General features: G+C 39.9%; 108 protein-coding genes, 1 pseudogene and 2 riboswitches (2 of these 111 running past the window's edge). Of the genes and pseudogenes, 63 read left to right on the forward strand and 46 right to left on the reverse strand.

Annotation, left to right across the window (positions count from 1 at the left end):
* Window positions 1-514, reverse strand: the 5' portion of a protein-coding gene (locus tag AAW12_RS16505) for a 2,3,4,5-tetrahydropyridine-2,6-dicarboxylate N-succinyltransferase (protein WP_046674756.1). It extends 305 nt beyond the left edge of the window; 514 of the gene's 819 nt are visible here — the first part of the coding sequence; it begins with the start codon at window positions 512-514; its stop codon lies off the left edge, out of view.
* 176 nt (window positions 515-690) lie between these two features.
* Here AAW12_RS16505 and AAW12_RS16510 point away from each other — a divergent pair, with 176 nt between their 5' ends.
* Window positions 691-1,101 carry an RNA-binding S4 domain-containing protein gene (locus AAW12_RS16510; protein ID WP_046674757.1) on the forward strand — a complete coding sequence of 137 codons (411 nt, stop codon included), beginning with the start codon at window positions 691-693 and terminating at the stop codon, window positions 1,099-1,101.
* A 16-nt stretch (window positions 1,102-1,117) separates the two neighbouring features.
* Window positions 1,118-2,143 (forward strand): isoaspartyl peptidase/L-asparaginase family protein, encoded by a 1,026-nt coding sequence (locus AAW12_RS16515; RefSeq protein ID WP_231585288.1) that lies wholly within the window; start codon window positions 1,118-1,120, stop codon window positions 2,141-2,143.
* Window positions 2,144-2,263: 120 nt separating this feature from the next.
* Here the strand turns inward: AAW12_RS16515 and ytxJ are convergent, their stop codons facing one another.
* The 5 genes from ytxJ to AAW12_RS16540 all read right to left on the reverse strand — a co-directional run bounded on the left by ytxJ (window position 2,264) and on the right by AAW12_RS16540 (window position 6,881).
* Complete coding sequence (gene ytxJ / locus AAW12_RS16520) at window positions 2,264-2,602, reverse strand: bacillithiol system redox-active protein YtxJ (RefSeq protein WP_197084070.1); 339 nt, start codon at window positions 2,600-2,602, stop codon at window positions 2,264-2,266.
* 1 nt (window position 2,603) lies between these two features.
* Window positions 2,604-3,344: a hypothetical protein gene (locus AAW12_RS16525; RefSeq protein WP_046674759.1), complete on the reverse strand. Its 741-nt coding sequence runs from the start codon at window positions 3,342-3,344 to the stop codon at window positions 2,604-2,606.
* Window positions 3,345-3,628: 284 nt separating this feature from the next.
* The gene (ribH, locus tag AAW12_RS16530) at window positions 3,629-4,117 is read right to left on the reverse strand and encodes a 6,7-dimethyl-8-ribityllumazine synthase (protein ID WP_046674760.1); all 489 of its coding nucleotides are present in this window, start codon (window positions 4,115-4,117) and stop codon (window positions 3,629-3,631) included.
* 88 nt (window positions 4,118-4,205) lie between these two features.
* On the reverse strand, window positions 4,206-4,877 hold the full coding sequence (locus AAW12_RS16535; protein ID WP_046674761.1) for a tetratricopeptide repeat protein: 672 nt from the start codon (window positions 4,875-4,877) through the stop codon (window positions 4,206-4,208).
* 78 nt (window positions 4,878-4,955) lie between these two features.
* Window positions 4,956-6,881: a polysaccharide biosynthesis protein gene (locus AAW12_RS16540; protein ID WP_046674762.1), complete on the reverse strand. Its 1,926-nt coding sequence runs from the start codon at window positions 6,879-6,881 to the stop codon at window positions 4,956-4,958.
* A gap of 134 nt (window positions 6,882-7,015) precedes the next feature.
* Here AAW12_RS16540 and AAW12_RS16545 point away from each other — a divergent pair, with 134 nt between their 5' ends.
* Entirely contained in the window at window positions 7,016-8,227 is a 1,212-nt protein-coding gene (locus AAW12_RS16545; RefSeq protein WP_046674763.1) for an alanine dehydrogenase, read from the forward strand.
* Window positions 8,228-8,338: 111 nt separating this feature from the next.
* The gene (locus tag AAW12_RS16550; RefSeq protein WP_046674764.1) at window positions 8,339-9,190 is read left to right on the forward strand and encodes an alpha/beta hydrolase; all 852 of its coding nucleotides are present in this window, start codon (window positions 8,339-8,341) and stop codon (window positions 9,188-9,190) included.
* Window positions 9,191-9,199: 9 nt separating this feature from the next.
* Here the strand turns inward: AAW12_RS16550 and AAW12_RS16555 are convergent, their stop codons facing one another.
* From AAW12_RS16555 to AAW12_RS16565, 3 genes are read right to left on the reverse strand one after another with little or no spacing between them, the layout of a single operon-like run.
* Window positions 9,200-10,246, reverse strand: a complete 1,047-nt coding sequence (locus tag AAW12_RS16555; RefSeq protein WP_046674765.1) for an ABC transporter ATP-binding protein — start codon at window positions 10,244-10,246, stop codon at window positions 9,200-9,202.
* A 24-nt stretch (window positions 10,247-10,270) separates the two neighbouring features.
* A complete protein-coding gene (gene tsaE / locus AAW12_RS16560; RefSeq protein WP_046674766.1) occupies window positions 10,271-10,681 on the reverse strand; it encodes a tRNA (adenosine(37)-N6)-threonylcarbamoyltransferase complex ATPase subunit type 1 TsaE in 411 nt (136 codons plus the stop codon).
* Window positions 10,682-10,693: 12 nt separating this feature from the next.
* Window positions 10,694-12,247 (reverse strand): bifunctional response regulator/alkaline phosphatase family protein, encoded by a 1,554-nt coding sequence (locus AAW12_RS16565; protein WP_046674767.1) that lies wholly within the window; start codon window positions 12,245-12,247, stop codon window positions 10,694-10,696.
* A 218-nt stretch (window positions 12,248-12,465) separates the two neighbouring features.
* Here AAW12_RS16565 and AAW12_RS16570 point away from each other — a divergent pair, with 218 nt between their 5' ends.
* The 8 genes from AAW12_RS16570 (at window position 12,466) to AAW12_RS16605 (ending at window position 21,252) form a co-directional block, all read left to right on the forward strand.
* Window positions 12,466-13,716, forward strand: coding sequence for an HD domain-containing protein (locus tag AAW12_RS16570; RefSeq protein ID WP_046674768.1), 1,251 nt, complete (start codon window positions 12,466-12,468; stop codon window positions 13,714-13,716).
* Between the two features lie 33 nt (window positions 13,717-13,749).
* Window positions 13,750-14,790, forward strand: coding sequence for a UDP-3-O-(3-hydroxymyristoyl)glucosamine N-acyltransferase (gene lpxD / locus AAW12_RS16575; RefSeq protein ID WP_046674769.1), 1,041 nt, complete (start codon window positions 13,750-13,752; stop codon window positions 14,788-14,790).
* Window positions 14,791-14,928: 138 nt separating this feature from the next.
* Window positions 14,929-16,329: a bifunctional UDP-3-O-[3-hydroxymyristoyl] N-acetylglucosamine deacetylase/3-hydroxyacyl-ACP dehydratase gene (locus AAW12_RS16580; protein ID WP_175441947.1), complete on the forward strand. Its 1,401-nt coding sequence runs from the start codon at window positions 14,929-14,931 to the stop codon at window positions 16,327-16,329.
* Between the two features lie 10 nt (window positions 16,330-16,339).
* Window positions 16,340-17,128, forward strand: coding sequence for an acyl-ACP--UDP-N-acetylglucosamine O-acyltransferase (gene lpxA, locus AAW12_RS16585; protein ID WP_046674771.1), 789 nt, complete (start codon window positions 16,340-16,342; stop codon window positions 17,126-17,128).
* Between the two features lie 17 nt (window positions 17,129-17,145).
* The gene (locus AAW12_RS16590) at window positions 17,146-17,775 is read left to right on the forward strand and encodes an ATP-binding cassette domain-containing protein (protein WP_316933109.1); all 630 of its coding nucleotides are present in this window, start codon (window positions 17,146-17,148) and stop codon (window positions 17,773-17,775) included.
* A gap of 257 nt (window positions 17,776-18,032) precedes the next feature.
* A complete protein-coding gene (efp, locus tag AAW12_RS16595; RefSeq protein WP_046674772.1) occupies window positions 18,033-18,593 on the forward strand; it encodes an elongation factor P in 561 nt (186 codons plus the stop codon).
* A gap of 257 nt (window positions 18,594-18,850) precedes the next feature.
* Window positions 18,851-19,432: a 5-formyltetrahydrofolate cyclo-ligase gene (locus tag AAW12_RS16600; RefSeq protein ID WP_046674773.1), complete on the forward strand. Its 582-nt coding sequence runs from the start codon at window positions 18,851-18,853 to the stop codon at window positions 19,430-19,432.
* A 140-nt stretch (window positions 19,433-19,572) separates the two neighbouring features.
* Window positions 19,573-21,252, forward strand: a complete 1,680-nt coding sequence (locus AAW12_RS16605) for a helix-turn-helix transcriptional regulator (RefSeq protein WP_046674774.1) — start codon at window positions 19,573-19,575, stop codon at window positions 21,250-21,252.
* 241 nt (window positions 21,253-21,493) lie between these two features.
* Here AAW12_RS16605 and galE read toward each other — a convergent pair whose 3' ends face one another.
* On the reverse strand, window positions 21,494-22,525 hold the full coding sequence (gene galE, locus AAW12_RS16610; RefSeq protein ID WP_046674775.1) for a UDP-glucose 4-epimerase GalE: 1,032 nt from the start codon (window positions 22,523-22,525) through the stop codon (window positions 21,494-21,496).
* The gene (locus tag AAW12_RS16615; RefSeq protein WP_046674776.1) at window positions 22,525-23,517 is read right to left on the reverse strand and encodes a UDP-glucuronic acid decarboxylase family protein; all 993 of its coding nucleotides are present in this window, start codon (window positions 23,515-23,517) and stop codon (window positions 22,525-22,527) included. Before AAW12_RS16615 ends, galE begins: the two co-directional genes overlap by 1 nt.
* A 65-nt stretch (window positions 23,518-23,582) precedes the next feature.
* On the opposite strand from AAW12_RS16615, the gene AAW12_RS16620 reads away from it, so the two are divergent.
* The gene (locus tag AAW12_RS16620; RefSeq protein WP_046674777.1) at window positions 23,583-24,827 is read left to right on the forward strand and encodes a 3-deoxy-D-manno-octulosonic acid transferase; all 1,245 of its coding nucleotides are present in this window, start codon (window positions 23,583-23,585) and stop codon (window positions 24,825-24,827) included.
* Window positions 24,828-24,895: 68 nt separating this feature from the next.
* Here AAW12_RS16620 and AAW12_RS16625 read toward each other — a convergent pair whose 3' ends face one another.
* From AAW12_RS16625 to AAW12_RS26305, 3 genes are all read right to left on the reverse strand, one after another.
* Window positions 24,896-26,344 (reverse strand): glyceraldehyde-3-phosphate dehydrogenase, encoded by a 1,449-nt coding sequence (locus AAW12_RS16625; RefSeq protein ID WP_046674778.1) that lies wholly within the window; start codon window positions 26,342-26,344, stop codon window positions 24,896-24,898.
* Window positions 26,345-26,481: 137 nt separating this feature from the next.
* Window positions 26,482-27,609 carry a radical SAM family heme chaperone HemW gene (gene hemW, locus AAW12_RS16630; protein ID WP_084823219.1) on the reverse strand — a complete coding sequence of 376 codons (1,128 nt, stop codon included), beginning with the start codon at window positions 27,607-27,609 and terminating at the stop codon, window positions 26,482-26,484.
* A gap of 118 nt (window positions 27,610-27,727) precedes the next feature.
* A complete protein-coding gene (locus AAW12_RS26305) occupies window positions 27,728-27,943 on the reverse strand; it encodes a hypothetical protein (protein WP_156167681.1) in 216 nt (71 codons plus the stop codon).
* 109 nt (window positions 27,944-28,052) lie between these two features.
* Between AAW12_RS26305 and AAW12_RS16635 the strand changes: the two genes are divergently transcribed.
* Entirely contained in the window at window positions 28,053-29,192 is a 1,140-nt protein-coding gene (locus AAW12_RS16635; protein ID WP_197084071.1) for a glycoside hydrolase family protein, read from the forward strand.
* A gap of 115 nt (window positions 29,193-29,307) precedes the next feature.
* Here the strand turns inward: AAW12_RS16635 and AAW12_RS16640 are convergent, their stop codons facing one another.
* Window positions 29,308-31,185, reverse strand: a complete 1,878-nt coding sequence (locus tag AAW12_RS16640; RefSeq protein WP_046674780.1) for a M1 family metallopeptidase — start codon at window positions 31,183-31,185, stop codon at window positions 29,308-29,310.
* Between the two features lie 159 nt (window positions 31,186-31,344).
* On the opposite strand from AAW12_RS16640, the gene AAW12_RS16645 reads away from it, so the two are divergent.
* Entirely contained in the window at window positions 31,345-32,202 is an 858-nt protein-coding gene (locus AAW12_RS16645) for a hypothetical protein (RefSeq protein ID WP_046674781.1), read from the forward strand.
* Between the two features lie 125 nt (window positions 32,203-32,327).
* Here AAW12_RS16645 and AAW12_RS16650 read toward each other — a convergent pair whose 3' ends face one another.
* The 6 genes from AAW12_RS16650 to AAW12_RS16675 all read right to left on the reverse strand — a co-directional run bounded on the left by AAW12_RS16650 (window position 32,328) and on the right by AAW12_RS16675 (window position 37,528).
* Complete coding sequence (locus AAW12_RS16650; protein ID WP_046674782.1) at window positions 32,328-33,725, reverse strand: MBL fold metallo-hydrolase; 1,398 nt, start codon at window positions 33,723-33,725, stop codon at window positions 32,328-32,330.
* A gap of 11 nt (window positions 33,726-33,736) precedes the next feature.
* Complete coding sequence (locus tag AAW12_RS16655) at window positions 33,737-34,552, reverse strand: sulfite exporter TauE/SafE family protein (protein WP_046674783.1); 816 nt, start codon at window positions 34,550-34,552, stop codon at window positions 33,737-33,739.
* A gap of 84 nt (window positions 34,553-34,636) precedes the next feature.
* The gene (locus AAW12_RS16660; protein WP_046674784.1) at window positions 34,637-35,050 is read right to left on the reverse strand and encodes a DUF6691 family protein; all 414 of its coding nucleotides are present in this window, start codon (window positions 35,048-35,050) and stop codon (window positions 34,637-34,639) included.
* On the reverse strand, window positions 35,051-35,611 hold the full coding sequence (locus AAW12_RS16665; protein ID WP_197084072.1) for a YeeE/YedE family protein: 561 nt from the start codon (window positions 35,609-35,611) through the stop codon (window positions 35,051-35,053).
* Window positions 35,612-35,694: 83 nt separating this feature from the next.
* Window positions 35,695-36,135 (reverse strand): hypothetical protein, encoded by a 441-nt coding sequence (locus AAW12_RS16670; protein WP_053003767.1) that lies wholly within the window; start codon window positions 36,133-36,135, stop codon window positions 35,695-35,697.
* A complete protein-coding gene (locus AAW12_RS16675) occupies window positions 36,125-37,528 on the reverse strand; it encodes a WG repeat-containing protein (protein WP_156167682.1) in 1,404 nt (467 codons plus the stop codon). Before AAW12_RS16675 ends, AAW12_RS16670 begins: the two co-directional genes overlap by 11 nt.
* A gap of 404 nt (window positions 37,529-37,932) precedes the next feature.
* Here AAW12_RS16675 and AAW12_RS16680 point away from each other — a divergent pair, with 404 nt between their 5' ends.
* From AAW12_RS16680 to groL, 26 genes and pseudogenes are all read left to right on the forward strand, one after another.
* Window positions 37,933-38,613, forward strand: coding sequence for a response regulator transcription factor (locus AAW12_RS16680; RefSeq protein ID WP_046674786.1), 681 nt, complete (start codon window positions 37,933-37,935; stop codon window positions 38,611-38,613).
* Window positions 38,603-39,985, forward strand: a complete 1,383-nt coding sequence (locus tag AAW12_RS16685) for a sensor histidine kinase (protein WP_046674787.1) — start codon at window positions 38,603-38,605, stop codon at window positions 39,983-39,985. The genes AAW12_RS16680 and AAW12_RS16685 overlap by 11 nt, the downstream gene beginning before the upstream one ends.
* A 157-nt stretch (window positions 39,986-40,142) precedes the next feature.
* Window positions 40,143-41,333 carry a porin gene (locus AAW12_RS16690; RefSeq protein ID WP_046674788.1) on the forward strand — a complete coding sequence of 397 codons (1,191 nt, stop codon included), beginning with the start codon at window positions 40,143-40,145 and terminating at the stop codon, window positions 41,331-41,333.
* Between the two features lie 36 nt (window positions 41,334-41,369).
* Window positions 41,370-41,672, forward strand: coding sequence for an urease subunit gamma (ureA, locus tag AAW12_RS16695; RefSeq protein ID WP_046674789.1), 303 nt, complete (start codon window positions 41,370-41,372; stop codon window positions 41,670-41,672).
* Between the two features lie 15 nt (window positions 41,673-41,687).
* Window positions 41,688-41,984 (forward strand): annotated as a pseudogene (gene ureB, locus AAW12_RS16700) (urease subunit beta); the annotation flags it as partial.
* A 77-nt stretch (window positions 41,985-42,061) separates the two neighbouring features.
* Window positions 42,062-43,912 (forward strand): urease subunit alpha, encoded by a 1,851-nt coding sequence (gene ureC, locus AAW12_RS16705; protein ID WP_046674791.1) that lies wholly within the window; start codon window positions 42,062-42,064, stop codon window positions 43,910-43,912.
* Between the two features lie 10 nt (window positions 43,913-43,922).
* Window positions 43,923-44,417, forward strand: a complete 495-nt coding sequence (locus tag AAW12_RS16710; protein ID WP_046674792.1) for an urease accessory protein UreE — start codon at window positions 43,923-43,925, stop codon at window positions 44,415-44,417.
* A 23-nt stretch (window positions 44,418-44,440) separates the two neighbouring features.
* Window positions 44,441-45,127, forward strand: a complete 687-nt coding sequence (locus tag AAW12_RS16715; protein WP_046674793.1) for an urease accessory protein UreF — start codon at window positions 44,441-44,443, stop codon at window positions 45,125-45,127.
* 16 nt (window positions 45,128-45,143) lie between these two features.
* A complete protein-coding gene (gene ureG, locus AAW12_RS16720) occupies window positions 45,144-45,764 on the forward strand; it encodes an urease accessory protein UreG (protein WP_046674969.1) in 621 nt (206 codons plus the stop codon).
* 12 nt (window positions 45,765-45,776) lie between these two features.
* Entirely contained in the window at window positions 45,777-46,718 is a 942-nt protein-coding gene (locus AAW12_RS16725; protein WP_046674794.1) for an urease accessory protein UreD, read from the forward strand.
* A complete protein-coding gene (locus AAW12_RS16730; protein WP_053003768.1) occupies window positions 46,711-47,193 on the forward strand; it encodes a hypothetical protein in 483 nt (160 codons plus the stop codon). Before AAW12_RS16725 ends, AAW12_RS16730 begins: the two co-directional genes overlap by 8 nt.
* Window positions 47,194-47,235: 42 nt before the next feature.
* On the forward strand, window positions 47,236-48,285 hold the full coding sequence (mutY, locus tag AAW12_RS16735; protein ID WP_046674795.1) for an A/G-specific adenine glycosylase: 1,050 nt from the start codon (window positions 47,236-47,238) through the stop codon (window positions 48,283-48,285).
* Window positions 48,286-48,304: 19 nt separating this feature from the next.
* Complete coding sequence (locus tag AAW12_RS16740; protein WP_046674796.1) at window positions 48,305-48,763, forward strand: single-stranded DNA-binding protein; 459 nt, start codon at window positions 48,305-48,307, stop codon at window positions 48,761-48,763.
* Window positions 48,764-48,999: 236 nt separating this feature from the next.
* Complete coding sequence (pheS, locus tag AAW12_RS16745; protein ID WP_046674797.1) at window positions 49,000-50,040, forward strand: phenylalanine--tRNA ligase subunit alpha; 1,041 nt, start codon at window positions 49,000-49,002, stop codon at window positions 50,038-50,040.
* A gap of 125 nt (window positions 50,041-50,165) precedes the next feature.
* On the forward strand, window positions 50,166-50,741 hold the full coding sequence (locus AAW12_RS16750; protein ID WP_046674798.1) for a TetR/AcrR family transcriptional regulator: 576 nt from the start codon (window positions 50,166-50,168) through the stop codon (window positions 50,739-50,741).
* A 423-nt stretch (window positions 50,742-51,164) separates the two neighbouring features.
* A complete protein-coding gene (rlmD, locus tag AAW12_RS16755) occupies window positions 51,165-52,574 on the forward strand; it encodes a 23S rRNA (uracil(1939)-C(5))-methyltransferase RlmD (protein ID WP_046674971.1) in 1,410 nt (469 codons plus the stop codon).
* A gap of 11 nt (window positions 52,575-52,585) precedes the next feature.
* Window positions 52,586-52,984 carry a hypothetical protein gene (locus AAW12_RS16760; RefSeq protein ID WP_046674799.1) on the forward strand — a complete coding sequence of 133 codons (399 nt, stop codon included), beginning with the start codon at window positions 52,586-52,588 and terminating at the stop codon, window positions 52,982-52,984.
* A 207-nt stretch (window positions 52,985-53,191) separates the two neighbouring features.
* Window positions 53,192-53,944: a hypothetical protein gene (locus tag AAW12_RS16765; protein ID WP_046674800.1), complete on the forward strand. Its 753-nt coding sequence runs from the start codon at window positions 53,192-53,194 to the stop codon at window positions 53,942-53,944.
* Between the two features lie 211 nt (window positions 53,945-54,155).
* Window positions 54,156-54,845: an OmpA family protein gene (locus AAW12_RS16775; protein WP_172462318.1), complete on the forward strand. Its 690-nt coding sequence runs from the start codon at window positions 54,156-54,158 to the stop codon at window positions 54,843-54,845.
* 314 nt (window positions 54,846-55,159) lie between these two features.
* Entirely contained in the window at window positions 55,160-56,596 is a 1,437-nt protein-coding gene (miaB, locus tag AAW12_RS16780) for a tRNA (N6-isopentenyl adenosine(37)-C2)-methylthiotransferase MiaB (RefSeq protein WP_046674803.1), read from the forward strand.
* A gap of 36 nt (window positions 56,597-56,632) precedes the next feature.
* Entirely contained in the window at window positions 56,633-57,907 is a 1,275-nt protein-coding gene (locus AAW12_RS16785; protein WP_046674804.1) for a sigma-54 interaction domain-containing protein, read from the forward strand.
* Window positions 57,908-57,916: 9 nt separating this feature from the next.
* Window positions 57,917-58,432: an LptE family protein gene (locus AAW12_RS16790; protein WP_046674805.1), complete on the forward strand. Its 516-nt coding sequence runs from the start codon at window positions 57,917-57,919 to the stop codon at window positions 58,430-58,432.
* Window positions 58,433-58,445: 13 nt separating this feature from the next.
* The gene (locus AAW12_RS16795; RefSeq protein ID WP_046674806.1) at window positions 58,446-59,516 is read left to right on the forward strand and encodes a hypothetical protein; all 1,071 of its coding nucleotides are present in this window, start codon (window positions 58,446-58,448) and stop codon (window positions 59,514-59,516) included.
* Window positions 59,517-59,528: 12 nt separating this feature from the next.
* Window positions 59,529-59,942, forward strand: coding sequence for a preprotein translocase subunit SecG (secG, locus tag AAW12_RS16800; RefSeq protein ID WP_046674807.1), 414 nt, complete (start codon window positions 59,529-59,531; stop codon window positions 59,940-59,942).
* 302 nt (window positions 59,943-60,244) lie between these two features.
* The gene (groES, locus tag AAW12_RS16805) at window positions 60,245-60,520 is read left to right on the forward strand and encodes a co-chaperone GroES (protein ID WP_028070710.1); all 276 of its coding nucleotides are present in this window, start codon (window positions 60,245-60,247) and stop codon (window positions 60,518-60,520) included.
* 163 nt (window positions 60,521-60,683) lie between these two features.
* Window positions 60,684-62,321: a chaperonin GroEL gene (groL, locus tag AAW12_RS16810; protein ID WP_046674808.1), complete on the forward strand. Its 1,638-nt coding sequence runs from the start codon at window positions 60,684-60,686 to the stop codon at window positions 62,319-62,321.
* Between the two features lie 69 nt (window positions 62,322-62,390).
* On the opposite strand, the gene ggt is transcribed toward groL, so the two are convergent.
* From ggt to AAW12_RS16830, 4 genes are all read right to left on the reverse strand, one after another.
* Window positions 62,391-64,091 (reverse strand): gamma-glutamyltransferase, encoded by a 1,701-nt coding sequence (gene ggt / locus AAW12_RS16815; protein WP_046674809.1) that lies wholly within the window; start codon window positions 64,089-64,091, stop codon window positions 62,391-62,393.
* Window positions 64,092-64,152: 61 nt separating this feature from the next.
* The gene (locus AAW12_RS16820) at window positions 64,153-64,479 is read right to left on the reverse strand and encodes a nucleotide pyrophosphohydrolase (protein ID WP_046674810.1); all 327 of its coding nucleotides are present in this window, start codon (window positions 64,477-64,479) and stop codon (window positions 64,153-64,155) included.
* A gap of 16 nt (window positions 64,480-64,495) precedes the next feature.
* Complete coding sequence (gene dtd, locus AAW12_RS16825; protein ID WP_046674811.1) at window positions 64,496-64,954, reverse strand: D-aminoacyl-tRNA deacylase; 459 nt, start codon at window positions 64,952-64,954, stop codon at window positions 64,496-64,498.
* Window positions 64,955-65,163: 209 nt separating this feature from the next.
* A complete protein-coding gene (locus tag AAW12_RS16830; protein ID WP_046674812.1) occupies window positions 65,164-67,599 on the reverse strand; it encodes a TonB-dependent receptor in 2,436 nt (811 codons plus the stop codon).
* A gap of 54 nt (window positions 67,600-67,653) precedes the next feature.
* A riboswitch (TPP riboswitch) is annotated at window positions 67,654-67,779 on the reverse strand.
* Window positions 67,780-68,006: 227 nt separating this feature from the next.
* On the opposite strand from AAW12_RS16830, the gene AAW12_RS16840 reads away from it, so the two are divergent.
* From AAW12_RS16840 to AAW12_RS16850, 3 genes are all read left to right on the forward strand, one after another.
* Complete coding sequence (locus AAW12_RS16840) at window positions 68,007-69,182, forward strand: amidohydrolase family protein (protein ID WP_046674814.1); 1,176 nt, start codon at window positions 68,007-68,009, stop codon at window positions 69,180-69,182.
* Window positions 69,183-69,300: 118 nt separating this feature from the next.
* A complete protein-coding gene (locus tag AAW12_RS16845) occupies window positions 69,301-69,582 on the forward strand; it encodes an acylphosphatase (RefSeq protein ID WP_046674815.1) in 282 nt (93 codons plus the stop codon).
* 44 nt (window positions 69,583-69,626) lie between these two features.
* Window positions 69,627-71,096, forward strand: a complete 1,470-nt coding sequence (locus tag AAW12_RS16850) for a lipopolysaccharide biosynthesis protein (RefSeq protein WP_084823224.1) — start codon at window positions 69,627-69,629, stop codon at window positions 71,094-71,096.
* A gap of 64 nt (window positions 71,097-71,160) precedes the next feature.
* Here the strand turns inward: AAW12_RS16850 and dusB are convergent, their stop codons facing one another.
* The 6 genes from dusB to trmD form a co-directional block, all read right to left on the reverse strand.
* Window positions 71,161-72,156, reverse strand: a complete 996-nt coding sequence (gene dusB, locus AAW12_RS16855) for a tRNA dihydrouridine synthase DusB (protein WP_046674816.1) — start codon at window positions 72,154-72,156, stop codon at window positions 71,161-71,163.
* A gap of 186 nt (window positions 72,157-72,342) precedes the next feature.
* The gene (trpC, locus tag AAW12_RS16860; protein ID WP_046674817.1) at window positions 72,343-73,125 is read right to left on the reverse strand and encodes an indole-3-glycerol phosphate synthase TrpC; all 783 of its coding nucleotides are present in this window, start codon (window positions 73,123-73,125) and stop codon (window positions 72,343-72,345) included.
* 11 nt (window positions 73,126-73,136) lie between these two features.
* Entirely contained in the window at window positions 73,137-73,712 is a 576-nt protein-coding gene (locus AAW12_RS16865; RefSeq protein ID WP_046674818.1) for an anthranilate synthase component II, read from the reverse strand.
* On the reverse strand, window positions 73,699-73,992 hold the full coding sequence (locus tag AAW12_RS16870; protein WP_046674819.1) for a hypothetical protein: 294 nt from the start codon (window positions 73,990-73,992) through the stop codon (window positions 73,699-73,701). Before AAW12_RS16870 ends, AAW12_RS16865 begins: the two co-directional genes overlap by 14 nt.
* Window positions 73,989-75,392, reverse strand: coding sequence for an anthranilate synthase component I family protein (locus AAW12_RS16875; RefSeq protein ID WP_046674820.1), 1,404 nt, complete (start codon window positions 75,390-75,392; stop codon window positions 73,989-73,991). Before AAW12_RS16875 ends, AAW12_RS16870 begins: the two co-directional genes overlap by 4 nt.
* Window positions 75,393-75,649: 257 nt before the next feature.
* Window positions 75,650-76,327 carry a tRNA (guanosine(37)-N1)-methyltransferase TrmD gene (gene trmD, locus AAW12_RS16880; RefSeq protein WP_046674821.1) on the reverse strand — a complete coding sequence of 226 codons (678 nt, stop codon included), beginning with the start codon at window positions 76,325-76,327 and terminating at the stop codon, window positions 75,650-75,652.
* Window positions 76,328-76,411: 84 nt separating this feature from the next.
* Between trmD and AAW12_RS16885 the strand changes: the two genes are divergently transcribed.
* A complete protein-coding gene (locus AAW12_RS16885) occupies window positions 76,412-78,043 on the forward strand; it encodes an ABC-F family ATP-binding cassette domain-containing protein (protein ID WP_046674822.1) in 1,632 nt (543 codons plus the stop codon).
* Between the two features lie 122 nt (window positions 78,044-78,165).
* Here AAW12_RS16885 and gndA read toward each other — a convergent pair whose 3' ends face one another.
* Window positions 78,166-79,581 (reverse strand): NADP-dependent phosphogluconate dehydrogenase, encoded by a 1,416-nt coding sequence (gene gndA, locus AAW12_RS16890; protein ID WP_046674823.1) that lies wholly within the window; start codon window positions 79,579-79,581, stop codon window positions 78,166-78,168.
* Window positions 79,568-79,750: a hypothetical protein gene (locus tag AAW12_RS26310; protein ID WP_156167683.1), complete on the reverse strand. Its 183-nt coding sequence runs from the start codon at window positions 79,748-79,750 to the stop codon at window positions 79,568-79,570. The genes gndA and AAW12_RS26310 overlap by 14 nt, the downstream gene beginning before the upstream one ends.
* An 11-nt stretch (window positions 79,751-79,761) precedes the next feature.
* On the opposite strand from AAW12_RS26310, the gene AAW12_RS16895 reads away from it, so the two are divergent.
* The 9 genes from AAW12_RS16895 to AAW12_RS16935 all read left to right on the forward strand — a co-directional run bounded on the left by AAW12_RS16895 (window position 79,762) and on the right by AAW12_RS16935 (window position 90,989).
* On the forward strand, window positions 79,762-81,273 hold the full coding sequence (locus AAW12_RS16895; protein WP_046674824.1) for a gluconokinase: 1,512 nt from the start codon (window positions 79,762-79,764) through the stop codon (window positions 81,271-81,273).
* Between the two features lie 16 nt (window positions 81,274-81,289).
* Entirely contained in the window at window positions 81,290-82,612 is a 1,323-nt protein-coding gene (locus AAW12_RS16900) for a gluconate:H+ symporter (protein WP_046674825.1), read from the forward strand.
* Between the two features lie 288 nt (window positions 82,613-82,900).
* Window positions 82,901-84,385 carry a TPM domain-containing protein gene (locus AAW12_RS26510; protein ID WP_046674826.1) on the forward strand — a complete coding sequence of 495 codons (1,485 nt, stop codon included), beginning with the start codon at window positions 82,901-82,903 and terminating at the stop codon, window positions 84,383-84,385.
* Between the two features lie 179 nt (window positions 84,386-84,564).
* Window positions 84,565-85,149, forward strand: a complete 585-nt coding sequence (locus AAW12_RS16910; RefSeq protein WP_197084073.1) for a CDP-alcohol phosphatidyltransferase family protein — start codon at window positions 84,565-84,567, stop codon at window positions 85,147-85,149.
* Window positions 85,142-85,972: a phosphatidate cytidylyltransferase gene (locus AAW12_RS16915; protein WP_046674828.1), complete on the forward strand. Its 831-nt coding sequence runs from the start codon at window positions 85,142-85,144 to the stop codon at window positions 85,970-85,972. Before AAW12_RS16910 ends, AAW12_RS16915 begins: the two co-directional genes overlap by 8 nt.
* Before the next feature lie 50 nt (window positions 85,973-86,022).
* Window positions 86,023-87,051, forward strand: coding sequence for a patatin-like phospholipase family protein (locus AAW12_RS16920; protein ID WP_046674829.1), 1,029 nt, complete (start codon window positions 86,023-86,025; stop codon window positions 87,049-87,051).
* Complete coding sequence (locus AAW12_RS16925; protein ID WP_046674830.1) at window positions 87,048-87,803, forward strand: SDR family NAD(P)-dependent oxidoreductase; 756 nt, start codon at window positions 87,048-87,050, stop codon at window positions 87,801-87,803. Before AAW12_RS16920 ends, AAW12_RS16925 begins: the two co-directional genes overlap by 4 nt.
* Window positions 87,785-89,221: a phosphatase PAP2 family protein gene (locus AAW12_RS25670; protein WP_053003769.1), complete on the forward strand. Its 1,437-nt coding sequence runs from the start codon at window positions 87,785-87,787 to the stop codon at window positions 89,219-89,221. Before AAW12_RS16925 ends, AAW12_RS25670 begins: the two co-directional genes overlap by 19 nt.
* Before the next feature lie 64 nt (window positions 89,222-89,285).
* Complete coding sequence (locus AAW12_RS16935) at window positions 89,286-90,989, forward strand: bifunctional alpha/beta hydrolase/class I SAM-dependent methyltransferase (RefSeq protein ID WP_046674831.1); 1,704 nt, start codon at window positions 89,286-89,288, stop codon at window positions 90,987-90,989.
* A gap of 102 nt (window positions 90,990-91,091) precedes the next feature.
* Here AAW12_RS16935 and AAW12_RS16940 read toward each other — a convergent pair whose 3' ends face one another.
* The 6 genes from AAW12_RS16940 to AAW12_RS16965 all read right to left on the reverse strand — a co-directional run bounded on the left by AAW12_RS16940 (window position 91,092) and on the right by AAW12_RS16965 (window position 100,289).
* Window positions 91,092-95,936 (reverse strand): DNA repair ATPase, encoded by a 4,845-nt coding sequence (locus AAW12_RS16940; RefSeq protein WP_046674832.1) that lies wholly within the window; start codon window positions 95,934-95,936, stop codon window positions 91,092-91,094.
* Window positions 95,937-96,033: 97 nt separating this feature from the next.
* Window positions 96,034-98,151: a flotillin family protein gene (locus tag AAW12_RS16945; protein WP_046674833.1), complete on the reverse strand. Its 2,118-nt coding sequence runs from the start codon at window positions 98,149-98,151 to the stop codon at window positions 96,034-96,036.
* 118 nt (window positions 98,152-98,269) lie between these two features.
* Complete coding sequence (locus AAW12_RS16950; protein ID WP_046674834.1) at window positions 98,270-98,995, reverse strand: OB-fold-containig protein; 726 nt, start codon at window positions 98,993-98,995, stop codon at window positions 98,270-98,272.
* An 11-nt stretch (window positions 98,996-99,006) separates the two neighbouring features.
* Window positions 99,007-99,204 carry a DUF4177 domain-containing protein gene (locus tag AAW12_RS16955; protein WP_083295781.1) on the reverse strand — a complete coding sequence of 66 codons (198 nt, stop codon included), beginning with the start codon at window positions 99,202-99,204 and terminating at the stop codon, window positions 99,007-99,009.
* Window positions 99,188-99,895: a PspA/IM30 family protein gene (locus AAW12_RS16960; RefSeq protein ID WP_046674836.1), complete on the reverse strand. Its 708-nt coding sequence runs from the start codon at window positions 99,893-99,895 to the stop codon at window positions 99,188-99,190. The genes AAW12_RS16955 and AAW12_RS16960 overlap by 17 nt, the downstream gene beginning before the upstream one ends.
* A 4-nt stretch (window positions 99,896-99,899) precedes the next feature.
* Entirely contained in the window at window positions 99,900-100,289 is a 390-nt protein-coding gene (locus AAW12_RS16965) for a YbjN domain-containing protein (RefSeq protein ID WP_046674974.1), read from the reverse strand.
* 91 nt (window positions 100,290-100,380) lie between these two features.
* On the opposite strand from AAW12_RS16965, the gene AAW12_RS16970 reads away from it, so the two are divergent.
* Together AAW12_RS16970 and AAW12_RS16975 are read left to right on the forward strand one after the other, a co-directional pair.
* Window positions 100,381-101,040 carry a helix-turn-helix domain-containing protein gene (locus AAW12_RS16970; protein ID WP_046674837.1) on the forward strand — a complete coding sequence of 220 codons (660 nt, stop codon included), beginning with the start codon at window positions 100,381-100,383 and terminating at the stop codon, window positions 101,038-101,040.
* Window positions 101,041-101,505: 465 nt separating this feature from the next.
* Window positions 101,506-101,913: a hypothetical protein gene (locus AAW12_RS16975; protein ID WP_046674838.1), complete on the forward strand. Its 408-nt coding sequence runs from the start codon at window positions 101,506-101,508 to the stop codon at window positions 101,911-101,913.
* 53 nt (window positions 101,914-101,966) lie between these two features.
* Here the strand turns inward: AAW12_RS16975 and AAW12_RS16980 are convergent, their stop codons facing one another.
* Window positions 101,967-102,362, reverse strand: a complete 396-nt coding sequence (locus tag AAW12_RS16980; protein WP_046674839.1) for a single-stranded DNA-binding protein — start codon at window positions 102,360-102,362, stop codon at window positions 101,967-101,969.
* Between the two features lie 174 nt (window positions 102,363-102,536).
* Between AAW12_RS16980 and AAW12_RS16985 the strand changes: the two genes are divergently transcribed.
* Window positions 102,537-102,902, forward strand: coding sequence for a hypothetical protein (locus tag AAW12_RS16985; RefSeq protein ID WP_046674840.1), 366 nt, complete (start codon window positions 102,537-102,539; stop codon window positions 102,900-102,902).
* A gap of 31 nt (window positions 102,903-102,933) precedes the next feature.
* On the opposite strand, the gene AAW12_RS16990 is transcribed toward AAW12_RS16985, so the two are convergent.
* A complete protein-coding gene (locus AAW12_RS16990) occupies window positions 102,934-103,524 on the reverse strand; it encodes a helix-turn-helix domain-containing protein (RefSeq protein WP_046674841.1) in 591 nt (196 codons plus the stop codon).
* Window positions 103,525-103,944: 420 nt separating this feature from the next.
* On the opposite strand from AAW12_RS16990, the gene AAW12_RS16995 reads away from it, so the two are divergent.
* A complete protein-coding gene (locus AAW12_RS16995) occupies window positions 103,945-104,475 on the forward strand; it encodes a hypothetical protein (RefSeq protein WP_046674975.1) in 531 nt (176 codons plus the stop codon).
* A 98-nt stretch (window positions 104,476-104,573) separates the two neighbouring features.
* Here the strand turns inward: AAW12_RS16995 and metE are convergent, their stop codons facing one another.
* From metE to AAW12_RS17010, 3 genes are all read right to left on the reverse strand, one after another.
* Window positions 104,574-106,886: a 5-methyltetrahydropteroyltriglutamate--homocysteine S-methyltransferase gene (gene metE, locus AAW12_RS17000; RefSeq protein WP_046674842.1), complete on the reverse strand. Its 2,313-nt coding sequence runs from the start codon at window positions 106,884-106,886 to the stop codon at window positions 104,574-104,576.
* 78 nt (window positions 106,887-106,964) lie between these two features.
* Window positions 106,965-107,068: riboswitch (SAM riboswitch) on the reverse strand.
* Between the two features lie 185 nt (window positions 107,069-107,253).
* Window positions 107,254-107,943 (reverse strand): response regulator transcription factor, encoded by a 690-nt coding sequence (locus AAW12_RS17005; protein WP_197084074.1) that lies wholly within the window; start codon window positions 107,941-107,943, stop codon window positions 107,254-107,256.
* A 101-nt stretch (window positions 107,944-108,044) separates the two neighbouring features.
* The gene (locus tag AAW12_RS17010; protein ID WP_046674843.1) at window positions 108,045-109,877 is read right to left on the reverse strand and encodes a sensor histidine kinase; all 1,833 of its coding nucleotides are present in this window, start codon (window positions 109,875-109,877) and stop codon (window positions 108,045-108,047) included.
* Between the two features lie 372 nt (window positions 109,878-110,249).
* Between AAW12_RS17010 and AAW12_RS17015 the strand changes: the two genes are divergently transcribed.
* Window positions 110,250-110,579, forward strand: a complete 330-nt coding sequence (locus AAW12_RS17015) for a hypothetical protein (protein WP_046674844.1) — start codon at window positions 110,250-110,252, stop codon at window positions 110,577-110,579.
* A gap of 47 nt (window positions 110,580-110,626) precedes the next feature.
* Here the strand turns inward: AAW12_RS17015 and pyk are convergent, their stop codons facing one another.
* Together pyk and AAW12_RS17025 are read right to left on the reverse strand one after the other, a co-directional pair.
* Window positions 110,627-112,054, reverse strand: a complete 1,428-nt coding sequence (gene pyk, locus AAW12_RS17020; protein WP_046674845.1) for a pyruvate kinase — start codon at window positions 112,052-112,054, stop codon at window positions 110,627-110,629.
* Between the two features lie 134 nt (window positions 112,055-112,188).
* Window positions 112,189-112,683 carry an IPExxxVDY family protein gene (locus AAW12_RS17025; RefSeq protein WP_231585289.1) on the reverse strand — a complete coding sequence of 165 codons (495 nt, stop codon included), beginning with the start codon at window positions 112,681-112,683 and terminating at the stop codon, window positions 112,189-112,191.
* Window positions 112,684-112,970: 287 nt separating this feature from the next.
* On the opposite strand from AAW12_RS17025, the gene AAW12_RS17030 reads away from it, so the two are divergent.
* The 4 genes from AAW12_RS17030 to hisS form a co-directional block, all read left to right on the forward strand.
* Entirely contained in the window at window positions 112,971-113,207 is a 237-nt protein-coding gene (locus AAW12_RS17030; RefSeq protein ID WP_028070665.1) for an acyl carrier protein, read from the forward strand.
* Between the two features lie 27 nt (window positions 113,208-113,234).
* Window positions 113,235-114,488 carry a beta-ketoacyl-ACP synthase II gene (gene fabF, locus AAW12_RS17035; RefSeq protein WP_046674847.1) on the forward strand — a complete coding sequence of 418 codons (1,254 nt, stop codon included), beginning with the start codon at window positions 113,235-113,237 and terminating at the stop codon, window positions 114,486-114,488.
* Between the two features lie 84 nt (window positions 114,489-114,572).
* Window positions 114,573-115,313, forward strand: a complete 741-nt coding sequence (gene rnc, locus AAW12_RS17040) for a ribonuclease III (RefSeq protein ID WP_046674848.1) — start codon at window positions 114,573-114,575, stop codon at window positions 115,311-115,313.
* A 24-nt stretch (window positions 115,314-115,337) separates the two neighbouring features.
* Window positions 115,338-115,343, forward strand: the start of a protein-coding gene (gene hisS, locus AAW12_RS17045; protein WP_046674849.1) for a histidine--tRNA ligase. Its footprint extends 1,377 nt past the window's final position; the window shows 6 of its 1,383 coding nt (coding positions 1-6); the start codon lies at window positions 115,338-115,340; its stop codon lies off the right edge, out of view.

A 115,343-nucleotide genomic window follows, 5' to 3' on the forward strand; every position in this document is an offset into this window, starting at 1 on the left:
TATCCTCAATAATAACTGGAGCTGCTTGTACCGGCTCCAATACACCTCCAATTCCGACGCCGCCACTTAAGTGTACATGTTTCCCAATTTGCGCACAAGAGCCAACAGTTGCCCAAGTATCCACCATGGTTCCTTCGTCTACATAAGCACCGATGTTAACGTAAGAAGGCATCATAATTACGCCTTTAGCCAAATAGGCCCCTAAACGAGCAGAAGCCCCTGGTACAACACGTACTCCAGTGTGCTTGTAGTCTGTTTTTAATTTCATTTTATCATGAAACACAAAAGGACCAGCAGTCATTTCACGCATTTCATTGATCGGAAAATATAAGATGACCGCTTTTTTTATCCAATCGTTGACATGCCATCTTGTACCGATCATTTCAGCCACACGGATTTCACCGCTATCTAACTTCATGATAACAGCGCGGATCGCCTCTGTATATTCTTTATACTCCAATAATTGTCTATCTTCCCAAGCTTCCTCAATCAATTTTTTAAGTGGCTCTACCATATTATTTGTTTGCTTATTTGAATTAGTTTATTTTGATGTACAAACTTAGATAAAGTTGCAGTTAAAAGCAACTTTATCCATGGTCCCTTGTGCTTTAAGCATATATTTATAACGGAAATATGTTAATTTATCTGGAAGGAACCCCGATAGTTTCTGAATATAATTATTTTTGTAATATGGCTGGAACATCAGAAAAATTGAGAATTGATAAATATTTGTGGTCAATTCGGTTATTTAAGACAAGAACTTTGGCAACGGAGGCCTGTAAGGCTGGACGAGTAAAACTCAAAGGCCAAAATATAAAGCCCTCTTATGAAGTTAAGATCGGAGATGTGTACCATATCCAAAAGGGAATCGAAAAAAAAGTGGTGCAGGTGACAGGTCTTTTAGAACGTCGTGTTGACGCCAAGACTGCTGTTCAATTCTACGAAGATCAGACACCTGTAGAAGAAACGGTAGGGTTTAAATCCGTATTTCATGCGCCCGTACTAAAACGCGACCGCGGAACAGGGCGACCTACTAAAAAAGACCGTCGTGAGATAGATGATTTACAATCTTCAGAATGGTGGGAGAAGGAAGATGAATAAGCTCAAGATATGTGCCATGATACTTGTAGGGAGTCTGGTGGCAATCTCCTGTAAGTCCTATAAAAAATCTGTAAGCGTGACCGAGGGCGAATTTGTTTTGGCGATCCATGGTGGAGCGGGGACGATCTTGAAAAAGAATATGACAGATTCGATGGAACAAGCTTATCGAATTGTCTTAGAGCAAGCACTTCGTATAGGCTATCAAAAGTTGCAAGAAGGTAAATCCAGTTTGGATGCCGTCGAATCGGCTATTCATGTGATGGAAGACTCACCCTTGTTCAATGCCGGGAAAGGAGCGGTTTTTACACATGATGGACGCAACGAACTGGATGCCTCCATTATGGATGGTAAATCCTTGGCTGCAGGGGCCGTTGCAGGGGTGACGACGATCAAAAATCCAATCTCAGCGGCAAAGGCCGTGATGGAACAATCTGAACATGTTATGATGGTGGGGAAAGGTGCTGAAGAATTTGCAAAAAAAGTGGGGCTAACCATCGTAGATCCTTCTTATTTTTGGACTAAAGCACGTTGGGAAGCTTTGCAGAAAATAAAGCAGGAGGAGAATACGCGCACGCAACTAGATCACGATCAAAAACAAAGTTCACGTTTAGGAATCATCAATAAAGATGCTAAATTTGGTACCGTAGGTTGTGTTGCTTTGGATAAAGCAGGTAACCTGGCGGCAGGTACGTCTACAGGAGGCATGACTAACAAGAAGTTTGGACGTGTCGGAGATTCGCCAATTATTGGTGCAGGAACGTATGCGAACAATAATACCTGTGCTGTTTCCTGTACTGGATGGGGTGAATATTATATCCGCACCGTGGCGGCATATTCCGTGTCAGCTTTAATGGAATACAAAGGTGAGCATGTTGATCAAGCGAGCCGACAAGTAATCGATCGGATTGGTGAAATGGGCGGTAATGGAGGCCTGATCGCACTGGATAAAACTGGACATGTTGCGATGCCTTTTAATACCACCGGGATGTATCGCGGTACAGTGACTAAAGACGGTAAGATAACAGTAGAAATTTATAAATAGCCAATTCAGCTGTTTTCATCATCATAAAATATCCCAAGGGGGTCAATGTAATACATATTAACCCCTTGGGATAAATTTTGTTAACTATTTTTTATTGAACAGCGATTATGGCCAATGCTATCAAATTGCCGTCAGGTATTGTTCAATCTCATCAAATTGGATATCGCCATGAGAAGCATCATATAGACTTTCTTTTCCTTCAACAATCAGTATCTGAGGGGATTGATGTGTTACATTCCAACGTTGGGCAATCTCATTTGATAATGGACGGTAGCGCAAAAGATCTAAAAGATAGATTGCATAATCATGGTCTGAAGTCGCAGACATACGCTCAAGACTGCGCTTAGCCATATTGCTAATACCACAAGTCGTGCTATGTTTAAAGATGGCTGCAACTTTATCAGATTGATAAAGCTCCTGTAACTGTTCCTCTGTATTTAATTCTATCCAATTAATCATATTATAGTTCTGTAAATTTTTTCTGTTCTACTTGTACAAAAGACGAAATAGCGGAGAATATACAACTCTTTTGGTCATTGCTTGTCGAATTGAAGAAACTAGGTAAACGCATACCATCGCCAATCTCCTTATATTTGCTCACTTCATAAGTGGTTTTTTCGCCCTTATCTGTGTATTCGTAACGTACAATCTCACCGGTATTTTGATCAATATAAAGCAAACCATCCATCTTGGAACCAAAGATAGTGCCTGACGAGCTGATAGTTGCTATCGTTAATTTCTGTCCAGCGCTGAAACTTTCCTTCTGACTTTTTAGCTGCACATTCTTCTGTCCGATCAGCGTCGGTAAAAGGAGCAGATGAAGATCCGAAAATAATTGGCTTTTAATTGACTTTTTTAGCTCCGGCCCATCTCCAGCTATATTCCCTCCAATAAAGAGTTTATCGGCCCCTGGATTCTTAAAATTAAACAGATAGGTCACCTGATCTGTGCCGCTATAGCCGTCAAATCGACATGCTCCGGTGCTGCGATTGAACAAGAATTTTCGCTCTTCTTTTGACAATTGGTCGGAAATGGTATTTCCCTTTGCTGAGAATGCCAAATATTGCAAAGAATCCCATTTTTCTTGGCCACCGATACTTTGCCAAATCTGCTTGTTTAGACTATCGTCTTGCGCCACAAGATCCAGCTGACAGAATAATGTCAGCATAATGACCAAGAGTACATTCGATAATGTTTTCATAATCCTTTTTTTTAAAAACAATCATCAAGTAAGCCGCATCAAAATTGATCGGTTAAACTTCATCATTGCGTCATTGTCTATAAAACTACCTATCGTTGTACAACTGATTTACAATACAATCAAGATAATTCAATAACAATTTATTCTAGTGAAAAAATAAAAATCGATTAATAAGATAACTGAATATATTATTAATCGATTTATTCAAATATAAGTATCTGAGCAATAAGCTGTACTCAGCAATACTTTTCATTATTGAATGGTAGGCAAAATTAATACCAAAACTAGAATTTTTTGGCAATATGGGCCATTTGTATTGCTGTGATAGCAGCTTCTTCACCTTTATTCCCATGTTTCCCGCCAGCGCGATCCAATGCTTGCTGAAGGTTATCAGTAGTTAACACACCAAAAATAGCTGGTTTATTGTATTTGATCCCGACATTGGCAATGCCATTTGCAACTGCATCGCAGATAAAATCAAAGTGTCTTGTCTCGCCCTGAATGACACAGCCTAAACAGATAACAGCGTCAAAACGCTGATTTCTGAACACAAGATCTGCTCCTGAAATCAATTCGAAACTCCCAGGAACCTCGATGACTTGGATATTGCTTTCTAGAGCGCCATGCTTCTCTAAGCCTGTAATTGCACCATTCAATAATGCACCTGTAATTTCTGCATTCCATTGTGCAACAACGATTGCAAATTTGAATGGACTTGCATCCGCAACTTGGATATGCGAAAAGTCGGATAAATTTTTAATGCTACTTGCCATAATAGGAACAAAGATAGTGATTTTAGATGGTCACAAAAAAAGAGGCTATCAAATAGCCTCCTTTTCGTATATTTTTATAATTATTCTCTTACAAATGTGCTTGTACACGACCTAACAAACCATCAATTGTTGACGCTTCTTGGCTTTCCGGAAAATCTGTTTTAATCTTCTTGTAAGCAGTCTCTGCACTTTTGTAGTCATTTTGCGCTTCATATACAAGACCTAATTTTTTCAAAAAGAGTGGAGTTGTATACGAGTTGCTTGATTTTTCAGAAGCCTGCTTATAGTAGTCTGCAGCTTTTTTGTAGTCTTTTAATTCTGAATAAGCATCACCTGTTAAACCAATTACGAGTGGATCTAGAATTTGACTTCCTGTTGGAGCATATTTTTCAAGCGCTTTCGCAGCCTCATCGAATTTACCTTGACGCAAATATAAACCTCCTAAATAGGCGTTTGCAATATTGGCAGATTTGGTGTTTGAATATTCGTCCGCAATTTGTTTAAATCCAAGAAATGCACCATCGCCCATGATTGCTTTACTTTGTAAAGAATCAATTGTAGCAAGCTGTTCTGCTTTGTACATACGGTTCGAAGCTTCTTCTGCTCTTGGATCAAGATAAAGCTTTTGATATCCAAAATAAAGTAAGATCAATACAACGATACCACCTAAAATGAACACGACACTTTTTTGGTTATCTTGAAAAAAAGATCCTTTTGAAGGTTTGAAACCTTGATTTGTATTATTTGTGTTTTTAGACATTACTAATCAGTAAAATATGGATTGCAAAAATACACTTTTCGAGCAAATTTGCAAGTGTTTTGCAAATTTTAACGTGAATTAACTTTGCTTTTTCGATTCATTCGACAATTCAATTTCCTTGTCTAGCTGTTCGTAGATGGAATTTTTACTTTTGAATTCAGGTACAATAATTTTCATTTGATAGACAACTTCGTTTTTGTTTTGTGTGGATAAACGCTGTTGCAATTCTTCGATTTTCATACACACGATATCATAATTATTTTCTCTGACTTTGGCGATCATGATTTTCTCGTGGTGAGTCGGTAAGGTATTCTCTAAATCATTTAGTAATTCCTCATATAGCTTTTCACCAGGTCTTAATCCGGTGAATTTTATTTCAATATCTTCATTCGGTTTAAATCCTGAAAGGCGAATCATTTTTTTAGCTAACTCAACTATTTTGACAGATTTACCCATATCAAATACAAAAATTTCGCCACCTTGTCCCATTGTTCCAGCTTCAAGGACTAGGCGACATGCTTCGGGAATGGTCATAAAATACCGTGTAATTTCTGGATGAGTAACGGTTACCGGGCCACCTTTTTGAATCTGGTCTCTGAATCGAGGGATAACAGATCCATTGGAGCCTAGGACATTGCCAAAGCGGGTTGTAATAAATTTGGTGTGAACATTTGCCCCTAATGTGTTTTCCAAATGATTGTTTAACGATTGTACATAGATTTCTGCAATACGTTTTGTAGCTCCCATGATATTGGTCGGGTTGACAGCTTTATCGGTAGAGACAAAAACAAATTTTTCAACCTGAAATTCTACGGCTAAATCAGCCAGATTTTTCGTCCCCATCACATTGGTCTGCACGGCTTCCAACGGGTGATTTTCCATCATGGGCACATGTTTGTATGCAGCCGCATGATAGACATAGTGCGGCTTGAAGGTCTCAAAAAGGAGTTGCATCCTTTTTGTGCTGCGGACATCGGCGATGTACGTATGATATACTTGATTTGGGAATTCATCTTGAAGGTCAAGCTGAAGGTTATGCAGGGGTGACTCTGCCTGATCACAAAGTATAATCATCTGCGGTTCGTATCTTCCCAATTGGGTTGCAATTTCACTTCCTATAGAACCGGCTGCGCCAGTGACAAGGATTCTCTTGCCCTTGGTCTGGCTTAGGATGTGGTCGTCGTTAATCTTGATCGGATCCCTTTCCAACAAATCTTCAATTTTTATTTTCTGAATCTGATTGGGATTAAGGTCGCCATTCATGATCTTTTTAACAGGCGGTAGTGTTAAAATATTGACGTTTTTTTCCAGCGCAACATCTGTGATTTCATTTTTGCGGTCCGATGGGATATTGTGCGAAGCGATGATGACCTCCTCAATATTTAATGTGTTAATGAGGTGGCTAAACTTTTGGGAAGAATAAATTTTTGTTCCATCAATTACTTTGTTGATTTTTTGCTCATTATCATCCAAAAAACCTACAATAGCATTTTTGGAACGGACATCATGGTCTAAGGTTCTTTTTACAGCAATTCCCAAATCACCGGCCCCATAGATCAGTGTTTTTTTTCTGGAACCGCTGACTTTTTTGGTGTATAGAAAGAAAATCTTAATAATCGTTCTGTATACAGTTAGAATTAGAAAGGAGAAAAGAGCGAAGAATATGATGAGTGCTGTCGGAATGTTGCGCTCCATTTCGTTTGCCTGGATGACTAGTTTTATAAACAGGAGAACAAAAACACTGAATGTTATCGTTGATAATATACGTATGGAGTCGATGGCGCTTGTGTAACGAACTATCCCAGTATACATTTTGAAGAGATAGAATGATAAAGAGGATACACCTATAAATAAAATGTAACGAATGCTAAAATCAATGTCGAGTAAAAAATCGAAGTTAAAATCATAATAAATGACGTTTGCGAGGAGATAAGCGACGGATACACTAAAGATGTCCAATAAAAAAATGATCCACCGTGGCACTATATTGACTTTACTGAGCATGGTATTATATCTGATTAATTTAAAACAAATGTAGATAAATTTGTTTCATTCCAAAGCTGTGCCAAACCAAATTTATCTTCGTTTGATAAGATTGATTATTTATCGTAATTTTAGCTAACGATCAATTTTACAAGATGAATGAGTTAGGAAAGCTTGCGAGTCAGGCTATGATTTCTCCAAAAGAGATGCTGTTTGAAAAGAAAAAGAATGCAAAAAGTTTATTTATTGGCATTCCAAAAGAAATCTCGCTTCAGGAAAAGCGAATTTGCCTGACACCGTTGGCGGTTGCATTATTGGTAGAAAATGGGCACGAAGTAATCATTGAGACGGGAGCAGGCTCCGGAGCCAATTTTTTGGATCACCATTATAGTGAACAGGGGGCTCGTATTGTATCGTCAAGAGAAGAGGTGTACCAGGCGGATCTGATCATCAAGGTTGGTAGCCCAATGATTAGTGAAGTTAAGTTGATGAAAGAAAGACAGCTTTTATTATCTTCTCAGCAACCCTCACTCATGAATCTGGATGTATTAAAGGCATTAATGCATAAAAAAATCACGGCAATTTCTTACGAATATTTAAGAGATGAGGGCGGTTGCCTAGCAGTGGTTCGTGCAATGAGCGAAATCGTGGGGGCGACGGCAACTTTAATTGCTGGAGAGTATCTGAGCAATGCTTTTGGCGGGAAGGGGCTGATGCTCGGTGGTGTTACTGGAGTAGCCTCTACAGAAGTTGTTATTATCGGCGCTGGCACCGTTGGTGAACAAGCCGCTCGGACGGCTTTGGCGCTAGGAGCAGAGGTAAAGGTATTTGATAATTCCATTTATAAACTTAGACGACTACAAAATAATCTGGGTAGTCGTGTGTTTACCTCTGTTATACAACCTATTATTTTAAACAAAGCTGTGATCAGTTCAGATGTTGTTATTGGTGCTTTACGAGCGCTTAACGGACGTTCCGCTTGTGTGATTTCGGAAGAGACCGTTTCCAAAATGAAACCTAATTCCGTTATTATAGATGTAAGCATTGATCAAGGGGGCAATTTTGAAACTTCGGAGGTAACCTCTCACGATAAACCGATCTTTCGAAAATTTGATGTTATTCACTATTGTGTTCCCAATATAGCGTCTCGGGTAGCGCGAACAGCCACCTATGCCATGAGTAATATCTTCACTTCGATTTTGCTCGATTTCGCTGAACTCGGGGGTTTGAAAAATGCTATTTGGAAGAATCCTGGTATTCGGAGTTCCATTTATTTGTATCAAGGTAACCTGACGAATATAGACATGGCCTCAAGGTTTAATATGACGGCGAAGGACTTAGATTTGTTAGTCGTTTCTTCGTTATAAACCCTAAGTATCCAGCTCGTTCTTGATCTACTCCGGGAGGATGTTACATGTGAAAGGGACGCATATTTCTAGTAGATATAGTTTGGAGATCTTTTTTAAAATGTTATTTAAATGAAAAAAATTTTTATGATTTTATGTTCCTTGATTTCGCTTGTTAAAGCGCAGGAGGCAATCAACCTTTATACAGATTCAATTCCAAATGCAACTGAAAAAGAGCAGGTAAATTTAGAAAAGAACGTCCCCAAGTTATTTGCCTATACAGCAGATAAAAGTATGGATAAAAATATCGCCGTACTGGTTATTCCTGGGGGTGGGTATGCTCATATCGCAATGGATCATGAGGGACATGCTGTTGCTAAAGAGTTGGTGAAAAATGGGTATTCGGCATATGTTTTACAATATCGATTACCTTCGCCGAATATCATGCGCGACAAATCTATCGGGCCTCTTCAGGATGCGCAGCGGGCAATGCAATTGATCAGAACGCTGCACCCCGGACTTCGAAAGGTGGGGGTTATCGGATTTTCCGCAGGCGGACATTTGGCCTCCACTTTAATAACGAAGTTTAAGAAAGACTATATAGTGAATCCTTCACATGTGTCTCTAAGACCTGATTTTGCTGGATTAATTTATCCTGTAATCTCTATGCAAAATGATATCACACATAAAGGTTCGCGTATAAATCTCATCGGAGAAAACCCTTCAGAAGACCAAATCAACCTTTTTTCTTCCAATTTGCAGGTGTCTCCTGAAGTTTGTCCAGTTTTCTTTGTGCATGCCAAAGACGATACAGCTGTACCGATAGAAAACAGTTATAGAATGATTGCTGCTCTGGACAAGTCAAAAGTACCCAACAAGCTTTATACCTTTGAGCAAGGGGGACACGGTTTTGGATTAATTAACAAAACTTCGGATAAGTTATGGTTTGACGCATTTTTATCTTGGCTTGATACACAAGACTAAGTTATGCAATTAATGGTCAAAAGAGATCCAGTGGGATATTGTTAGATCGACAGCCTGTTGTTTTTGTGGAATTATTTGCGATGTTATTATCGCATGTAAGTTAATCTCATTATTGCTCACGACTATTTCATAATAAAAACCTCTGAATCGGACATCTTTTACGAAAAAAGTAGACTGCTCAGCAGGACTGATTGAAATCCATTCTTGATGTATCGCGATTGGTTTATCGCTTGCTATACCTAAACTTTGAGCCTGTTCCACCTGTAATATATTGCTTTTTGCCAGTAATTGGGCGGTATAAGGATGCGATGGATTGCTATACAATACATGTGGGTTGTTTTGATCTAGGATTTTGCCAGATTTCATCACAATGAGATTATCTGCCAGGGCAAGTACTTCCGTTGGATCGTGGGAAACTAAAATGACGGTTAGTCCGGTTTCTTTGACAATATCCTTGATGTCCTGTTGCAAGGTATCCCTAAAAGAGGCATCTACCTGATTGAATGGTTCATCCATGAGTAAGACTTCAGGCTCGTTGATCAATGCACGGCAGATGGCGACGCGTTGTTTTTCTCCGCCACTGATGTCTGCTACTCTTTTTTTAGCGAGGTGATCGATCCGTAGACGTTGTAATATTTCCGCAGTTTTGTCTTGTTTACGTTTGATATCTGTGTTTGGCAATTGTGAGGCAACATTATCCCATACATTAGCATACGTATTCAAATCGTCAAAGCCTTGCGAGACTAATTTCATGGCATCATGTCCGGGAATTAACTTGTCCTTGCGCGTGGGTACTTGCCACCCTTTATAGCGTACAATGCCAGCAGTTGGTTCTAAAAGACCGTATATAAGCCTCAGTAATGTACTTTTTCCACTGCCAGATTCACCAATGATTGCTGTTATTTTTCCCTCTTCGATATCGAAAGAACTATTTTCAACAGCAAACTGCATCGTGTTCTCATGAAATGAAAAGCTCAGGTGTTCGGCATGTATAGCCGCTAATCCGGGCACATGGGTATCAGTTGGAATATATTGACAAGAGGATGAATGAGCCATAGTAGGGAGTCGAAAAAAAGGTAGTTAACGAATAGAAATTTGACGTGTTGTTGCATCTAGGATGCTAATATGTATCTCTTTTGCTTCTTCAGGAAGTAAGTTGGGGATTTTCTCCGGCCACTCAACAAAGCAATAAGCACCTGAATAGAAATATTCCTCATAACCAAAATCGAATGCCTCCTGTTCATCTTTAATGCGGTAAAAATCAAAGTGATATACAGGTCCAATTGGGGACTCATATTCATTAACAATGGAGAATGTTGGACTGGATGTACTGTCTTGTACATGCAATTGTTTACACAGGTATTTTATAAAAGTTGTCTTTCCTGCTCCCATGGAACCATATAATAGAAAAACCCGGGCCTTAGGAAAACTATTTAAAAGTGTCTGCGCCGCTTGAGGTAGATCTGCTGTGGTATTTACAATAATTTCCATGTGGCAAAATTACTATTTCGGTAGGTATGTCGCAAAGGGGATAATCATTTCTTCCAACGAGATTCCACCATGTTGGAACGTTCCATTAAAATAGTTGACAAATTGATTGTAGTTGTTGGGGTAGACAAAATACGAATCTTCTTTGGCAAAAACGTATGTTGAACTCACATGAAGTTTAGGCAGCTGTGCTTCGTGGGGATTTTTGATAGCAAAAACATCTTTGTCGATATAATTCAGATTTTTGCCTTGCTTATACCTCAAATTTGTATTTGTATTTCGATCACCAACGATTTTACTTGGCTTTTTTACCCGGATCGTGCCATGGTCGGTTGTAATAATCACACGCACTTTCTTTTGCGAGAGCCATTTTATTGCCTCTAATAAAGGTGAGTGTTCAAACCAAGACAATGTGAGGGAGCGATATGCTGCTTCGTCGTTCGCTAATTCACGAATCATAGAGCTGTCCGTACGCGCGTGAGAAAGCATATCAACAAAGTTATACACCAATACATTCAGTTGATTGTGCATGAAATTGCCGAGATTGTCTAACACGTCCTTTCCTTGTTCCAGCGTCAAAACTTTGCTGTAGGAGTGTTTGATGGCCTTGCGGTAAAGTCGCTTGATCTGATCTTCCAAAAATTTATCTTCATATAAATTCTTGCCGCCTTCATCCTCATCATTTTGCCATAATTTTGGAAAGCGTTTTTCCATTTCCAGTGGAGTTAAGCCACTAAAGATGGCATTTCTAGCATATTGTGTTGCCGTTGGTAAAATACTGTAATAGGTTATCTCCTCCTCAAGTCGAAAATAATCGGTGATGACCTCATTGATAATTTTCCATTGATCGAAACGCAAATTGTCTATTAGAAAGAAAAATGTCGGTATATGATCTTCTATGGTCGGAAATACCTTCTTCTTAAATAGCTGGTGGGATAGAATCGGCGCGTTTTCGGGACGGTTAATCCACTGTAAATAGTTGCTTTCTATAAATTTTGAGAATTGCATGTTTGCTTCGGATTTTTGCATCGTCAGAATTTCATGCATATTGTTGTCCTCAAGCTTTTCGAGGGACAATTCCCAGTATACCAGTTTTTTGTAGACTTCTGACCATTGATTGAAATCCAGATTGTCATTTAAGATCATCCCCAAATTGCGGAAGTCCTGTTGATAGGCCATGGATGTTTTCTCATTGACAAGACGCTTGTTCTCCGTTAATTTTTTTATTGTCATCAAGATCTGCTTGGGGTTGACCGGCTTGATCAGATAATCATCTATTTTGGAGCCGATGGCATCTTCCATGACATGTTCTTCTTCGTTTTTTGTGACCAGAACAACTGGAACTGTAGGGTTGATCGATTTGAGTATGGCAAGTGTTTCGAGCCCGGTTAGCCCAGGCATATTTTCGTCTAAGAAAACGAGATGGAAAAAACCATTCTTAAAGGCTTCAACGGCATCATTTCCATTGTTGACCGTGTCAACTTTGTAACCTTTGCTTTCTAAAAATAAAATGTGTGGTTTTAGAAAGTCAATTTCATCGTCAGCCCAAAGAATATGTGTTTTTTGCATCTTGTTATTATATGTCTATTAGTAGAGGGGAGGATCTGATTTTCGATCTCATGCTAACATAAGCAAATATCGTGCTTTAGATTTTATTTTTAACATTTCTTAACGGTGAACTAACTATCTTTGTTTTAAGTTTATACTAGTGTTACCCAAGGGTTCGTGATTAAAGCGCTCGGTATCATAATTTATAGTGTTGATGATCGTATTAATTTGTCGCCACGTTGAACAAAAATAAAATTATTAATGATCCGGTATATGGATTTGTCGCTATTCCTACAGGATTGGTCTTCGACCTGGTGCAACATCCTTATTTTCAAAGGCTCCGCTATATTAAGCAGGTGAGCATGACACATCTTGTCTATCCCGGAGCTTTGCATACTCGCTTTCAGCACGCCATAGGAGCGATGCATTTGATGTCGATGGCTTTGGAAACTTTGCGGAGTAAAGGTGTCACCATTTCTGCTGATGAAGAGGAGGCTGTTCTTTCGGCAATTTTGCTACATGACATAGGCCATGGTCCTTTTTCCCATTCTTTGGAGCATAGTTTGATTGAAGGAGTTTCACATGAGTTATTGTCCTCCCTGTTGATGAATCGTATCAACCAGGATTTGGACGGAAGGTTAAGCTTGGCAATTACAATCTTTAACAATAAATATGAACGCAAATTTCTCCATCAATTGGTGTCGAGCCAATTGGACGTTGATCGAATGGATTACCTCAATAGAGATAGTTTTTTTACCGGTGTATCGGAAGGCGTGATCTCATTTGATCGTATCATAAAAATGCTCAATGTCGTGGCGGATGAAATCGTGGTGGAATATAAAGGGCTGTATTCTGTCGAGAAATTCCTGATTGCACGACGGCTGATGTATTGGCAAGTCTATTTACATAAGACCGTTATCGGTGCTGAACAATTATTGATTAAAATTCTGCAGCGGGCAAAATATTTAACGGCTGCTGGTCATAAGCTCTTTTCTACCCCGGCTTTTCATTGGTTTTTAAGCCAGCAGGTCAACAAAACTAATTTTTTGGATGACCCGTTACATTTGGATTGGTTTACTCGTTTAGATGATACGGATATTATGTCTGCCATAAAAACATGGGAACATCATGAGGATTCTATTTTAAGTACAATGTGCCAGCGCGTTATGAAACGTAATCTATATCGCTCTGTCATGAGCAATAAACCATTCTCGCCAGCATATGTAGATTTAGTGAAATCGAAAGTACAAGCTGAGCTGGGTGTGGCTCAGGAGGATATTCATTATTATGTATTTATGCAGGAAATTCAAAACCGTGCCTATAATTCTTCCAAGGATCAAATAAAAATATTATTGAAATCCGGTGAGCTCGTGGATATAACAGAGGCTTCTGATCTAGGGAATTTAGAAGCACTATCGAAAAATGTGGCTAAATACGCCTTATGTTATCCAAAAGAGGTGGGATATGTTGCAATTACTTCCATCAAGTAGTTATTTTTTAATAAAAAAACATAGATTTGTACCATGCAATTTACTGCTCAACAAATAGGGACATTATTAGAAGGACGGATTGAAGGAAATCCAGAAGTTACTGTAGGTAACCTTGCCAAAATTGAGGAAGGTAAAAAAGGCGATCTTTCTTTTTTGTCAAATCCAAAATATGAGCATTTTATTTATACTACTGACGCCTCGATTGTAATTGTGAATGAAGATTTACAATTGACCCAAGCAACTAAGCCGACTTTAACGATCATACGGGTGAAGAATGCATATGCTGCTTTCTCTACTATTTTGAATATGTATAATGAGTTCCGTCTTGACAAAAGCGGACGTGAGGAGCCTCATTTTATACATACTGAAGCGGAGATCGGCCAAGGAGGTTATATTGGTGCATTTGTATATATTGGACGAGGGGCTTCCATTGGAGATAACGTGAAAATTTACCCACAGGTCTATATTGGCGATAAAGTAACGATTGGAGATAATACAACACTCTATCCAGGGGTAAAGATTTATCATGATTGTAAGATTGGGAAAAATGTCGTCGTACATTCTGGTGTTGTGATCGGATCGGATGGATTTGGATTTGCACCACAAGAAGACGGAACATATAAAAAAGTACCTCAGATTGGTTATGTGCAAGTGGAGGATAATGTTGAGATCGGCGCCAATACAGTAATCGATCGAGCAACAATGGGTGCTACAATCGTGCGTGATGGTGTTAAGTTGGATAATTTGATTCAAATTGCACATAATGTTGATATTGGAAAGAATACTGTAATCGCAGCGCAAACAGGTATTTCTGGTAGCTCAAAAATTGGAGAACATGTGGTTTTAGGAGGCCAGGTTGGGGTTGTTGGGCATATTGTTGTTGCAAAGGGCTCTCAAATCCAGGCGCAATCAGGAGTGAATAGATCGATTAAAGAAGAAGGTAAAAAGTGGGGCGGTACACCAGTGATGCCTTATCAGCCTCAATTGCGTTCTAATGTGATTTTTGCACGCCTCCCTGAGTTGGAAAAACGAATCCAAGAGTTAGAAAAGTTAGTAGAAAAAAAATTGAAATAATTATTTTTCATTGAAAATAAACTGTTCTTTAATGGTGATGAAATAAGCATTCCAGGCACTGCTATGGCAACATCGATGTAGCTTAAGGGATAAATGTTTTGTCAAAAGAAGTTTTGATTTAAAAATATGTTATTAGAAATGAATGTAAAACAGCGAACCATCAAAAACGAGGTTGAAATTTCGGGGGTAGGTCTTCATACAGGGAAAATTGTATCGATGACGATTAAGCCAGCTCCGGAAAATCACTGGTTTAAGTTCAGACGGGTAGATTTAGCGGGACAACCAGAAATTTTGGTTGATGCGGATAATGTGACGGATACCTCCAGAGGGACGACAATAACGCAAAATGGAGCAAGTGTGAGTACAATTGAACATTTGATGGCATCGTTAATTGGTTTACAAATTGATAATGTGCTGATTGATATTGACGGCCCTGAGATACCCATACTCGATGGAAGTTCAGCAATTTTTGTGAAGTTGTTAGAGGAAGCGGGATTTGAAGAACAAGATGCTGACCGGGATTATTATGAGATATCCAACAATATCCATTATGCAGAGCCAGATCGCAAAGTTGAAATACTGGGTATGCCAATGGATGGTTATCGTTTGACTTGTATGATCGACTTTAATTCGCCTGTGTTGGGAAGTCAACATGCCGCAATAACATCGATTGAAGATTTTAAATCAGAAATAGCCTCTTCGCGTACGTTTTGTTTTTTACACGAATTGGAAATGTTGGTTGATCATGGCCTTATTAAAGGTGGTGATTTAAGTAATGCAATCGTTATTGTGGACAAGGAGACTTCTCCTGAGGAATTGCAGAAATTAGCGCATCTTTTTCATAAAGAAACCGTTGCAGTTGCTAAGGAAGGAATATTAAACAATAATCAATTGCGTTACCAAAATGAACCTGCTCGACATAAATTGTTGGACATGGTTGGAGATCTAGCGCTAGTTGGAAGACCTTTGAAAGGGCATATTATGGCTGCACGACCAGGCCATGCTGCGAATGTAGCTTTTGCAAAAAAAATAAAGGAGCAGATCAAGAAAGATAAAACACGTAAAAAAATCAAGGTTTACGATCCCAATATGCCTGCATTATACGATACGGTAGAAATCATGAAGATCTTACCACATCGTCAGCCCATGCTTATGGTCGATAAAATTCTTGAATTGACGGAAACACATGTGGTGGGTTTGAAAAATGTTACCATGAACGAAGATCTATTTATGGGACATTTTCCTGGTGCGCCATTATTTCCTGGTGTTTTGCAGGTAGAGGCTATGGCACAGACAGGGGGAATTTTAGTGTTGAAGACGGTCCCTGATCCAGAGAATTGGTTGACCTTATTCCTTAAAATTGAAAATGCACGTTTTAAAGCACAGGTAACTCCAGGGGATTCTGTTATTTTTAGATGTGACTTGATGGAGCCGATCCGAAGAGGTATCGCAAAAATGAAAGGTGTGGCTATGGTAGGAGAGAAAATTGTGTGCGAAGCGGAGCTTATGGCACAAATCGTAAGAGTAAATAACAACTAAAGTAGTATAGATGATACAGCCCTTAGCTTATATTCATCCGGAGGCAAAAATTGCTAAAAATGTGGTCATCGAGCCATTTGTAACCATTTATAAAGACGTCGTCATTGGTGAAGGCACTTGGATAGGATCAAATGTGACGATCATGGATGGAGCTCGAATTGGAAAAAACTGTAAAATATATCCCGGTGCAGTAATCTCTGGGGAACCGCAAGATTTAAAATTTGATGGTGAGGTTACTACAGCTGAAATTGGAGACAATACAACCATTCGTGAGTGTGTAACAATCAATAGAGGAACCAAGGATAGGTATAAAACAGTCATTGGAAAGAATTGTTTGATCCAAGCGTATAGTCATGTTGCACACGATTGTGAAGTAGGTGACAATTGTGTTTTCTCAAACAACAGTACACTTGCTGGACATATTACGGTAGGCGATTATGTTGTACTTGCTGGGATGGTCGCTGTTCACCAATTTGTTAAAATTGGTTCGCATGCATTTGTTACCGGTGGTTCATTGGTACGTAAGGATATTCCTCCTTTTGTTAAGGCCGCGCGTGAACCGATTTCTTATGCGGGCATTAATTCTGTTGGATTGAGAAGAAGAGGATTTTCGGAAGAGCAAATTGCTGAGATTCAGAATCTTTATCGCATTCTTTTTGTCCAAAACAGAAACCTGGCTAAAGCGATAGAAATTATAGAAGCTGAATATCAGGCAACGGAAATCCGTGATGAAATTTTGGATTTTATTCGAAACTCAGGCCGCGGTATCATGAAAGGATTCAATAATAGAGCGATGTAGTCGCTTTGTCGATTCTAGTGAATTTGAAAATTACATTAAAAGATATTGGTAGGAGGTATAACAATGAATGGATTTTTAGGCATATAAACTATACCTTCGAGTCCGGCAAGAGTTATGCCATCCTTGGCCATAATGGTTCAGGGAAGTCCACTTTCCTAAAAGTGCTTTCAAGTAGTTTGACACCCTCAGCGGGTGAATTGATCTACACAGATGGAGACCAAGCCCTAAGTGTGGACACGATATATCAGCAGCTGTCTCTGTCGGCTCCTTATGTCGAACTGATCGAGGAATTTACTTTAAATGAGCTGATTGATTTTCATTTTAAATTTAAAAATTATCTTCCTTCTTTTGATAAAGCAACTGTTATCAGCCTATTGGGATTGGAACATGCGCTTGACAGAGAGATCCGTTTTTTTTCATCAGGTATGCGTCAACGTGTCAAGCTAGCGCTAGCTTGTTGTTCTGCATCTGCCTTGGTTTTGTTGGATGAACCTACGAGTAATTTGGATAGTGAAGGTGAAGAATGGTATCTTCGTTTAATTGAGCGTACAAAATTGGAATCTAGATTGTTTATCGTCTGTTCGAACCAAAAGAAGGAGTATGAATTCTGCGATGAAAGTATTTCTATAGTTGATTTTAAGTCTTAAGGGGACAACAATTTGTTGCTATCACATCGAAAATAGGAGAAAAGTTCTTGCCTTGTGTTAGAACTGCTTATTTTCAGTAGAACCGCCAAGATGGCATAACCATTAGCAGCTACGAAAGTGAGCTGAAGGTTCCCTCCGGCCATAAAAAACAAACACGTTCAGAAAAAAAGTAGCGAATGAAATTTTAATAACACAATTAGTTTTTGTACTTTTGACGACTCAATAATGAGATAACCGTTTAAAGTTCAATTCAAAGAATGGCTAAGGCATCAGAGGTAAAATCAGGAAATATCTTAAGATTTAACGGAGAATTAGTATCCGTAGAAGAATATATACACCGTACACCAGGCAATTTACGTGCTTTTTATCAAGCGAGAATGCGTAATGTTAAAACTGGTAAGTTAGTTGAATACCGTTTTAGAGTTGACGAATCTGTAGAGATTGCACGTGTAGAAACAAGCGATTATCAGTATTTGTATGAGGATGGAGATTTCTTCGTGGTAATGGACAACAATACATACGAGCAATTCAATATTCCTAAATTTTTGTTCGGTGATTCAGCTCGTTTCTTGAAAGAGGGAATGACTGTAATTATTGCTTTTGAAAGTGATGAGCCTATCATGGCAGAAGCTCCAAAAAGCGTTGAATTGGAAATTACATATACTGAACCGGCTGTAAAAGGAGATACTTCTACAAATGCATTGAAAAAAGCAACTGTAGAGACTGGTGTTGAAATTATGGTGCCGTTGTTCATCAATCAAGGTGAGAAAGTAAGAGTTGATACGCAAACAGGTAATTATATCGAACGCGTAAAATAATATAAAGATTTTAGGTTTAGGTTGATTATTCGGTCTTGTTAGCGCTCGCTACAAGGCCGTTTTTTTTTACAAAAGTTTCAACTGAGTTGAGCATATGGTTTTCGATTCTGAATAAGAATTTCTAATAGCTTTTGAAGCTTAAATAAAAATTGAATTGGGAGGAATGCTATTTTTGATTAATCGTAGCATAAGTGGTAGACTTAAATGGGGATTTTGGTGAAGAAGGGAAATAAAATTTAGGAATAACTATTTTACAAATGAAATCAAAACAAGAATTACGACTTGAGTATAAAACTAAGCGTTGTCAATTGTCTGTAGAGACAGAAACCACGTTCAATGAACGACTACTTTCGCAGTTTACAAAGCTTGATCTGTCGGAGGTCGAATTTTTGCATATTTTCATTCCCATAGGGAAATATCACGAACCCAATACATATTTAATAATCAACTATATTCAAGAATCTTTTCCACAGATAAAGATCGTCGTTTCGCGATCTAATTTTGAGGACTATTCGATGCAACATTTCATATTGGATGAGCATACCCTATTTGAGGCGAACAACTGGGGTATTCCGGAGCCTGTATCCGGCATTAAGGTGGATTCATCGCTTATTGATATGATTATAGTTCCTTTGTTAATTTTTGATCTTTTGGGCTACAGGGTAGGTTACGGAAAGGGGTTTTATGACCGTTTTTTCGCGTCCTGCAAAGTTGATGTACAGCGTGTTGGACTATCTTTTTTTGATCCAATTGATGTAATTTTGGATAAAAATGAATACGATGTCCAATTAACGCAGGTCATTACGCCAGATCATATTTATCGTTTTTTTGATAAGTAGTGGGCTGATTTTGCCGCATGCTGATTTAATTAAAATTATTTTTTATTTTTATTGCGAAATTCAATGCCTGTGCCAATATGCTTCGATGTCTTCTATTTTTTCTTTTCCTAACAATCATACCTTGTCATGTGGTCTATGGGATGGATTTAATGGATTCCAATTCCTCGATCGAAGAGAAGACCTTTTACGAGACAATTATAAAAGAATCAGCGCAGTATCAATCCTCTAGTCTGTCGTTGAGCAAGTATCTTGCACCCTATTTTAGTCAAGCGGTACGAAAAAATGATAAAGCACTTTTGGCAATCTATTATTGTTTACTGGCGGATCAGTCGTTTAACGATGAAGGTACAAGAAACAACTTTAGTGATAAATACTATTTGAAAGCGCTGGACCTTGAAGAAGGCTATAGCTACCAAAATGTACGGGTTTGGGTGAAAGTAATGTATGGCTTTTATCTGTATCGATGCCTGAAAGCCTCTGAGGCATTACCTTTTATTTTGGAAGGGGAGAAAGGGCTAGAAGATATACCTAAAGAACTTGTTTTAGACCTAACACAGACTTACAAGAAGCTTGGCTATTTTTTTGGAACTTTAGGTGATTATACTTCTGGAATTAAATATCTGGATTTAGGGCAACGACAAGAGCAAATTTCACCAAGACTGAAAGCTGAAATCTTAGACAATTTAGGTGTACTGACACTGAAAAGTGGCGGTGATACGTTGCAAGCGATGAAAATTTTTGAGTTAGCACAAACGTTGGCACTTTCAGAAAATGACTCATTACGCTACGCGAAGATTTTAGGCAATCAGGCTGCTGTGTTCGAAGGGATGAAGGATTACCATAAGGCTTTATTGCTCCTGGATAAGGATCTTGAGATTTCAAGATCTCTTGGAAATGATCGAAATACAATTTTTGCCTTAATGATGCGAATTCGATTGAATATAGCGAATAAGGAAACAAAGGATGTTCGTTCTATGATTGCGGAAGCTGAATCCCTTTTGTTGGGCTCGGATGATAAGAAGACAATACTTGAACTGGAAATTCATAAGCTGAATTTGGCGATGCAAAGCAATGATATCGGTCGTGAGCTGAATGCACGAAGAAGGATAGAACGTCTCCAAGACTCACTCCGCTTTTTAGACGGCGATCCAGTATTGTCGCAATTGAAGTTTATGGCCGACAAGCAAAAGTATGCCGATAAGTTGTCGTTGGCACAAGCTGTTATTAAGAAAAAGCAGGCGGAAAGACGATTATGGCTAATCGTAAGTTTATTGGTATTGGTGTTATTCTTTTTTGTTTATAATACTGTTCGATATCGAGCGAGAAAAAGGATCCGTGACTATGAATATCAGCTTCTTAATCTAAAGTATACAAAAGCGGAATTGGACAGGGAACTGGTAAGTTCTAAAAGCCAAGTGGAAGAGTACGTCGCTTACCTTAAGCGGAATAATGAACAGATCAATGTGCTTTCTGCGATGCTTGAGGAAAAAGGTAATGTTGTTGAAAAGGATCGTGAGGAACTAAAAATATTGTTGCAGTCACATCTCATCACCGAAGAGAAATGGCAGGAATTTAAATTATTGATTGTAAAAGAATTTCCCAATTTACTGCAGGATATACAATCCAGATTCCGCGACATAACGGAATCCAATTTGAGGGTAATTGTGCTGATGAAATTAGGGCTAAATAATAAGGAAGTAGCCAATGTATTGGGGGTTACTCCAGACGCCATAAAAAAATCTATGCAGCGCTTGAAAAAGAAGCTTGGAGATCAAGCCGGGGTGCTTATGGACTATATTTCCGACAAGGAGTTTGTTTAATGTAGATCATCGGTTGGCAGAGGGGGCTTTTTGGAGGCTAAGTTAAGATGGTATAGTGGCCGGCTTCGACCTGTATGCAAGGTGAAAGCACAGTAAGGGCGCAGTTCGATGGGAATCATTCGAAAGAAAAGATGTCTAAGGATTCATGCTGCAAAAAATATGACCGTCTCAGTTTTTTTAAGACGGTCATATAAAATTAAGCTAAATATAATGCTTTGTTGTGCGTATAATAGACAACTGTTTAATCCAATGGATTTTCCTTTAGATTTTTTTCCCATGCCCAGGCAGAAGCCATCATTTCATCAATACCAAGTGCTGCTTTCCAATGCAGCTGATTGGCTGATTTAGTAACGTCGCCATAAACCTTGATAATATCTCCGTCACGACGTGGACCAAATTCGTAATTCAGTTTTTGTCCAGAAGCTTTCTCAAAAGCTTTGATCGCTTCAAGGACAGAATACCCGTTTCCTGTTCCAACATTAAAGACATCGTATTTTCCGTTCGGGTTGCCTTGTTCCAATAACCTGATTGCTGCAACGTGAGCTTTTGCTAAATCAACAACATGGATGTAGTCGCGGATACAAGATCCATCTGGAGTGTCGTAATCAGAGCCAAATACCGTTAATTTTTCTCTTTTTCCAATGGCCGTTTGTGTGATAAATGGAAGCAGATTCTGAGGAACACCGTTTGGTAATTCACCGATCAATGCCGACTCATGTGCACCTACTGGGTTGAAATAACGGAGTGCAATAATATTGTAGTTGTCATATGCCGCGGCAGTCTCCTGCAGAATTTCTTCAGCAATTTGTTTTGTGTTTCCATAAGGAGAGGTTGCCTTCTTCACGGGAGCACTTTCGTCGACAGGTAAATAGTCTGGCTCACCATATACGGTACAGCTTGAAGAAAAGACAAAATTAATCGGCTTATTTTGATATGCTTCTAATAAGTTGATTAACGAGAAAAAATTGTTGTGGTAATATTTTAATGGCTTCTGTACAGATTCACCTACCGCTTTAGAGGCCGCAAAATGGATAATGCCCGAGATATCGGTATTGTTTTTTACAAATTCATTCACGCGGTCTGTGTCGCACAGGTCAAACTGGTGAAATTCAGGTCTAACGCCGATGATCTTCTCAACCTGATCCAAAATTTTGATGTTTGAATTGGATAGATCATCCACGATGACAGGCACATATCCTGCTTGATGTAGTTCGACTACTGTGTGCGAACCGATATAACCTGTTCCTCCTGTGACTAGTATTTTTTTGTTCATTATTGTTGATTATAGTAAGTAAAGTCTTTATGTGATAAGGTATCCAAAGGGATCTTTTTGTAAAATGCTATGGTTTTTTTCAATCCTGTTTTTCGGTCTATTTGAGGTTCCCAGGCTAATTTAGATTTCGCCAGGCCAATATCCGGTTTCCGTTGTTTTGGATCATCAACCGGCAATGGTTCGTAGACGATTTTACTCGAGCTGTCTGTCAATTCAACAATTTCATGGGCCAATTGCAGTAGGCTGATTTCGTCTGGATTACCAATATTTATAGGTGTTGCACAAGTTGAATGCAACAAGCGAAAAATGCCTTCGATCTGATCGTCAATATAACAGAATGATCGTGTTTGCGAACCATCCCCAAAAATCGTAATGTCTTCCCCCCGAATCGCCTGCGCGATAAAGGTAGGAATAGCTCGGCCGTCATTGAGGCGCATTCTAGAACCAAAGGTGTTAAATATCCTGACAATACGGGTATCTAGACCATGTGCATTATGATAGGCCATTGTTATTGCCTCCTGGAAACGCTTCGCTTCATCGTATACACCGCGGGGTCCCACGGGATTCACGTTGCCCCAGTAGTCCTCGGATTGTGGCGAAACAAGTGGATCGCCATAAACCTCAGAGGTGGAGGCGACTAATATGCGTGCTTGTTTGGCGCGTGCAAGGCCCAAGAGATTATGTGTTCCCAAAGATCCGACTTTCAATGTTTGTATCGGAATTTTAAGATAATCAACGGGACTGGCTGGCGAAGCGAAATGCAGGATATAATCCAAGTGTCCGGGAACGTGGACAAATTTCGAGACATCGTGATGATAGAAGTCGAAATTTTCCAACTTAAATAGATGTGCTATATTCTGTAGATCTCCGGTAATCAGGTTGTCCATTCCAATGACATCGTAATCTTCCGCAATAAAGCGATCGCAAAGGTGAGAACCGAGGAAGCCAGCTGCTCCTGTTATCAAAATCCGTTTGCGATGTTTATTTTCCACTCAATGGTTCCGTTTAATGAAATGGGTTTAATATCTTTGACTAAGATAAACATTATTTTAAAAACATGCGTTTGCTTTATTCAATTGGAATCTTTCTTTATGGACTCTTACTGCGTATTTTGGCTCCTTTTCATGCCAAAGCCAAGCTTATGGTAGAGGGGCGAAAAGACTGGTATTCGAGGATGAAACAAACGGTTGATTCTTCCCAAAAACATATTTGGTTTCACTTTGCATCATTGGGTGAATTTGAGCAAGGAAGACCTGTGCTGGAAGCGGTGAAAAATAATTATTTGGATCACAAAATAATTGTAACATTTTACTCCCCCTCGGGCTACGAGATCAGAAAAAACACCGCTTTGGCCGATTATGTTTTTTATCTCCCCTATGATACTGCTCAGCATGCACGGCTTTTTCTCGACCTGATCAATCCAAGTTTTGCGGTGTTCACGAAATATGAATATTGGTATTATTTTTTTGAAGCCCTGTATAAACGGGGTATTCCCTTGTTTCTGATCTCAGCAATATTTAGACCCGATCAGATCTTTTTTCAGGCTTATGGAACGTTTTTTCTGAAAATATTAAGTTATGTGACTTACTTCTTTGTGCAAAATGAAGAAAGTGTACGTCTTTTGAAAGAATTTGGCATACGGAATGCTGGCTTAGCCGGAGATACACGTTTTGATCGCGTGGTAGATATTCCTAAAAACAGGAAAATGATTTCCGAGATCAGCCAATTTGTTGGTGAAAATCCGACGCTTGTCGCGGGAAGTACCTGGCCAGAAGATGAACAGGCTCTACAGGAATTGCTTCAGGGTTATTCAGACTATAAGCTGATCTTGGCGCCACATGAAATCAATGAATCACATTTGGCGAGCATTTTTAACCTTTGGCCGAAGGCGCTCCGTTTTTCGGAGATGGCTACCTACGATGCCGCATTAGTTGCCGATTCAAAGGTGCTCGTGATCGATAATATTGGTATGCTTTCGTCTTTGTATGGCTATGGTCAATTGGCCTATATTGGTGGTGGTTTTGGCGTTGGGATACATAACACACTCGAGGCTGCAACGTATGGCATACCGGTGCTATTTGGTCCAAATTTCAAGAAGTTTCAGGAGGCGAAAGATCTGGTGCAAAATGGATCCGGTTTCGCCATTGGTAGTGCTAAAGAACTAAAGAAAATCTTTGCTGTTCTACAAGATCAGGCTGTCCGTCAAGAAGCGGGAAAACTGGCCCGTGCGTATGTGCTGCAGAAGGCCGGAGCAACAGCAATTATAATGAAATACCTCAAAAGCAATTCCGTGAAAATATAAGCGGTAGCTGTACTGCCGCCGCCTATATTCTGCAGGTTACGCGTGGTTTCTTATTCTTGGACTGGCTCCTAATAATAGGTATATCTTCTTACGCCAGTAATGTGACGCGATAAGCGCATCACCTGATGGGAATATCCGTATTCATTGTCGTACCAGACATATAAAATAACATTCCTGCCATCTCCCGAAACGATCGTCGCTGGAGCATCCACGATTGCGGCGGCAGTGGAGCCGATGATATCCGAAGAAACGAGTTCATGATCCTTAGAAAATTTAATCTGTTCGACAAGGTTACCCTCTAGTGATGCTTCTTTTAAAAGTGCATTGATTTCGTCGACAGTAGTTTTGGCTTTAATTTCGAGATTTAAAATCGCCAATGAGCCATTTGGCACAGGAACGCGAATGGCATTGGAGGTCAGTTTGCCCTTCAGTGAAGGCAATACTTTTGAAACAGCAGCGCCCGCTCCAGTTTCTGTGATCACCATATTGAGCGCCGCAGCACGACCCCGTCTGGACTTTTTGTGCATATTGTCGACAAGATTCTGGTCGTTGGTATAGGAATGTATGGTTTCGATATGCCCTTTTTCAATGCCTATTTTATTTTCAAGCACCGCCAAAATAGGGGATATTGCATTCGTCGTACAGGAAGCAGCGGAAAAGATCGCATGCTTTTGCACGTCAATATTATTTTCATTGACTGCATATACGATATTTGGAACACCTTTCCCCGGTGCTGTTAATAAAACTTGGGCGACACCCTTGGATTGCAGGTGACGACTCAGTTCTTGCTCATCTCGAAAAGCACCCGTATTGTCGACGACCAAAGCATGCTGTATTCCATACTCGGTATAATCGATATCCTCTGGCTGTTTGGCAGTGATCAGATGGACAGTGATGCCGTTGATAATAAGTGCCTGATTTGGAATGTCGGCCTGTACGTCGCCTTCGAACGCACCGTGTATGGAATCTGTTTTTAATAGTGTCGCTCTTTTCAATATGGACTTGCTGTCATTGGCGTCTCGTGTTACAATGGCCCTAAGGCGAAGCTGCTGTCCGGCACCGGCTTTATGCATGAGCTCTCGGGCGAGTAAACGACCGATACGGCCAAATCCGTAAAGCACGACATCGCGTGGTTTTAATTCCGATTGTTGATTGATATCCTTTAATTCATTTTCAATAAAACTAGGCAGATCGTTGTTGTCAATTGCCTGTTTCTTGACCTGTAAGGTAAGTTTTCCGATATCGATACGTGCAGGAGATAGGGGGAGATTCTCCAAGACCCCTGCCACCTGAAGAATATCAAAAATATGGAGAGGCTCATTGGTAAGGAGAACACTTTCCTTAACCAGATGGAGAATTGAACTCGATTTTACATCAATGAGTTGATTCCGAAAAAAGACCAGTTCAATGGCCTGGTTATACCATAGATTGCTAACAATTTGAATTAAGCTTACGGCTGCATTTTGTTGCTCTTTGTAACTTTTGATCTCTAAGTCAAAAGATGGCTTGTGTGACATAATAATGTTATAATAGATTATGTTGCAAACATAGCACAAACAGCTCGAATAATAGGCTTATATTTTTATTTTCATAATTTTTAAACCTTATGTCGTATTAATATTAATAAATTAACAATATTTAGCTATTTAAATTGCTAATCTTCTATAATGAATAGGTCGGACATGATATGATCGGCCATTAATTTACCTGCATCCGTTAAACGTAATTTACTTTCTTCCAAAACAAGATTGCCCGCTGCCAGAAATGGCTCTGCATCCTTCAATACGCGGTTTTTGATAGATTGCCCGAATTTACTCTCCAGCGCAATCAAATCGAGCCCCCACATGGTTCTCAACGAAGTCATGATGCTTTCGTTGATTTGGTCCAGTGTAGAAAGCTCCTCAATTTCCAGGGGAAATTGGTTTGAATTGATTGAGGTTAAATATTTCGCATTGTTGGAAACATTCCAGGCTCTGGAAATTCCATTGAACGAATGTGCCGAAGGGCCTATACCAAGATAATGTTTACCTTTCCAATAATTTGTATTGTGACGCGCATAAAGGCCATTTTTTGCAAAATTGGAAATTTCATATTGTTCATATCCCGCAGCTTTCAATGTATGGATAAGAAGGCTCATCTGATCCGCAGCCTGATCCGAATCGATTGCTGGACTTAAGCCTTTTTTAATGAAGTGATCCAATGCTGTCTTATTTTCTACAGTCATGGAATACGAAGAAATATGGGGAATTTCAAAGTCAATCAGCTGTTGCATATTGTGGCGCCATTTCTCGTCAGTCAGTAACGGATAGCCATAAATAAGATCACAGGTAATATTTTCAAAGCCCGCATCTTGCACCCGCATAATTGAAGCCAGTGCTTCCTGTTGATTATGTGCTCTGTTCATCCATTTGAGATCCTCTTCAAAAAAAGACTGTATGCCTATGCTGAATCGATTGATTGCTGTATTCCGCAGACTGTTTACTTTGGCGGCATTTAGATCGTCGGGATTAGCTTCCAGTGTAATTTCAGCATGATTTGCGATGTCAAAATGCTTCCCTATCATATCGATAATCTGCGCGATCTCATCGGCTTCCAGTAAGGAAGGGGTACCGCCGCCAAAATAGATCGATTCGACCTTTTTGTCTTCCAAATAGGCTGCCCTGAGCTCAATTTCCCGTCGTATGGCATTGATCATCTCACTTTTGTATTGTAGTGAAGTGCTAAAATGGAAGTCACAATAATGACAAGCCTGTTTACAGAAGGGAATATGGACATAAATCATGGGGACAAATATACCAAGACCTGACCAAACCGCCCTTTATTTTTTCTTCTTTCGAGTATGCATACCTGAAATCTTTTCTAGACTTATGCCTAGATGCAAGAGGAATTTATAGGTTTAACTATTTCCGGTAGCCACTAGCCGAATAAATTCCGGGTAAGATAGCTGTTGGACTTTTCCACAGTTCATTATAGGATTTAAAAAGAAAGTGCAATAGGATGGAAGAATCATCCACAAGAAGGTTGACAACGAGCTGGTTATTCGTTATCTTGTTGTCGATATTTTTGTAGAAGTACCAATATAACACCTCATGTCTGATGAAGGAAAGTGAATTCAAGAGTTTCTTTCTAAAAAATTGTGGGTATCAGCCTCGTGTAAATTATTTCATGGGAGCCGATCAAATAGATTAGAAAACGAATTATTTTCTTCTAATAAAAGTAAAATGTATGAAAACCTCCCGTCGAGACTTTCTAAAAAACGTTGCTGGTGTTTCCGGCCTCTTCCTGTTTTCAAACCATGGATATGCGTTTGGGGCTAGTCCTAAAGACTCTTTTATTAAGCAGGACTCTTTTATCGATCGGTTGTTACCGGCACCAAAAGGCGGCGGATTTGCGATGAAAGATTATTGGATTTGGGATCCTTCGGTTATAAAAGGAGAGGATGGACGATATCATATGTTTGCTTCGCGTTGGAGCAAACAATATGGTTTTGGTAATTGGGTGACAAACTCAGAAGTCGTCAGGGCTATTTCAGATACCCCTGAAGGGCCATATGAATTTGTTGAAGTTGTACTGCCTGCTCGGGGGAAGCAATATTTTGATGGCTGTACAACACACAATCCGCGCATTGTAAAAAGCGGTGACTATTATGTACTTTATTACTTTGGCAATAACTACGATGAGCCAAGTCCCGCCTTTACAGAAAATGTATGGGAGTCGGGCCTAGGCCAGAAAGCCTGGATGCATAAACGTATTGGAATGGCCTATTCCAGATCAATTGCAGGGCCATGGAAACGAGTTGATCAACCGATTCTGAATCCGCGGAAAGGAGAATGGGATGCCTCCATTACATCGAACCCTTCGCCAGTTGTCTTACCGAACGGAAAGGTTTATTTAGTGTATAAATCTTCCCCTGTAAATTATAATCCACCACTTCTATTGGGCGCTGCGCAGGCGGATTCTTTCCGCGGACCTTATCGCCGTTTGTCGGACAAGCCCATTTTTTCATTCCATACGGACCAAAACCATGAAAACGATGTTGAGGATCCATTTGTGTGGCATAATGGTCAGCAGTTTGAACTTATTATGAAGGACCGTTACGGAAAGATCTGCGGTGAAGAGGGGGGCGGGATACACGCCTATTCGAAAGATGGTATAGATTGGCATCTTTCGAAATCTGTAAAAGCTTATTCGAAAACGATTCAATGGGATGATGGGACAACGAGTCATCAGGCCAATTTTGAACGACCGTTTTTATTATTTGAAAATGGGAAACCTACGCATTTGTTTGCTGCTACGGGAGATGGTTCGGCGCCCTATCAATTTGAACGTACATGGAATATGGTTATTCCTCTTAAGAATACCTAATTCAGGTTAGGTGATTAGCAAAAAAAGCTTCCAAACCAGGTATATGTGAAGTGGTTTGGAAGCTTTTTTTACCCCGATCTGTTCAGATAATGGGGACGTACCTGTAGTTATTTGGTTACTTGCTAAAACTGTTGTTTGCCGATTCTACATCCGCTAAGCGTAATGAAGGATCAATTGTTACCGTTTTTGGTGTTTTCGACACATGGATAGTATAGTCGGGTTTGGTCCAGAACCAATCCTCAAGCACGGTTCTTTTAACATCTTTGTATATGTCAAAATGTTCTTCCGGTTTTTCGCCGCGCATTTCACGCAAAGGGATATAAAATAACTCTTTGCTTCCATCTGTGTATTCTACCAGCACATCCAGTGGCATGGCAAAATTTGACTTATTAACCAACAGAATATCTGTATCTGTTACTTTTTCAATAGCGTAATCGATTTGACGTGTTGTATTGATAAATAGGTTGAAATACCATTTTAAGTTGATGCCGGAAACCTCTTCAGCAACGCGTTTAAAATCATTTGGTGTCGGATGTTTAAACTTCCAGATGTCATAAAATTTCAAGAAGGTTTTTTCTAAATTTTCCTGACCAATAATATACCCCAACTGTTCTGCAAGCACGGCACCTTTGTTGTATGCTTCGTTGCTGTAGCCATAGTTGGTGTTATAATAATCTGCCAGTAAGCTCATCGGTTCTTCTTTACCTGAAAGGGCCAATTTATAGTAGCCACGGTAGGCGGCAATTTGTGGGTTGGAGGCAATAGCACCTCTTTTTTCAAAGATATGTTGCATGGCCAACTCTTCGACATAGGAGGTGAAACCTTCATCAAACCATTCATCTACGGTTTCATTGATCCCAAACAGTTGTTGGTACCAGGAGTGTGCCGATTCATGGAATATGACACCAACAAGACTTTTTAGATTGCGGCCGCCTGTGATCAGAGTAGCTGTGCCATACTCCATACCACCATCGCCACCCTGAATGATGGTATAAGTTGGCCATGGATATTTACCAAACTTCGCACTACAGAAGTCAAAGAATTCGGTAGAAAGACCTATTGCTGTTTTCCAATTTGAAATAACTTCTTTGTCTGTTGGCAAGAATACGGTATATACTTTTATACCATTTTTACTTGAAGCGGAATCCACAACAAATTTGGGGTCTGCGGCCCAGACAAAATCATGGATATTTTGGGCTCTATAGTGCCAGGTCGCTTTATTGTCGACGGCTTTTACTTTCGCTTTCTGTTGATAACCTTTGACCTCTGATGGGTTTTGAAGAACACCTGAGGCACCAACAATATAATTTTTATTGAGGTGTATGGTGACGTCAAAATTGCCAAAAGGAGCAATAAATTCACGGCCTGTATATTCATCCAAATGCCAGCCGAATTCATCGAATTGGGCCATCTTCGGATACCATTGCGCCATAGATAATGCTACACCTTCGGCAGAATTCCGGCCAGTTCTTCTAATTTGTTCCGGAACTTGTGCGGTCCACTCCATATCAAAACGTGCTGTTTCGCCATCTTGGATAGGAGTTGGTAAAGCGACCTCCAAGATCGTTCCGTCAATTTTAAATGATGTGTTAGCCCCATTCATTGTTAAGCTTTTGATTTTTTGATAACCAATTTGATTGGTCTTAAGCTCTCCGATGCGGCTTTGATATACCGGCTTTTCTTTTGTGCCAAGGTTGGTCACCATGCGCTTGTCTGGATCACTGATGTTTTTTAAGCGGTAATCCATCATCGATCCTGGTTGAAAAGCATTGAAATATAAATGGAAATATACTTTTTTAAGTGACTGCCCTGAATTATTGCTGTACTTCAAGGTCATTTTTCCATCGTACTGATATGCTTTTTCATCCACGTTGACATCCATATGGTAGTCAACTTTCTGTTGCCAGAATCCTTTTCTTTGGGCCTTCGCTACTGCCCCCCAAATATTCAATACACATGCAAGTGTAAAAAAGGATATTATTTTGATTTTCATGCCCCAAACTTACAAAATTGTCTCAATAAATGGCACTTAAACGAATGTAACGAAGTTAATGTCATCAAATCTTGACGAAAGTTGACTGTTCTTTGGGAATTGGCTTGGTTTTGGTTAGGGAATTTAACTGTTAAGTTAAAAATCAATTTTACTGTTTTTATGGAAAATCTATATTATAAGCCCTCGGGAAAGGCTCCTGCTTTGGCATTTATCGGATCTCTTGTGCTAGGCACAATTAGTGCCGTTGTATTGGCAATTGTTTACATCGCTTTGCAGTGGTTTATCCCTATTATTTATTTTAATGTATTTATTACATTGGGATTTGGTGCTGGGATATTCTATGTGCTGAATTTCTGTTTCAAAAAATGGAAATTAAGAAATAAGGGCATTGCAGTATTGATCACTTTGCTAGTCGCGCTTTTAGCTTTTTATGCCCAATGGGCTCTTTTCGTTTCGCTGATGTACAATGCGGAAGGAACCATGGGCGGAGATACCTGGGTAAAATCATCTTTCAATCTGGAAGGGTTCAAAGCCTTTTTCTTACACCCTTCATTTATTTGGGAAGCGATGCAAGGTTTAAACGAAGTCGGTACCTTTACCTTGAAAAAGAGCCCAGTTTCCGGTGGTATGTTGTGGGCAGTGTGGGCGATTGAGATGGGTATTATTCTGATTACTCCAATTATTATGGCTTTTCGGGGTATTACCATTTATCCTTTCTCTGAAAAAGACGAAGTCTGGATGAATAAACGGACATTGCCCGGAAGGTTAAAATTCGTGGCGGATAAAGATGCCGTCGTAAGCTCCTTGGGCAATCATGATTTTGCCTATGTGTATGATCATCTTTCGGATGATGAAGAACATCTGTCTTTTGCTACTGCCGAATTATATGAATCTGAAACGGACGACCATCAGTATCTGACCATCTATAATCATCAATTTACGGAAAAGAAAGGCAAGATGGAAGAGAAGAAAGATGAGGTTATCGAATTCTTGCGGATCAATAGAAATAGTCTATAAACGAACCATACTGCCGAGTTGAGTTGCTCCTTATCGTATGCATTGGCAGCTCAAATTCGATGGTATCGTTTGATTCTTCAAAAAAAGATCCCAGGATAAATATTCCTGGGATCTTTTTTTAAAGGTTATTGCACCAAAGTTCCGCCCTTTAATTTCCATTCATTGATGGAAGGACTATAAATTTTGACGTCCTTAATGCCGTTTTTCGCCAATATGGATGCTGCTATGGTTGCGCGGTCTCCAGATTGACAGTGCAGGTACAGCTGTTTGTTCTGGTCAATTTTGTGGAGATTGTCTGCAATTGTACCGACAAAGATATGAGTAGCATGGGGTAAATGCCCCTCTGCAAACTCACTAGAATTGCGCACATCAAGTATTTGGATATCGGATTTGCCCAATGCACTATTCATCTCTTCGAAACCGATGAGTTGCTGGTGCTCCAATGCAATTCCCAAATGCGGGATCGTATCTGGCGTAACATATCCAGCGACTTGATCCAATCCAATGCGCATAAGCTTGCGGGCAATGTCGTCCAATTGACTTTCCGCTACAATGAGTATAAACGGATCTGTGTAATTAAGGATCCAGCCAGCCCAGGTATTAAATGTTTTGTTGTTCTGAATATTGATGCTATTGGGGAGATACCCTTTGGCAAAATCAAACTTGTAGCGTGTATCAATGACGGTTGTTCCTTGCTGGTATAAATCCAGAAAAGTTTCGTTTGCTAACTTGTTGTACTGAGGAACTGCCGTTTGCAATGGCCGCGCTATTTTGTTGAGTTTTTTCATCGTGGCAAAATAGCGTGGCGGTTCGGGCTGTCCTGATAATAGTTCTTCCACGAAGGCTGTTTCGTTGTTTTGGTATTGAAGTGCCCAATTGCGTATTTTTTCATAACCAACCGTTGAACTCGGAACTGCACCCAGCGCCTTTCCACAAGCGGATCCGGCCCCATGCGCGGGCCATACCTGAATATGATCAGGTAGCGTCAGGAAATGTTGTAACGATCGGTACATTTGGTGGGCCCCAATTTCCTTGGTTCCGACCATTCCCGCTGCATTTTCCAACAGATCTGGGCGTCCGATATCGCCAACAAACACAAAGTCACCTGTAAATAGCATGACCGGCTCCATGGTTGCAGGCGTATCAATCAATACAAAACTGATACTCTCGGGCGTATGTCCGGGTGTATGGATAACCTGGAAAATCAGATTTCCAACGTGAAATTGATCGCCATGTTTTAATCCAATATGTGGGAATTCATAGTGCCAATCTTCTCCACCTTCATCGGATAGATAAGGTTGGGCGCCTGTCAATGCGGCTAACTCTAGCGTACCTGAAAGGTAGTCGGCATGGATATGTGTTTCCGCAATATGCGTTATGGTCAGATTATTCTTTTGTGCAATCTCAAGATAGCTGTCTACATCTCTTTTAGGGTCAATGACAATAGCGACACCCTTGGCTTGACAACCAATAATGTAACTCGAATGTGCTAAAGATGACTCAAAAATGTGTTGAAAAAACATAACGTGTGATTTTAATGATTTACAAATTGAATGAATTCGAAAGCAAAGATTAAGATGCCGATACTAATTAAAAAGTATCCAAAAATACCTTTTAATTTTGCTGCGTCTAGTTTGTCTTTCCATTTGGAGCCAATTTGGAGGCCGACTAAAGTGATTAAGGTAAAGGTAACCAATGTAAACCAATTCATATGTTCCAGGAACTGATAATTCGCGATCAAACCGAATGAAGCGTTTAAACCGATGATAAACAACGAAGTGGCAATGGCCTGCTTAAGTGGAATTCCTAAGAGTAAAACGAGGGCAGGTACAATGATAAAGCCTCCTCCCGCGCCAACCAAACCAGTCATGACACCGACGAGCAATCCGACGAGGACAACGTTGAAAATCTGGCCAATTCCGCCCTTGAATCGATCATGCTGAACCTGTTTACGTCTTCGCACCATCGCTGTTGCAGAAATCAGAATCACCATCGAGAAAAGTAACATGATGATATGGTTTCTGGAGATCGTTATTTCGCCCAGCTTGAATGACTCTGGTATGGCTACAAGCAGATAACGCTTAGTCAAATAGACCGAAATTAGCGATGGAAAGAGAAAAATGGCCGTCGTTTTCAGATCAATTTCTCTTTTTCGCAACGGAGAAATTGATCCGACCAAAGCTAATATTCCAATAGAAAACAGCGAATAGTCCAATGCATATTGAGGTTCTATATGAAAAATATAAACAAAGATGGGCAATGTTAGAATACTTCCACCGCTACCCATCAAACCCATTGATAGCCCGACCAGAACAGCTAATATAAAACCAGCTATAAATATTAATTCCATGTTCTCTCTCTAAAATTTAAACTCCTTGTACAGGCCTCAGACTTCGGATATATAAGGTATTTGATATAACGCAGTTTGTTAAAACTAATGCGGCAACTTATTGCGCAATAGCCCATAAAGCCAAGTACCCAACAAAGCAAAAAGAAGAACGATTCCTATCGTCCAATAACCGGCACCGATTAGGGCGAACATTGGTCCCGGACAAGCGCCTGTCAATGCCCATCCCAAGCCAAAGATTGTTCCTCCGACTAGGTATCGTGTAATACTTTTGTCTTTGTCATAGAATGCGATTTCCATCCCGTTACTATCTTTGATTCGCTTTCTCTTGATGATCTGTACGATTATAATTGCTGTGGTCAGTGCCGTACCGATGATCCCATACATATGGAAGGAACGAAATTGAAACATTTCGTAGATTCTATACCATGATGCGGCTTCCGATTTGTATAAGATGATTCCAAACAGTATACCGATGGAAATAAATTTTAGTGCTTTCATTTATGCGAAAATTAGTGGGAATAAAAAATGAACCATGATGATCCCGCCTAGGAAGAAACCTATAACGGCAATCAAAGAAGGAAGCTGAAAATTGCTAAGCCCAGAAATAGCATGGCCTGATGAACATCCACCAGCATAGCGTGTTCCAAATCCGATCAATACACCGCCAATACTTAAAATTAGAAACTGAAACAAAGATCCGTCGAAAACGAATATGGATTCAGGAAGGTAGCCTTGTAGTTGGTCGATAATACCGAGCTCTTTTAGATCGGCAACACTTTTGGGATTAATCTGGCTTGCAGTGCCATCGCTCAGAAAATGATGTGCAATAAAACCGCCAATGGCTGTCCCGAGTACCACCAATAAATTCCATGATTGGGTCTTCCAATCGAATCTGAAAAAAGAGGAAGTTTTTCCGGCACCTAATACAGTACACATGGTACGTAGGTTATTGGACATGCCAAAATCCTTCCCCTGTTTGAGCAGCAGGTACATGACCAGCGCAATTAAAGGTCCTGAAATATACCAGGGCCACGGTTGTTTAATGTATTCCAATAGCATAACAATGTTCTTAAGTGATGTTACAAAGGTACATACTGCCTTTGCAAAAGCCTGTAACAAATGTTACCGAAGGAAGAAAGAATTTATAGGTCGTAATATTCGATGTCTGCGGTCTTTAAGGCTTCGGTTAGCAGAGGAAGATCATCTTCTTTTTGAAACAATTTGTTGCGCCAAGTACGAAAAGCCGGTCCTTTGTTTTGGTTGATAATGATCAGGTTTCCGCCAGAACGTTTAAGATTCCTGATATGAGAAATATTATTCAGAGGGAAAACGATTGTTTTTTTAGCATTGCTTATCTGCAGTGTATTTTCGTCCAAGACCCAAGTCGATGATAAAGTCGAACACTTTATGGCCAAATACAGTGCTAAAGGGATCATTAAAAGAGCAACAATAATCTTGAGAATTTCTTGTATGGGAACTTTAGACATGACCATTCCGATCAAAAAGATTGAAACCAGCAAGATTAACATGTATTTTCCACGATGCAATGTCGACAAGTGGAATGTCTGTGGATTACTCTTCATATTTCTTGATAAACTTCCCTTTTGCGTCAATATAGTAAAAATTCTCTAGATCCTCCGTTACAAGCGCTAGCCCGTTTTCAAAAGCTTGGGCGTTCTGAAATTTAATTGGGACCACGACTTTTCCTGTGTAATCAATGTATCCGTACTTGTTGTCTTTAAAGGCCAAAAGAAGTTTCTCTCCTGCAAAAGACAGAAATTCATAATCCGTTTTAAGTTGATTGTGCCCCGTTTTATCAATAAGCTGGTAGGATTGGTTGACGATAATTAACGCGAGATTATCGCGATAATCTGAAATGGTCTCATATTTGGCAGGAAGTAAAACGGTGCCTTTTTGATCAATAATACCCGTGTATTCTCCTTCCGTAAAAAGTGCGTATGCTGGGCTAGGTACTGAAATAAAGTCATACTTCGCCTTCAGCAATATTTTACCGTTTGTATCCAGAAGTCCATACTTAAGATCGCTCATATAAACCACAGGACCGCCTTCGGTTTCTAAACTGAGCGATTCGTATTGACATGGAATAACTTCTTTGCCATGGAGGTCTATCAAGCCAAACATTTGCGCTGCATCGTTTACGATGGCATAGTCTCCTACATAGCTATATATTGCCGTATATTTTGCTGGTGTTAATTTGTTTCCTAAGCTGTCCTGTACACCAAAATATGATGTAATGGAATCTTGATACCAAGATAGATGGTCGTTTAACGTGGAATCTACAGCTTCATCTGTAGCTTCACCTTCTTCGTAATCTGCTGGGATTTCAAATAGCGATTGGTCGAATGGTATCTCCTCGACTTTAGTGGCCTGAATTCCTAAACCCGCCGATCCGATATAGAGCGCTGCCCCAGGTACTTTTTCGAGATAATCGTAAGTGCCCCAGTATAACTTTGGTAATTTGGGTGCATACCAAACGGTAATTTCCGTTTGTGGATCTTGACTACCTGTTAGATTGAATGTTGCTTTTTCGCAGGTGATTCCTGCAATTATCTTCTTTTGATTGGGAATTAAGCTGATCTCAAAGTCCCCGGAATAGGCGTAATTATCGCCTTCGTTTGCGGAAGTCTCAATGAGTTTGCCCGTAGCCAGTTCTGTTGCGGTATAGGTTTTATTTATTTCATCCAGTAGAAAAGAACTCCCTTCGATGATATTGCTGATCTGTATAGATTTTCCGAATAATAAACTTTCAATGCGCATCTGGTCTTTCGCGATGAAGGCCTGCATTAATACTTCCTTATTCCCAGCCAATATTTTGATAAATTCTGAAGATGCTGTATCTGTGCCCGTTTCAGGGTCAGCAAATTGATATGAAATTTTATATAGTTTCTCTTGAGCGTGTCCTTGTCCTATAAAGAGTAAAAACGCCAACTGTAAACAAAGGATAAATTGTTTCATTGTGTGATTTTGAGCTACAAAAATATTGAAATTCAATTGATTTTTGAAATAATCTTTCGTTATTTGTGGAAATTCTTTCAAAAATAAATATTATTGTGTTTGGATATTTAAATCCGATTTTTGGTCTGTGCTTATTTTTTTGGGAGATAGACGTAGCCTCGTCCTTTGAGTAGAGACCTAGAGGGGGACATATTTTTTATATCATGTAAAGTAAATTGATATTAGGGCGGTGGTTAAGGGATCTTGAGGTGGTATGTGTTTTTATACTTATTTTATGGGTTATTATCATATAATCGTCAAGAAAAAGCGAAAATAATTTAAGAATGTAGCTTTTTGAGAAAAGGAGACATGTTAATTTTGTATTTTACAAACCTCGAATTTTTTACTGTTTAAAAAAGATACCTGTGGAACTATTACTAATAGAGGACGAACCATCTGTCATATCATTGATCGAAAGAGGCTTAAAAGAAGAAGGCTATCATATTAGTATTGCTATGGATGGTTATACTGGTCTAAAAATGGCGGGATTGAACCATTATGACCTTATCCTGTTGGATGTAATGTTGCCTGGTATGAACGGTTTGGATGTCTGTAAAAACATTCGGATGTCTAACAATGAAGTCCCCATTATTATCTTGACGGCATTAAATCAAACAGAGGACATCGTCGAGGCATTTGACAGGGATGCGGATGATTACTTGACGAAGCCCTTCCGTTTAGAGGAATTAAAGGCTCGAATCAGCCGCTACAGCCGCAAATCCAAAACAGTGACCGAGCAGAAAAATATATTGGTATTTGACGATCTTCAATTGGATAGAGACAGCAAATCGGTTCAACGTGCCAATTGTCCTATTATTCTTACCGCTACTGAATTTCGTCTACTTGAATTTTTAATGCTCAACCGAAATAAGGTATTGAGCCGGATCGATATCCTGGAGGAAGTATGGGGTATGGATGTTGACTTAAGTACCAATGTTGTTGACGTATATGTGAATTACCTGCGGAAAAAGATCGATAAACAATTTTCACGTAAACTTATCCATACAGTGATTGGTATGGGCTATGTAATCCGTCATGAAAATTAGGACCAAAATAGTTCTTCTATTTTCTATCATCAGTACCCTGCTGCTTGTTGTTTTTGCCATTTATGTGTCTTATTTCACCTACGACAGTCTGCAAACTAAATTTTTTCATCGGCTAGAAGAGAATGCCGTAATTGTTGGAGATCACATCGTCCATCAAAAGGATGAAAATAGAGCGCTCTATATTCAGGTAAAACGTAAATACCTGAAACAATTATCTGAGGGAACAGACCATCTTATTCGTGTTGTTAAGGGAAGTGATCGTGTTCAAATGCGGCCTGAGTTGCCCATGCCCGAAACATTCTATACCGACGTCATTCGCCATGGAAAGGGAAGATACATGCATGGTAAGACTGCTTTTGTAGCGGTATTCTTTCAAGATCATCTTCACCACGAGAATTTGATTGTTGTATCGGAAGGGATCGATGACTACGGTCATGAGGAACAGCGTCAATTGGATCGTACCCTGATCACAGGTGGGATTTTGGCGATTTTTTTAATCGTACTCATGTCTTTTTACTTTGCTGACCGATTATTGAAACCTATTAAAGATATCAACAATGATTTAGATAAAGTTGATATCGCCCATTTAGACCATCGCCTGTTCAGTAAATTCAGTAATAGCAAAGATGAATTGGGTGTTTTGATTGCAAACCTAAATTCAATGCTTAACCGATTGGATATTTCGGTTCAATCGCAACAGAGTTTTATCGGAAATGCCTCACATTCGCTAAAAACCCCACTTACAATTATTGGGGGAGAAGCCGAATTGGCGCAACAGCTCTTGTCGAAAGAGCATGAAGCCTATTATTCCCTGGAGACTATCGCAAAATATGCGGATAAAATGGAGTTGATTATCAATAATCTTTTGCAGCTATCTCGCATGGGTTTCAAGGGGGAAGTGGACAATAAAGAAATTATTCGAATTGACGAGTTACTCTATGAAATTTATAAAGCGGAAAAAAGTATTCATAAGGACCTCAAGCTTTCTTTTGATCTAACAGAAATTCCAGAAGATAGTGATGAACTTACGGTTTTGGCGAATCCGGATCTGTTTTTTATAGCCTTTAGCAATATTATTTCAAATGCATTTAAGTACGGCAATGGACTGCAGGTTGGCGTAGCAATACGTAGCGATAGCAAAAATATTACGATAAAAGTGTTTGATCAAGGGATCGGTATTCCTAAAAAAGACCAGCCACATATTTTTACCTCTTTTTACCGTGCTTCTAATGTCGGTGATATCTATGGCAATGGTTTGGGGCTTGTTTTAGCCAAAAATATCTTTGACCTCCATGGTGCTGAATTGCTCCTCCATTCAACGGAAGGTCAAGGCACTTTGGTCGTTGTTACAATTCCAAAAACTCCTTTCTAATTTCATTTTAATCTCATCCTTATTCCATTTTTAGGTGGCTGTGATATACTTGTACCGGAGATAAGTATAAAGCATGGATCTATCTTGTTGTTTTGAATCGAATTCTGTTTTGAAACCGCGAGATGGCTTCTTTACCCTAGAGGAATACACTATAAGGATGAAAAAAACACGTTTACTTTTTACAACACTTGGGATTGGCGTAGCATCATTGCATGCGCAGGAGCAGGTCCAAACGGACTCTGTTCAGGCACAGAGAAGCAGCTTGCTACTGAAAGAACCCGCGAGAGCAAAATCATTTCAATTGGATGTCCTGTTGAGAGCAGGTCTGCAAACGGACAATGGCGAGGGTGCTTCTCAAGCAAAAGCAAACCTTGATGACGCCCGTATTCTGATGAGCGGGGAATACAATGATCGATTATCCTATAAAGTACGTTTTCGCCTCAATAGGTCATTTGCTCCAACGAGTCAGGATAATGGATCGCGTGCCTTGGATATGGCTTATATTAAGTACAAATTTGGCAAGGATCTCAAATGGTCCGTTACGGCCGGTAAGCAAAGTGCAATGGTCGGGAGTTATGAGTTCGAAAATAACCCAATTTACGAATATAAATTCACAGATTATGTCGACCGTATATTGAATCTCTTTGTCGTCGGTGGAATGTTATCCTATGAAGTCAACCCGAATCATTCGTTGCATGCGCAAGTTTACAACACAACCAATGATAGTTTTATGGAGCTCCATACAAAAAATGGTTTTGCTGTAGGTGATTTGGAACGCTCTAGTGTTCCCATGGGAGCCTATTTCACTTGGGTGGGAGCATTTATGGACAAACGTTTTAATACGAAATGGTCTTACAACATCGCTCAGTTTGCAAAGGGACATACCAATCATGCCGTTTCATTAGCGAATAAATTCAAAACAGTAAAGCAGATGCTATATCTTGATTTACAGTACTCTTATCTTGCTGTGGACCACGCGATGATCGCATCTTCCGCGATCAACGAATTTTATGGTCGAACTGGCGAGAACCGTGTATTGGCCAAAGATGTGAACTACAGCTCTGCCATATTACGCTATGATCAATTTTTGAGTAAAAAATGGGAGGTTGCTTTGAAAGGGGGCTATGAGATCGCGGGATCCCGGGATGATAAGCAACTCGGTAAGAATTTTCGCCAAAACTGGACCTATTTTGCGGCTTTGCAACATAAGCCGTTTCATAACCAGGATCTTCGGTTCTATCTAGGTTACGTCGGTAACACCGTCAACTATAAGGGCTATATGGATATGGCTAAAAGTCAGTACAACCGCTTAGCCTTTGGGGCATATTTTACCATTCCAGTTTTATAATAATTCCTTTAACAAATTAACAAATAACTATTTTTTATGCGTTTAACACCGAGAGAAACAGAAAAGCTGCTGTTGCATTTGGCCGGCGAATTGGCGGCTAAGCGATTGAAACGCGGGGTAAAATTAAATTATCCAGAATGTATCGCTTACATCAGTGCCCAGATCATGGAGGAGGCTAGGGACGGAAGGTCTGTGGCGGACTTAATGTCTTATGGTACTACTTTATTGAAAAGGAGCCAAGTCATGGAAGGAGTCCCCGAAATGATCCATGATGTACAGATCGAAGTAACTTTTCCGGACGGTACTAAATTGGTGACTGTCCATGATCCTATTCGTTAATAAATATTGAATGATATGATTCCAGGAGAATACATTTTAAAAAAAGAGGAAATCAAAGCTAATGTTGGGCACAGAACCACAAGCATTGTTGTGAAAAATGAAGGTGACCGACCGATTCAGGTGGGCTCACACTATCATTTCTTTGAAGCCAACAAGTTGCTTTCCTTCGACAGAGAGAAAGCGTTTGGGATGCGCTTGAATATTCCAGCCAGTACCGCTGTTCGTTTTGAACCAGGGGAACAAAAATCAGTTGTTCTGGTTGAATTTGGCGGAAGTAAGGAAATCTACGGTTTTAATGGATTGACAAATGGTAAGTATACAGATCAATCGGTGAAAAGCAAAGCCATTGATAAAATGAAAAAATTAAAATTCAGACAATCGAAGTAACTATGGGAGGATGGAATAGACGCGAATGGATTAAAGTCGTAGGGCTCACCACGTTGGGAACTACTGTTGGTCTACATGCGCTTGGTTTAGATAAACTAGGTTTAGATAAATCATCTGTAAAATATGTTGATGGGGAACTTTATATCCCAAGAGACAAATATGCTGCTCTTTTTGGACCGACCACTGGAGATAAGGTTCGTCTGGCAGATACAGAGCTTTTCATTGAAATTGAAAAAGATTTCAATGTTTACGGAGAAGAGAACAAATTTGGCGGTGGTAAAACCATTCGTGACGGTATGGGACAATCTGCCCGTGCCTTGCGTGATGAGGGGGTATTGGATTTTTGTATCACTAATGTCATTATCATCGACCACTGGGGTATTGTAAAAGGCGATATCGGAATTAAGGATGGTAAAATTGTCGGTATTGGTAAAGCTGGAAACCCAGATGTACAGGATGGTGTAACCGAGGGCATGATCATCGGTGCGTCCACGGAAGTACATGGGGGAGCAGGCTATATCCTAACTGCCGGCGGTATTGATACGCACATTCACTTTATCTCGCCGCAACAGATTGAAACAGCCCTATATTCTGGAGTAACCACGTTTATTGGTGGCGGAGCGGGACCAGCCGACGGAACACTGGCAACGACAGTGACTTCAGGAAAGTGGTATATCGAGCGTATGTTTGAAGCTTTTGAAAACCTTCCTATCAATGTTGGGTTCTTCGGAAAAGGTAACGTATCGACTACTAAACCTATTGAAGAACAAATTGAAGCTGGAGCACTGGGCGTAAAAATCCATGAAGATTGGGGCGCTACTCCGGCAACAATTGATGCGGCATTGAAAGTTGCTGATAAATACGATGTACAAGTCGCAATCCATACCGACACGCTGAATGAAGCCGGTTTCCTGGAAGATACTGTTGCCGCCATAGATGGTCGTGTGATCCATACTTTCCATACGGAAGGAGCTGGCGGTGGACATGCGCCGGATATTATTAAGATCGCCATGTATCCCAATATCCTCCCTGCATCTACCAATCCAACAAAACCTTTTACGGTAAATACTGCTGAAGAACACTTGGACATGTTGATGGTCTGCCATCACCTGGATAAAAATGTGAAGGAAGATGTGGCATTTGCTGATTCACGTATACGTCCTCAGACCATTGCCGCCGAAGATATTTTGCAAGACATGGGCGTATTCTCCATTATGAGTTCGGATAGCCAAGCGATGGGACGTGTGGGAGAGGTTATTTCCCGTACATTCCAAACGGCCCATAAGATGAAAATCCAACGCGGCCCTTTAGCTGAAGATAAAGGCAAAGAAAATGATAACTTCCGTGTCAAACGTTATGTATCTAAATTTACAATCAACCCTGCTAAAGCACATGGTATTGATCAATATATCGGTTCGATTGAAAAAGGAAAGTATGCCGATTTGATCCTTTGGAAACCGGAATTATTTGGTGTAAAGCCCGAGTTGATCATCAAAGGCGGTATGATTTTGGGTGCTAAAATGGGGGACGCCAATGCGTCAATTCCGACACCACAGCCTATTATTTATAGGCCAATGTTTGGAAATTACGGTAAAGCGGTTTCAAAACTATGCTTCAATTTCGTTTCGAAAATTTCGTTGGAGAACGGAAATATTCAAAAATTGAATTTATCGCGTAAATGTCTGCCTGTGGAGGGATGTCGTACTGTAATGAAAAAAGATATGGTCCATAATCATGCTACACCAAATATCGTCGTTAATCCAGAAACATACGAAGTAACAGTAGATGGTGTGTTGGCAACCTGTGAACCGTTGAAGGAACTTCCAATGGCCCAACGGTACTTCTTATTCTAATTGGTTATTTATGTTGTTAGCAAGAGACATTAAGGGGAATATTTGGACCGATGGCACCCATCAGGACGGCGTTGAACTTGATTTTTTGGAACTCGAATGGTTCGATACGGAAAGACGTATTATCCGGGGCTTCACTGTTGCGGGCCGCGAAATAGGCTTTAAAAATCTAGGAACGGAATCCTTGTTCGACGGTGATATTTTGTTTGAAACAAAGGACCTGCGCATCGCTGTTCGAATATTGCCCTGTCCTTGCCTTGTTGTACGCCCCAAAAACCTCTTGGATATGGCTCGGATATGTCTCGAGATTGGCAATAAACATATCCCTGTTTTCATAAACGCTGCACATGAAATTATTGCAGCGTATGAAAACCCCCTTTGGGAAACCTTAGAAAGGGCCGGTTTTACCCCGACGAAAGAGTTGCGGGTAATCGAAAGAACCCATACTTTACGCATACATCAGTATGCTGTAGTCCAGCATAAAATTACCTTGGCCAAGGGGCTTTAATACTTAATTAATAACGATTACATATGAATCCATTGTTGACATTAATGCAGATTAACGACTCTGTATTTCCGATTGGAGGCTTCACACATTCCTATGGCTTGGAAACCTATATCAATAAAGAGATTGTACATGATGCTAAAACAGCAAAAGAATATGCACAGACTTTATTGGAGCATAGCTTCTATTACAACGATGCTGCTTTTTTTCATAAGGCCTGGCAATTGTGTGAATCAAGAGCAACCAAGAAAAAGATCGCTGAACTAGATGCATTGATTACTGCTTTCAAAGCCCCTTATGAGATTCGGGATGCCAGTAAAAAATTGGGAATACGGTTTTTGAAATTAACAGAAAAGTTAAAACCGGTCAAGCGTTGTTCGGCTTATCTAAAGGCCATCAATGCGCAAGAACTGCATGGTCACTATGCGATGGCATTTGCCATGTTTGCCCATGCGCAGGAAATTCGTTATGCAGATGCACTGAGCGCTTTTTATTATAATTCTTTGAATGGTATTATGACGAATTGTGCCAAACTGGTTCCCATTAGCCAAATGGATGCACAGCAGATTTTGTTTAAACTGCAGCCCTTGATTCATAAATTGGTCGGATTACAGCCCGAACTGGATGAGGATCTGATTGGAAATTGTTGTATCGCTCAGGATATTCGATGCATGCAACATGAGAAATTATACACGCGAATTTATATTTCGTAAAAAAATTGAAATAAAGATGTCTAAGAGAAATTACGTGAAAATTGGTGTTGCTGGTCCTGTGGGCTCTGGCAAGACGGCGCTTATTGAACGGTTGACACGTTCGATGTCGGCAGATTATAGTATTTGTGTTGTAACGAATGATATTTATACCCGTGAGGACGCGATGTATCTACAGCAGAATTCGGCACTGCCCGCTGAACGTATTATTGGTGTTGAAACAGGTGGTTGTCCGCATACGGCAATCCGTGAAGATGCTTCGATGAATATTGAAGCTGTAGAAGAATTAGCGCATCGTTTTGAGGATGTGGAACTGATTTTTGTTGAAAGTGGGGGTGATAATCTGACAGCCACGTTTAGTCCGGATCTAGCCGATTTGACCATATTCGTTCTTGATGTTGCTGAAGGCGAAAAAATGCCACGTAAAGGCGGGCCAGGTATTACGCGCTCGGATCTGTTGTTGATCAATAAAATAGACCTTGCGCCTTATGTGAATGCCGACTTGGAAGTGATGCGGCAAGATACCATCCGCATGCGCGGTGAACGACCCTTTATTTTTACCAACTTAATGACTTTAGAAGGTTTGGAAGATGTAAAATCATGGATCAAAAAGTATGCTTTGTTGGAGCCTGTAGGCTAAATTTTATCGTATATGGATAGCAAAATCGTATTAAATGTTGCCAAAGAGGACGGCAGGAGCAGATTGAAGGAGAGTTATCATAATGCACCTTATAAACTAACGCATTATGGCGCGGCAGGATTGACCAACCATTTGGAAATGATCATCATGAGTGCCTCGCCTGGTATTATGGATACGGATTATTTGCACATTGATGTTCGTGTGAAAAAAGATGCACAATTGAAACTTTTTACACAGTCCTTCAATAAGCTTCACCCCATGAAAACGGGAGCAAAGCAACATACGGATGTGCATGTGGATGCCGGAGGCCTATTTCATTACATTCCACATCCAGTAACGCCGTTTAAGGATTCTATTTTCAAGGCAAGCAATCATATTTACTTGGCTGAAGATGCGGTTTTGATGTGGGGGGATATTATTAGTGTGGGTAGAATCCACATGAAAGAGGCATTTGAGTTTGATAGTCTGCATACGCAAACCAAGATTTTTAGAAATGGTAAACTGTCTTTTATTGACAATCAGGTTTTGCGGCCCAAAAGTCAGCCGATACAGAAGATGTTGTTTTTTGAGGGATACACCCATCAAGCCACTTTTGTGTTCTCGGCTCTTTTTGCGCAAGAATTAAAATATGAATTGGATGAAATCTTAACTGTCGAATACAACGATATTTCTTACGGTTTTACACAGGCTTCAAAAGATGTGGTTATCCTGCGTGCTTTGGGTACTGATGGAGAGTTATTGTACGACTTTTTACATATGTTGGGCCAATTGTGTTGGGATTTTACACAACATAAGCTTTCTGAAAAGAAGGAAGGGACAACAGTTGAAGCGATAGCGGAAGATGAGAAATCGAAGGCCGAGGAAATCAGCGTCATTGAACAGCGCAAACCCCGTCGAAAAAGTAAGCCCGAGTTGATGGAAGCTGTCGTGGTGGAAGGAACTAATTATGCATAAGGAGAGCCTGCACGAGGAGATATGGATTGATGTTATCCCTGATTTTGACCAATTGAAGCTGGGCCGCGATTCAGATATTTTGGATCTTTCCTATTATGAAGTAAATAAGCGCGTTATCCAGCGAAAAACAAGAAAGGGTAATCTGGTGCGCATACAGCGCGATGATAGCAGCGCACTGCGTTCAGGACAGTGTATTTATCATCGCGGTGATTTATTTATCCAGGTCAATATTTTACCTTGTCTTTGTGTATTGTTGGATTGTCAGAATCTATCAGTTGTGGGCGAGTTCTGCTTCGACGTGGGCAATCGGCATCTGCCGGTTTATCTCAAAGCAGATGGGCGATTTGCTGTTTCGTATGACGGACGTCTCTATCAGGCGCTAAAAGAAAAATACAAGGGCTTTATCACGTTGGAAAATACGATTTTGGAACCTGATGAGCAGATTACCTACATTCGTAGGCCTATCCTCGAATGATGAAATGCTGGTTTTAGCGAAAAATTGCGCATTTTTGTCGCTATGAAATTTGGCGAGGAATTGCAAGCATGGTATCGACAGCATAAACGAGATCTGCCATGGCGAGAAACAAAGGATGCCTATAAAATATGGCTTTCTGAAATTATTCTGCAACAAACTCGTGTCGAACAGGGCTTACCCTATTATGTACGTTTTGTCGAGCGGTTTAAGAATGTTGTGGAATTTGCGAATGCAGAAGAAGATGATATTCTCCATCTTTGGCAAGGTCTGGGTTATTATTCTAGAGGGCGGAACATGCATAAGGCTGCCCGAATTGTTCGCGATCAGTATCAGGGTGTCTTTCCGGTAGATTATCAAACATTAATAACGCTTCCCGGAATAGGTGAGTATACTGCTGCGGCGATATCTTCTTTTGCGAACGATGAGGCCCAGGCGGTGTTGGATGGAAATGTGTTTCGTGTACTAGCGCGTTATTACGGTATAGAGACGCCGATCAATTCTACAGAAGGAAAGAAGATTTTTACAGCTATCGCTAAAGAAAATCTTGATCGTAAACACCCGGCATTGTATAATCAGGCAATTATGGATTTTGGGGCTACCCATTGTAAGCCCAAGCTGCCGTTATGTGAATTCTGTATGTTTCGTCCTTCCTGTTATGCGTTAAGTCAAGGACGGGTAGATCAGTTGCCTGTAAAGCTTAAAGCCAAGGCAAGCAGAGATAGATACTTTAATTATTTTATCTTGAAGGACAACGATCGGATACTGATGTCCAAACGCGATGCAAGTGACGTTTGGCAGAACCTATATGAGTTTCCGCTTTTGGAGTCTAACTACAGCTTGTCTATTCCGGATGTTCTTAGCGATGAGTGGTTTATTTCCTGTTTCGGCCCCGATGCACAACTTCATGTTTTACAGCAGCAGACAAAACATATCCTGAGTCATCAGAATATATACGCGACATTTTTTGAGGTGCGGTTAAAAGGCGATCTAATTCAAAAAAAATCCAATTGGGATTATGTATTTCTAAAAGATTTAGATAAATTAGCTAAACACAAGTTGATCTTTACCTTTTTGGAAAGGTCAAATTTTTAACCATTTATGCTTTTAAATTATGTCAGGAGTTAACAAAGTCATTTTAGTGGGACATCTTGGAAAAGATCCCGAAATTCGCTATTTAGAAGGTAATGTCTCTGTTGCCAGTTTTCCATTGGCAACATCAGAAACGTATAACAAAGACGGGAAAAGAGTAGAACAAACCGAATGGCACAATATTGTAATGTGGCGAGGTCTGGCTGACGTGGCTGTAAAATATCTAACAAAGGGGAAGTTAGTTTATATTGAAGGTCGACTGCGGACGCGTACTTATGAGGATAAGGAGGGTATTAGACGATATGCTACAGAGGTTGTCGCTGAAACCTTCACGCTTTTAGGTCGTAAATCGGATTTTGAACCGAATGCTGGTGTAAGTGCTGGTAATACAGCAAACACGCAGGCGCAAAAAGTCGAAGATAAGGAAGTGGAGGTCGATTTTACGGAGAATGATCAGGAGGATAATCCATTACCATTTTAAGCTGAAGAATTTGAGATTATGTAAAAACTTTACATGTATAATAACTATTGTAAAATCATCGATAAAACAAAAGAGCAGGCAACTAAGCCTGCTCTTTTGTTTTATCAGCGTTTTAGCCGTATAATCTGATTCCTTTCTCCCAAGCGAGCATGCTGTTTCTGTTGTGATGTTTTTAATGCCCGGTCGAAGTTCAAAATTTCTTTTTGGTGGAAATTTTGGCTATGTTTGCTCTAATTATGTTGCAAGATAGAATTACGCAGTATACTGAAGAGATTAAGGCATTTGCGCCAGCTTCTTCAGCCGATGTAGAAAATTTCAGATTGAAGTTTTTGGTTTCCAAAGGGATTGTGAAAAATCTTTTTGATGAATTCAAAACAGTTACGCCTGAAGAGAAGCGTACTTTGGGAAAAGTGTTGAATGAATTTAAGCAGTTAGCAGAAAATACATTCAAAGAAGCACAAGAAAAGTTCGGGTCTGGTGAGAAGCAAAAATCCCAGGAACTAGCGGGTGATTTAACATTGCCTGGTCAAGGTTTTCAGCTGGGGTCTAGACATCCCATCTCTTTAGTTCGTAAAGAAATTGTTGAAATTTTCAAGAAATTAGGCTTTATTGTGTCAGAAGGACCGGAAATTGAAGATGACTGGCATAATTTCTCCGCACTGAATTTTCCGCCGGAACATCCTGCGCGTGATATGCAAGATACTTTCTTTATCAAAAAACAAGAAGGTAATGACATTACATTGAGAACGCACACCTCTTCGGTTCAGGTGCGTTTAATGGAAGCCGGTAAACCGCCATTTCGTGCGATAATGCCTGGACGTGTTTATAGAAATGAAGCTATATCAGCCCGCGCACACTGTTTCTTTCATCAGGTAGAAGGTTTATATGTAGACGAAAATGTTTCTTTTGCCGATTTGAAACAAACGTTATATCATTTTGTTCAAGAGATGTATGGCGAAGGTACCAAAGTGCGTTTCCGTCCGTCCTATTTTCCTTTCACTGAACCTTCGGCCGAAATGGATATCTCCTGTACAATCTGCAAGGGGGCGGGGTGTAACTTGTGTAAGTACTCTGGCTGGGTAGAAATTTTAGGTTGCGGTATGGTCGATCCTAACGTGCTTGATAACTGTGGTATCGATAGTAAAAAGTATTCTGGTTTTGCTTTTGGTATGGGAATAGAACGTATCACAAACCTTAAATATGTGATTAAAGACTTACGTCTTTTCTCAGAAAATGACACACGTTTCTTGTCTCAATTTGAGACTGAATTAATATAAATTAATCATTGTAAAGATTGTGGCATCACATTATTCTCTACGATAACTAGGCAAGAGAACAATGTGATGCTTTTTGGTCTTTAGGCTTTGTAGATGACTTTCAACATTCGTACGATCTAACGTATATGGAACCAGATTATATTATTGAATCCATAAAAAGAACAGCACGTGAGCTCTTTCGTCAAAATGGCTATCATAAAACCAGTGTGAACACATTGGCAAAAAAAGCTAAGATTGCGAAGGCGACAGTGTACAAGTATTTTGATAGTAAAGAAATGATCCTGCATGCCATTCTCATGGATTATCTTCGTGCGAGTCTGCAGGATATTTTGAAAACAACCAAATATGAAGATGATATGGCTTCGTTTTTGGCGTCTACAATATTGCGGGTAAGCCGACTGACCTATACGGCTTGCAATGAATTGATCGGCTGGGAATTTATCCGGGAATCTGCAAACGCCCAAGAATATTTAAAAACGCTGTCTGAAGATTTGGAATTCCTGCTTCTAAGTACATTCATTCAGAATGAAAAAATAAATGAAGCGATTAGCGAAGAGAAGCTGACCTTTTTGATCAAGTCCAGTAAAAGTATTGTGTTTTCTTTTGCTTTTACGGCTGTCTCAGATGCCGATGTGCGGAAAAACTTTATTTCGTTTCAGAAAGAAATCCTTCCTTATCTTGTTCAGGCAACAGTTCAGTAAAGTTGTTATAACGCGCGCATCCCTTTCTAATTCGCGACGTGATGTCCATTCCTGAAAAAGGTTTACATCTTATCTTTTTTGCTCCTCACTTTTTTATGATGCTCTGCAACGTTCATGCTGTTGCCGGGTTGTATTCGTATTGTGTTCGGACCACCTTCGGAGATGGACACTCTTGCAACTATTATTGACCTGACTCTGAACAGATAATTCCTGTTCAGAGTCGGGTCGGAATCTGGTCAGTATTGGTACACAATCTGTATCGCATCCGAATAAGGTACGAACAATGTCCGAATCTGATCCCCGTATTCTATTCGCTTGAAACTTATCATACCCGTCAGGTACTCGTTTATGCCAGTGATAATCAATGGCTATAAATCATTTATGCAGATGAAAAATCGGTATAAATTTGTATTTTTGCACCCTATGAGTAGAAGAATTCCGCAAGAGAAAAAGTTCTTGAAAGATATTGCCATCATTGATATTGCCGAAGAGGGTAGAGGTGTTGGAAAAACCGAAGATTTGGTTTTGTTTGTAGAAAAAGCTGTTCCCGGTGATGTTGTTGACGTGGAGCTTATGCGCAAGAAAAAGAATTTTGCGGAAGCTCGGGTAACCAGTTTAAAAGAGGCTTCATCTTATCGCGTAGATCCGTTTTGTGAACATTTCGGTGTGTGTGGTGGATGTAAATGGCAGCATATGACCTATGATGCTCAATTAAAATTCAAGCAACAATCTGTCGATAATGCCCTATCGCGTATTGGTAAAGTGGATACTTCAGCGATGGAAAGTATCTTGGGCTCTGCGCAAACGGAATACTATAGAAATAAATTAGAATATACATTTTCCAACAAAAAATGGTTGACTTCAGTTGATGAAGATTCGTCCCAATTGGAAATGAATGCACTGGGTTTTCACGTGCCAGGGCGTTTTGATAAGATTTTAGATATTGATCATTGTTTTTTGCAAGAAAATCCGTCGAATGAAGTTCGCAACAGCATTAGTGATTTTGCGCTTAGTCAAGGTATGACATTCTACGATCTGCGTGAACACACCGGTGTGTTGCGCAATTTGATTATCCGTATCTCGTCAACCGGGGAGATGATGGTGATCGTTGTGTTTGCATATCCTGAAGAAGGACAGGTTGAGTTGTTGATGGAATTTGTTAAAGAGAAGTTTCCGCAAGTCGCTTCCCTGTTATATATCGTAAACCAGAAACGCAATGATACAATCTTCGACCAGGATATTCATGTGTATGCCGGTCGCGATTTTATCTACGAAGAGATGGAGGGGCTACGTTATAAAGTAGGACCTAAGTCGTTTTATCAAACAAACTCTGCACAGGCGTATGAACTGTATAAAATCACACGTGACTTTGCTGATTTAAAGGGGGATGAGTTGGTGTATGACTTGTATACTGGCGCAGGCACAATTGCAAACTTTGTCGCTAAGAAGGCAAGAGAAGTTGTGGGTGTAGAGTATGTTCCCACTGCCATTGAGGACGCTAAAGTGAATTCTTCGATCAATGATATCACGAATACAAAGTTCTACGCTGGAGATATGAAAGATGTGTTGACCCCTTCCTTTATTGCCGAGCACGGTAAACCGGATGTGGTGATTACCGATCCACCACGTGCAGGAATGCACGCTGACGTTGTAGCGCGTTTGTTAGAAATGGAATCGCCGCGTATCGTATACGTCAGTTGCAATGCTGCTACACAGGCACGCGATTTGGTGTTGTTGGGCGAAAAATATGAGGTGAAGCGGATCAAACCGGTAGATATGTTTCCGCATACGCAACACGTAGAGAATGTCGTTTTATTGGAGTTAAAGAAATAATAGCATACCGTATGGAAGTAGAAGATTTATTTGCAGGATCTGCAAGAGAAGAAAATACAGCGTCTACAGCGCAAAGTCCATTGAAGAGTCTGCAGGTAGATCTCGATTTTTATAGTGAATCAATCCGTGAGGTAGCGCAGGAGATTGTTGAAGAAGGTTATTCTGACTATCCTATTTTTGTTGCGCATCAGCATGAAGTTTCTGTTGGTGAAGTGATATTGGATCGCAAGGAATTGGAGACGAAATGGAGCATAAATGCCTCTACATTGGAAGAGTTTGTGGAAATGGATATTATTCAAGAAGATCGTAAGGCTTCTTTTATTCAGAACTATAAACCTGCGAAAGACTATATGTGCTTGTTTGTTGTCGTTGCGGAAGGCGCTAATTTTGTTTTTTATCCATACAAGTGATCAACAAAGAATATTTAAACTTTTTTAACAGTACAAGTGTCAAACTATTACTACTTTTAGCAAAGTAGGTTAGGTGTAACAGGGAATTAATAAGATTGAAATAAATTGTAAGCTGTTCTTGCGGAAATAAATGTTGGATCCAATGAAATTGCTGAGAACCATAGTCGCACGGAAACCAAATTGGGGTAATTGAAGAGAAATAATAGGATGAAGATAATACACATACATATATTAGGGCTTTTTTTACTGTTATTCACCTATTTCGGGGCTTCTGCGCAACAACAGCAGAAGGTTTCGGGGATGGTACTACAAAAGGGTAACGGTAATCGCATTGGGGATGCTGTGGTGCTTAATATGCGCACACACAGGTCTACCTTGAGTAACTCTTTTGGTGTTTTCACGATTGATGCATCGGTAGGAGATTCCTTGTCTTTTACCAAAGTCGGGTATTCACCGGTGAAAACTGTACTGACCAACCTGAACGAGTTTTATGTGGAGTTACAAGAAGGGATACGATTGGAGACCGTCATCGTTGAACGAAAAACGAAAGAGGCCGAATTAAATGATGCCATGAGCAATTACGCTAAAAAGGGCGTTTATAATGGGGGTAAAAATAAGTTCGGGACCTACTTGGGTAGTCCTGCAACGGCGCTTTATAATCTTTTTGGGCGGGAAGCTAAAAATGCAAAACGATTTGGACGGTTTATGGATAGAGAGAAGGATGAGTTACAAGTTGACCGTATTTTTTCTCGGGAGGCTGTTCGGAATTTGACCAAACTGGACAGCACGGAGTTGGATGCTTTTATGATACGCTACCGTCCATCGTTTGATCTTGCTGAGCATTGGGGGCAATATGATCTGATGCATTATGTGCAGCAGTCGCTGGACGATTTTAATGCCAAAGGAAGGCCTAAAGGGGCTCTTTTACCTGATATTGAAGTAAAGACTCAAGAAAAATAAAAACATTTTGCTTTTGTTACTGTTAGCTGATTGTAAGGTCGGAAAAGGTGATTTAAAATTTTGTAGCGTATCAACGTCATTTTCGGAAGTTTTAAGGGCCTTTTTTCGTGTTTTGTAACAAAAAAGTTGATAAGAATATCTTTTGGCACTTTGTTTGATTTTAGTAGAACGGTATTTAATTTGAATATTAAAAGTCTTAGATAGCATACATATGAAAATGAATAGAAAATTGGCTGTATTAGGTTTGACAGTTGCAACCTCAGCTATGTTATTTGGAAGTTGTTCTACCATCCAAAATACGAATAATACAACTAAAGGCGGCGTAATCGGTGGTGTTGCCGGCGGTGCATTGGGTGCATTAATCGGTGGTAAAGCTGGTAATACGGCGATCGGTACATTAGCGGGTGCCGCCATTGGTGGAGCTGCCGGTGTATTGATCGGTAAAAAAATGGATAAGCAAGCTGCTGAGATTTCTAAAACTGTTGAAGGAGCAGAAGTTACACAATCTGCGGAAGGTATCGTGGTTAAGTTTGATTCAGGTATTTTATTCGATTTCAATAAGTCAGACCTAAAAGCATCTGCTAAGGATAATATTGCAAATCTGGTAACAACCTTAAACAAAGAGCAGGGTACTGAAATCTTGGTTATCGGCCATACAGATAATGTAGGTACGTTGGCTGCAAATGAAAAAGTATCTTTGGACCGTGCAAATTCTGTACGTGCATTTGCGGTATCTAAAGGCTTAGCATCTTCGCGTATTAGAACTGAAGGTAGAAACTTTTCTGAACCAATTGCAAGTAACGATACGGAAGCAGGACGTGCTCAAAATCGTCGTGTTGAAATCGTGATTGTGGCAGGTGATCAAATGAAGAAAGAAGCAAAACAACAAGCAGGTCAATAAATCTGATTCAGGACTTTGGTCTTTTCGGAGTCTGTTTGACTTGATTGCGAATCATAGAAAAAGCGCTGATAAATTCAGCGCTTTTTTTGTGGAATACAGCCGTCCGAATTTTTATACGGCCCATTTACGCCTAAAATTTGACAAAGTATAAACCATATTTCTGTCTGACAAACTGTCATTATATGGATTTAAATTTCTAACTTTGTAGTCTTTGAAATAACTAAGGGCTTAAAATCAGATCAGCAAAAGATGAGTATTTGCATTAGTTATTCCATCGAAAATAATAAAAATTATATTCTATTGAATATCGAGCTATGCTAGATTTAACACATACCACTAAGGAACACGACGAATCTCGTCAGGGTGAGGCATTATTATTAGAACAGGATCCGATTTTAAGTAATGGGCGCAAACTGTATATTGAAAGTTACGGTTGCCAGATGAATTTTTCGGATAGTGAGATTGTTGCTTCTATTTTGTTGGATAAGGGATTTGAAACAACCAAGAATTATCAGGAAGCTGATGTGGTTTTTATTAATACCTGTTCAATCCGCGAAAATGCTGAACAGCGTGTGCGCAATCGTCTCAAGGAATTTGAAGCTGCTAAAGCAAAAAATCCCGGAATGATCGTTGGTGTGCTGGGTTGTATGGCAGAGCGTTTGAAATCGAAATTTTTAGAAGAAGAAAAATTAGTGGACGTTGTGGTCGGTCCAGATGCTTATCGCGATCTACCGAATTTGATTGATAAAGTTGACGATGGAGCAAAAGCGGTAAACGTTTTATTGTCTAGGGAGGAAACGTATGCCGATATTAACCCTGTCCGTTTGAATTCAAACGGTGTGACAGCTTTTATTTCGATTATGCGTGGTTGCGACAATATGTGTTCTTTCTGTGTTGTTCCTTTCACACGTGGCCGGGAACGTAGCCGTGATCCACAATCTATCGTGAAGGAGGCCCAAGATCTTTTTAATGCCGGCTATAAGGAGGTTACGTTGTTGGGACAAAATGTGGATTCGTATAAATATACTGCTCCAGTAGCTGAAGGGGAGGAACCGGGTGAAATCATAACATTTGCTAGCTTGCTTACAATGGTTGCTGAAATCAGCCCGCTTTTACGTATTCGCTTCTCTACTTCCCATCCAAAAGATATTACAGATGAAGTTTTATATGCAATAGCTTCGCATGAAAACATCTGTAATTATATTCACTTGCCAGTTCAATCAGGGAACTCTAGAGTATTGGAATTAATGAACCGTACCTATGACCGTGAATGGTATATGGAGCGTGTCGATGCCATCCGTCGTATTATTCCGGATTGTGCTATTTCCACAGATGTTATTACAGGTTTCTGTACTGAAACAGAAGAGGAGCATCAAGAAACATTGTCTATGATGGATTATGTCAAATACGATTTCGCCTATATGTTTGCTTATTCAGAAAGACCAGGTACATTGGCGGCAAAAAGATACGCAGATGATATTCCTGAAGATGTTAAAAAACGTCGTTTGACAGAAGTTATCAATAAACAGCGCGATCATAGTTTATACCGTTATCAACATTTTATTGGCAAAGTTTGTAAAGTGCTTGTTGAGGGATTTTCGAAAAGATCTGAGTTCGATTTCTGTGGCCGTAATGATCAAAATGCATTGGTGGTATTTCCAATTGATCCTCGATTTAAACAGGGCGATTATGTGAATGTACTTATCGAGTCATGTACCTCTGCGACATTATTGGGAAAGATTGTTGATTAAGAAAACTTAGTTTGTTTTATTTCCAACTGGAAATTTATGGATAACCAAGATATAAAGAATAGATTTGGAATTATTGGTAATTCGCCTTTGTTGAATCGTGCTATTGATATTGCACGACAAGTGGCTCCAACTGATATCTCCGTATTAATACAAGGTGAAAGTGGGAGTGGTAAAGAGGTTTTTTCGCATATTATCCATCAATTAAGCTCACGTAAGCATGGCCCTTTTATTGCGGTCAATTGTGGAGCTATACCAGAGGGTACCATTGACTCTGAGTTATTTGGTCACGAAAAGGGTTCCTTTACAGGTGCCCATGAAGCCAGAAAGGGATATTTTGAGGTCGTTGACGGTGGAACAATCTTTTTGGATGAAGTAGGTGAGTTGCCTTTGGGTACGCAAGCAAGATTATTACGTGTATTGGAGTCAGGTGAGTATATACGGGTAGGGTCATCCAAGGTACAGAAGACAAATGTACGTGTGGTTGCTGCGACAAATGTGAATGTATTTGAAGCTGTACAAAAAGGTAAATTTCGCGAAGATCTTTATTATCGTCTGAATACTGTACCGTTGCGTGTACCGTCATTACGTGAAAGACCTGAAGATATCAACTTATTATTTCGTAAGTTTATTGTGGACTTTTCGGAGAAATACCGTACACCTGGGGTTCAATTGACAGAAGATGCACAAAATATGCTGCGCAACTATAGCTGGCCCGGAAACGTACGTCAACTGAAAAATGTTGCGGAGCAAATCGCAGTTTTGGAAAAAGAACGCGTCGTCGATGCCTATACACTTCAAAATTATCTGCCCAATGAATCCCGAACGAGTTTGCCAGCGGTAGTTCCTTCAAATAATGGCGGAAAAGAGGATTTCTCCGAAAGAGATTTGCTGTATAAAGTCTTATTTGATATGAAGAAGGATATGGTTGATCTGAAAAAACTGGTGGTTGAATTAATTCAGAAAGGTGTCGATTCGAGCACATTTGATCAAAATTCCCCTTACATTAATCAGTTGTACCAGGAGATTGAACCACAATTGAAAGCAGAACCAGAAAATTATAATACAACCCCAACGCTCACCATACATTCTCCAGCAAATACGACAAACGTATTAAAAAATCCTGTTGCGCAGGATGAATATCTGCAGGATGCTCAAGAAGTTGAGGAATCTTTATCGCTTGTTGATAAAGAGTCTGATCTTATCAAGAAAGCGCTGAAAAAGCACCGTGGTAAACGTAAAGCTGCTGCGCAAGAGCTGGGAATTTCTGAAAGAACTTTGTACAGAAAAATTAAAGACTTAAATTTAGATTAAGGTTTACAGATGTTGTCAAGAAAAATTTTATATGCTTTTCTCACCACAATCTTTTTGTTTGTAATGAATAGTTGTGGGGTAAAATATGGATTTACTGGGGGATCCATTCCTGAGGGAATGAAAACAGTCAATATTCAATATTTCGAAAATATAGCTCCTTTAGTTTATCCGACCTTAAGCCAGAATTTTACGGAGGCACTGAAAGAGCGTATCCGTAACCAATCTCGATTGAGTCAGGTGAATCAAGACGGTGATGCTACCTTTGAGGGATTTATTACGGAGTATTCGATAAGTCCTGCAGCTGTTGAGGCTGGCACAGACCGAGCAGCGATGAATAGATTGACGATTACAATCAAGGTTACCTATCATAATAAAATTAATCCAAAGGACGATTTTGAACAGCCTTTTACGCGATTCAAAGAGTTTGCAGGAAATCTTCAGAGTGCGCAGGAAGAGACCTTGGGTAAAGAAATTATTCAAATGCTAACTGAGGATATATACAATAAAGCGTTTGCTAATTGGTAATTCTATTTCCAAGATGAATCTTAATATATCATTATCCAATAACGAGCTTTTTTTTCAAGCAATCAATCGTCCCGACACTGTGGCGGAAGATGTTGTTTTAGCATTGATTGAAAGATACCCTTATGCCCAAAGCCTGCGATTTGTCTATGAACGCAAAGTTTTTGGCAAGCAAAGTTCAGTTCAGAATTTATCGTCCACTTTGCTCTATGCATCTTCTCCGAGTTGGTTGTATGAATTTATGCATTGTAAATCAGTGGAAGAGCCTGATGCAGTCATGCAGTCAGATGAATTCCCGGTGGATGGAGCACTTCGTGACGATGATGGCATTATCGAAATTGAAGCTGATCGTGAAACGGTAGCTGAACCAGTTTTATCCAAGATTGAGGTTGATGAATTGGATCGTTTGATTCAAGCCGGGGTTGCAAAAGATTATTTTCGGTCAAACGATCAGCAGCAAGAAAATAGTGTCGATTCAGAGGAACCTGCATTAGTAGTACCTGTTGTAGCGGAAGCTGTTGCCAATACAATGGATGATGGTCAGGAGCGTGTTTCGGTCTATGATGACGATACCATGCCCTACAGTTTCTTATGGTGGTTGCATAAGACGAGATTAGAATATGCTGATACCTATCAGCCCTATGTAAAATCTCCATTACGCCCAATGACGCCCTCGAATGACGATATTGCTAAAATTCATGAGAAACTGGATAATCAGCTACTCGATCAACAGATCAGGGAGAATATCTTTCATTTGCAATCGCCTGAAGCAAAGTTAAGTGATGAGGTTAAAACGACAATCTCTTTTCAAATACCGCGTAAAACAGACGAGGTAATCGAAAAATTTATTCGTGAAGAACCTATGATTCAGCCCCTGCAAGCAGAAAAGTTAGACTTGGAGAATAAAGCTAGAAAAAGTTCGGAAGATCAGCATTCACTTGTTACCGAAACACTTGCCAAGATCTATGTGGAACAGGGCTTATATCCAAAAGCAATAGAGGTTTACAAAAAATTAGTTTTGAAATATCCAGAAAAAAATGCTTACTTTGCGGCACGCATAACAGAATTAGAAAAGAAATTAAATTAATAACATAAAGAGATGCAAGGATTATTAATCGGTCTAATCATATTAGCTAGTATTATTTTAGCGTTTTTGGTTCTAATCCAAAATCCAAAAGGAGGAGGTTTGTCATCAGGTTTTTCAGGTGGAACGAATCTTATGGGAGTAAAACGTACAGGTGACTTTTTGGAAAAAGGTACCTGGATTATGGTTATTGCCATTATGGTATTTAGCTTAGGTGTAAATGTTATTGGTACGTCTCCAAGCACATCTAAAGGTGGATTGGGCGGTCAAATCGAAGCGCCTAAACAACAAGGTCCATTGAATTTGGGTACTGGACAACAGCCTGTTGGTGCTCCGGCGGGACAAGGGCAAGCTGCTCCGGCTCAATCGCAAGAAAAGGCTCCAGTGACTACACCGACAACAAAACCAGCAGAAGAAGCTAAGAAATAGTTGTCAGTAAAAAATGATGAGCCCCGTTTGTTTGTACAGACGGGGCTTTTTTATGTTCGATATTTTGTCTAAGGCAGGTATGTAGCGATAAATTTATTGGTCTGTCTGTCGACGGAAGTAAGACTGACAGACTGGGAATGACAGTGTGACAGCAAAATGAATTTTTGTCGATGGAGATATTAACTTTTCTGTGAAAAATTGTCTTATAAGCTGTCTTATTTACAATTGGCATAAAAGATGATGTGTTTATAGCGATTATAACATTAAAATAAATTCAATAACAGATAAAAAGTAAATTAATTATGGCATTAAGTATCAAACCTATCGGAGACAGAGTAGTAGTAGAAGCTGCTCCAGCAGAAGAAAAAACAGCTTCAGGGTTGTATATCCCCGATACAGCAAAAGAAAAACCATCTCAAGGTACAGTAGTTGCTGTAGGTACAGGTAAAGTTGACGAACCGTTAACTGTGAAAGTTGGTGACAAAGTATTATACGGAAAATACGCAGGTACTGAAATTACTTACGAAGGAAAAGAGTACTTAATTATGCGTGAGTCTGATATTTACGCGGTTATCTAATTAATAGGAACAGTTTATTTAAAACGAGCGTACTGGCTCAATTAAAAATTCAATAGGTTATTTTAGTGAAGCTGTAAAATTGGACGTGTAAAAAATGAATCGGTTTACGGTTTAATTTAAACTCGAATTACACTTCTTAGAAATACTAAATACTCATATAAAAATGGCAAAACAAGTAAAATATAACGTTGAGGCTCGCGAGGCCCTTAAAAAAGGTGTAGATACTTTAGCGAATGCAGTTAAAGTAACATTGGGTCCTAAAGGACGTAACGTAATTATTGAGAAAAAATTTGGTGCTCCAGTAATTACTAAAGATGGTGTTTCGGTGGCGAAAGAAATCGAATTGAAAGACGCTTTAGAAAATATGGGTGCACAAATGGTAAAAGAAGTAGCTTCCAAAACAGCTGATCAAGCTGGTGACGGTACGACTACTGCTACTGTATTGGCACAAGCAATCGTTGCTCCAGGTATCAAATCTGTGGCTGCTGGAGCTAATCCAATGGATCTAAAACGTGGTATTGACAAAGCTGTTGCAACTGTTGTTGCTAACTTGAAATCTCAATCTCAAGAAGTAGGTCAAGACAATAATAAAATCAAACAAGTTGCTACTATTTCAGCAAACAACGACGAAGTAATTGGTGCTTTGATTGCTCAAGCAATGGAAAAAGTAGGTAACGACGGCGTTATCACTGTTGAAGAAGCAAAAGGTACTGAAACAGAAGTAAAAACTGTAGAAGGTATGCAATTTGACCGTGGTTATTTGTCTCCATATTTTGTGACCAATTCTGACAAAATGGAAGCGGAATTAGATAATCCATACATTTTGATCTACGACAAGAAAATCAGCAACATGAAAGAGTTGTTGCCTATCTTGGAGAAACAAGTTCAAACTGGTAAACCATTATTGATCATTGCTGAAGACTTAGATGGTGAGGCATTGGCAACATTAGTTGTTAATAAAATCCGTGGTTCATTGAAAGTTGCGGCTGTTAAAGCTCCAGGTTTCGGTGACCGTCGTAAAGCAATGTTAGAAGATATCGCTATCTTAACTGGTGGTACTGTTATCTCTGAAGAAAGAGGTTTCAAATTAGAAAATGCTGAGTTATCTTACTTAGGTCAAGCTGAAAAAGTTCAAGTTGACAAAGATAACACAACGATTATCAATGGTTCTGGTATTGTAGAGGATATTAAAGCACGTGTTGCTCAAATCCGTTCACAAATCGAAACAACAACTTCTGACTACGATCGCGAAAAACTACAAGAACGTTTAGCAAAATTGTCAGGTGGTGTAGCCGTGTTATATGTCGGTGCAACTACTGAGGTTGAAATGAAAGAGAAAAAAGACCGTGTTGATGATGCTTTACACGCAACTCGTGCAGCTGTTGAAGAAGGTATTATCGCTGGTGGTGGTGTTGCCTTCATTCGCTCAACTGAAGCTTTGGTAAACCTTAAAGGTGACAACGAAGATGAGCAAATCGGTATTGACATCATCAAACGCGCTATCGAAGAGCCATTACGTCAGATCTGTAATAACGCTGGTATAGAAGGTGCAGTAATCGTTCAAAAAGTGAAAGAAGGAACTGCAGATTTCGGTTACAATGCACGTACAGACCGTTACGAAAACTTAATCGCTGCTGGTGTAATTGATCCAACTAAAGTATCTCGTGTAGCATTGGAAAATGCAGCTTCAGTTGCTTCAATGCTATTAACTACAGAGTGTGTATTGGCTGATGAAGCTGAAGAAAACCCTGTAGGTGCTGGTGCTCCTCCAATGGGTGGCGGTATGGGTGGAATGATGTAAGATCATCCCATTTCTAAATAAAAAAGAAAGGCTCATTTGGAATTCCAAATGAGCCTTTCTTTTTGTTCTTTAATAGCCTTTTGCCGTATCGTCTCCACGCGGGTCGGCTCCTGTCTGTAATTTACCATTTGGTAATACAAGTATATTCTCCACGCGACCGATTGTCCCTCTCGGATTTATCGTATAGCCATCTTTTGTCAATCGATCACGTAGATTGACATCGATTGCGTTATTTTCAACGTCAATACGATCAGGAAGCCATTGATGATGAAATCTTGGCAGGCTCACAGCTGATTGGGCATTTTGTCGGAAGTCAATAACGTTGAGGATGGTCTGAAAAACAGAGGTAATAATAGTTGATCCTCCAGGGGTTCCTACAACCATAAATAGTTTGCCATCTTTTTCTACAATAGTGGGTGTCATTGAGCTGAGCATCCTTTTGCCGGGCTGAATCTCGTTCGCTTTTTCCCCAGTAAGCCCATACATGTTTGGGACACCGGTCTTTACGGAGAAATCGTCCATTTCATTGTTTAGGAGAAAACCTGCGCCCTCCACAAACACTCCTGAGCCATAAGAATCATTAAGTGTTGTTGTAATGGATACTGCATTCCCTTGCTCGTCTACGATATTGAAATGTGTCGTTTGTTCACTTTCATAGCCAGGAATGACATCTGCATTGACATCTTTGCTTAATGTCGCTTTATGGAAATTGAAAGAATGGAGTTTATGCGCATTTGAGGCAGAGTCAATAAGCTGTTGGACGGGTACCTTAATGAAATCAGGATCTCCCAAATACTTAGCCCGATTGGCATATACATAACGTTCAGCTTCTACCATGACACGGATGGTTGAATCGCTTTGAAAGCCCCAGCGCTCAAGTGGAAATTGTTCGACTGATTTGAGCAGGGCTAAAAGAGATGTTCCTCCACTCGAAGGCGGCGGCATGGAAATTACTTTATGGCCCCGATAATTTGTGGAAATTGGCGTTCGCCAAAGCGCCTGATAATCCAGTAGATCTTGATGATTAATAATACCTTTCCCTTTACCCATTTCGGCAACAATGAAGTCGGCCGTTTTACCTTTATAGAAACCGTCTCGGCCTTCGATTGCAATTCTTTCCAGTGTTTTTGCAAGTTCCTCCTGGATAAATAGGTCACCTGCTCGCCAAACTGTGGTTTTGATAATTGCAGCACCGGCAGGGTTCAGTTTGACAAAACGCTCTTTATGGCTTTCAAACTCATTGGCTTGTCGTTGACTGATTTTAAACCCTGTTCTGGCTAGCTGTATTGCTGGGAGTAAGAGATCTTTCCATTGTAATTTGCCGTACTTTCTGTGTGCTTCCCACATACCAGCAACAGATCCAGGGATACCAGAGGCCAATTGACTATAAAGGCTCAACTCAGGAATAACATTGCCTTGGGCATCGAGATACATATCCCGGGATGCTTTTAGAGGGGCCTTCTCACGAAAATCTAAGGCATCTAAATTACCCCGATGATCGCGGTAGAGCATAAAGCCACCGCCGCCAATATTTCCTGCATTGGGATAAACAACTGCAAGAGCAAATTGCACGGCAACTGCAGCATCTATTGCATTCCCACCTTGTTTTAAAATCTTTACCCCGACCTCTGAAGCCAAAGGATGTGCTGTGACAACGGCAGCCTTATTAAAAGTACTGACCTGCTCAACCTTAGTATTTAGCTGCTGTCTTGTCGCACAAGAGGCAAAGCATATGCTTGCTATGAGCGAATAGGTTATGAATTTATACATCGTACGCGATTTAAAATTTAAATATTATCTCAGAGAGTTGTACAAACAATACTACTCTTGGTTATTTAAGTTTTTCGTTGTTTTTATGGCGGTCGGCATCCCGAATTGATTTCTTTTGAAGATTTTGTTCCAAAGCTGCTGTTAGATCAATTCCCGTTTGATTGGCAAGGCACATCAAAACGAATAATACATCGGCCATTTCATCTGCTAAATTAACTTCTTTGTCTGATTTTTTGAAAGATTGTTCTCCGTATTGCCGAGCCATTATTCGGGCAACTTCACCGACTTCTTCCATGAGTATGGCGGTGTTTGTCAACTCGTTGAAATAACGTACTCCGGTACTATTGATCCATTTGTCAATAACCTCTTGTGCTTCTTTAATTGTCATCCTGTTCAATAAAAAATTAAAAGTTGTCCTTATCTTTTGTGTCCATGACGATGGTAACTGGCCCATCATTCAGTAGGTCGATTTTCATATCTGCTCCGAATATGCCAAGTTGAACCTCTTTTTGAAGCAATTGACTTAATAATAAAGCCATCTCTTCATACATTGGTTTGGCTTTGTCCGGTTTTGCTGCCCTGATAAAAGAGGGCCTGTTTCCTTTTTTTGTTTGAGCAAATAGGGTGAATTGTGAGACGAGTAAGATGTTTCCGTCTACATCCTGTATCGACTTATTCATCAGACCTTGTTCATCCTCGAAGATGCGTAAGTTGATGAACTTCTGTCCTAACCATTTCAGATCTTCTATTGTGTCTGCTTCTTCAACTCCTAATAAAATCATTAGACCCTGCTGGATCTGGCCTGTAATCTGATTATCTACCGTACAAGAGGCGTTTTTCACTCGTTGTATAACTGCGCGCATAATGAAAAGTATAAAATCAAAGGTAAAAATTCCGATTGTTAAACACGATGGGAAATTCAGTTTTCTCCTGAGTGTACATAGAAACGTCCCTTTCTCCCGAAGGAAAAAGGGACGCTAATTATGCTAAAGGATTTGGTCGGAAGCGATCTTCAGTCCGCCTTCCCAGCTGTTAATGCGTTTGGAATTAGATGGCTATTATACAGTGTGGTTTAGAATTTGAAATTCAAGCCCAGTAAGAAATTCGTTGGCGCTTGTGGGAAATAGAAATTATAATATTTCCGGGTATCACCTTCCATCCAGCCAAAGGTATAGCCATTGGCCTCGTACTTCTCGTTCAATATATTGTTGACCTGTAAGGTTGCACTGATGTTTTTGATACCTAATGCTGTAAAGTTATAGTTTGCTAACAGATTGTTGACAAAATAAGAGGAAATGCTTCTTTCTTTCGCAGATGAATTGTCCAGGTATTGTCTTCCTACAAATTTGGATAGAAGCGAAAATGTAAGTGATGTTATTGGGGTGTAAGAAAAATTACTTGACAAAATAGTTCCTGGCGATAAAGCAATGTTTGTTTTCGAATAAAATATCCTTGTATCGCCAATGACCTCTTCAAAGTCTTTAATTTTATTTTGGCTGAAACTAGCGGTTGCTTTCCAGTTGAACTGTTTGCTGATGTTCCATGATCCATCGAATTCAAGACCCATTCTATAGCTATCATTGACATTTTGTCGAATTGGGGAGCCCGTATCGCTGATTTCACCGGTTGGAATCAACTGATCCTTGTAAAACATGCCATATCCATTCAACCCGATGTTGAATTTTTCATTGATAAAACGATAACCCAATTCAATGTCCTGCATTTTCTCAGGGGTAGGATCTGGTAAGGCGCTATTTTTTTCTATAAAATCCTTGCGAACAGGTTCTTTTTGTGCAAAGGCATAAGAAGCGTATACGTTTGAATGGTCATTTAGCAGATAAGTTGCACCGGCTTTAGGATTCAGGAAATTAAACTTAGGATGATAATTATAATTTTTTACCTTATCATCATCACCATACATGTGGTAATCTACATTCCGATATTGAATATCGGCCATTAATATCCATTTTTCTAGTTTGTAATCGACTTTTAAGAAATTGCTAAAATCATTTTTTTGTGATTCCCCATAATAATATTTGTCGTCAAGAAAACCTGTCGATGCATACTGTGCCCAAATCACCTGGCCATAATGTTTTCCTTTGTATTGGTTATAAGCTCCACCCCAAGTCATTTCAAGTTGATCATTCGGTCTGTAATTCAGGGCATAGGTCATGCCATAAAAATAATTATCCAGCCATCTCCTGCGGACAAGATCCGTTTTTTGTATGGTATCTTTACCAATGATGACGTTAGGCAAACCGTATTTACTTAGTTTATCTCCCGGTCTCATTTCTTCATAGTAACCATAACCTCTTGTATAGTGTAAGGCTGTATTGAGCGTCAATTTGTCGTTCAGTATATTGGTATAATGAAGTTGATGATGTTTCTGCGTATAATTATCTGTTTGATTTTTATACGTGTATAGGTTATAATTCCGGCCAGCGTTCATGAAACGATCCTTCTCGGCACCGGAAATTTCGAGTGCATTATCAGCATAATCATCCATGCGCGACCGATCTCCTGTAATCAATGGTTCAGGAACGCCATTCCAGGCTTGATAGGTCTTTTCTTTTCCCCAGAATACAATTCCTTTTAAAATATGTTTTTTGCCATAATAGCCTCCGTCCACATAGAAAGATTGTAAGTCTGAACTACCTCTTTCGATGTAACCATCGCTACTTATTCGAGATAATCTGGCATTGAAGGCAAATTTGTCGTCAATTAGTCCGGTACCAACTTTGACCGTATTTTTCCAAGTATTATAAGAGCCAAATGAATTGTTGAGTTCTGCGTAAGGGGTTTCTACTAGAGTATTGGACTGAATATTCAATGAGGCTCCAAATGATCCGGCACCATTCGTCGAGGTCCCAATACCACGCTGAACTTGGATGCTCTCGGTAGAAGAGGCAAAGTCGGGAAGGTTTACAAAAAAGGAACCCATGCTCTCCGCATCATTTAGGGGGATTCCATTGAGTGTTACGTTGATTCGTTGATTGTCGGATCCCCTGATCGTCATTCCTGTATAACCTATGCCCGCACCGGCATCGGAATTCACCTGCACGGATGGGGTCTGATTTAGAAGAAATGGGATATCCTGGCCGAGGTTGTTACGTGTTATTTCTTCTTTGGAGATATTTTTAAAGGTTGTTGGGGCATTCCTTTTGGCACGGGTAGATTGAACAAGCACTTCTTCCATTTGAATGGTATTCGGTTCTAATGCTACGGTGAGCTCCAAATTGTCTTTAACATCCACATTTCGGCTCCATGTTTTATATCCAAGAGAAGATACCTGAATCTGGTGTTTACCTGTATTGATACGGTATAGTTTGATCAGTCCATTTGTGTCCGATTGGCCAGCGAAGGATGCTTGTCCATCTATGGATATGGAAACATACTGCAAAGGGGTCTGATTGGTATTGTCTACAGCTTTAATTGTCAGATTTTGTTGCGCAATGGCAATTTGGCTTGAAATAGTAGCTAAGGAGCTACAAATCAAAAATTTGATCATGGTAATGTATTTTGTTTGAGTTAAACAAATCATAGCAAGGGGTTACTATGACCGCACTATTTAACTAACCTCTCCCTACGCCAGCATTATCTGGATCAGGTGTACAGAATTTAATCTGTTGGGTATAATCTCAGCCTTTATTTGTGTTCCTGACAAAACAAGGCACCCCTATTCGATGCTGCGAATATATAAATTTAAAATTGAAATGAAGTATAAAGAAGTAATTTATGACAAATACAAAAGAGGGTATTTATGCTATTATTTCTTTTTGGTTAAAATTTTGTGCAAATTGTTGTTTTTGGTATTTATTGTTCTTTTTAGGTACCTTGGCATGAATTTTTCTACTAGGGTATGTATTCATACAGGTCAAAAATTTTTAGTTACTAAATTGATAGTGAGGAGATAAAATGTTAAAGTATTTAAGCGCTAATTATATTCTGCCGATTACTTCAATGCCAATAAAAGATGGCATTGTTTCGGTGGATGAGGAGGGGGTAATTCAAGGTATCTATGACCCAACTTCATTTACACCTTCAGATAAAGCGAAGGTTGAGAAATATGAAGGAGTGATAATTCCAGGTTTTATCAATGCACATTGCCACATTGAATTGTCGCATATGAAAGGTATTGTTCCTAAAGGTACAGGGCTTCCGAGCTTTCTCAGTAAGGTGATGACAACGCGGTCGGCGTCGATGAAAAAAATAGACGAGGCTATGGCAAAAGCCGATCGAGAGATGTACGAAAATGGTATTGTCGCAGTCGGAGATCATGCCAACACCGATAATTCCTCAAAATTGAAAGAAGATTCACAGCTCCTATATCACACCTTTGTGGAGGTACTCGGAATTGAACCTGAAGAAGCGGACTTTAAGTTAAAGGAGGCTAAATCGTTGACGCAGGAGTTTAGGAATGGGCATGTATCCATTACGCCGCACGCGCCCTATTCTTGTTCGAAGGTCCTTTTCAAAAAATTCAAGAAGATGGTTCCGGAAACAAATATTATCAGTATTCACAATCAAGAAAGTGAAGAGGAGAATAAATTGTTCCGTTATAAAATGGGAGAGTTCTTGGACTTTTATAAAAGTATAGGGAAAAACGCCGATGCGATTAAGGCACAGGCAAGAAACTCGATTCAGTCTTATCTTCCTTATTTACCTTACCCCAATAAATTATTGTTGGTTCATAATACCTATACCTCGCTGAAAGATCTGGATTTTGTAGAGCGCATGGATCGTGATGTGATGTGGTGTCTTTGTCCAAAGGCCAATCTTTATATTGAAGGAACATTACCAAAGGTTCAGAATTTTATGAATGCCGGACAGCGTTTAGTAATCGGAACGGACAGTTTAGCTTCAAACGACACATTGTCTATTTTGGAGGAGCTAAAGGTATTGCATGCGCACTTTGAAGATCTCGATTTCTTGCAGACCATTCAATGGGCTACAATCAATGGCGCTATCGCGTTGAACATTGAGGATGAATTTGGGTCACTCGAAGTGGGTAAAAAACCAGGGATTGTGTTGTTGCAAGGGATGGAACACATGCGCCTAAATGAAGATGTTAAGGTAAAACGTTTAGCGTAGTATTTAATTCCCTAAAACTTCTGTACTTTTGCTCTTATTGAATCGTCCATGGCTGTAATAACGAAACTATAGTCATGGTAAGTTCCATCTGACCGATGGAAGAAAAAATAAGTTACAGATGAAACATTTGAATATTTCAATAAGAGGTAAAGTACAAGGAGTCTTTTTTAGATTGACAACCAAGGCGGTTGCGGATCAGGTCGGTGTTAGGGGCTTTGTTGTCAATTTAAAAGATGGTTCTGTTTATATCGAGGGCGAGGGCGATGATTTTGCACTGGATTCATTGTTGGAGTTCTGCCAAGAAGGGCCCGAGGGAGCAATTGTTGAAAGTGTTGAGGTAAAGGAAGGCGAAATGAAGGGCTTTTCCAATTTTGAAGTAGTTAAAAGAGTTCAATCTTAAGTCTTTTCGCCTTGTCAGTACTCAAAAAATTCGCTGGACAGACCATGATTTATGGTCTGAGTACGATTATAGCACGTATGCTGTATTTCGTCATGACGCCATTGTATGTCCTCAAATATCCACCTGCTTCCTACGGAATATTTACCAATATGTACGCTTGGGCGTCCATGATCAATGCTGTTTTGGCATTTGGTATGGAAACGACTTTTTTTAGGTTTCTCCAAAAAGTCGAAGAAAAGGATAAGAAGCAGGTTTTCAATAATAGTTTTATCGTCATTGCCACTCTGGCAACATTATTTTTTATAACGGCCTTTGTCTTTGCGGGTACTTTTGGTAGCTGGTTGAATAAGGGAACCTATAATGCCGATTACGAGAGCTATGTGAAGTATTTTGCCCTCATATTGGCATTGGATGCTTTAGCTATTGTTCCTTTTGCGAAATTGAGATCGGAGGGAAGGCCTATTCGATTTGGTGCTATTAAATTGGCCAACATCGGTATTATGGTTATTCTTAACCTATTCTTTATTGCGCTAGTTCCCTATTTGATAAAAGATGGTGGTGCTTTGGGCACTTGGTGTTCCGGCTGGTATAGAAATGAATGGATAGGTTATGTATTTATTTCCAACATTGTAGCAAGTGCGGCGACCTTTCTATTGCTTCTGCCTGAAATGAAAGGGTTTTATTTTAAACCCGAAAAGCAGCTAATCTTAAAGATGCTATCCTATAGCTTTCCGATTTTAATAGCCAATATTTCTTATATCATCAACGAAAATTTAGATAAAATTGTATTGCCAATCTACCTGCCTAAGGATATTGGTGATCGCGATTTGGGTATCTATGGAGCCGTTGGAAAATTGGCGATGTTTCTGAGCATTTTTGTTCAGGCTTTTCGATTGGGGGCAGAACCATTTTTCTTTTCTTATGCAAAAAATGCAAATGCGAAAAAGACCTATGCGTTAATTATGGAATATTTCGTCATTGCCATGATGTTAGTCATGTTGGGGATTACAGCGAATATTGACTGGCTGAAGTATTTTATTAAAGGAAATGTGGAAACACGTGACTTATATTGGTCTGGATTATTCATTGTTCCTTTGTTGCTGTTCAATTATGTGCTGCTGGGCATCTATATGAATCTTTCGGTATGGTATAAGCTTTCTGATCAAACGCGGTACGCTTTGTATATTTCATTGGTAGGCGCGGGAATAACCATCGTGGCAAATTATTATCTGATTCCGAGATACAGCTATGTGGGAGCATCAATAGTCACATTTTTAGCCTACTTTGCTATGGTTGTGCTATCTTATGTATGGGGGCAAAAACATTATCCTATACCTTATAAATTGGGAAAGATCCTGATATATATATTTGCGGGAATATGTTTCTCCTACCTTTCCTACTTTGTGTTTCATCATAATGTCTTTATTGGCAATGGGCTTTTAGTTGCTTACATTGGAGGTGTATTTTTGATGGAACGAAATCAGCTCAAGCGATTCCTCAAGAAAGATGCATAATAAAAAAGGTCGTCCTAAGTCAACTTAGGACGACCTTTTTCTTTATAAATCGCAGACTTCAGGATTATACCATTTCTGCTGAGAAATTGTGTTCAATTTCATGAAGTACCTCAAGAATCTCTGCCTGGCTTTGTAAGCTGACTAATTTCATGCGGTGTTCTTTAAAGTTGGGGATTCCTTTGAAGTAATTCGCATAATGCCTACGCATTTCAAAAATACCCAATTTGTCACCTTTCCATTCGATGGATTTGTTGAGATGTGTTCGGCAAACCTCGACACGTTCGGCAATGGTAGGTCCTTCTAAACGTTCACCGGTATTGAAAAAATGTTTGATTTCTCTAAAGATCCAGGGATATCCGATTGCTGCACGGCCAATCATAATGCCATCCACTTCAAACTCCTGGCGCCATGCTGCAGCTTTTTCGACAGAGTCCACATCGCCATTGCCAAAAATTGGGATTTTGATACGCGGATTACGTTTGATATCCCGAATCATGGACCAGTCCGCCTGACCCTTATACAATTGTGCGCGCGTACGTCCATGAATAGCCAGTGCTTTGATTCCTACATCTTGTAGTCTTTCAGCAACTTCGTATACATTTTTTGTGTTGTCATCCCAGCCAAGACGTGTTTTCACCGTTACGGGTAAATCCGTAGCCTCAACGACAGCTTTGGTCATTGCAACCATTTTATCGATGTCCTGTAGCAGGGATGAGCCAGCTCCTTTACAGACTACTTTTTTAACAGGGCAGCCGTAATTGATGTCGATTAAATTAGGCCCCGCTTTTGTGCAGATTTCAGCAGACTGACGCATACTTTCAATATCTCCACCGAAGATCTGGATGCCAATAGGACGTTCATACTCAAAAATATCCAATTTTTGAATTGACTTTGCAGCATCCCGAATTAACCCTTCCGAAGAAATAAATTCAGTATACATTAAATCAACACCATTCTGTTTGCACACATAGCGAAACGGAGGATCACTTACATCCTCCATCGGAGCTAATAACAAAGGGAATTTACCCAAATCAATATTTTCACCAATCTTGACCGACATCTTCGATAATTTTTTACAAAGGTACAAAATTTGGCATTAGTATAAAGTTAACTCACTGTCACGAGTTTAAAGCCTATTTTTGATCTCTTCAGACCCTGTTGAAACGTTGACGGCTTGAATCGCCAGCCCTGCCAAATCGATAATTAAATGAACGTACCGCCCTTCTGCTGTCAGAGTTCGATTTCCCTATATTTCTCTTACAAAGTCTTTGATAGCTTGTCCAGGATCACCTGTCTTCATGAAATTTTCGCCAATTAAAAATCCCTGGAATCCTGCTTTTTTCAAGGCTTTAATTGTCGAGGGGTCAGCTATACCGCTCTCAGATACTTTAATATATTCTGTTGGTATTTTGTCTAGGAGATCGTAAGAATGCTGGATGTCGACTGAAAAATCTTTCAGATTTCTATTATTGACACCAATTGCGTCAATGTCATCGAAAAGATTATCTAATAGCTCCTGTTCGTTGTGCACCTCAAGTAAGACATTTAAACCCAATTGATGCGCATAGGCTGCAAATTCCTGAACTTCCTCTTTTTTCAGACATGCTGCAATTAAAAGGATGATGTCTGCGCCATACGCTTTTGCTTCGGCGATCTGATACTTATCGACGATGAATTCTTTTCTTAAGATAGGAATGCTAATAGCCTCACGTGCTTTCGATAGATCTTCTAAATTGCCTTTGAAAAATTCCCCATCCGTAAGAACAGACACCGCTGAAGCACCTGCCTCCTCGTAGGCCTTTACAACATCTTCCACTGCTGAAGTGCTATTGATGTCTCCTTTTGATGGCGACGCTCTTTTGTATTCAGCTATAATTCCTGTTTTTTCAGGGTCAAGAATAGATTCTCTCAACGATAGACAAGCTACACTGAAATAGGGATAGTTTAATAATTCCTCCAAAGGAACTAAAGCTTTTGCTTGTTCTACTTCTATTTTTTTTCGTTCAATGATTTTATCAAGTATAGTCATTTTTTTAGATGTTAGATTCCCAACCAGTTTTCAATTAATTTCTTACCATTTGTGGTCAATACCGACTCTGGGTGGAACTGCATTCCCCTTACATCGTATTCAGTATGGGTTAAGGCCATAATGATGCCATTCTCGTCGATCGCCGTTACTTTGAGGCTAGCCGGTAAGGTGTCTTTGTTTACGGCCCAAGAATGATAGCGTCCTATTTTGGAATCTTTTGGGAAGTCCTGAAACAATTTTTCTGACTCATCAACAACGGTAATATTTGTTGCTACGCCATGCAAAGGTTTTTCCATATTGAACAGAGTACCACCAAAAACCTCTGCGATCGCCTGTTGGCCCAAACAAATGCCCAATATACTTTTATGTGGAGCATAGGTACGGATAACATCAAGCAATAATCCAGCTTCTTCTGGAATACCTGGGCCGGGCGAAAGAAGTATTTTATCGAAAGCATCAATATCTTCCAGCTTAAATTTATCATTTCTCCATACAACGTACTCTTGATCTAATTCCTGTAACAAATGGACCAAGTTGTAGGTGAACGAATCGTAGTTGTCTATAACGACTATTTTATTGTTGCTCATAACCTTTTGCTATAAAATCTTGATTAATGTAATTTTCAATTTCCTGGAATATCGATTGAATAAATTCGGTTGGCAAATTAAATCTTTTTGCCAGTACTCCATAATTAATACCTAGGTTCCGAATAATATGCTGCTCTTCGTTTTGCGCATCCTTGAAGGACTTGCCTTTGTTAATATAGGTTTTTCGTAACGCCAATAGCTCAACGATGCGGTTATCAATGGTTTCTACCGAATCATGGATATGTTGCTTGTTGACACAGTATTCCAATGGTCTGATCATAATGTTTCTGCTAATTGTAATGCTTTTCGTAGCGCGGCAATTTTGTTATTTACTTCTTGTAGCTCCATTTCAGGATCTGAATTTAGTACAATACCACCGCCGGCCTGATAATGTAAGGTGTTTTGCTTACTTAAGAAGGAACGAATCATAATGGCATGATTAAAGTCGCCGTTAAAACCCATGAATCCAATTGCACCCGAATAAAATGAGCGTTGTAATCCTTCATAACGATCAATCAATGTCAAAGCCATATGTTTTGGAGCACCTGAAAGTGTGCCCGCGGGATACGTATCGCCTACGATGTCAAATGGATTGATATTATCTTTTAATGTGCCCGTTACTTTGGAGACCAAGTGGATAATATGGGAGTAATATTGTGGTTCCATGTAGGACTCAACTTTAACTTGAGTACAATGTCTGCTTAAGTCATTGCGGGCAAGATCGACGAGCATGACGTGTTCTGAAGTCTCTTTTGGGTCTTCTTTGAGTTTGGTGGCTATTTTTTGATCTTCCGCCATGTTGCCTGTTCGTTTAAATGTTCCTGCAATAGGGAAAATCGTCGCTTGTTTTCCGTGAATACGCAATTGAGCTTCAGGCGATGATCCGAAAAGTTTGAAGTCACCGTAGTCAAAATAGAAAAGGTAAGGTGAGGGGTTGATGGAGCGGAGCGCACGATAGACATTGAATTCATCACCAGAGAACGGTGTCTTAAAGCCTCTGGATGGAACAATCTGGAATACATCGCCGCGTTGGATATGTTCTTTCATCTTCTTGACCAGCTGACGGTGTTCTTCATCGGTACGATTGGAGCTTTCCTCACCAGCTAGTTTGAAGGTATATTCAGGAAAATTTTTGTTCTGAATAAGGAACTGCATTCTTTCAAGTTCTGATTCTTCGTCATCCAGCAGATGTTCAAAAATATAGAGTTGGTTGCGGAAGTGGTCGATGGCAATGACATATTTATAAACATGATATTGCATAAACGGTATTTTACGCGCTGGATCTACCGTTGTTGTGAGTTTGATGTCCTCAAAGTGTTCAATACAATCGAAGGTGAAGTAACCGAATAGGCCATTGGAGATCAAGTTAAGTTCAGCAATTGTATGATCTTCGAAGGAATTTCTAAAATCGGAAACTTCTTGACGTAATTCGATTTCGTGCGCACTTTTTACGATACGTTCTCTGCCGGGATAAGTGAGCGTCAGCTCTTTCTCATCGAGCTGTATTCCGGCGATTGGTTGACAACAGATGTAGCTGATGTTGTTGTCTCGACTATGGTAGTCGGAGCTTTCCAATAACAAGGAGTTTGGAAAGATATCTCTTAGGCGAAGATAGATGCTCACGGGGGTAGTTGTATCCGCAAGCAACTTTCTGGTTTGTGTTTTGAATGTATACTTCATTTTTGTGTCTTATCTTCTTGTTGCAAATTATGTATAAAAAAACCCCGATACTGGTCAGCATCGGGGTTGGAATTTCCATAAATGGTTTTGGTTGATTATGAAATATTATGACAATACCAATTAGTTCCCGATGCTTATTGCTTCAGGCCACCACCAATTTGTATTTGTATATCTTCGTGTCATTATTACACAAATTTATAAAAAAAAATAAATAAGCAAACTTTTTGTGACAAAAAAACAAAAATTCACCTTATTTCTTAATCATTTAATAAATCAGGACGTCTTTCTTGTGTTCTTTTTAACTGTTGTTCATCTTTCCATGCAGCGATTTTTGCCTCATGACCGCTAAGGAGAATATCAGGTACTTTGTGGCCTTTCCAGTCTGCAGGGCGTGTATAGATAGGCGCATCAAGTAATCCATCCTGAAAAGAATCTGAAAGCGCGGATGTTTCATCCGACAAAACTCCGGGTATCAGGCGAATAACAGCATCTGTAACAATTGCAGCGGGAAGTTCACCTCCGGACAATACATAATCACCAACTGAAATCTCTTTTGTTACATAAATATCGCGGATACGTTGATCTATTCCCTTATAATGCCCACAGAGAATCATCATATTTCCTTTTGTCGATAATCCGTTCGCAATATCCTGATTGAATGTTTCACCGTCGGGAGTCATATAAATGATCTCATCATATTCCCGTTCAGATTGGAGTTGCTCAATACACTTGGCAAAGGGTTCTATTTGAAGGACCATACCCGATCCGCCCCCGTACGGATAATCATCGACACTTTTGTGTTTATTTGTTGAATAGTCCCTTAAATTGTGAACATATATTTCAGCCAAGCCTTTATTCTTTGCTCGTTGCAAAATAGAGTGTGCAAATGGACTTTCCAAGAGGTCAGGTAAGACCGTAATAATATCAAAACGCATGGGGCAAAGATACACAAAAATGCACCATTGTCTATTTATAAGATTGATTCGCTTATCTTTGTGCCAAAATTAAGTGTATATACAGTGATTGACGTAAATAATATTTCTGTTTCCTTTGGGGGAACAACTCTTTTTTCAGATGTATCCTTCTCCATCAATGAGAATGATAAGATCGCATTGATGGGTAAAAATGGTGCCGGTAAATCCACCTTACTGAAAATTATCGCTGGAGTGGGTAAACCTACTACAGGGAATGTTGCAGGGCCGAAGGATGCCATTATAGCCTATTTACCGCAACATTTGTTGACAGAGGATAACGTGACTGTTTTTGAGGAAACGTCAAAGGCTTTCGAAGAAGTCTATGGTATGCGTGATGAGCTGGAAAACCTGAATGAGCAATTAAATATCCGTACAGACTATGAGTCTGATGATTATATGCAATTGATCGAACGTGTATCCGAATTAAGCGAAAAGTTCTATTCGATTGAGGAAGTTAATTATGATGCAGAAGTTGAGAAGGTCCTGAAGGGGCTCGGTTTTGAGCGTTCTGATTTTACAAGACAGACTTCTGAGTTTTCCGGTGGTTGGCGGATGCGTATCGAATTAGCTAAAATATTGTTGAAGAAGCCGGATTTGATTCTATTGGATGAACCTACTAACCACATGGATATCGAGAGTATTCAATGGTTGGAAGATTTCTTGGTCAATTCGGCTAAAGCAGTTATCGTTATTTCGCACGATAGGGCATTTGTCGACAATATCACCAATCGGACCATTGAGGTGACGATGGGTCGGATTTATGATTATCGTGCCAAATACAGTCATTACCTGGAATTACGTCAGGAACGTCGCCAGCATCAGCTAAAAGCGTATGAAGAACAACAACGCTTTATTGCGGACAATCAGGAGTTTATTGATCGTTTCAGAGGTACTTATTCTAAAACATTGCAGGTACAATCACGTGTAAAGATGTTGGAGAAACTGGAAATTATCGAGATTGATGAAGTGGATACCTCCGCATTGCGTCTCAAATTCCCACCATCTCCGCGTTCGGGTCAATATCCTGTTATTGTTGAGGATCTAACCAAAGCTTATGATGAACATGTTGTGTTTCAAAAAGCAAATATGGTTATCGAACGTGGTGAAAAGGTTGCTTTTGTCGGGAAGAACGGTGAGGGTAAATCGACCATGATCAAAGCAATTATGGGTGAGATTGATTTCGAAGGTACGTTAAAAGTTGGGCACAATGCAAAAATTGGCTATTTCGCACAGAATCAGGCAGCCTTACTTGATGGTGAAATGACTGTTTTTGATACCATTGATCAAATTGCAGTAGGCGACGTCCGTGTTAAGATGAAAGATCTTTTGGGGGCTTTCATGTTTAGCGGCGATGATACAACTAAAAAGGTGAAAGTATTATCTGGAGGAGAGAGAACGCGTTTGGCGATGATAAAATTGTTGTTGGAACCGGTCAATGTATTGATTCTCGATGAGCCGACAAACCATTTGGATATGAAGACAAAGGACATTATCAAAGATGCTTTAAAAGATTTCGATGGTACATTGATCCTTGTTTCGCACGACCGTGACTTTTTGGATGGTTTGGCCGAGAAAGTCTTTGAATTCGGAAATAAACGTGTACGGGAGCATTTTGAAGATATTAAAGGTTTCTTGGAATACAAGAAGATGAGTAGCTTGAAAGATATTGAACGTTAGCATCTAGATAAACGTCGTGTAAAACCCGATAGGGGCTCAGTTATAAAAAGCGGCTTTTTTATATAAAAGCCGCTTTTTTGTATTTTAAAGGAATATTAATCGAGTCTTCAAGCTTTTTTGCCTTAATCCCAAAGTGTGTGAAAGATGCCTTCCCGATCAATGCGTTCATAGGTATGTGCACCAAAATAGTCCCGTTGTGCCTGTATAATATTTGTCGGTAATTTTTCCGATCGATAGGCATCAAAATAAGAGAGTGCGTTTACGTATCCGGATACGGGTATCCCGCTTGCGATAGCATCTTTCAATACCTCGCGAAGGCTGGCCTGCGTGCTCAGCAGCTTTTGCGCAATGTTGCTATCGAGTAGGATATTGCGCAAGTCCGGATTAGCTGCATAGGCTTTTCTAAAATCCTCGAGCAAAGCCGCGCGGATAATGCAGCCGCCGCGCCAAACTTTGGTTACCACCTGTAAGTCTAACTCATAGCTATAGCTTTCCGATGCAACAGTAAGCTGTGCCAAACCTTGCGCATAGGTCGTGATGATCGCAAAGTACAACGCATTTTTTAAGCGAGAAATGAGCGTTGCTGCTGGGAGATCAACCGCTTGTCCATCCCATTTAAGTAATTTTGCTGCCTCCAAACGTTCGGGTTTATATTTGGACATATCGCGCATATTGACCGCTGCATCAATCACCGGCACTGGCACCTGTAGATCCATCGCATTTTGCGAAGTCCATTTACCCGTTCCTTTTGATCTTGCCCAATCTGAAATCAGGTCCACCAAATACTGGTCACCTTCTTTCTTCTTCAGAATCTGAGCGGTAATCTCAATCAAGAACGAGTTTAGTTCGCCCTTGTTCCATTCTTCGAAAGTCTGCTGTATGGTTTGGGTGTCAAAACCATATAATCTTTTCATCAGGTCATAGGTCTCTGCAATTAACTGCATGATACCGTATTCGATACCGTTATGCACCATCTTTACATAATTTCCGGCCGACCCGTTGCCTAAAAATTCCACACAGGGCTCGCCCATTACCTTGGCCGAAACCGCCTCAAATATTGGCCTTAGTCTTTCATATGCCTTTCGGTCGCCACCGGGCATCAAGCTTGGCCCACGACGAGCCCCACTTTCTCCTCCAGATATGCCCATTCCGAAGAAATGTATACCCATCCCGGAAAGCTCATTAAATCTTCTGTCCGTATCCGCGAAGTACGTGTTTCCGCCGTCGATGAGTATATCTCCTTTATCCAAAAGCGGAACAAGACTGGCAATCGCCATATCAACCGGCTTTCCGGCCGGCACCAATAGCATGATTGCTCGGGGTTGTTGCAAAGCCCCTATAAACTCTTCTACCTGGGTTGTCGCTTTGATGCGATGTCGTTCTCCTGCTTCAGCTTCCAATGACTTCGCTTTCTGTGGATCAAGGTCTAGCCCTGCTACCGCGAAACCGTTGTCGGCCATGTTCAGCAATAAATTACGTCCCATTACGCCGAGTCCAACTATTCCAAAATCGTAATTATTCTTTTTATCTATACTCATCGTTTAATACCGTTTTTCTAAGTTGAAATTTACCATTTTTGTTGATACTATGAAAGACAATTATCAGCAGATTGGTGTGCGGTACTTTCTTCGCTTCAATTACTTCGCTGGTATTGAGCCTTTTGTTGTAAACCAACAGATAATCCGTATATTGAGCTCTCCTAAACATCAATTTTATTTATGATCATTGGATTAGACATTGGGACATCATCTGCGAAAGCTGTTGCATTTGACTACGCAGGTAACATCTTGTCGCAGCATAGTATACCTTATCCTATAATAAACCCGGCGGAAGGCTGGTATGAGCAAGATCCGGAGATTGTTTATGGTGCATGTATTGATTCTATTATGCATGTCATGATTAGCTTAAAGCAATCTAGTGGGGAGATACCGAAACCTGTATGTATTTCGGTGAGCAGTGCTATGCACGGGCTGATCGCTGTTGACTCGATGGGACAGCCACTTAGCAATTGCATTATATGGGCAGATCGCAGAAGCGAGCATATTGCGGTAGCTTTGGAGGCAAGTGAGGCGGGCAGGTTGCTTTATCAGCAGACGGGTACACCAATACATCCCATGTCTTTGCTTTGCAAATTAATGTGGATAAAGTCCAATGATCAAAAATTATTTGCTCAGTCACACAAGTTTATCGGTATCAAAGAATTTCTTTTTTACCGGCTCTTTGGCGTGTATGTGGTCGATCATTCCATTGCATCTGCAACAGGGCTTTTCGACATACATCACCTAAGATGGTCTGATCAGGCGTTAAGCTTGGCGGGCATATCGGAAGCACAGCTAGCATCGCCAGTTCCGGTCGATTATATTTTAAATATGCCTCGCCGAGAAATTGCGGCCTTGATGCACATCCCCGAAGATACCCCTTTTGTTATAGGTGGTAGCGATGGTTGTTTGGCTAATCTCGGAGTAGGAGCTATAAGTCCTGGAGTGGCTTCGGTAACGGTCGGTACCAGTGGAGCTATTCGCGTAGCAAGCTCGCAGGCAAATCATGAAAAAAAACAAAGACTATTTACCTACCTACTGAGACCAAATGAATATATAATTGGTGGTGCGGTTAACAATGGCGGTGTATTACGCAACTGGTTTCGGGACAACTTTTTGAGCGAATATACCCAAATGGAAGCAGATGGAGATCCTTCGGCGTCGTTAAATGCTTTGATCGACTCTGTCGTTCCGGGGGCAGAAGGCTTGATATTCTTGCCCTATCTAACTGGTGAACGGGCACCACATTGGAATTCCAATGCTAAAGGCGTTTATTTTGGAATACAGTTGCATCATGGTAGGGCTCACTTTGCACGTGCCATGATGGAAGGGATGTTGTTTGCAATTTACAGTGTGGGAATCGCATTAGAGGAGAACACCGGTCCCATTCATACGATCTTTGCAAGCGGCGGCTTGGCGCGTTCATCGTTGTTGGTGCAGATGCTTGCAGACATTTTCAATAAACCTGTATTCACCAAAAATACAGTAGAAAGCTCTGCATGGGGAGCAGCATTGATAGGCTTGGAAGCCTTGGGTATTCAGGGAGGTGAGCCTACTATAAAAAACAAACAAGCGGAAGCAGAGCACGATACCGAGCACGATTATAAACCGAGTGCGGAGAATCACGCTGTTTATATGAAGAACTTCAGGAAATTTGAACGCCTATACCATATATTGGAAGGTGAGTTTTAACTAAATATAAATTATCATGCCTCTAATCATCGTTATTTTGGGAGTAGCTTTACTACTTCTTTTAGTTACCGTTGTCAGGTTAAACACGATCTTTTCATTACTGATAACCTCTGTTGCGGTCGGTTTTGCTATGAATATGAGTGCCGTCGACATCCTTAAATCTGTTGAAACCGGAGTGAGTACCACTATGGGCCAGTTGGCACTATTGTTGGCTTTCGGGTCTCTATTGGGAAAATTGATGGCGGAGGGTGGTGCTGCAGAAAAGATTACAACGGTACTAACGGCTGTATTTGGCAAAAAGAACTTACCTTGGGCAATGGTTCTCACGGGCTTTTTAGTAGGAATTCCCTTATTTTACAATGTCGGTTTTATCGTCTTAGTACCATTCGTTTTCATGGTATGTGTTTCCAATAAGATGCCCTTGCTTTACGTAGCCATTCCGTTGCTGGCAGCGCTGTCCGTGACACACGGTTATTTGCCACCGCATCCGGGAGCTACGGCCATAGCGCTTACCTACAAAGCGGATATCGGTTTAACAATGGCCTATGGCATTGTTGTGGCAATTCCTGCCATCATTATCGGTGGGCCGCTCTTTGGCAGGATGCTTAAGGATATTCCGACCAACCCACCGACCGAGTTTTTTCCGGAACACAATCAAGCGGATAGGAAGGAGCTTCCCGGGTTTGCAATTAGTATATTTACGGGGCTTTTTCCAATAATTTTAATTGCTTTTGGTTCATTTTCCCATCTAATATTTCCAGAAGGCTCCTCTTGGCAGAAGGCACTGCGTTTCTTGGGTGACCCGGTGGTGGCTTTAATGATTGCATCGCTAATGGCGATGTACACAATGGGTATCCGCCAAGGCAAAAGTTTGCGGGAGCAGTCAGAAAGTGTGGAAGAAGCGATCCGCGGGATAATGATGATCCTTTTTATCATTGCAGCATCAGGCGCCTTTAAGCAAATTTTGGTAGACAGTGGTGTAGCGAATTACATCGCTGACCTAACCGCAGACCTGAGCTTGTCGCCTCTTGTACTTGCATGGTTAATAGCCGGTATCATTCGCCTAGTTATCGGTTCGGCTAGTGTTGCTGGGCTCACGGCAGCAGGCATTATGCTTCCCATTGTGCAGGCAGGAAAGGTTACTCCTGAATTAATGGTGCTGGCGACGGGAGCGGGTAGTCTTATGTTCTCACACGTCAACGATCCTGGGTTTTGGATGTTTAAATCTTATTTTGGAGTGAGCATGAAGGATACGTTTCGCTCATGGACGGTGATGGAAACGCTCGTTTCTGTTGTTGGATTGATTGGCGTCTTGATTTTACATTGGCTTGGTCATTGACAGCGAATGGGAAAGTTTCCTATTGTCATACATCTTTAGTTAATAATCTTACCTTTCTAAGCATTGCTTTTTTATAAACAACATAAACATGATCGTGTACTGTCACGGTAGCTCAACAAAGTGATTATATGAAGTAATCGTAAGGATATTTAGTAATAGCTCAAACGAATATTGAATTATACAGGCCCATAATCGGTTGATTATGGGCTTTTTTTTGACGGAAACCTTTGTTTGATTTTTTTTTCTTAATATCGTGACAATGAACCGAATTTTTGTTGTTCTAAAATTATGTGGAGATTACACCGATTTTATATACATTGCTTAATCCTGTTGGTAAGCTGCCTATCTGGGTTACCGTCTTTTGGACAATCAATTGCTTATACAGTAGACAATTTGCCCAGTCCAAAAATAAAGGGGCAGGATTATTTTGTGTCCAATCCCGATGGGATTCTATCTTCGGGTACAGTGGCGGAATTAGATGGTTTATCAACGCAGATTGAGGCTACTACAAAAAGTGAATTTGCCATCGTTGTGGTGAATGATTACGTTGGCGACAGTGATTTCGAATTTGCTTTAAAATTATTCAATGCCTGGGGGATCGGTAAGAAGGAAAGTAACAATGGGCTTTTGTTGTTTATTGCTAAAGACCGACATGAATACCGTTTTATCACTGGGTATGGTATGGAAAGCATTTTGCCCGATGCTTATTTAAAGCGCATTGGCGAAAAGTATCTCGTACCCAATTTTCGGAATGAGGATTACGACCGCGGTGTTATGGAGGCTTCAGAATTTATAAAGACCATCCTTACCTCACCGGATAGTAAGGCCGAGCTGGAACGCTTAATGCCAGAGGCAACACCGGTCTGGAGCTTTAAAAGTCCAATCCTGCGAAATTCACTGTTGGTTTTAGGTTTGTTTGCAATCTGTTATATCTGGTTGGGTGAAGTGACCCGAGCGATCAAAGGGAAGTTGACCAAAAAAAGTAAATATTTCCCGCCTTTAGCCAGTGGATGCGGCTGTATGGGAATAGTAATGTTTATCTCGGTGTTTATCTGTGCATTTGCCCTCAATAATTTTGAGGAGGTCTATCAGTGGAAAAATTTACCTTATTTTATTGGTGTTTTTGGTAGTATCACCTTGGCGATGAAGTATAATGCAAGTCGTACGCAGATTGTCAATTCTTATCAGGACGAAGAAAATATACAAAAAGCTTTGCGCAAATTTCGTGTCTGGGGCTTAGTTCCGCTATTGCTTAGTCCATTGGCGCTATTTGATCTCATTGGATTGAATAAACGCATTCGGAAGAATCAACTTCGATTGGCTCCTCCAGATCAATCTGGACGTTGGTTGCGCATGAATAAGGATGATGTGTCTACCCGAGAAAGTGCATACCTGGATAAGGGGCAGCTTTTGGAGGAAAAAATCGGTAGTCGTTCGTACGAAATATGGATAGATCAGACGACCAATGAAACAAAGCTGGTTCCCTGGGATGAAAATGTTGGGTTCAGTGATTGTCCTGCATGTCATTACAGAACTTTTGAGACCGGGCGTACCAAGACGATACGTGCAGCAACGTATAGTTCGCAGGGATTGGAAGAACGCTTTGACTTATGCAAGAACTGTGGACATCGGGTATCCCATGGTGAACATTCAACTCCAGTTAAAGTGCGCTCAACATCGAGTAGCTCTGGCGGAGGATCGAGTAGTAGTGGCGGTGGTGGTAGTTTTGGTGGCGGATCTTCTGGTGGCGGTGGTGCAGGCGGAAGATGGTAATCCGTAATTTAGGGCAAAAAAAAAGGTTTCCAAACGGGGAGAATGAAAACCTTAAATAACCAATTATAAACCTAAATTATGATGACACAAATATAGTGTATTTATTACACTATGCAAATTTTTTTTAAAAAAAATAAAAAATAAGTTACAGCTAGCGCTATATGATTTCTGTTTATAAATTGAAACCAAAATTTCAGCAGTTGCTGATGCCGATCTTGAACTTTTTGCATCAAAGGAAGATAACGGCCAATCAAATTACAATTGGATCGATCGTATTCTCGTTGATCATTGCTTTGTTTTTTTGGTATGCTGATCGTTTCCCGATTTTCTTTTTGGTCCTGCCAATCGGATTGTTATTCCGCATGGCCTTGAATGCCTTAGATGGTATGATGGCGAGGCTTTTTAATCAGACCAGCAAGACCGGAGAGGTTTTGAACGAAGTCGGAGATATTGTTTCGGATGTCGTGCTATTTTTTCCTTTGTTGAAGTTTCATCCGGAAAGCGTGTATCCAATCGTCGCTTTTATTGTCTTGAGTGTTGTGAATGAATTTTGTGGATTGATAGGGAAGGTAATTGCCAATGATCGTCGTTACGATGGGCCGATGGGCAAAAGTGATCGTGCTTTGCTGTTGGGCGTATATGGAATTTTAGCATTATTGCATATTTCTATCGTTGCTATTTCGGGCTATATTTTTGGCGTTTTGTGCTTACTCTTACTTTTGAGTTCGGTAACTCGATTGAGAAAGGCTTTGGCGCATGGCTGATGCCAAGGGCAAGTTTGCAGATGTTCCTGTTCGTGTTAGAAGCTGGGGTTACATTGTCTTGGTGCTGGCGGTTGCTTTCGTCCCACCAACATTATCACCTTTGTTTGTTGCCTGGATAACCTTTCAAGGGATGTGCGAATTTGCGCGTATGTTTATCCCTGAATGGAAGGCGAATCCATTTGTATTTCTTTCCATGGCATTGTTGCAAGCGTTGCTTCTGTACTTTTGTTCCTATCAAGAATATTTAGTGTTGGCCAGCTTCATGTGTTTAGGGACTGCTTTATTTTTCAAATATGGTTTAAAGGTTAAGAAGGGAACTGTATTTGGACTGTTTTTTGGCGCCGTAGCTTGTTTGCTTGCCTTTAGCCATTTAGCTTTTATCCGATCCATTAAAATGGATGGCATCGCGTTCCTAGGACTAAAATTAATCGGATATATTGTTGTGTTAACGGAACTGAATGACGTCTTTCAATACCTGATGGGCAAGTTTTTTGGCAAACGTAAAATCGTTCCGCGTATTAGCCCAAATAAGACAATTGCTGGATGTGTGGGCGGTATCGGCTTAACAATTATACTGAGTAATTTATTGGGGTATTTCCTACTGCCTTTTCAGAATTTTCTATACTTTTCGTTGTTCGGTTTGTTCTTCGGTATTTTGGGATTCTGGGGAGATGTTCTTTTTTCCTATCTGAAAAGGAAGGCAGGAGTGAAAGATACTGGAACATTGATTCCCGGGCATGGTGGCTTATTGGACCGTATCGATAGTCTGATCTTCAATGCGCCACTGTTTTATGCTCTGATTATCCTGTTGTTGGGGAATTAATAAAATTTGACGAATGTAGTAGAGAGAAGGTTAATTAAAATTTCAATGTGATGGCTTATCAACGTGCTGTTTTATTTTCAGGGGGTGGAACGCGGTTCAGTCTATATCTGGGCATGTACGCTGCGTTAGATGAGCTGGGCTTAAAACCAGATCTGCTTATAGCAAGCTGCGGCGGTTCAATGGCAGTCGCTGTTATACAGGCCTTTGCTACACATGAAGCCCGCAAGTACTATCTACAATCTGAAGAATTTTATTGGTTTTTCTTGCATCATCGGCTCACTGAACAGCGTCGTTTGGGGAAGCTGGGCGTGTATGTTTTGAAAAAACAGCTGAACAAAAAACGGGCGCCCTTTATCGAGGATGTCTTTAATCGCTATCTCGTTGATATGGAACAGGATCTTTCCTTACTATTGCCTACTTTAGATAGACCATTCTCGGCAGCAATACCGGCACTGGTGGTCGGCGCTAAAATGCTGTTCAGCCCGTCTGAAGTAGGGCAGCGGCGTGGAGATCGGAAACTCTATCAAAAAATGCTGATGGGAACTAAGGATGTATTGGCCAATGTGCCTATTGAGGCAATAGGCATTGCGGATGAGAATTATGTGCACAGTGCAGTGGCTGAAGAAGTTCATTTGAGCGCTGAATTTTCTGTACTACAGGCGGCCCGTATTTCGATGTCCGATATGTTTTATATTGAACCTGTATGTTCCAATAATACCCATTACGCTGGTGGAGCAATTGATCTCGTTCCAATGGAGCTAGCAAATGTGCTTGCTGAAAACATTATATGTGAGCGAAAACAACCTTACAAACGACAAGAAGAAGCGTTGGTGCGGGCAGTATTGGGCTTTAGCGGAAATAAACGGTTAGCAGATTTGGAACAACATTTTCCGTATGCACATTGGATAGATACACAGGATACCGCGAAACAATTAGCTGGGAAATACTGTAAAAAAGGAATTGATTGGCGTAAACTTGAAGTTACGCTTTCTTTCCCGAGAGATCTGGAAGAATTTGCTGAAGCGATGGAAGCGCAATGGAACTATGGCTATGAGGTGACATTAAAATCATTGAAATGAAAGTATTTATTGCCGGTGGCACAAGTGGAATAGGCCTTGCGTTGGCCAAGCGCTACCTCGAACAGGGAGCAGAGGTCGCTGTGTGTGGTCGTGATCTGACGAAAGTGTCAGCATATTCCTGGACGCATAGCCTTAAAAGTTTTGAAGTAGACGTATGTCAATTAAACAGTCTGCAGGATGCGGTCAGCACATTTTGTGCACATTCATCTTTGGACCTCTTTATCAATTGTACCGGGAGTTACGCAGATGACGTTGCTCAACAGATAAGTTATCAGGAGGCGGTTGCCATGCTACAGGTGAATATGATGGGTACGATAAATTGTTTCGAAGCGGCAAGAATGGTTATGCGGGGTCAGTCGGAAGGACAGATTGCAATCGTCGCATCGGTATCGGGAACGCTTCATTTTCCCAATTCAAGCCTATATAGTAAGACCAAGCGTGCTGCAATCCAAGTGGCTGATGCATATCGGAGGGCACTCCAGCCGTATGGAATTGCGGTTACTGTTATCGCCCCGGGCTATGTTGATACGGATAAACTGAGAGCGCTCAATAAGCAAGATTTGTCTAAAAAACCATTTTTAATACCCGTAGACGACGCTGCACAGCGTATAATGGCAGCTATCGAACAGAAGAAGAAGCAAGTAGTTTTTCCGAAGCGTATGAAGTGGTTAATGGCATCGCTGGGACTACTTCCAAATATCGTATTGAATAAAATTATGTCGAGGAAGGCCAAATGGATGAAAAACGACTGAAAAATAGGGGACTGCAATTTGCTGTTTTCCTTTATTGTGCGCTATTTTTCCAGTTGACTTATTCTGCTGCTGCGGTCCATGCTGCAAATCAGACTACTGTATCTTCGTTTGTGTTTCCTTTTGAACACTTTATGCCGTTCGTTTCTTGGATGATTATACCCTACATGAGTAGCGGTTTGTTCTTCGCTGTGGTTCCTTTCTGTTGTCGAAGTCGAGAAGAGCTTTGGGTCTATACGAAGCGTTTCAGTTTCATTACCATCTTCTCTATTTGTTGTTTTTTTATTTTCCCTTTGCGATTTTCCTTTGTTCGGCCTAGCGTTGAGTATCCAGTTTTTGAATTTTTCTTCGCCTTTTTGGGGAAGTACGATTCCCCATTTAATCAAGCACCTTCGTTGCATGTGGCCTATGCATGTCTGTTTTGGTCGGTGCTCGGTAGGCAGCTAAAAGGATGGAAAAAAGGGGCTGTGAGAATTTGGCTGCTGCTCATGGGGATTGCTACACTCACCGTTTATCAGCACCATCTGGTGGATGTGCTGACCGCATTGATTTTGGTTCATATGGGATTCGTTCTATTCCCATCTCCATCGGGACTGCTTCATGACAGTACATTATCTATGTTAAAGGCCGGGAATTTGCCCTTTTTGGCTGGTACCGAAAAGGCAAATTTATACGAAAAGACGAAATTAGACCTCGAAGCGGAGATTTGTCGTAGAAACCAAAGAATTGGTAACGTTTACTATGCCATTGGCTGGAGTTTATTGTTAATGGCATTGTGGGGCGGAGTTCATGCTTTTGGAATATATCTTTTGTGTTGGCCATCCCTGGTCTGCATTGCGGTAGGAAGGAATTATGTTATCAATAATCCAAGGTTTTTAAAAAATGAAAAAGGTTGGATACCTGGATTTAAAAAATGGTTTTATTGTCCATATCAATGCATATATTGGTTACTGTGGCGTTTTGTCAGACGCAGCAATAATCCGCCTTTATTTGAAATTTTACCAGGTTGTTATGTGGGGCCGAGGATGACTGCAGGAGATCTCCGTGTGCTTGGTCTGAATAAGCATCTGGTTGTTTTTGATCTGGCTGCTGAATTGGAAGAAATACCTATTCTACATTTGGAGAAAAACTATCATTCGTTTCCATTGTTGGATATAGCAGCAATTAAATTGTCGGATGCCGAAAGGATATTGGCAGCGCTCGTAATCAGTTATCAACAATTGAAGCGAGGTGAAAATATGATTATACATTGTACAATGGGTTACAGCAGGAGTATGATTTTTGCTGTTCTATTGTCACAAAAAATATTATCTTTAGATTTAATGGATGCTATAGATCGGGTTAAATCTCATAATAAGCATCTTGTATTGCATAAACATGCACTTGAGTTGATGGAGGTGCTGGTCGAGAGAAATAGCTAGACGGTCCTTTGCATGATCTTTGTTATGAAATATACTATTTGATATTAGTACGTAAAAATTATACATGAAATCAGGTTACTTCAAGAGTTTTGATCAAGGAGAGTTATTATATCGCGTTTGGAATTATCAGGCCGGACAGCGGGCGTTGGTCGTAATGCACCGTGGGCATGAGCATTCGGAACGTCTGCAGGAGATGGCTACGGATCCCCAGTTTGCCGATCATTCCATCTTTGCATTTGATTTGCGCGGACATGGTTATACGAAAGAACCAGTTTCACCGATCTTTATGGATTATGTGCGGGATTTGGATAGTTTCGTTCATTATATAGGTCGTGAATATTTGGTTGATTCGAAAGACATTTTCGTTATCGCCAATAGTATTGCGGGGGTTGTTGTCAGTGCGTGGGTACATGATTTTGCGCCTAAAGTCGCGGGCATTGCATTGTTGGCACCTGCATTTGAAATTAAATTATATGTGCCCCTAGCCAATCAGATGATTGCTTTGGGAACAAAGCTAAAAAAAGATCTGATTATCCAGAGTTATGTTAAATCGAAGGTATTGACTCATGATGTGGATCAGCAGAAAGCGTACGATGCCGATCCGTTGATTTCCAAATCTATCAATGGCGCTTTGTTGGTTGATCTATTAAAAGCCGGTGAGCGAATCGTTGAAGACGCAGCGGCGATTGATATCCCTGTGATTGTCCTTTCTGCTGAAAAAGATTATGTTGTCAAAAATTCGGTGCAGAAAAAATTCTTTGTGACAATAGCTTCAAAGTTGAAGACTTTTATCACTTTACGTAATTTCTACCACGGGATTCTATTTGAAACAAATCGGCAGAAAGTTTATCACTATCTGCGAAATTTTATCGACAAGGCCTATGCCCGACAAAGTCCTGAACTGACGCTTGAACCCGATGAATTTTCGGTGAAAGAGTATGAACAATTATACCATAAGTTACTTCCTGCAGGTGAAAAATTGAATTATGCTGTCCAAAAATGGGCATTAGGTAAAATAGGTTCCTTAAGTAAAGGAATGAATTTAGGCCTGCAGTTTGGATTTGATTCGGGGATATCGCTGGACTACGTCTATCGCAATGAATCGCAGGGAAAAAATCGCTTCGGCCGTATGCTCGACCGGGGTTATCTGGAGGCGATTGGATGGAAAGGAATTCGCATTCGAAAACAGCACTTATTACAGTTATTGGAAGAGAATATCGCGAAGGTCAAAGCTGCTGGAAAGGCCGTGAAGATATTGGATATTGCTGGCGGTACTGGAAATTACTTATTTGATATCAAAGAGAAATATCCCGAAGCCGAAATCGTGATTAATGAGTTCCTGTTGTCCAATATTGAGGTGGGAGAGAGGATTATCCGTAGAAATGGATTGCAGGGGATACGATTTACCAATTACGATTGTTTTGATCCAGCTACTTATTCCAAACTGGAATTTGAACCTAATATTGTTATTATCTCAGGCATCTTTGAACTTTTTGGCGACAATGAAATGGCAAGTAGGGCTGTAAAAGGTGCAACTTCGATTTGCGAAGCAAGCAGTCATTTGGTTTATACTGGACAGCCATGGCATCCACAGCTGAAGATGATTGCTTATGTGTTAAACAGCCATCAGAAAAAAGATTGGGTGATGCGCCGTCGTTCGCAGAAAGAATTAGATCGTCTGATGGCTTACAACGGAGTCGTTAAGGAACGTATGTTGATCGATGACTTTGGTATATTTACGGTGTCTTCGGGAACGGTAAAGTGGTAGCCAGTATCTTAGCAGTGAAAAGTTATGCCTTTGTTTAGGGTAATTAATGATTATTCCAGCTAACGCTTCCTATTGCGTCAGCTGGAATAATCAGGACGAATATTAATTCCTGTAGGCACGGATAGCTTGTATGATACCCTCTAGGTTTTCGTTAAAGTCCTGCATTTGTGCAAAGACCTTATCATCTTTGGCAAGTCCACCATGTTTATTGTTCTTGCGGAATATTTCTTTGATGTGTTCCCACCGTTCTTGTTCCACTGTATTGATTAATCCAGCAAGTTCTTTCAATTTTAAAAGATTACTTTCCGTATCGGCAGTAAGGGTTTGTGACTCACTTTCATAATGTGCGAGGAGAACTTGATCGATTTCCTGTTCGTTCATCATCGGCACAACTTGTGCGACGAGCTTACTCATATTCCGATAAGACCCTTGCAGTTTGAACGGCGGTTCTGTTCGGTAATTGTCCTGCATGGCCGCACTTTGAATATAATTTTGGTTGACCTTGATGACAACGTTTCTGATCTTTAACACATGTTTTAATACCGTGATAAAATCATCGATATCTTGCTTCAGGTAATTGCCTTCTAAATCGGGAAGTTGATCTACAACCGATTGTGCATAGTTCACTAAAGCATAGAAATCGTTGAAGGATTTGCTTGCTATTTTTTCAAGGTAGCTGTTTTCAATTGCCGCATTTTCAATTAAGCTGAGATTGAACAGGGCTTCGGTATCACCGATCACATCCCCAAGATTGTATACATCCGCACGGTTGGCCAACATATCCGGAATCTGAAATTTGGATCCGCTTTCGGTGTAAGGGTTTCCTGCCATTACGATGCAGAATCTTTTCCCACGCAAATCGTATGTTTTACTCTCACCTTCAAAAATACCGTCGATCTTACGTTGCCCATCAGCCAATGAAATGAATTTCTGAAGGAATTCGGGATTCAAATGTTGGATATCATCGAGGTAAAGCATCACATTATCGGCCATTTCGAAAGCAAGATTGATCTTCTTAAGTTCCTCACGTTCACCAGAGGTTTTCGCTTCCACAGGATCTATTGAAGTAATGGAATGCCCTATTGTAGGTCCATTGATTTTCACAAAATGTAATCCCATGGTTTTCGCGAGGTATTCCATTAATGTTGTCTTTCCGTAACCTGGCGGAGAAATGAGGAGAAGCATACCCATCCTGGCGGTACGTTTATTGTCGCCAGCTGCCCCCAGCTGTTTGGCCAAATTATTTCCGATCAATGGGAAGTAAACTTCGTTGATCAACTTATTTCGGACAAAAGATGTTAGGACTTTTGGTTCAAATTCTCCGATTTTCAGCTCCTTGGCGTATGTTTTTCCGAGCTGCTCCTTCAAAGAAGCGAATTCTTGAAAACGAGGAACATTCCATTCGGCAAAAGTCTTCAATCTACGCAGAAATTGATGGTATTGAATCTGCTCTTCTCCATTGTTCAAGATCGCGTGATTTCCCTTTAATCCCTGGATGAGTGCATTGTCTTTGGCGATGATCAATTGGTATTCATCCTTCGGATAAAGAAGCGTGACTGCAGTTTCCTCCACGTACTTTTGGAAATCCTGGTAATCGTCGTTCTCGTCGATAAAAGAATTTAGCCAATTTAAGGTCAAATAGAAGCGGTCTACGAGACTAAATTGTGTATGCTGAATATCTGCTTCAAAGAGTTTAAAACTCTTTTTGTTTTCCAATAGCCGGATGAAAGCCTTTTTAAGTTCATCCGATTGCTCACTGACGACAAACTTGCTGTAGCTTGTGAAAGTCTGGAAGAGATAGCTCGCGACGTCCTCCGCATGAAATGTCGAACGATTCAAATGGGTGTCCCAATTGATGAATAATTTTGTGAGTTCGTCCACGACAGATTGGTAGCGTGTGGAATTTGGAAATGCTTTTAATACCGAATGTGTAGATTGAATCAACGCTTTCTGTTTTTCCTGCTCGTCTTGCGCAAGTGAATGCCAAAACAATTGTGCCATAGCACGCAAATGAGCATCGTAACGTAAAAGATCAAGTTTGCTATCTAGCTGTTTGATGGTATCATAGATTACCAAGGCATCAAAGTTATGCACTCCTTTGACATAACCTTCCGAATAACTTTGCTCGACAGTCTGATTGATAAACAGGTTGGCATCAAAATCTAACTGTCCTTTGGAAGCAAGGAATGTTTTATAGGCGAGATATTCAGCCCGGTATACGTCCTTATTTTCGGAAATCAGTTCCTGATCCCAAATATCGCTAAAGTTTTCGATCTCGGATCCTTTGACTTTTTGATAGAAGCTCGTTCCGGTAAGATGGAAGAATAGTTCGTCATTTTTGCGTACGAGTGTTAAACTGAGTGACTGACTATTGACGGCAAATTTATGCTTGCCAAGCGCAATAATGTTCTCTCCATCTACAAAAAGATCATTCTTGTCACGTAAAATGCGTAATGCATCCTCCTGAGATTTTTTGAGCAGGTTTTCAAGATTTTCGGCTTTTGAAACGTCACTGAGCGTTTTCAGTTCTTGCACAAGCTGTCTGATTTTGTCAATCATCAAATCTGAAGCAAAGAAACTTAGGATTTCCTCACGCGTTGCAAATGTCTTTGATTTGTTTTCGATATTCTTTAATACGCGAAGTCCAATTTGCTCGAGTGAAGAGCTGCGTTTGTTGATCTGTTCAACGATTTGCTCTCTGCGGGAATTAAATGCTTTGATGATCTCATCGCGTTTATCTGCTATCTTCAGGGCGAAGTCCTCAAATTCTGAAAACTTACTTTCGAGTTCTTCCAGTTGAACAATGACCTTGGTATAATACTCATCTACTTTTTCTGTTGTCGTAGAGAGTTCAAGGTAGTTGGTGACAGACTGTTCCAGTAGCGTAAGTTGGGCAGAAAATTCTGCAATGGCTTCCGTACTTTTTAATGAATTGAGTTTGCGCGTAAGCTGCGCCCGGACCTCATTCAAGGAAGAGAAAATAACGGCTATCTTTTCTATGATTTTGGTGGTCTGGGTGGAGTCGTCGATTTTTAAACTGTTTAGAATATCAATCAACAGCTCCAGCTCACTCGATATAGCCGAATTGGCTTCCTCGATCGCTTTGGCGTCATAGACTTTGACAATTGCAGCAACATTGTTTTTCTGCTGCTCCACTTTCTGCTCATAGGGTTGTAAAGCCTCGTCGCGGAGCAAGAAAGCAATTGTCTTTTCGGCGAGTTCGGTGGTGATTGACTGTAGCTTCTCGAGTAAAGCATCGATACGGACTATATCAATATATTTGACATTTTTGAGGTCAATGATTTCGCCCTGTAAACGTCGTGAATCTGCCAATTGATGAACAAGTTGATCCAGCTTTTCGACTACTGTACTATTGATGGAAAAGGTAAGCTCTTCCATTTTCTTCTCGGCACTGCTATTGAGTTCTGTGGCGTATTTACGTTGGGCTTGGACCTTAACAAATTCGTCAATTGCCGTATTGGCGACCTCCTTGATCTGAGCCAACGGCTGACCAAGGTTGGACAAAGCTTCATCCTTTATCCAAAAATAAGAGTCAAGCAGGACTGTCGATTTTTTGAGTATATCCTCGTAAAGACCTTCATAACTGTCTTCTTTGTTGATGAGCTGTATGACTTCTTGTGCCTCGGCCATGGCCTGTACGATCTGTTTATTACCAACCTTATAAAGTGGGTCGTCTTTTTTTAACTCATTTTCTTTGAGCACGGCCATGTAAGGGGTTTCCCAGATCTGAACCTGATGATGCCTTGTTGCTTCGGCCTCTGTATGGAAGTAAATTAAACTACCGTCTTTAAAAAGTGTGAATCCATTGCAGATGATCGGCGTTTCGACATGCTGCTGAATGATGTTATAAGACAGTAAGATGTAGGTATTCGTTTCCTCCTGACAAAAGATATAGAGAAAGTCTTCACCGTTTGGTGATGCGATGCGTCTAAGGAAACTAACCCGGTCAAACTGGACGTCAAAGATTTTATGGGTGCCATTCTGCAGGTAGTATCCGTTAGAAAAAATGATTCCTTGATTATCGGGTAGTAAAATGGCTGATTCATTCAGGGATTTAAGATTCACCACTTCTTTTGTCCGTTGATTAAAGACAAATGCACGGAAATCTTCTTGATACGGTTTGATGCGAACGGCAATCAAATTGCCAAGGTCTGCATAGTAGTAATCCGCATCATCCAATTGTTGGTCGGCGTTTGAAACTTTTTCAGAGAAGATTCCTTTCCCTGTATCGGTGTTATTTTCAATTTTGAAAGTAATATCGCCATTGATCGCTTCTATAAAGATCTTGTCCTTAATGGATATGTGTGGGTGTTTTCCGAGGCGACGGTCTTCCAAGGTTGTTTTTGTCCATTCAAATTCAAATTGGTTGGGCAATTTGACTTCGTGGATGCTGCGGTCATCCTGATATTGGAGCTTTCCGTCTTTAATCAACCACTTGAATGCCTTCAGGTCAGCAGGATTTTTGCTGGTCTGAAAGATCATATAAAGATAGTTTTCCGTACGTCGAAACTTGGAAAAGATCGAGTCGCGATAGTATTTGTATAAATTTTGATAATCGCCAATGAAATTAGGATCATTGATCAGATCGAGTGATTGTGGGATAAACTGATTGTTTTCGAACGTATATACACTGAAAACATCTTCGAGTTTAATTTCGGTACGTAACCCAAAATGGACGTTATAACCAAATATACATAGCTTGTCCAGGGCCAAAATACCGCGAGCAACACAGTTATTTTCTGTCGTGATCCGTTGATTGGCTTTGAGTATAAAACTTGTCGCATTAAATACTTCCTTGCGGGCATTATTTAGTTGCTGGAGTTTGATAGAAAGCTCTTCCTTTTGTGTAAGGAGCCGCTTTCGAATAATCTCGTATGCACCTTGATCAAGGGAGTCGTTCTGATTTATTACGTTTTCTTCTGGCATAAAATGAGCTTTCTCGACTTGGTATATGTGATAAAATCTTGTGTTCGTTGCCTGCAATGCTAATTAGCATTGCAGGCAATAGTGAATTGGGTATGGGCTAGGACAGTTTCTTGTTTGATATGCCCAAGTTTTTCGCCAATCCGAACAAAGAATTGATAAAGCTGCTGTCTTCGCCATTTTCAGCGTCAGTCGCCGCTTGTTGAAGTTTAATCAATGCTGCTGAAACGGTGAGGTTCTTAATATCGTTTGTGGAAATTCCATATTTATCGGCTAATCCACGCACCTTCTCTGCGAGGTCTCCTTGTCCATCTGGACCTATCAAAGAATTTTTAATAGCTGTGGCATGTTTAGAGTTGTCAATCAAGTGATCAAAACCTTTGGAGTTGGATACTTGACGGACGATATTCTCAAAGAACATGGTTTCACCACCAACAATATCGATTTTTGCTGTTTTAAGTGCTTCCGATAATACGCCGGCTTGTGCTTGAGCAATGTCTTTTTGGATATTGATGTGTGCGAGTTCAATATCACGTTCTTTTTGCAATTGCAATTTGAATTCTTCGTGATCTCTGCCCACGCCGTCCAATTTCTTCATAGCCTCAGCTTTCTCTTCTATACCTTTTGCTTCAGCAAGTGCTTTCTCACGCACAACTTCCGCCTGTGCTAAGCCCTCTTTACGCATCGCTTCCGCTTTCTTCTCAATGACACTAGCTTCTACAGTACCTTGTTTTTCTTCAGCTTCAGCTTTGGCAACCATAACTTCGGCCTCGGATAAGCCAAGCGCAGCTTCTTCTTTGGCTTGTGCCTCGGCAATAATCTTACGACTTTCGGCCTCTTTGAGCGATGCTTCTTTTTTCGCTTCCGCATCGATCAATAGTTCTTGTGCACGCTTTTCGGCGATTTTACGAGCAGCCTCCGCGTCGATTACTTTTTTCTCTGCTTCCTGTTCTGCCGCAATTTTTGCAGCTTCGGCAGCTTTAACAGTTGAAATTAATTTTTCTTCTGCTTCTTGTGATGCCGCAATAACACCCGCTTGTTTTTTACGTTCTACTTCACGGAATACTTCGATGTCTTTGACGCCTTGTTGCTCTTCAACAACACCTTTTTCCAATTGTACACGTTCTTTGATAACGCCTTGGATACTTTTCTTTTCGGTTTCGATCGAGCGTTCTTTGTCGATCTGTGCTAAGGTAACAATGCGCTCGCGTTCTGTTTGTTCTAAGGCGCGATCTTTTTCTACACGTTCGGCCTCCACAGCATCGGTACGTTGTTTATTCTTTTCAGCAATGATAATCTGCCGCAGTTTATTTTCTTCTTGAACAGCGAGTTGCTCTTCGGTAGAAATCCGGACGCTTTCGTACTTGAGACGTTCTTCTTCACGGACCTTTGCTATTTCTGCTTCTTCGCGTGCTCTGATGTTGTCAATTTCCCGTTTTTGTTTCTCTTCCTTTTCGGCAAGCTGACGGTCTAGTTCTAGAATCGCTTCCCTTGCTTCCACGTTTTGTTTTTTGATTAGTTTCTCCTCATCACGACGAATGAAGTTGGCGTTTATATTCTGTTTGGCCGTTAATTCGGTGATTTTTTTGATACCCTCACTGTCTAGGATATTATTTGGATTGAGATGTTCGATGTCGGTCTGTTCAAGGTAATCAATCGCACAGTCGTCCAAAATATAACCATTAAGATCAGTTCCGATGACGTCCAGTATCTCATCACGGAATTCGCGACGGGCTTCGTATAATTCAATGAAATCAAATTTCTTACCTACTGTTTTGAGTGCTTCGGAGAATTTAGATTCAAAAATACTTTTTAATGTTTCTGGTTCACTGGCGCGGTCGCAACCTAAATTTTGGGCTACATTGATCACATCATCTACATTTTTATTGACACGAACAAAGAAAGCAACTTTGATATCTGCACGAATATTGTCCTTACAGATCAAACCTTCACCCTGCATACGGGCAATCTCAATTTTTTTGATTGAGATATCCATGATCTCCATCTTGTGAAATACAGGTACAACATACATTCCCTTGTTGAATGCTACTTTTGTACCACCAACACCGGTTCGTACAATCGCTTTCCCTTGTGGAATTTTCTTGTAGAATGCACTCAATACAACAAAGAATGCAAAAATTAAAAAGACAGCCAAACCGACAATTAAAAGTATAATTCCGTTTAAGCCACTTAAAAATAAAAGAGGTTGATATAGCATATGATTTGTATTTATTTAGATTTTAATATTTGGGTTTACGATTAGAATTTAAAGAATAAAGATTCGCTCTTTTAGGACAGTTGTTTAGTGTCGGGGCTTTGCGTTTATTCCTTTTCCATTAAATATTGTCTATCGTGATTTCTTTGGTCACATAATAATATTTCTTGTCCTTGGATTCGTCAACAATAATGACATCGTCTCCATAGCCTATTTTCTCCCCATTATGGCTGACAACATTGAGGCGAATAGGATCCTGTTGGATGATAAATTCGGCAGAACCTATTTTCTTGCCTTCAATACTGGCTCTCATTTTACCCATGCGACCAAGAAAATCGTGACTTTCTTCGCCATTGTAACCTATACTTTTGAACATTTTAGCTAAAGGTTTGGTCAGAAAATGCATTAAAATAAATGTAACAATAAAAACAGGGATGAGGATTAATACGGACTTTATTCCCCATGAAGCAACGTCTATAAAGAGTGAAGAAACAATGGTAATTATCCAGCCTATAAATTTGAACAGTGTTACAATAAGCATGATGGGTACTTTGCCAACATTGATGTAATCCATTGCTTTCGCAAAGAAGCCAGGTTCTGTATTAGCGTCCGTATCCGTATGATGATGGTGTGCATGATCGCCGCCCTCAGTTGCGATATCATGTGAGCCATCAACGTCCGTGACATCAGGTGTAGGATGGAGGTCTATATCTGCATCGGCATCAAATAGATGTACTCCATCACCCATCAGAAACATAAATAACCAATACACTACAGACATGCCAGTTAAGACTGTCATAATTCCATTGGACAATGGATTGAATAAGATATTGATTAATTCTGTCATAGTGTTATTGTTTAAATTTTCTCCCTCTTGAACGTGTAATGAAACGACCAGGAATTCCCATTGACTTCAAGGTCCTGCATGGTTACCAATTCCCAGCCCTGATTTCCAAGATCATTTAAGATTTCATCAATTTTTTCGGGATCCAACTTTGTTCCCCAGAAACCTTTAGGTTCAATTTTTAGTGTTTTATATTCAAATCTTTTCATCATTATTTAATTTTCTTTTTAGTTCTTCTAATTCGTTGTTGACGGCTTCAGACCCGCCTATGGTCTCGTTGATCTCATCAACTTTACTTTTGTTACCTAGTGCAATCTCACCATAGGCCTTTGCTAGTGCTTCATCTTCTTCGACTTTCTCTTTCATACGTTCTAACATGGAAATCGTACTATTGGAATCGATATTAGCGAGCTGACGATTGACCATTTTAGCTGCGTTGGATACCTTTACACGTGCCTTTAAAGTAGAGAGTTCACCTTCCCATTTCGATATATTGAATTTGAGAATGTCTACATTTTTGTGTAGCTCATCCGCTGAACTTTGATGAATCACGGCTTGTTTCTCCAATTCACCAGCTTCGATTAATAACTGTTTTTTCAACAACAGCGCTTCCTTTGCAAGACCTTCTGCCTTTTCTGTCGTTAATTCTCCCTTTTGTGCTTTTTGGAGTAATAGAATAGCTTTGTTTTCGAATTCATTGGCTTCTTCTTTTTTCTTTTCACCATTGTTTTGGGTACGTATGGCTAACGCTTTAACTTTAGCATAGGCTTCTAACGATTGTTCCAGGTCCTCTTTCATCTCACGGATACCCTGTTCCGTCATTTTGATGGGGTCTTCCATTTTGTCCACGACTGCGTGGATCTCGGCTTGACCAATTCTGAAAATTCTCTTAAAAATATTCATTATTCTATAATTTTGAAAAACTTATTAACTGATTATAATATTCACTCATCAAAAGACTCAGCGAATTAATGGCTGCATCAAACTCATTCTGATCGAGATTATGTATTTGTAAGGTATACCGAAATATAACTTTGGTACCATCTTCTGTTAATGCAAACCCACCGTGTATAATATCTCTATTCTTTATCAATAGTGATTTGAACATATCCATGGTGTCATTGCTGATTGTAAAAAGATATTGCTCAAAAATCAGGATGGGTTGGGCAATGCCTACAATCAGGTTACGGATTCCGTCGTCTTCATTTTCGATGACGAAGATTCCTTCTTTTGTATCCTTATGGGTGATGGTGTAACCGATATTGGCGATATAATTTTCAATTTTTGAGAAGTACATAATCAAGTTTTTTATATATTGCACATATTCTTTGCATAAAGGTAATAAAAATGCAAAAATATTTTGCAATAAATATTCAATTTTTTTTAAAATGAGCAACGTAGGCAACAATATTAAGAAATTAAGAAAAGTGAAAGGAATGAGTCAACAGGCATTTGGGGATATTTTTAATCTTACTAGAGGTAATATTTCGTCTTACGAAGAAATGCGTGCAGAGCCAAAAATTGAGATTGTTCTGAAGATTGCAAATTATTTTGGCATTCCTGTGCAGCATCTTATTGAAAAAAATCTATCTGTCAATGAAATTCTTAATTTCAATGATTATTTTGATCCAAATGTTTCTCTTATTGGACGTAAAAGATTGTTACAAATCCCGCTGCTGGAACGAGATGGTATTTTTGAGGCGGGTAGTCATTTTTCGAAATTAGAAGAGCTTCCGATAATTGAATTTCCTTTGCAAAGTAGGAACCGCCTCATCGCAATCGAATACGCTGACGCTATTCCGGTGCCGAGTGATTTTTTGGCTGGCCCTCAATCGATTTTATTTTTTGAAGAGGTAGATGTTCAGAGCCTACATACGTTGGATAAAGCATTTGGTTTGTATTTTTCCGAAGAAGAGCTCTTTATTGGAAAATACAGTTTGCAGGAAAAGGAGATTAGTTTAGCCTTAAATGCCTGGAAGAAGATTGATCTCACTTTGGGAGAGAAAGCATATTTCTGGAAATTGTATGGTAGGTTTGAGCGAATCTAATTGCGCGGAACTTTTTCCTATTGTTTATTCTGTTTTGCCGGTATCGGGCGTATTTCTATGTTGTTATCATATCCATGGTTAATTACGTAATTGCAGTCCACTTACAAGGTATTAACAAGGGGTTTGCAGGGGTTTACCCTTGTTATACCCCTGTTATACCCCTGTTAACCCCTTGTAATACCCCTAATATATACGGCTTTGGAGTTGATCTGATGTGGACTTGCCTACAAGAAAAGAAGATTCCTAAATCAGGCCTGCAGAATGTGAGTGTCCACAAAAAATTTCGTAGAGTCGGGCATTGTAATTAAATTAGTTCGATAATAAAGTAACGTTACAAAAAGGTAGGGTTGTGATTAAGATGATGGTGAACTTGTCGATCCGATAAAACTAGAGTGATTTATTTAGTTTTAGAACAACACGCATAAACGGATAAATGACCAGACATAAAAAACTAAATTTAAATAAATGAAGAAAGTAGCCTTATCAGCATTAATTGCTGGATTTTTTGTTATTTCCTGCAATAATTCCACGACTAAAAAAGTCGACGTAAAAGATACAACTGCCGCTATTGACTTAAAAAAAGATACGGCCGAAACGTCGGTAGAAAATAGCGGTGGCGAAGTGCCAATACCGAAATTTAGTTCTGCTGAAACACAAAAATTGGCGGAGGATTACACAAAATATATTAAAGAATTTATCGCTGTTGCTAAAAGCGGCGATGTTGTTAAGCTTAAGGAGCTTGCAGCGAAGCGACAGGAATGGGCGACCAAAGAAACTGAAGCTGTTGCTAAGTTTACGCCGGAAGATGCTAAATTATGGAAGGCGTATGCAGAGAACCTAGGAAGAGCGTTGACTGCCAGCCTGACAAAATAAGTTGGAAACAATCGACGAGGTAGGGGCTTGAAAAACCTACCTCGCTGATCATACTAGAAGGGCAGATCATCTTCATTTTCATCTGGAGGTGTTGGAATGTCTTCTTTAGCACCGTTCGAATCAGATAAAATCATGAAATTATCTACTTTAATTTCTGTGACATATTGTTTTACCCCATCTGCGTTCTCATAGTTACGATAGGTGAGTTTGCCTTCAACCATGAGTTTGGTCCCACGTTGGCATTTCTTTTCAATGGTATTGTTTTGCTTACCCCAAACCACGAGTGTATGCCATTGAACTTCTTCAACCCATTCACCGGCTTTGTTCTTGAAAAGATCATTGGTGGCGAGACGTAATATGGAGTAATTGGTGCCAGTGGAAGTTGTTTTGATTAACGGGTCGTTTCCTAAATGCCCAACCAATTGTACTTTGTTGCGTAATGTGCTCATGTGTCTAATTTTTAAAAGTTTTTAATAATTCTTATTTTAGTTGATGGTCATTGGCTATGAATGCCCAATGATCTTAAGCAAAGGTGGGGCGGGGAAATAATTATAGTCGTCTATTTACCATTTGTATTCGACTATAGTCGATTGTAACCGTTTGTTGTCGTTTAATCTTCCGTTATGAGTGCTGTCGAAAAAGTCTGCCTTGAATGTGGCAAAGTAATATATGGCCGTTCGGACAAGCGATTTTGTGATGATGCTTGCCGGAACGCCTATAACAATAAATTAAATAGCGACCAGACCAATCTGGTGCGCAATGTGAATAATATCCTACGAAAAAACCGCCGTATTTTATTAGATGCGTTGAGTGGGGAGGGTATGGTGAAGATACAACGGGAAAAGTTAAAGCGGTTGGGATTTGATTTTAAGTTTCATACACATACTTTTTCCAATAACAAGGGGCAGACCTATAGCTTTATTTACGAAACAGGCTATCTGTTGTTGGAGAATGATTGGGTATTGATTGTTCAAAAGAAACCGCTGTGATGTTGATCACAATAGATTCATTTGTATTGGTTTAGTTTGCAGAACTGAGCTTGGCTTTTCTTATTGCAATATAATTAAAAATAGTAAACGTTAGAATCAATATGTAATAGCATACTGGGATGAGTAAAAAATAGGCGCTATTAAAGATATTGGTTAAAAAAGACGGTAGTGCAATTTTAAAAAAATCTGCAAGAATGATATAGCCGATGAAACTTCCGAGAAAAAATAGTCCAACAGCGTGTATTACAATTATTTTTTTTAGGTGCTTACTGTATAAGGCGTCTTTATTTTGTTTCGTATAACCCATAATTGCTGGGACCAATAACCCGAATAATGGATTGACCAAAAAGGTGAGCGATGCTAAATATAGCGCTTTAATACTTCCTGTTTGGTTGTTGTCGATACTGATTTGATTTACATTTGGCATAATGAGTTGTTCTAATGGTATTTCCAAAATTTGACTGATCTGTTTGAGACTAAATCCACTGATTTCTTCCGTGCCTTTTTCTATGCGTTGCACTGTTCTTAGCGATACCCCCGCTTGATCGGCGAGTTCCTGCTGCGTTAGTCCCTTACGTTTTCTTGCTAGTTTGATTAATTGATTAGCTGATTGACTTTCCATGGTTCAAAGATGGGGAAATAGTCGTTGAATTTTAGTGAAATTGATGCGACAATAATATGCCAATATCGTACTGAACAATATAACAGATTAATAATCAAAAGTTTTTGGAATTTGGTAAATATTTTGAATCTTTGCAATTCAATAGAGTAATTAATAAAAACGGAAGAATATGTTTGCAATATTAGAAAATCCCGCTTCGTCCACAGAGAAGATTCTCGGGAATATTCTTCGGAATACGGCCCTTTCCTAATCTTCTTCTTAATACGTTAAGTAACCTAGGTTGATATTGGCTAAAACGTGGCGCTCGAAATGGTAGTCCACTTTTCCAATATGCTTAGCTTATTCAGGAGTTTTAAAAATCCAGTTACTTTCAACGTTATCGTGAAAGCTGGATATGAATGTTATGTTTTAGAAAATTTTATGAATTCAGTAAATAAATATGTCCTTCAGGCGCTGGATAACTATCCGATGTATTTGGAGGAGACCATGGAATCCTTATCCTATGCGCTATCCTATGATGAGTCCAATACAATGGCGCTGTGTTTGATGGGAAGAGTTCATGCCGAACAGCTATTGGACTATGAGCAGGCAAAAAGGTATTTCCAGGAAGCTTTGGTGCATAATGTGCAGGCACTGGAAGTATATCCTTATTTCATTCAGACATTGATTGATATGGGGGAATATAAAGCTGCAAAAAAGACGATCAAATTTGCTTTGACACTTCCGGCCATGCCCTTGACAGGAATCTGGATCAAGAAAGCACTTCTATTTGAAAAAATGAGAAAATACAAAAAGGCATTGAAGGCGTTAAAAAAGGCTAAACTTGAAAATGTTGACCTCGATTTTTCGTCAAGCCTGAAGGCGATTGAAGATCGGATTAAAGGAAAACAGGAAATTAAGAATGGGAACGAAAAGGAAAACAAGAAAGAACGGAAGAACAGCCGAAAATAATCTCACCTTATTCGGATAACAGTTTTTATTTTGAACGAAGCCCAATAAAGAAGCCCTAGCTGAAATTTCAGCTAGGGCTTTATCAATATAGTTAAGAATTATTCTGCTCTTAAGATTTTTGCAGCCTCAACCATCGACTCTAAAGCCGCTTTGGTCTCTGGCCAAGCACGAGTTTTCAAACCACAGTCAGGGTTAACCCAAAGTTGTTCTGCTGGAACTACTGCTTTTGCTTTGCGCAATAGATCTACCATCTCATCTTTGCTTGGAACACGTGGTGAGTGAATGTCATAAACACCTGGACCAATATCATTTGGATATTTGAAATCACCGGCGAAAGCATTCAATAATTTCATTTGAGAACGTGAAGTCTCAATCGTGATAACGTCGGCATCCATTGCAGCGATATCTTCGATCACATTATTGAACTCAGAATAACACATGTGTGTGTGAATCTGTGTATCGTCTTCAACATTTGATGAAGAGACACGGAAAGCACGTACTGCCCAGTTCAAGTAATCTTTTTGATCAGCTTTACGTAGCGGTAATCCTTCACGGATAGCTGGTTCATCGATTTGTATGATTTTGATACCTGCTTTTTCCAAGGCTTGTACTTCATCCAAGATCGCCAATGCAATTTGGTAAGTCGTTGTCGAGCGCGGTTGATCGTTACGTACGAAAGACCATTGTAAAATTGTTACAGGACCAGTCAACATACCTTTAACCGGACGATTTGTCAATGATTGTGCATATGAAGACCAACGGACAGTCATATCTTCAGGACGGTATACGTCACCATAGATAATCGGAGGTTTTACACAACGTGAACCGTAAGATTGTACCCAACCATTTTGTGTGAATGCGTAACCAGCCAATTGTTCACCGAAGTATTCAACCATGTCATTACGTTCGAATTCGCCGTGTACTAATACGTCGATATCCAATTGCTCTTGAAGACGGATGGTGTTTTCTGTTTCTTCTGCGATTGCTTTATCGTATTCTGCCTGCGTAATAGCACCCTTTTTCAGGTCTGCTCTCCATTTACGAACATCTTTCGTTTGTGGGAATGAACCGATAGTTGTGGTCGGGAATGCCGGTAAGTTGAATTTCGCTTGTTGCGCCGCTTTACGCTCAGCAAATGCTGAGGTACGTTTTGCATCGTCATCAGTGATATTGCTTGTACGTGTTTTGACCTCTGGTTTGTGGATCAATGGAGAGGTACGACGGCTTTCAGCAGCCGCTTTGTTCGCTTCGAAGCGTTTTGCTGTTTCAGCGTCAACTTCACCTTCCGCTAGTACGGCTAAATCTTTTACTTCAGCTAATTTTTGTTTAGCAAATGCTAACCAGTTTTTTACTTCAGCCGGTAGCGATTGCTCATTGTGTTCATTGTCTAAGTCAAAAGGAACGTGCAACAGTGATGAAGAAGGAGCTACCCATACACGGTCTTTTCCTAATGCATCAACAGCCTGTTTGATTTTGACCAATGATTTTTCGTAATCATTTTTCCAGATGTTACGGCCTTCAACAATACCTAAAGATAATGTTAATGAAGCAGGAACTTTAGCCAATACCGTATCCAATTGGTTTTCACCGCGTACCAGATCCAAATGTAAAGCATGGATAGGTAAGTTAACTGCGATATCTTCGTTGTCTTTTAAAGCTTCGAAGTAAGTCGTTGCGATTAATTTGATATTTTTTGCTGCTGCAGCTAATTTTTCGAAAGTAGGTTGATATAAAGCTTTTACTTTAGCATCTAAATCCAATGCTAAGAAAGGCTCGTCAATCTGAACATATTGTGCACCAGCATCAGCTAGTTTAGCTAGAATTTGCTCATATACTGGAATAAGTTTATCCAATAAATCGATACGGTCGAAGCCAGCTTCTTTTTCTTTACCGATCAAAAGGTATGTGATAGGACCTAATAGAACTGGTTTAGTATCGATGCCCAATGATTTTGCTTCGTTGTATTCATTTAAGAATTTTTCGGAAGTCAATTTGAATTCTTGATCTTTGGTGAATTCTGGTACCATGTAGTGGTAGTTCGTATCCAACCACTTGGTCATTTCCATTGCAGTCACGTCGATTCCTTCTTGTTGGAAACCGCGCGCCATGGCAAAATATAGATCTAAACTGTAATTGTTGTCTACTTTATTCAATAAAGAATGGTAGCGAGCAGGAATTGCACCAACAGTAAGGGTTAAATCCAATACTTGATCGTAAAAAGAGAAATCATTGGAAGGGATCAAATCTATTCCAGCATCTTTTTGTGTTTTCCAATTGCCTTCACGAATTTTTTTTGCTGTGTCCAATAATTCCTCAACAGAAGATTTTTTAGCCCAATAGGCCTCATTGGCTTTTTTCAATTCGCGGAACGCGCCCACACGAGGGTAACCTAAATTGTTAGTCAATAACATAATGAATGTTTTTAATATTTCTTTTTCAACTATATTTCTTGCTAGAGAGAGAAGGACACACTAGAATTCGGTGACTTCGGCTTATCATTCCCATATCAAGTAGGGTAGAATTTAGCACCTTGTCAAGGGACAGGTTGCTAAGGCTTCATCGGGTCTATTCCCTCTGCCTTTCTCTATAAGCGACGCTAAGTTAGAACATTTCTTTTTGAAATGCAAATTTTTTATAAAAGTGCGTCAATTTTTTATATTCTACTAAGGATGAAATTGTTTTGTTCTTTTATTTTCATCCACGAATTCAAGTATGTCACGCTACAATACGTGTGTAGCATAAAAAGGGGAATGACTATATTTTTCATTCCCCTTTTTTTTAGCTTACCAAAAGCTTGTAACCTTTTCCGTGCACATTGACAATTTCAACTTTGCTGTCTTCTTTTAGATATTTACGAAGTTTACTGAGAAATACATCCATACTTCTACCCGTAAAGTAGTTATCATCATGCCATATTTTTAACAAGGCTTCTTCCCGGGTCAGCACATCATTTTTCTTTAAGCAAAGCAAGCGGAGTAGTTCAGCTTCTTTCGTGGATAGTTTTTGCATCTGTCCTTTGTAAGAAATCTGCTGACTTGTATAATCAAAGAAATAATCGCCAATTTCAAATTTATCAGCAACCACTTCTTCTTCTTTGTCTCGAACACTGCGTTTCAGCAAAGCATTGATGCGGAGCAATAATTCCTCCACTCGAAAAGGCTTGGTGATATAATCATCTCCTCCTAGCTCAAATGCTTCGGTCTTATCTTCCATCATCCCCTTTGCTGTGGCAAAGATAATAGGAACAGTACTGTTTGTTTTTCTGATTTCACGTCCAACTGTAAATCCGTCCTTTTTGGGCATCATGACATCAAAAATACAAAGGTCGTAGTTATTTTTTTTGAATTGAGAAATCGCTTCATCTCCATCCGTGCATAATGTGACGTCAAATTTTCCCTTTAATTCGAGATAGTCTTTTAAAAGATCCCCCAAATTAGGATCATCTTCTGCTAATAATATCTTTTGCATAATGAATATATTAATTTTCACCAATGTCCTTGATGCTGATAAATCAGCTTTCCTCAACCTTTGAAATTTTTTAAAGAGGAAATATACAAAAAAGGAACGTTTTATTTTTTAATAGGCAAAATTACTTCAAAGGTCGTGCCCTTATCTTTTTCACTTTTAACTGTAATTTTTCCGTTAAGCCTTCTCAGGATATCCTGTACATAACTTAAGCCGAGACCAAACCCTTTGACATTATGAACATTTCCAGTTGGAATACGGTAAAACTGGTCGAAAATCTTTTGCAGGTGATCCCGGCTCATCCCAATACCGTTGTCGGCTATGGTGACAACAATGGTATCGCCAACGTTTTTTGAATGGATGTTGACATGTAAATCTCCTTTGCTGTACTTGATGGCATTATCCAATAGATTGTAAAATACATTTGAAAAATGTAATTCATCACCGATGACAATATCCTTGGTCGCTGCAAGATCTATACTGAATTTGCCGCCAATATTCTGCATCCGTAGCTGCATGCTGTCCGTTACTGCCGAAACAAGATCATTGATGCATACTTCTACCTGGTCGAGTTTTAGCGTTTCTTTTTCTAGTCTCGCCAAATCGAGCACACGTTCAATATGATTTCCGAGTCTAACATTTTCATCGTAGATGATATTAGCCAATTTCTGCACCCGCTTGTGGTCGGCATTGATGTCTGGATCTTTAAGGGACTCACTGGCTATCATAATCGTCGCAACAGGTGTTTTAAACTCATGCGTCATGTTGTTGATGAAATCTGTTTTCATTTCCGAAACTTTCTTTTGTCTGAATATGATAATCAGTGTATATGCAAAACAACCCACCAATAAGAAAAGTAGCGCCAGCATAGGCAGCAACAGATAGCCCATATTATCCGCGATTATCGCCTTTTTATTGGGGAAATAGATGGTTAATTTTCCAGGTGCAGCACCGATATCGCCTTTAAAAAGTGCCGTCGAGTATTTAGTTGTATTTGTTGGGTTATTTAAAGCGGCTTCGTTTAAAATATTATTTAGTAATATATTGTTTGTGCTCCATATTTCAATATTAAAAGGAGCTTTAATGTCGCGTTGAGCTAACTCTTCTTTGATAAGTTCTTGGACGATGATCACATTCAATCGATCCTTTAACGGACGTTTAGCCAGTTCCATTCCAATAGCAACATCTTCGATGTAGTCTGCTTTTTTGCCTCCCAGCATCGCAACGGAATCGTATACATTAAAACCGCTCCACGCATTTTTTCTGTTGAGAACATCCAATCTTTTTTCGAGATCAGAAATTGTCTTTGCAAGCTTCGCATTCTCCCTAGGTGGCAATGTGGCTACCCTGAATTTTGTCTGTTGATTGACCAGCGGGTCCATTAATGGGATAACAAACCGTGTGCTATCGTCTTTTCCGCTAATCTGATCATCCACCTTTGACGCATTTAACATGATATATGCTTGTACCAAATTATCGTCGGTAAGCTCATTTGAAACAGAAAATTTGATGAATTTCTGGTACTCCGGTCTTTTGATGTATGTCTCGTAGAATGAATTTTTGATTTCAATTACATTTGGATACAAAGCACGCAATTGGTCTTCTTGCTCTTTAAAGTTTGAGAAAACAACATGTTGTTTGTTTTTTAATTCTTCAATTCTATACTGTATTTCGAGTTGCTCGGCCAAAAGACGTTGTTTGGCTTGTTCCTGCTTGGATTTTTCAATATTACGCTCCTGTTGAACCTTAGCAAAGTCAACTACCTCCCGTCTTTCAAGCTTTCCGGCTACAGCTGTAATCGCAGCATTGACGGACTCATCAAATAATTGAGACTTTTGGCGATAAGAATCTCTCAGAAAATAGAATTGCATGGCCAATACCCCAATGAGAGCAAGAGACATCAGTCCAATGATTAATACAATGCTATTTTTCTTCATTAGTATTGGGTATTAAATAAATGTATTTTGAATATATCACAAAGTTTATAACGCTCAGTTTATTTACCATTTGCGTATTCATCCCTTATGCCATGTGAGTGGCCATTTAAGGTGCGATAGCTCATTTTTCTTAAATTGTTACAAATATAAAGATGCTAATGTGTTTTGAAGCTGTTTTAACAATGTTTAACAGCAATCTGTTTAAATATAGATGCTGTTCTTTGTAAATTAGTGAATAGAAATGGATTATGGGCTGAATACGCTGTGAACAAATTTTAATCTACGCGGTTGAGTCTGACTGCTGGAGAAGTGAATAAGCCGAATATGACGCGTTCATTGGTACAATGAGTGCTCTTTAATAACTATATAAAGATGAAAAGTTACATATTATTATTGGTATTATCTTCAGTCGGAACCATTGCTTTAGGGCAAGTGAGGGTGAAACCGCAGATTCCTTTAATGGAACAAAAAGAATCAAAAATGCCTATTCTTAAATTGGATTCTTCAGATGGGAAGTATCATATGCCCATTAAGAAGCTAAATCGCGAGGATGGTCTGGCGCCAATGCCAGGAACTGAAAAAATGCCGAAAGGGGAGAATAAAGCTGAAAATCTTCCGTTAAGGCGCTTGGATGATTCACTAAAGGTGAAGGATTTTAAATTAAAAATCGACTCCTTGTATCCAAATAGGCAAAAAAAATAGCGTTCTATTTAGAACGCTATTTTTTTTGCTTTAATCCTTATTGTCCATTATAGCTGGGAAACACGGATTGTATTTGTTTTACCTTTTTCGATCAACGGTGTCGACGCTGTATTGATAATGATAGATCCAGGTTTAACGTAGTTATTTTTTACAATAAATTTGTTAACATCATGGATAGATCCATCCGTGCTTTCGAACTTGTCGTAAATAAATGTTTTTACACCCCAAAGTAAGCTGAGTTGTTTTAGCAATTTTTGTGTTCCTGTGAAAACTAAGATATCTACATTTGGTCTATAACTTGTAATTTCAAAAGCCGTTGCTCCAGATGATGTTAATACCGCAATTGCTGAAGCATTTGTTTTTTGAGCAAGATAAACCGAAGATGCACAAATCGCGTCCGGAATAAGTGTTCCGTCGTGGATTTCACTAACTTTCTCATTATAATAAGGATAAGAAGTTTGTTCCACGTGGATAATGATTTTACTCATTGTTTCGATAACGATTTCAGGAAATTCACCAACTGAAGTCTCGCCACTTAACATCACAGCATCCGCTCCATCCAATACGGAGTTGGCTACGTCGTTTACTTCAGCGCGTGTAGGACGCGGTGTAGTAATCATACTTTCCAACATTTGTGTCGCAATGATCACTGGTTTTGAAAGATCTCTACATTTCTGTACGATGATCTTTTGAAGTCCTGGTACTTCTTCCATTGGAAGTTCAACACCCAGGTCACCACGAGCAACCATAACAGCGTCTGTAGCTTCTATAATGGCATCAATATTTTCAATCGCTTCTGGTTTTTCAACCTTTGCGATGACACGTGCATGGCTTCCTTTTGCCTCGATGATTTTTTTACATTGAAAAATATCATCTGCCGAACGTACGAAAGACATCGCGATCCAGTCTGCACCATGATCCAGGGCAAAATTCAAGTTGTCTAAATCTTCTTCCGTCAACGATGGGATAGAAACTTTGGTATTCGGTAAGTTAACGCCTTTACGTGAAGTAAGGACACCTCCGTGTACAACTTCACAGGTAACAGTATCTTTATGATTGGTCTCTAAAACACGAAGTTGAAGTTTTCCGTCATCAAGTAAAATGATTTCGTTGGCTTCAACATCGTTTGGAAAGTTTTCGTATGTAATGTAGATTCTGTTTTCGTCTCCGATGAGTTCTTGTGTTGTAATTTCAACTTTTGAACCATTCACGAGAATAGCGCCACCTTCTTTCATTTTTCCGATCCTAATTTTTGGACCTTGTAAATCGGCTAAGATGGCAACATTGAATCCTGTTTCATTATTTATTGCATTTATAGTTTCGATTACCTTAAGGTGATCTTCCTGGCTGCCATGAGAGAAATTCAACCGGCACACATCAACCCCTTTGGCAATCATGTTGGTCAAAACTTGTTTGTCTGCCGAGGCAGGGCCTAATGTTGCGACAATTTTAGTCCTTTTTTGAACTTTTTCCATCTGTTATTTTGTATTTTAAATGTTCTTCATTAATCACAACAAATAGCCTGCTATATTGTTGTGTTTTGTCAAAACTAAATCGAATTAATTTAGATCTAAGTTGGGGTGTATTTGCTACACTAACCTACAGTTTGCTAAAATATGAGATTTTCTTTAGATTTCAATATTTTTGGTGATATTTCTTTTGCAATGACGACTTCGGGTAATTTGTTGATCCTTTTGATAATATGTTCCACGTCATCCTCACAGATGTAGTTTTTGATGATGATAAAAAAATCGAAGTGGGGGTTTTCCGGGATTAAATAAGTGCCTTCGATGCTCTTATTATTGATCAGAAAATATTCGGTGTCGGCATCGGGGATAAGGTAATGAAAAGCAGTGAAGTGGTAGCTTGTTTTTTTCTTTGGATCAAAGACAATGTGATATTCAAGCTCTTCTTCGGTTTTGTTTTTTTGTCGACCATCATGGTCGTATTTGCTTTCTTTTCCTCTGGAAAAATTCAGGTTAGTCTCCTTGTTGATGAAATGGCAGAGTCGGTAATCTTTCAACGAACAGGTGATGGCGAGTAGGGTAAAATCCAACTCTTCATTCATGTCCATATCCAATCTTGCTACTAACTTATTGACCACTTTATTGTTTAAATATATGTCCCTCTGCTAACGAAGGTACTAATAATTTTGAGGTAGGAATATACTTTTTGTGTAAAATTTGAGTTAATTAGCTGAGCGTTTGGAATACAAAATATTTTTTGTTATACTTGAACTAAGTTAATATAGAGTGGGTTAGCTAGTATAAGACGCGAATAAGTTCGGTCGCCTAACATGGTGACTTTCATCTAAATATCAATTTAGGTTTGAATTTTGATGAAATTTATTTTTCTTTGCACAGATTTATTAAACAATTAAACTATAAAATCATGTCAGATATCGCTTCAAGAGTAAAAGCAATTATCGTTGAAAAATTAGGTGTTGACGAAAACGAAGTAACACCAGAAGCTTCATTCACTAATGATTTAGGTGCTGATTCACTTGACACTGTTGAGTTGATCATGGAGTTTGAAAAAGAATTCAACGTTGCTATTCCTGATGATCAAGCAGAGACTATTGGTACTGTTGGTCAAGCAATCGCTTATTTAGAAAAAAACGTTAACTAACTAATTTAATTAGGCTAATCGTAATAAATGGAGCTTAAAAGAGTAGTAGTAACAGGATTAGGCGCCCTTACACCAATTGGTAATACCGTCTCAGCTTACTGGGAGGCGTTAATAAATGGTGTAAGCGGAGCTGCTCCTATTACGCATTTTGATGCGTCAAAATTCAAGACTCAGTTTGCATGTGAGGTAAAGGGGTTTGATCCGCATGAATTTATGGATCGTAAGGAAGCTCGTAAAGTCGATCCTTTTGTCCAGTATGCAATTGCGTCAACAGATGAGGCAATTAAAGATGCTGGCTTAGATTTTGAAAAATTAGATACAAATCGTATCGGAGTAATTTGGGGATCAGGAATTGGAGGTTTAACAACTTTCACTGAAGAGGTTGCAAACTTTGCAAAGGGAGATGGAACACCTCGTTTCAATCCTTTCTTCATTCCTAAGATGCTCGTTGATATTGCTCCAGGACATATTTCAATGCGTCATGGTCTACGTGGCCCTAACTTTTCTGCCGTATCGGCTTGTGCCTCGGCTACCAATGCAATGATAGATGCTTTTAACTATATTCGTATGGGCAAAGCTGATGTGATTGTTACAGGTGGATCAGAAGCGACAGTCAATGAAGCTGGAATTGGTGGGTTCAATGCTATGCATGCGTTGTCAACCCGGAATGACGACCCTAAAACAGCCTCACGTCCTTTTGATAAAGATAGAGATGGTTTTGTTTCGGGAGAAGGTTCGGGTGCATTGATCTTAGAAAGTTTGGAGCACGCCTTAGCACGTGGGGCAAAAATCTATGCAGAGATTGCAGGGGGTGGAATGAGTGCAGATGCACATCACATCACAGCCTCGCATCCTGAAGGATTGGGCGCAAAACTGGCTATGACAATGGCTGTAAATGATGCAGAGATGGATTTTTCAGATATTGATTATATCAATGTTCATGGAACATCTACACCGGTCGGTGATATTAGTGAAACGAAGGCTATTGTTGACCTGTTTGGTGAACACGCTTATAAATTGAATATCAGTTCAACTAAATCAATGACAGGGCACCTTTTGGGTGCTGCAGGGGCTATTGAAACTATCGCTTCTATATTGGCTGTTCAAAATGATATTGTCCCTCCGACAATCAATCACTTTACAGACGATCCGGAAATTGATAACAACTTGAATTTTACATTCAACAAAGCGCAAAAACGTATCGTTAATGCCGCTTTGAGCAACACATTCGGTTTCGGTGGGCATAATGCTACCGTTATTGTGAAAAAATATAAAGCTTAATGTTTGATCCTTCAAACATGGTTTGATAATATGAGCTAGCGACAGGTTCTTTAACTAGGACTTGTCGCCTTATTTTTAGAAGAGATGCCTTTTGCAAGGATATATAAATTATATTTTTCGCCAGATCGGGAATACGTTAGAAAACTAAAAAACCTGCTTGGATTTGTTCCCGGAAATGTACATCTGTACAAGATGGCGTTTAGACACAAGTCTGTCGCCGTTACAATTAAAGAGGGCGCAAAAAATAGCAACGAACGTTTAGAATTCTTAGGTGATGCTGTTTTGGGTTCGGTTGTGGCCGAACTGTTATTTAAGAAATATCCTTATAAAGATGAAGGGTTCCTGACAGAAATGCGCTCAAAAATTGTCAGTAGAGCAAACCTAAACCAGCTTTCCAGAAAATTGGGGTTTAATGAGCTTATCCAGTTTGATGCGCGAATGATCAGTTTTCCGAATAAACAAGGATCTTTATTGGGTGATGCTTTTGAGGCATTGATTGGGGCAGTTTATCTGGATAGGGGCTATGTTTTTACCAAGAGCTTTTTGTTGAATCGAATTATTAAACCGCACGTCGATATTCACCTATTGGAACAGACGGAAACAAACTTTAAAAGTCGGTTGATTGAGTGGTGTCAACATACTGGCAAAGAGATCGTATTTAGGCAAACAGACAACCCAGAAGGGGAATCTTCTAAGATGTTTAGTATTGAAGCGGTCGTGGATGGTATTGTTTGTGGACTTGGCCGTGATTTTAATAAGAAGTCTGCCGAGAAATCTGCCGCCGAAAAAGCCTGTGAATTCCTTAAAATTCTGGAAGTAGAATAAAGGATTTTATTAACTTTGCCAAATATGGCA

Source organism: Sphingobacterium sp. Ag1, assembly GCF_000988325.1.
In the GTDB taxonomy this organism is placed as follows: Bacteria; Bacteroidota; Bacteroidia; order Sphingobacteriales; family Sphingobacteriaceae; genus Sphingobacterium.

Excerpts from the sequence above, each read along its gene's own strand:
- AAW12_RS16845 (WP_046674815.1), top strand. The coding sequence starts at position 69,301 with ATGAAACATTTGAATATTTCAATAAGAGGTAAAGTACAAGGAGTCTTT.
- AAW12_RS26310 (WP_156167683.1), bottom strand. The coding sequence starts at position 79,750 with ATGTTTAGGAGAGCTCAATATACGGATTATCTGTTGGTTTACAACAAA.
- AAW12_RS16865 (WP_046674818.1), bottom strand. The coding sequence starts at position 73,712 with ATGAGCAACAATAAAATAGTCGTTATAGACAACTACGATTCGTTCACC.
- hemW (WP_084823219.1), bottom strand. The coding sequence starts at position 27,609 with ATGATTTATGTCCATATTCCCTTCTGTAAACAGGCTTGTCATTATTGT.
- AAW12_RS16790 (WP_046674805.1), top strand. The coding sequence starts at position 57,917 with ATGTTGTCAAGAAAAATTTTATATGCTTTTCTCACCACAATCTTTTTG.
- metE (WP_046674842.1), bottom strand. The coding sequence starts at position 106,886 with ATGTTATTGACTAACAATTTAGGTTACCCTCGTGTGGGCGCGTTCCGC.
- ggt (WP_046674809.1), bottom strand. The coding sequence starts at position 64,091 with ATGTATAAATTCATAACCTATTCGCTCATAGCAAGCATATGCTTTGCC.
- galE (WP_046674775.1), bottom strand. The coding sequence starts at position 22,525 with ATGAACAAAAAAATACTAGTCACAGGAGGAACAGGTTATATCGGTTCG.
- AAW12_RS16820 (WP_046674810.1), bottom strand. The coding sequence starts at position 64,479 with ATGACAATTAAAGAAGCACAAGAGGTTATTGACAAATGGATCAATAGT.
- AAW12_RS16920 (WP_046674829.1), top strand. The coding sequence starts at position 86,023 with ATGGCTTATCAACGTGCTGTTTTATTTTCAGGGGGTGGAACGCGGTTC.
- dtd (WP_046674811.1), bottom strand. The coding sequence starts at position 64,954 with ATGCGCGCAGTTATACAACGAGTGAAAAACGCCTCTTGTACGGTAGAT.
- AAW12_RS16875 (WP_046674820.1), bottom strand. The coding sequence starts at position 75,392 with ATGAAGTATACATTCAAAACACAAACCAGAAAGTTGCTTGCGGATACA.
- AAW12_RS16950 (WP_046674834.1), bottom strand. The coding sequence starts at position 98,995 with ATGACAGAATTAATCAATATCTTATTCAATCCATTGTCCAATGGAATT.
- lpxA (WP_046674771.1), top strand. The coding sequence starts at position 16,340 with ATGATACAGCCCTTAGCTTATATTCATCCGGAGGCAAAAATTGCTAAA.
- AAW12_RS16960 (WP_046674836.1), bottom strand. The coding sequence starts at position 99,895 with ATGAATATTTTTAAGAGAATTTTCAGAATTGGTCAAGCCGAGATCCAC.
- AAW12_RS16565 (WP_046674767.1), bottom strand. The coding sequence starts at position 12,247 with ATGCAAAAAACACATATTCTTTGGGCTGACGATGAAATTGACTTTCTA.
- efp (WP_046674772.1), top strand. The coding sequence starts at position 18,033 with ATGGCTAAGGCATCAGAGGTAAAATCAGGAAATATCTTAAGATTTAAC.
- ureC (WP_046674791.1), top strand. The coding sequence starts at position 42,062 with ATGGGAGGATGGAATAGACGCGAATGGATTAAAGTCGTAGGGCTCACC.
- AAW12_RS16775 (WP_172462318.1), top strand. The coding sequence starts at position 54,156 with ATGAAAATGAATAGAAAATTGGCTGTATTAGGTTTGACAGTTGCAACC.
- miaB (WP_046674803.1), top strand. The coding sequence starts at position 55,160 with ATGCTAGATTTAACACATACCACTAAGGAACACGACGAATCTCGTCAG.
- AAW12_RS17015 (WP_046674844.1), top strand. The coding sequence starts at position 110,250 with ATGAAAAGTTACATATTATTATTGGTATTATCTTCAGTCGGAACCATT.
- AAW12_RS16535 (WP_046674761.1), bottom strand. The coding sequence starts at position 4,877 with ATGTCTAAAAACACAAATAATACAAATCAAGGTTTCAAACCTTCAAAA.
- AAW12_RS16760 (WP_046674799.1), top strand. The coding sequence starts at position 52,586 with ATGGAAGTAGAAGATTTATTTGCAGGATCTGCAAGAGAAGAAAATACA.
- AAW12_RS16750 (WP_046674798.1), top strand. The coding sequence starts at position 50,166 with ATGGAACCAGATTATATTATTGAATCCATAAAAAGAACAGCACGTGAG.
- lpxD (WP_046674769.1), top strand. The coding sequence starts at position 13,750 with ATGCAATTTACTGCTCAACAAATAGGGACATTATTAGAAGGACGGATT.
- AAW12_RS16895 (WP_046674824.1), top strand. The coding sequence starts at position 79,762 with ATGATCATTGGATTAGACATTGGGACATCATCTGCGAAAGCTGTTGCA.
- AAW12_RS16675 (WP_156167682.1), bottom strand. The coding sequence starts at position 37,528 with ATGAAACAATTTATCCTTTGTTTACAGTTGGCGTTTTTACTCTTTATA.
- AAW12_RS16580 (WP_175441947.1), top strand. The coding sequence starts at position 14,929 with ATGAATGTAAAACAGCGAACCATCAAAAACGAGGTTGAAATTTCGGGG.
- AAW12_RS16635 (WP_197084071.1), top strand. The coding sequence starts at position 28,053 with ATGAAAACCTCCCGTCGAGACTTTCTAAAAAACGTTGCTGGTGTTTCC.
- AAW12_RS16740 (WP_046674796.1), top strand. The coding sequence starts at position 48,305 with ATGTCAGGAGTTAACAAAGTCATTTTAGTGGGACATCTTGGAAAAGAT.
- ytxJ (WP_197084070.1), bottom strand. The coding sequence starts at position 2,602 with ATGATTAATTGGATAGAATTAAATACAGAGGAACAGTTACAGGAGCTT.
- pyk (WP_046674845.1), bottom strand. The coding sequence starts at position 112,054 with ATGGAAAAAGTTCAAAAAAGGACTAAAATTGTCGCAACATTAGGCCCT.
- rnc (WP_046674848.1), top strand. The coding sequence starts at position 114,573 with ATGCCTTTTGCAAGGATATATAAATTATATTTTTCGCCAGATCGGGAA.
- pheS (WP_046674797.1), top strand. The coding sequence starts at position 49,000 with ATGTTGCAAGATAGAATTACGCAGTATACTGAAGAGATTAAGGCATTT.
- AAW12_RS16785 (WP_046674804.1), top strand. The coding sequence starts at position 56,633 with ATGGATAACCAAGATATAAAGAATAGATTTGGAATTATTGGTAATTCG.
- AAW12_RS16665 (WP_197084072.1), bottom strand. The coding sequence starts at position 35,611 with ATGCTATTGGAATACATTAAACAACCGTGGCCCTGGTATATTTCAGGA.
- AAW12_RS17010 (WP_046674843.1), bottom strand. The coding sequence starts at position 109,877 with ATGAAGAAAAATAGCATTGTATTAATCATTGGACTGATGTCTCTTGCT.
- AAW12_RS16515 (WP_231585288.1), top strand. The coding sequence starts at position 1,118 with ATGATACTTGTAGGGAGTCTGGTGGCAATCTCCTGTAAGTCCTATAAA.
- AAW12_RS16980 (WP_046674839.1), bottom strand. The coding sequence starts at position 102,362 with ATGAGCACATTACGCAACAAAGTACAATTGGTTGGGCATTTAGGAAAC.
- AAW12_RS16660 (WP_046674784.1), bottom strand. The coding sequence starts at position 35,050 with ATGAAAGCACTAAAATTTATTTCCATCGGTATACTGTTTGGAATCATC.
- AAW12_RS25670 (WP_053003769.1), top strand. The coding sequence starts at position 87,785 with ATGGATGAAAAACGACTGAAAAATAGGGGACTGCAATTTGCTGTTTTC.
- AAW12_RS16955 (WP_083295781.1), bottom strand. The coding sequence starts at position 99,204 with ATGATGAAAAGATTTGAATATAAAACACTAAAAATTGAACCTAAAGGT.
- AAW12_RS16730 (WP_053003768.1), top strand. The coding sequence starts at position 46,711 with ATGCATAAGGAGAGCCTGCACGAGGAGATATGGATTGATGTTATCCCT.
- dusB (WP_046674816.1), bottom strand. The coding sequence starts at position 72,156 with ATGTCGGTCAAGATTGGTGAAAATATTGATTTGGGTAAATTCCCTTTG.
- gndA (WP_046674823.1), bottom strand. The coding sequence starts at position 79,581 with ATGAGTATAGATAAAAAGAATAATTACGATTTTGGAATAGTTGGACTC.
- AAW12_RS16650 (WP_046674782.1), bottom strand. The coding sequence starts at position 33,725 with ATGTTTTTTCAACACATTTTTGAGTCATCTTTAGCACATTCGAGTTAC.
- AAW12_RS16550 (WP_046674764.1), top strand. The coding sequence starts at position 8,339 with ATGAAAAAAATTTTTATGATTTTATGTTCCTTGATTTCGCTTGTTAAA.
- AAW12_RS16965 (WP_046674974.1), bottom strand. The coding sequence starts at position 100,289 with ATGTACTTCTCAAAAATTGAAAATTATATCGCCAATATCGGTTACACC.
- AAW12_RS16765 (WP_046674800.1), top strand. The coding sequence starts at position 53,192 with ATGAAGATAATACACATACATATATTAGGGCTTTTTTTACTGTTATTC.
- AAW12_RS16685 (WP_046674787.1), top strand. The coding sequence starts at position 38,603 with ATGAAAATTAGGACCAAAATAGTTCTTCTATTTTCTATCATCAGTACC.
- AAW12_RS16870 (WP_046674819.1), bottom strand. The coding sequence starts at position 73,992 with ATGATCAGACCATTGGAATACTGTGTCAACAAGCAACATATCCATGAT.
- AAW12_RS16600 (WP_046674773.1), top strand. The coding sequence starts at position 18,851 with ATGAAATCAAAACAAGAATTACGACTTGAGTATAAAACTAAGCGTTGT.
- AAW12_RS16525 (WP_046674759.1), bottom strand. The coding sequence starts at position 3,344 with ATGAAAACATTATCGAATGTACTCTTGGTCATTATGCTGACATTATTC.
- AAW12_RS17005 (WP_197084074.1), bottom strand. The coding sequence starts at position 107,943 with ATGCAAAAGATATTATTAGCAGAAGATGATCCTAATTTGGGGGATCTT.
- AAW12_RS16935 (WP_046674831.1), top strand. The coding sequence starts at position 89,286 with ATGAAATCAGGTTACTTCAAGAGTTTTGATCAAGGAGAGTTATTATAT.
- AAW12_RS16670 (WP_053003767.1), bottom strand. The coding sequence starts at position 36,135 with ATGAAGAGTAATCCACAGACATTCCACTTGTCGACATTGCATCGTGGA.
- AAW12_RS16645 (WP_046674781.1), top strand. The coding sequence starts at position 31,345 with ATGGAAAATCTATATTATAAGCCCTCGGGAAAGGCTCCTGCTTTGGCA.
- AAW12_RS16555 (WP_046674765.1), bottom strand. The coding sequence starts at position 10,246 with ATGGCTCATTCATCCTCTTGTCAATATATTCCAACTGATACCCATGTG.
- AAW12_RS16640 (WP_046674780.1), bottom strand. The coding sequence starts at position 31,185 with ATGAAAATCAAAATAATATCCTTTTTTACACTTGCATGTGTATTGAAT.
- ureA (WP_046674789.1), top strand. The coding sequence starts at position 41,370 with ATGCGTTTAACACCGAGAGAAACAGAAAAGCTGCTGTTGCATTTGGCC.
- rlmD (WP_046674971.1), top strand. The coding sequence starts at position 51,165 with ATGAGTAGAAGAATTCCGCAAGAGAAAAAGTTCTTGAAAGATATTGCC.
- AAW12_RS16915 (WP_046674828.1), top strand. The coding sequence starts at position 85,142 with ATGGCTGATGCCAAGGGCAAGTTTGCAGATGTTCCTGTTCGTGTTAGA.
- AAW12_RS16710 (WP_046674792.1), top strand. The coding sequence starts at position 43,923 with ATGTTGTTAGCAAGAGACATTAAGGGGAATATTTGGACCGATGGCACC.
- AAW12_RS16925 (WP_046674830.1), top strand. The coding sequence starts at position 87,048 with ATGAAAGTATTTATTGCCGGTGGCACAAGTGGAATAGGCCTTGCGTTG.
- AAW12_RS16620 (WP_046674777.1), top strand. The coding sequence starts at position 23,583 with ATGCGTTTGCTTTATTCAATTGGAATCTTTCTTTATGGACTCTTACTG.
- AAW12_RS16945 (WP_046674833.1), bottom strand. The coding sequence starts at position 98,151 with ATGCTATATCAACCTCTTTTATTTTTAAGTGGCTTAAACGGAATTATA.
- AAW12_RS16690 (WP_046674788.1), top strand. The coding sequence starts at position 40,143 with ATGAAAAAAACACGTTTACTTTTTACAACACTTGGGATTGGCGTAGCA.
- AAW12_RS16995 (WP_046674975.1), top strand. The coding sequence starts at position 103,945 with ATGAATTCAGTAAATAAATATGTCCTTCAGGCGCTGGATAACTATCCG.
- AAW12_RS26510 (WP_046674826.1), top strand. The coding sequence starts at position 82,901 with ATGTGGAGATTACACCGATTTTATATACATTGCTTAATCCTGTTGGTA.
- ribH (WP_046674760.1), bottom strand. The coding sequence starts at position 4,117 with ATGGCAAGTAGCATTAAAAATTTATCCGACTTTTCGCATATCCAAGTT.
- AAW12_RS16990 (WP_046674841.1), bottom strand. The coding sequence starts at position 103,524 with ATGGAAAGTCAATCAGCTAATCAATTAATCAAACTAGCAAGAAAACGT.
- AAW12_RS17030 (WP_028070665.1), top strand. The coding sequence starts at position 112,971 with ATGTCAGATATCGCTTCAAGAGTAAAAGCAATTATCGTTGAAAAATTA.
- AAW12_RS16510 (WP_046674757.1), top strand. The coding sequence starts at position 691 with ATGGCTGGAACATCAGAAAAATTGAGAATTGATAAATATTTGTGGTCA.
- AAW12_RS16655 (WP_046674783.1), bottom strand. The coding sequence starts at position 34,552 with ATGGAATTAATATTTATAGCTGGTTTTATATTAGCTGTTCTGGTCGGG.
- AAW12_RS16985 (WP_046674840.1), top strand. The coding sequence starts at position 102,537 with ATGAGTGCTGTCGAAAAAGTCTGCCTTGAATGTGGCAAAGTAATATAT.
- groL (WP_046674808.1), top strand. The coding sequence starts at position 60,684 with ATGGCAAAACAAGTAAAATATAACGTTGAGGCTCGCGAGGCCCTTAAA.
- secG (WP_046674807.1), top strand. The coding sequence starts at position 59,529 with ATGCAAGGATTATTAATCGGTCTAATCATATTAGCTAGTATTATTTTA.
- AAW12_RS16840 (WP_046674814.1), top strand. The coding sequence starts at position 68,007 with ATGTTAAAGTATTTAAGCGCTAATTATATTCTGCCGATTACTTCAATG.
- AAW12_RS16625 (WP_046674778.1), bottom strand. The coding sequence starts at position 26,344 with ATGTCACACAAGCCATCTTTTGACTTAGAGATCAAAAGTTACAAAGAG.
- AAW12_RS16850 (WP_084823224.1), top strand. The coding sequence starts at position 69,627 with ATGATTTATGGTCTGAGTACGATTATAGCACGTATGCTGTATTTCGTC.
- AAW12_RS16970 (WP_046674837.1), top strand. The coding sequence starts at position 100,381 with ATGAGCAACGTAGGCAACAATATTAAGAAATTAAGAAAAGTGAAAGGA.
- AAW12_RS16975 (WP_046674838.1), top strand. The coding sequence starts at position 101,506 with ATGAAGAAAGTAGCCTTATCAGCATTAATTGCTGGATTTTTTGTTATT.
- ureG (WP_046674969.1), top strand. The coding sequence starts at position 45,144 with ATGTCTAAGAGAAATTACGTGAAAATTGGTGTTGCTGGTCCTGTGGGC.
- trpC (WP_046674817.1), bottom strand. The coding sequence starts at position 73,125 with ATGACTATACTTGATAAAATCATTGAACGAAAAAAAATAGAAGTAGAA.
- AAW12_RS16795 (WP_046674806.1), top strand. The coding sequence starts at position 58,446 with ATGAATCTTAATATATCATTATCCAATAACGAGCTTTTTTTTCAAGCA.
- AAW12_RS16940 (WP_046674832.1), bottom strand. The coding sequence starts at position 95,936 with ATGCCAGAAGAAAACGTAATAAATCAGAACGACTCCCTTGATCAAGGT.
- AAW12_RS16715 (WP_046674793.1), top strand. The coding sequence starts at position 44,441 with ATGAATCCATTGTTGACATTAATGCAGATTAACGACTCTGTATTTCCG.
- groES (WP_028070710.1), top strand. The coding sequence starts at position 60,245 with ATGGCATTAAGTATCAAACCTATCGGAGACAGAGTAGTAGTAGAAGCT.
- AAW12_RS16545 (WP_046674763.1), top strand. The coding sequence starts at position 7,016 with ATGAATGAGTTAGGAAAGCTTGCGAGTCAGGCTATGATTTCTCCAAAA.
- trmD (WP_046674821.1), bottom strand. The coding sequence starts at position 76,327 with ATGCGTTTTGATATTATTACGGTCTTACCTGACCTCTTGGAAAGTCCA.
- AAW12_RS16900 (WP_046674825.1), top strand. The coding sequence starts at position 81,290 with ATGCCTCTAATCATCGTTATTTTGGGAGTAGCTTTACTACTTCTTTTA.
- AAW12_RS16830 (WP_046674812.1), bottom strand. The coding sequence starts at position 67,599 with ATGATCAAATTTTTGATTTGTAGCTCCTTAGCTACTATTTCAAGCCAA.
- fabF (WP_046674847.1), top strand. The coding sequence starts at position 113,235 with ATGGAGCTTAAAAGAGTAGTAGTAACAGGATTAGGCGCCCTTACACCA.
- AAW12_RS16725 (WP_046674794.1), top strand. The coding sequence starts at position 45,777 with ATGGATAGCAAAATCGTATTAAATGTTGCCAAAGAGGACGGCAGGAGC.
- mutY (WP_046674795.1), top strand. The coding sequence starts at position 47,236 with ATGAAATTTGGCGAGGAATTGCAAGCATGGTATCGACAGCATAAACGA.
- AAW12_RS16540 (WP_046674762.1), bottom strand. The coding sequence starts at position 6,881 with ATGCTCAGTAAAGTCAATATAGTGCCACGGTGGATCATTTTTTTATTG.
- AAW12_RS16605 (WP_046674774.1), top strand. The coding sequence starts at position 19,573 with ATGGATTTAATGGATTCCAATTCCTCGATCGAAGAGAAGACCTTTTAC.
- tsaE (WP_046674766.1), bottom strand. The coding sequence starts at position 10,681 with ATGGAAATTATTGTAAATACCACAGCAGATCTACCTCAAGCGGCGCAG.